A 108,120-nucleotide genomic window follows, 5' to 3' on the forward strand; every position below is an offset into this window, starting at 1 on the left:
CCTCGACGACGACCGCCGCCGCTACCTCGAACGCGAGATCGAGCAGGACCTGCACCACGTGCAGTGGGCGCCGCGTGTGAACATCTCGGCCAAGACCGGCCGGCACCTCGAGAAGCTCGTGCCCGCCCTCGAGACGGCGCTCGAGTCGTGGGATACCCGCATACCCACGGGCAAGTTCAACGCCTTCCTCACCGAGCTCACGCAGGAGCATCCGCACCCGGTTCGCGGCGGCAAGCAGCCCCGCATCCTGTTCGGCACGCAGGCCGCCAGCCGTCCGCCGACCTTCGTGCTGTTCACGACCGGGTTCCTCGACCCGGGCTACCGCCGGTTCATCCAGCGGCGGCTGCGCGAGATCTACGGTTTCGAGGGCTCGCCGATCGTGATCAACATGCGCGTCCGCGAGCGCCGCCAGCGGTAGGCGACGGATGTCGCGAGCGTCGTCGCGTTCGCGCCCGCTGGCGGGCGACGGGCGGTCGCGTGCGCTGTACGTGGAGACACTGGTCCGCGCCGACCTCGACACGGTCTGGCGGCTGACCCAGGACCCGTTGGAACACGTCCGCTGGGACCTCCGCTTCTCGGCCATCGTGCCGCTCGCGCGGCTCGACGACGGCGCCATGCGGTTCCGCTACGAACGACGCCTCGGTGGCCTGCACACCATCCGAGGAACCGGGACCTCGATCGGCGAGCGCGCAAGCCCCGATGGCACGAGCACGTCCGCGCTCCGGTTCACCACGAGTGACCAGTGGTCGCCGCTCCGTGCGGGCCGCGGATACTGGCGCTACGTGCCCACCGACGAGGGCGTGCGCTTCATCACCGGATTCGACTACGAACCCGGCTTCGGCCGACTCGCCGACCGGGTGATCCGCCCGCTCGTGCGCTGGATGACCGCGTGGAGCTTCGACCGCCTGCGCATCTGGGCGGAGACCGGCGTGCCGCCCGAGCGCTGGCCCGTGGCATCCGTGCTCGCATGCTGGCGCGCGGATCGACCGAGGGCGCGACGCTGCCGCACCGTCGCGCCGGCCCGCGGTGCGTTCGCCGGAGCACCGCCGACCCTCGCCCGGCTGGCGGCACCGTGAGCGCTCGTTCGTCGGCCAATGTCGGCCCAGTGTTCCCCCGAGCGCCCGGCGACGACTTCACGCGGCTCCATCCGATGCTGCAGCAGCGCTTCGGGGTGTCGCTCGACGCCGGGTATGCCTGCGTCGGCCGGGGCATGATGACCCGCATTCGTCGCGGGCCGTGGTGGACGGTGCCGTTCCTGCAGATCGGGCGGCTTCGGAACATCCTGGTTCCGGACGTCGGCGCCGACGTGCCGTTCACGATCGAGAACCAGCCCTACCTCGACCCGTTCGGACGGGAGACGGTGACGTTCGTCCGCGAGTACCGTCTGCCGGGCCGCCGGCCGAGTCGCTTCGACGCGACCATGGTCGTGGATCCCTCCCGCGGCATCGTCGTCGACTACCTGGGCACGCACCAGCACCTCGCGGTCGACCTGGAGCTCACCGTGGAGCAGGACGGTTCGCTGCTCCTGCGTTCGGGGGAGCAGCGCTTCCGCGAAGGACCGGTCGACATCCGCTTCCCGATGCTGTTCTCGGGGTACGCCGAGCTCCGCGAACGATTCGATGACGAGGCGGGCGTGTTCCGCGTGCACCTGGAGGTGCGCAACCGCACCTTCGGATTCCTCTTCGGCTACGAAGGCTGGTTCGAGTGCGAGTTCCCGGCGACCGGAGCGCTTCCGGCCCACCTGCTGCCGAAACGGCACGAACCACGGTACTGAGGAGTGCGATGGACCTGACCGTCCGGGTGAAGCCCGGCAGCCGCAAGGGACCGCTCGTCGAGGAGGCCGAGGGCGACCCCGCGGCATCCGTCACCGTCTACGTGCGCGAACGCGCCGTCGACGGCGCCGCCAACGCGGGCGTCGTGGCCGCGCTCGCCGCGCACTTCGGGGTCTCGCGCTCGAAGGTGACGATCCTGCGCGGCGAGTCGTCGCGCATCAAGCGCGTGCGCATCGACGACGACTGAGGCGATCCACCCCGATCGGGTTGCGGCCTTCGAGGGACGCCGCGGCGTAGCGTTGGGTCATGGCAGCACTGCGCACCCTCGACGATCGCCTCTGCGGGGTCGCGCATCCGCACGACGGAACAGGGGAGCCCGAGACGTGGGTCGTCGCCTTCGACGACTACCTGCCCACACGCGAACGCACGCGCGAGGCCCTGTGCACCCTCGCGAACGGGTACTGGGGCACACGAGGTGCGGCTGAGGAGTCCGTTGCCGACGACGTGCACTACCCGGGCACGTACTTCGCCGGCGTCTACGACGTCGTCGACTGGCGAGTCGAGGGCGTGGACATGCCCGACGAGGAGATGGTCAACGCGCCGAACTGGCTGCCCGTGCGCGTCCGAGTCGGCGACGGCGACTGGTTCTCGCTCGATGCGCTCGACGATGCCGACCTCGTCGAGTTCCGGCAGGAGCTCGACGTACGACACGGAATCCTCACGCGTCGGTTCACGTTCCGCGACGATCGAGGCCGGTCGACCACGGTGCGCACCGACCGATTCGTCTCGCAGGACTCGCCACGGGTCGCGGCGATGCGGGTGTCGATCCTGCCCGTCGACTGGTCGGGCACGGTCACGGTGCGATCGGGCCTCGACGGCCGGGTGGCGAACACCAACATGGCGAGCCACTCGCTGCGCGCCCATCGTCACCTGCACCCCGTCGCACTGCGGGAGTGCGGGCGTGACGCCGTGCTGCTCGAGGTCGAGACCACGCGATCGAGGGTCAGGATCGCGACCGCCGCGCGCACCACCGCGCGGTCGGGCGACCGAGCGATGGCGACCGAGCGCTCGTTCCACGCGGACGAGCGGGGCGAGGTCGCGCAGGAGTTCACGACGGATGCCGCGGCGGGCACGCCCATCGTGATCGAGAAGGTGGTGTACGTCTCCACCTCGCGCGATCGTGCCGTGCGTTCGCCCGATGAGGCGGCGGTCGACGGCGTGGGCAGGGCGGGGAGCTTCGACGAGCTCCTCGCGGCGCACGTGCAGGCATGGGAGCGGCTGTGGCTCGAATTCGCCGTGGAGCTGCGGCCCGCCGGCGAGGAGGCGCTCGCCCTGCACTTCAACGCGTTCCACGTGCTGCAGACCCTGAACGCGGTCAACGCCGACCTCGACGCGGGCGTCCCGGCTCGCGGCCTGCACGGCGAGGCGTACGACGGCCACGTGTTCTGGGACGAGCTGTTCGTCTACCCGTTCATCACCCTGCGCCGCCCGCCGCTGACGCCGGCGCTGCTGGCCTACCGGCACCGTCGGCTCGGGGCCGCCGAGGCGGCGGCCCGGCACGCCGGTCATGCGGGCGCGATGTTCCCCTGGCAGAGTGGCATCGCGGGTGACGACGTCACGCCGAGCGCCCTGTTCAATCCGATCAGCGGCGCCTGGATCCCCGACAACTCCCGGCTGCAGCGCCACGTGGGCCTCGCGGTGGCGTACAGCGCCTGGCAGTACTACGAGTCGACGGGCGATACCCAGTTCCTGCTGCATCAGGGTGCCGATCTCATCGTGGGCGTGGCCCGGTTCTTCGCGTCGCTCGCCGTCCACGACCCCGAGCGCGACCGGTACTCGATCGACCACGTGATGGGCCCCGACGAGTTCCATGACGGCTACGTCGACCGACCCGGAGAGGGCGTGCGCGACAACACCTACACGAACGTGATGACCTCGTGGGTGCTGCGGCGCGCGATCACGACGCTCGACGTGCTGGAGGGGCATCCGGGGCGCCTGCACTGGCAGCGCCTGGGGGTCGAGCCCGGCGAGCGGGAGAACTGGGAGCGGATCGCCCGCCGGCTCACCGTGGTGTTCAACGCCGACGGCACGCTCTCGCAGTTCGACGGCTACGACGAGCTCGAGCCGATCGACCTCGACCGGTATCGCCGCAGGCACGGCTGGATCGGCCGGCTCGACCTCATCCTCGACGCCGAGGGCGACACGACCAACCGGTACCAGGTGTCGAAGCAGCCCGACGCGCTCATGCTCCTGTACCTGTTGTCGGCCGAGGAGCTGCGGGAACTGCTGGAGGACATGGGCTACGAGCTGCCGCCCGAGGCGATCCTGCGCACGGTCGAGCGCTACTCGGCGACGAGCACGTACGGGTCGACCCTCTCGAACGTGGTGCATTCATGGCTCGAGGCCCGCCGCGACCGCGCCCGTTCGTGGCGATTCCTGCAGGAGGCCCTGCGCTCCGACCTCGCCGACATCCAGGGCGGCACCACGCGCGAGGGCGTGCACATCGCGGCCATGGCGGGGTCGGTCGACCTCGTCACGCGCTGCTACGCGGGCATCGAGATGCGCGGCGATCGGCTCTGGTTCCATCCGCAGCTGCCGGTCGAGATCGGCTCCGTCAAGTTCCACCTCACCTACCGCGACCAGGCACTCAGCGTGACCCTCTCGCAGGAGGAACTGCACATCACGTCGGCCGCGGGTCACGCGGCGCCCATCCGCATCGTCGTCGAGGGCGTCGAATCCCGACTCGCCACCGGCGAGGAACGGAGGTTCACGCTGTGAGCCGTCGACCCGCGCGCCCGTCGGCCCGTGCGCTCGCGCACGCCGTGCGGATCACGCATCCCGAGCGGCAGCTCTTCGAGACCGGCTTCACGAAGGGCGACCTGGTGGCGTACTACCGCGCGGTCGCCGACGTCATCCTGCCCCAGCTCGCCGACCGTCCCGTGACCCGGATCCGGTTCCCCGAGGGCGTCGGCGGCGTGCGCTTCTTCGAGAAGCACGCACCGAAGTACACGCCCGACTGGCTCCGGCGGATGCCCCTCTCCTCCAACCCCGGATCGTCGAAGGCCGCCAAGCTCGTGAACTACCCGTTCATCGACGACGTGCGCGGACTCGAGTGGATGTCGAACCAGTCGGCCATCGAGCTGCACACGCCGCAGTGGCGGGTGGGCCCGCGCGGTGGCATCCGGAATCCCGACCGGCTCGTCATCGACCTCGACCCGGGCGAGGGAGCCGGGCTCGACGAGTGCGTGGCCGCGGCACGACTCATCCGTGCCCGCCTCGCCGAGGATGATCTCGAGGCGTGGCCGGTCACGAGCGGCAGCAAGGGGCTGCACGTGTACGCACCGCTCACCGGCCGGCGAACCTCTCGGGCCGTGCACGCGTACGTCGGCCGGATCGCGAAGGAACTCGCCGCGGCGCATCCCGATGCGGTCGTGGCCGAAGTCGGCAAGGAGAAGCGCGTGGGGCGGGTGTTCATCGACTGGAGCCAGAACAGCGCCGCTCGCTCGACGGCCACGCCGTACACCATGCGCGGCCGAGAACGGCCGCAGGTCGCCGCGCCCCGCGAGTGGGACGAGCTCGAACCCGGTGTGACGCAGCTCGGACCCGAGGAGGTGCTGCGCCGCCTCGAACGCGACGGCGACCTCATGGCGCGACAGGGGCTGAGCCGTGGCTGAGGAGGACGACGCGCGGGGAGAGGTCGGCCGCGACGTCGATGCAGGCACGGCGATCATGGGCGCCCTGCGTGCCCTCGGTGCACGGCTCGACGCCCTCGAGCCGGCCGCCCTCGCCGACGAACCCGACGCAGTGCACCAGCTCCGCACGCAGGTGCGCCGACTCCGAAGCGTGCTCGCCGCATACGCGCCGCTGTTCGAGGCATCCGTCTCTGAGGGGATCCGCCGCCGGTACCGGGAGCTCGGCAGCGAGCTCGGCACGGTGCGCGACATCGAAGTGCGGGTGCAGGTGGCCGAAGCCGCGCTCGAGGACCCGCCGGAGGGGGCGACTCCCGGCGGCCTCTCCGCCGTGCGCGGCCACCTCGTCGACGCCGAGGTCGAGGCGCACCGGCTCGCGCACGGTCGACTGGTGGAACGCCAGCAGATGCCCCGTGCGTCGGTGCGGCGCCTGATGCTCGCGGACTTCCTCGAGGCGCCACCCCTCACGCCGCTCGCGGCCGGTCCGGCAGACGAGGTGCTCGGTCGCCTCCTCGAGCGGGAGGCGAAACGCGCGATGCGCCGCGCCGATCGTCTCGGCTCGTCGCCGGCTCCCGAGCAGCTGCATGCGGTGCGGAAGGCGGGCCGGCGGCTGCGATATGCCGCCGAGGCGGTCACGACCGAACCGCTCGAACTGTTCGGAGCGAGAGCCGAGGCACTCGCCGAGGCAGGGGAGGACCTGCACGACGTGCTCGGCGATCATCGCGACGAGGTGCTCTTCGCCGAGCACGTGCGCCGTGCCGCCGCGCACGCGTCGCACCGGGGCGAGCCGGTCGACCTGCTCGAGCGGCTCGCGGACGCCGCCGACCGTCGCGCGGAGCAACACGTGAAGGGACTGGCGGCGGCGAAGCGCGGCCTGCGGGACGCCGCGGCGAAGTGGGCGTCGCGCTGACGTTCGTTCGCGTCAGGGGCGGGGCTCGCAGATCACGACCGGGATCTGCCGGGACGTGCGGCGAGCACGACCGACCGGGGCCGGCCGGTGCGGCGCCCGATCGTGTGGAGCTCGACGATCGGCATGCCCACGATGCTCGCCCCGAGCTGCCACCCCGTGAGCCGGAGGATCGTCGCGTGCGCTCGGGAGAGGAACCGGAACCCGAGATCCGCGACACGACGACGATGCGCCATACGATCAGGCCGCCGCGTCGCGGTCGAGCCGAGCGAGCCGCGACCGCGCCGCGTCCTCTGAGGTGGAGCGATCGCCGAGCACCGTTCGCACCGAGCGCAGCACCGCGCCCGTCGCCGCGATCGCCGGGAAGGGCGGCGCGATCAGCCCGAGCAGGCGCCGCTGGTCGGGAGAGAGCGACTGCACGGCTCCCGCGAACATCACCCGGTAGGCGGGCAACATGCCTCGCGCGAGCGGTGGGTTGCGGATGAACCGCACGGCCTTGTCGACGCGCTCGTCGCGCTTCAGCACGCCCACGGCCGCGAAGCCGTCGAGCCGTGCGCGGAGTCCGGCAGCCGTCTGCGGGGCATCCGTCAAGCCGAGCAGCTCGCCGGCGATCGCCCACTCCCGCACGTACGCGTCGGGACCGCCGGGTATCGGACCCTCCCAGAGCTCGTGGCAGGTGAGGAAGGACTCGGTGAATGCGACGTGCACCCACTCGAGCAGTTCGGGGTCGCTCGCGCGATACGGGCGACGGATGCCTCGGGTATCGACGTACTCGCCCTGCACGCGCCGGTGCAGCCCGCGCACGCGCGCCGACGCCCGCTCGGCCGTGGCGCGATCGCCGAACGTGACGGTCACCAGCCAGCGGATGGTGCCGGTCAGGCGCCCGAGCGGATCCTCCTCGTAGCGCGACCAGTCGTGCACGCCGGCGAGGGCCCCCGGATGCATCGCCTGCACGAGCAGGGCCCTGATGCCCGCGACCATGGTCGCCATGCCCCCGTGCACCGCCCACGCCGCGGAGCCAGGACCGAAGTACCCGGCGTCGACGCCGTGCTCGAGCTCGTCGACCCAGGCCGGTCGCCCGTCGTCGGTGCCCGACAACGTCTGCAGCAGGTGCGACCGCCAGCGATCCCGAACCGAACCCATGCGAGGGAGTAGACCACGCGAGCCTGAGCGTGGAATGGGCGCGGCCCACTAGTGGCGGAGCCGCACTTCCATGATTGCGCGGTCGGGCCTCGGCCTCGCGACCTCGGTGAACCCCGCGCCCTCGAACATCGAGACGGTGCCGTGGAAGAGGTCGGCGGCAGGCACCTTCGACCGCAGCTCGGCGTCGACCGCATAGGCCTCGACGAGGTGCGCGCCGTGGCTGCGCGCGTAGTCGACCGCGGCCTCGGCGAGGGCGCTGCCGACCCTGCGCCGGCGAAACGCACGCGGGACGACGAAGCAGGTGACCGCCCAGACCGTCGGGTCCTCCAGGTCGGGATGCGCGGTGCCGCCGGTCACGAGGCGACTGCGGCGCAGGCGCTCGAGGTTCTTCCGCGGTTCGACCGCGCACCACCCCACCGGGGTGTCGCCGTCGTAGGCGAGCAGGCCGGGACCGGCATCGGTTGCGTCGAGCTGCGTCGCCAGGCGGTCGCGCAGTGCGTCGTCGCCGATCGAGCGCCAGTTGCTGCCGGGGATCTTGTACCACTGGCACCAGCAGTGCGCGGGGTCGCCCTTCGTGCCGAACACGGCCGCGACGTCGTCGAAGGGCGCGTCGCCTGCGGGCACGATGCGGAGGTCGACCGGATGGGTCTCGTTGGCGTCGTCGTCCATGGCGTCACGCTAACGCGTGGTGGCGACATCCGGTGCCGGCGGATCGAGCCGGAGGGCGCGCAGGTCCTCGGCGAGGCGTCGCAGCTGCTCGGGCTCGCCCGTGAGCTCGGCACCCAGGATGGTCTTGCCGAGCAGGGCGGCCGCGCGGGGATGCCGCCGCTGGTAGTCCGCGAGGAGCTCCTGGCGCTCGAGGACGGTGAGCGCGTGCACCTGCGGGGTGTACGTGCGCCGCTTCCAGGTGACGGCCGTGGGGCCGCCGGCGACCGCGTTCGCGTACCAGTCGGTACGCCGGCCGCGGCTCGCGATCACCCAGATCGTCGGGACCGTGTCCGGGCCGTCGGCGCGGCGCGCGACCTCGAGCACGACCTGTCGCGGGCGTCCCGTCTTGCGCCCGGTCGTCGCGAGCAGGAGGAAGTGCCCGCCGAGGAGCCAGCCGAGACCCGCACGGTAGAGGCCGAGCGGCGCTTTATTCATGACCTGCACGATGCGCGGCGGTTGCTCGGATACCATGCGCTCAGCCTAGGGGAGCAGTCGCCAAATTCGTGAAGTACGGTAATGATGAAGTAGCATCATGATATGACCGCCGAGATCACCGTGCTCGACCGACTCCTCGAGATCAGCGAGCTGTTCCAGAAGGACCTGGCGCGCGCCTTCGAGGGAACGCCGCTCACCACTGCGCGAGTGCGGCTTCTCTGGGACCTGCAGCACGAGGGGCCGGCCACGCAGCAGGTCCTTGCGACGAGGCTCGGCGTCAGCGCCCGCAACATCACCGGACTCGTCGACGCCCTCGAGGCGGGTGGCTACGTCGAGCGCGCACCGCACCCGCATGACCGGCGCGCCATCGTCGTGTCGCTCGCGGCATCCGCGCGTCGCATGATGCAGCGGATGCAACGCGAGCACTCCGAGCTCTCGACGGAGCTCCTCGGCGCGGTCGCCCCCGCCGACCGGCCCGCGTTCGAGCGCGGGGTCGACGCGATCGCCGCACGTCTGCGGGAGCTCGTGGAGGCCGAGCGGGCGCGCAGCGCCGAACACGGGGAGGCCTTGGCATGAGCATCGCGGTCGGCGAGCGGCGGGAGGCATCCGTCTGGCGACGCGTCTGGAACTTCGTGCAGCGGGCGCTGCTGCTCGAGCTGCGCATCTACGCCAACATCGGCCGGTTCGTCGCACGTCGCCCGGCGATCCCGGCGGGTGCCGCCGGATTCGGCTACCACAAGCCCGTGATGACGGTGCTGCTGATCTTCATCGGGCTGTCGGCCGTCGAGATCCCGATCATCGACCTCATCGTGCACCGGTGGCCCGTGGTGCGCGTCGCGTTCCTCATCCTCGGCATCTGGGGCGTCACCTGGATGTTCGGGCTGCTCTGCGCGTACCTCATGCGACCGCACACGGTCGGCCCCGCCGGCATCCGGGTGCGCCAGGGTCTCGAGGTGGATCTCGGTCTGAGCTGGGACGACATCGCCTCAGTCGAGCACAAGCGGCGCATCGACGAGCCGAAGTCGCCACGATTCGAGGTCACGGATGCCTCGCGCACCCTCGTCTACCGGATGCAGGACACGACCGACATCGAGATCGAGCTCGAACGGCCCACCGTTGTGCGGCTGCCCGGCGGGGGAGCGAAGGGCGGCGAGCAGATCATCACCGGCGTGCGCATCTGGGTCGACGACCCGCGGGCGTTCATGGACGAGGTGCGGAAGCACCTCTGAACGCCCGCGGGGCCATCGCCGGGCTTGCCGTCAGGGGCGGCCGGCGTCGTCAGGCGCGGTCGGTCTCGTCCTTCGGACGGTCGGTCGGCGGAAGCGCCGTGTCGGGCTCGGCGAGCTCGGGAGCGTCGACGGCCGACGCGGTCGGGGCAGGGGCATCCTTGGCATCCGCCGTCACCGGCGCCGGTGCGACGGCGTCATCCTCGCGGACGACCCCGTTGGGCTCGAAGCCGTCGTCGCCGTCCTCCTCGTCGTCGAGTTCGCGCGCGTAGAGCTCCTCGTGGGCGAGCTGGTCGGCCGCGACCTTCGCGGCGGCCCAGTTGCGTGCGTGGGTCGCGAGGGCGATGAAGACCCCGACGATTCCGGCCGTCAGGAGCATCCCGCCGATCGTGCTCTGCGTCTGCAGGTTGAGGTACTGGAGATAGTCGGAGCCACCCGTGTTGTAGAAGTCGGCCTGCGCGGCGTTGCCCGTGAGCAGGAAGAGCAGCCCGAAGAGCCCGATGCCGAGGGAGACCACCCAGAGGACGATGAGCGGGATGTTCACGGATGGGCGGCGCGTGATGGCGTTCGACAAGATTCCTCCTGGGTGCGTTCGTTCGGGGCTTGGCTGGGGCAGCGGTGGCGTAGGGCAGATACCCGCCTCCGCGAGCCTACGGCGAGAAGCTATGCGCCGCCTAGGTCTGGTTTCCGCGGGTCGAGGAGCGAGCGAAGCGAGTGTCTCGAGACCAGTGGTGTGCAGAGCACTCTCGCCGATGCCGCTATGATGGTCAGGTTGCCTCCGAGGAATCGGGCGGCATCGGGATGTGGCGCAGCTTGGTAGCGCACCTGACTGGGGGTCAGGGGGTCGCAGGTTCAAATCCTGTCATCCCGACCGGAACGTCCCGGAGACTCACGGAGTTTCCGGGACTTTTGATGTTGAGAGATCATCCTGCGGTGCCCTCGTCCCAGATGTTGCGGCCACAGGGAGGGTGTGGGAGGCATCCGTCAGGTGGGTTCGCCGTGCGGGGTCGCCTGCAGCCGACCGAACTGGCCGACCTCGGGCACCGGCGAGCCCTGCTTCGGCCTGCGACCGGCGGCGTCTTCGGCGCCGACGCCGTTGCTTCGCTCGGTGAGGGCGACGAGCGCGAGGTGCCGGTCGGCCGTCCAGCAGATGAGCCGTCCACGACGACGAGATGCTCTCCGACCGGATCAGCAGGTGATTCGAGTAAGCGCCTCGTGACCCGATCCGCTCGTCGGCGCGGGCGAGCATCGCCACGGCATCCTGGGCCGCCGACTGCCAGATGGGCCGCGCTGAGGGTAGTCGCGCCACGATCGGTGCAGTGCGGTTACTCGAGCCCCTGTCGCTGCGGAACGAGGTCGATCGACGCGATCGCGACGAGTGCGCGGGCAATCGCGCGACCCGGCTCGGTGAGCAGCGCCGGCTCGACGCGCGACGCGCAGAGCCGCAGTGCCTCGTCGGGCGTGAGGTCGAACCATCCGCACACCGTCCGGATGCCGTGCGGGCTCACCCGCCACAGCTTGTCGGCATCCTTCACGATGGCGTCCTCGGGCGAGATCGCGTGCCGCCGGGAGTCGTGGCCGTCGACGATCGCCACGACCTGCTCGGTCGCCTCCGGGTCGTGGCCGATGGTGCTCAGGATGTCGCGGGCGATCCGGGCGCCCTCCCGTTCGTGATGTCGCACGAGGTCGGGTCGCCCGCCGCCGGGCGCGATCGCCTCGAGGATCTCGTCGTCGGGAACGGTCGACCAGCCGGTGTCGTGCAGCAGGATCGCGGGCAGTACGACGTCCTCGCGCGCATCCGGCACGCGGGCGAGCAGCGCCCGGGCGAGTCCGTACGCGTAGAGCGTGTGCGCGTCGTTGTTGCGCACATGCAGGTGCGGCGCGGCCAGCTCCCAGATCGCGGCATCCCGCCCCGTGAGGTCGACGTACCCCGGCGCGTCGACAGCGGCAGGCAGGTGGCCCCGGATGTCGCGGCCGAGACGCGTGCTCGTGGTGGTGCTCACGCGGCCGAGGCTCGCATGAGTTCTTCAGCGAACGCAAGCTAGGCTTCCGCTGACCGGAATCGGCACAGTCGCCTGAGCGGCCGATCGGACGACCGAGCACGAGGAGGTGCACGATGGCGGGAGGAGTCTCGCGCCCGGGGGAGACCGTGACGCAGCGGATCCTCTCGATCCTGGCCGTGTTCGAGCAGAGCCTCGCGCCGCGCAGCCTCACCGAGATCGCCCATGAGACCGACCTCGCGCCGAGCACGACCCATCGGCTGGTCGGCGAGCTCGAGGAATGGGGTGCGCTGCAGCGCGACGCACACGGCCGGTACCAGGTCGGCATCCGGCTGTGGGAACTGGGACAGCACGCGGGCCGCCAAGTGCGCGAGATCGCCCGCCCGCTGCTGCAGGACCTCTACACGCTCACGAACGAGACCGCGCACATCGCCATCCGCGAGGGCAACGAGGTGCTCTACATCGACCGGGTCTACGGTACCCGCCGAGTTCCGCAGGCGTCGCGCGTGGGCGGGCGCCTGCCGCTGCACGCGACGGCCGTGGGCAAGGTGATCCTCGCCCACGAGGACGAGTGGCTCCGTGAGGCCGTGCTCGCCCGGCCGCTCGAGAGTCGCACGCCGAACACGCACGTCGATCCCGACGCGCTCCGGAGGGAGCTCGCGGCGATCCGCGAGCGGGGATTCGCCACGGCGGTCGACGAGGTGCGGATCGGGGCCTCGTCGATCGCCGTGCCGGTGTTCCAGCGCGAGGGGACCATCGGCGCGGCGCTCGGCCTCGTGGCGCGGGCTGAAGACCTCGACACGCTCGAACGTCACCTTCCGGCGCTGCGCGGCATCGCCCGCCGCATCGAGTCGAGTGTGGGCGCGTTCCCGATGCGGACGCTCGCGCCGGGAGGACGCGGACGATGAAGTCGATTCCGCTGAGCAGAACACGGAACTGCGCCGCGGCGCGACCGGGCTTTGAATGAACGCACCCCGCCCTCGCGGGTCGCCTGCTGACGAAGGAGTTGTCATGGCCGTATCGCCGACCGAGACCACGGTAGGCACGCGCCCGCCCACCGAGTCGGGCTGCCCCGTCGACCACGGCACCGGCCACCACGGCTACTCGCCGTTCGAGATGGACGACCCGTTCGAGGCCTACGCGAAGCTCCGCAGCGAGCACCCGGTCATGTACGACGAGCGGATCGGCTACTGGATCGTCTCCCGCTGGGCCGACGTGCGCGCCGTCTTCGAGGACTGGGAGACGTTCTCGAGCGAGAACGCCCAGGCTCCGGTGCGCGAGCGGGGCCCCGAGGCATCCCGGATCATGAAGGAGGGCGGATTCACCGCGTATTCCGGTCTCTCGGCACGCGTGCCGCCCGACCACACGCGGATCCGCGCGATCGCCCAGCGCGCGTTCACCCCGCGCCGGTTCAAGGCGCTCGAACCCGCGATCCGCGAGAACGTCCGCGCCGCACTGCGTGAGATGCTCGCGTCATCCCACCGAACAGGCGACTTCTTGACGGATGTCGCGTACAGTATCCCGACGATCACGATCCTCACGCTGCTCGGGGTCGACCCGGCGATGGTGCCCACCTACAAGCGCTGGTCGGACTCGCGGGCCGCGATGACCTGGGCCGATCTCTCCGACGACGAGCAGGTTCCGCATGCCCGCAACCTCGTCGAGTACTGGCAGGAGATGCAGCGGCTGGTGGCCGACGCGCACCGGCGCGGAGGCGACGACCTGGTCGCCGACCTCGTCGAGGCGCAGGGTGCCGGTGCCGAGATCTCCGACCACGAGATCGCCTCGCTCTGCTACAGCCTGCTGTTCGCCGGGCACGAGACGACGACGACGCTCATCGCCAACTCCATCCGCGTGCTGCTGTCGCACCGCGAGGCGTGGGACGCGCTCGTCGAGGACCCGGCGCGCATCCCCTCCGCGATCGACGAGGTGCTCCGGTACAGCGGCTCGATCGTCGCCTGGCGACGCAAGGCGACGCGGGACGCCGAGATCGGCGGCACGCCCATCCCGGCCGGCGCGAACATCCTGCTCCTCATGGGTTCGGCAAACCGCGACGAGGAGGTGTTCGTGCACCCCGAGCAGTTCGACATCGATCGCACCGACGCGCGCAACCACATGTCGTTCGGATTCGGCATCCACTACTGCCTCGGCAACATGCTCGCGAAGCTGCAGGACCGCATCGTGCTGGAGGAGACGATCGCCGCCGTCCCGTCGCTGCGCCTCGCCGAGGGCGCCGACATCCATTTCCGCGAGAACCTGTCGTTCCGCGTTCCGACATCCGTCCCTGTGACCTGGGAGGCCTGAGGTGCCCGACTCCGACTACATCCGCTTCTTCGACGAGCAGGGCGCCGCGCCGCTCGAGCTCCTCGGCGGCAAGTGCGCCTCCCTCGTGGCCCTCACTGAAGCCGGCATGCCCGTGCCGCCCGGGTTCGCGGTCACGACCCACGCCTACATGGACTTCCTCGAAGCATCGGGCATCGCATCCGACATCCACCGTCTACTCGCCGGGATCGATGCCGACGATGTCTCGCACGTCGACGAGGTCTCCGCGAGGATCCGCGACGAGATCCTGCGGCTGCCGGTGCCGCAGCAGATCCACGACGAGTTCACGGTCGCGTACGAGGCGCTCCAGGCGCGGTTCGCCGACGGCACGGCCGTGGCCGTGCGGTCGTCGGCCACCGCCGAGGACCTCCCCGACGCGAGCTTCGCGGGCCAGCAGGACACCTACCTGTGGCTCCGCGGCCGCGACGAGGTCGCCGAGCACGTGCGCCGCTGCTGGGCGTCCCTCTATACCTCGCGGGCCATCGTCTACCGCAAGAAGAACGGCATTCCCGACGAGGGCCTGTCGATGGCGGTGGCCGTGCAGGCCATGGTCGACGCCCGAGTGGCCGGCGTCGCGATGACGGTCGACCCGACCACCGGCGATCGGTCGACGATCGTGATCGACGCGGCGTGGGGTCTGGGGGAACTCGTGGTGTCGGGCCAGGTGACGCCCGACAACCTCCACGTCGACAAGGTCATGCTCTCGGTCACGAGCGAGACGATCGGCGACAAGCACCTCGAGCTCGTGCCCGATCCCGAGGCGAAGTCGGTGGTCGAACGCGACGTCGAACCCGAGCGCCGCGACATCCGCTGCCTCACCGACGCCGAGGTCAAAGCCGTCGCCGCCATCGCGAAGCGCGCCGAGAAGCACTTCGGGGTTCCCCAGGACATCGAGTGGGCGATCGACCGCGGGCTCCCCGACGGCGAGAACCTGCTGCTGCTGCAGTCGCGGCCCGAGACGGTCTGGGCGAACCGCGGCGAGGTCCCCACCACCACCTCGGGCTTCGGCATCGAGAGCATCACCAAGTCCCTGCTGGCCCAGATCGGCCGCTGACCCGCCGCCGCCCCGGCGACGTGCACCGTGACGGCAACGTGACGGCACCCCTCCATCGCACCATCGAAACCCCCAGCACCCAGAAACGAGGACAACCATGTCAGAGACGACACTGGTCGCCGAGGCGCCCGCGCGGCGCGCATTCCCGAGCCCCTATGACCAGCCGGCACCGGCCGGGGCCGAGGGCTGGAAGAGCCTGTACGCCTACAACCTGGTCTTCCAGGAGAACCGCCGCGAGGTCGAGGAGGCCAAGTTCTGGTTCTGCGACAGCCAGCACTGGCCGACGGTGACGAAGCCGTTCGAGACCATCGGCTTCGAGTTCGCCGTCGGATGCCTCGGGCAGTACAACTCGCGGCAGTTGCTCATCCCCACCGCCAACGGCATCGAGTACCGCATCCACAACGGGTACGTGTACATGTCGCCGGTCGCGGTCGACCCGGCCGACATCGAGGCGCGGGTGCCGCAGTTCCTCCAGCGCGCCGGCCACTACTTCCAGAACTGGGAGAGCCTGCTGCAGAACTGGCACGGCAAGCTCCGCGCCACCATCGGCGAACTCGAGGCGCTCGACTTCCAGGCGCTGCCCGCCGTCATCCCAGTCGACGACGTCCTCGCCGGCAAGGGCACCGGGCCCGCGACCGAGCTGCTCGACTCCTACGACCGGCTCATCTCGCTCGCCTATCGCGCATGGCAGTACCACTTCGAGTTCCTGAACCTCGGCTACGTGGCCTACCTCGACCTGTTCATGTTCTGCAAGGAGGCGTTCCCGCGCATCCCCGACCAGGCGATCGCCACCATGGTGCAGGGCGTCGACATGGAGCTGTTCCGTCCCGACGACGAGCTGAAGCAGCTCGCGAAGATCGCGGTGCGCGACGGACTCGCGTCGCTCTTCGCTGACACCTCCGACGCCGAGGCCACGCTCGCCGCGATCGCCGCGCACCCGTCGGGCGGCGAGTGGACGACGGCGTGGCAGGGGGCGCAGGACCCCTGGTTCAACTTCACGACCGGCAACGGCTTCTACGCGCACGACGAGTACTGGCGCGACGTGCCGGCGATCCCGCTCGGGTTCGTGAAGAACTACATCGAGCAGCTGCAGGCCGGGGTCGACATCGACCGGCACGTCGCCGAGCTCGTCGCCGAGCGCGACCGCATCACGGGCGAGTACGCCGAGCTGCTCTCGGGCGAGGCGCTCGAGACCTTCCACGGCAAGCTCGGACTCGCGCGCACCGTGTACCCCTACGTCGAGAACCACAACTTCTACATCGAGCACTGGACGATGGGCGTGTTCTGGCGCAAGGCCCGGCAGCTGTCGAAGGTGCTGCACGAGCAGGGGTTCTGGACCGGCGAGCACGACATGTTCTACCTGCGGCGCGACGAGGTGCGCGAGGCGCTCTTCGACTACGTCAACGGCTGGATGGTCGGTGCCCCGCCGATCGGACCCGACTACTGGCCCGCCGAGGTCGAGCGCCGGCGCGCGATCGTCGACGCGCTGTCGACCGCGCGTCCGCAGCCCGCGCTCAACGCGCCGCCCGAGGTCATCACCGAGCCCTTCACCCTCATGCTCTGGGGCATCACCGACGACCAGATCTCCAATTGGCTCGGCACGGGCGACGTGCCCGAGGGCACGTTCAAGGGCATGGCCGCGTCGCCCGGCGTCGCCGAGGGCCCCGCACGCGTCATCTCGAGTGCCGACCAGCTCAACGAGGTGCAGGACGGCGACATCCTCGTCGCCCCGGTGACCGCGCCGAGCTGGGGGCCCATCTTCGGGAAGATCCGCGCCACCGTCACCGACATCGGCGGCATGATGAGCCACGCCGCGATCGTGTGCCGCGAGTACGGCATGCCCGCCGTGACCGGCACCGGTACCGCGTCGGCCGAGATCCGCACCGGCCAGCGCCTCCGGGTCGACGGCAACACCGGTACGGTCACCCTCCTCGACTGAGCCTCACCCGCGCACCGGCCCACCAGCCCCGACCCAGGACATCCGATGACGACTCCGACCCCTCGCTCGACCCGCACCGTGCTCGTCACGGGCGCCGCGGGCGGACTCGGCCGCGCCTTCGCCGAGGCGTTCGCCGCCGCGGGCGACCGCGTCGTGCTGGCCGATCTCGACCGTGCCGGCGCCGAGCGCGCGGCATCCGAGATCTCGGCGTCGTCATCGGTGCCCGCGGTCGGGGCGGGCGTCGACGTGGTCGACCGCGACTCGACCGACGCGCTCGCGCGGCTCGCCGCCGACCTCGGCGGTGGCCGCATCGACGTGATCGTGAACAACGCCGCGATCTACGCGACCATTCGCCGTTCGCCGTTCGATGAGATCGACGACGCCGAGTGGGATCGGGTGCTGGCCGTGAACCTGAAGGGGCCGTGGCAGGTCACGCGCGCCTGCTCGCCGTACCTCGGCGAGGGCGGCCGGGTCGTGAACATCTCGTCGGCGACCGTGCTCAGCGGCTCAGCCCAGTGGGCGCACTACGTGGCGTCGAAGGCCGGGGTCATCGGACTCACGCGGGTGCTCGCGCGCGAGCTGGGGGCACGCGGGGTGACCGTGAACGCGGTCGCGCCCGGCTTCACGCTCACCGAGGCGAGCGAGAACCTGCTGTCGGATGCCGCGACCTACGGCGTCGACCGCGCATCGATCAAGCGTCCCATCCAGCCCGACGACATCGTCGGCACGGTGCTGCACCTCGCATCGCCGGCGAGCGGGTTCGTCACCGGCCAGACCATCGTGGTCGACGGCGGCCGCCAATTCCTCTAGGAGGCAGAGACACATGACCATCACCGATACCATCACGGCATCAGCGGATGCCGCGAGCGAGGAGCAGACCGTGAGCACCGTGGTCTACACCGCCCATGACGGCTCCGTGACCCGGATCGACGGCCGCCCCGGCGACTCCATCATGGAGACCGCGGTGCGCAACGGGGTGCCGGGCATCGTCGGCGAGTGCGGCGGCAGCCTCTCGTGCGCGACCTGCCACGTGTTCGTCGCCCCCGAGACGCAGGAGCTCGTCGGCACGCCCGGTGACCTGGAGGACGAGATGCTCGACGGCACCGCCGTCGAGCGTGAGGAGAACTCGCGGCTCTCGTGCCAGATCAAGCTGCAGGCGGGCTGCGAGTACCACGTCACCACCCCGTCCGAGCAGATCTGATCGGCGCGCTCATGGACACCACACTCATCGTCGGCGCCTGCCAGGCCGGCGTGCAACTCGCCTCGGTCATGCGCGACCTCGGCGACACGGGCGCCATCGTCCTCATCGGCGAGGAGGCGCATCGCCCCTACCAGCGCCCGCCGCTGTCGAAGGGATGGCTCAAGAGCGAGCTGACCCCCGACGACGTCATCCTTCGTTCGCGCGAGTGGTTCGCCGGCCGCGGCATCGAGCTCATCTCGGGAGACCGGGTCGTGACGGTCCGCCGGGATGCCGACGGCTCGGGCACGGCGACGACGCTCGGTGGCCGCGTCATCCGCTTCACGCGTCTCGCGCTCACGACGGGAGCGTCGGTGCGCCGCCTCACGGTCGCGGGCACCGACTACCGAGGCGTGCACTACCTGCGCGACGCCGACGACGCGCTCACGCTCGAGCCTGCGCTCCGCGAGCCCGAGGTCGAGCGCGTCGTCGTCATCGGCGGCGGATTCATCGGCCTGGAGACCGCCGCCGTCGCCCGTCAGCTGGGCAAGTCGGTGACGGTGCTCGAGGTCGGCCCACGGCTGGTCGGACGCGTGGTCGCCGAGGAGACGAGCGCGTTCTACCTCGCGGCGCATCGGCGCCGTGGCACCGACGTCGTGCTCGACGCACGGATCACGCGGATCGTCGGCGACGACGCGAGCGCCGCCGGCCAGAAGGGCTCGGTCACGGGTGTCGAACTGGCCGACGGCCGGGTCGTGCCCGCCGATCTCGTCGTCGTCGGCATCGGCGTGGTTCCGCGCGTCGAGCTCGCCGTGCAGCTCGGGCTCGAGGTCGACAACGGGATCGTCGTCGATGCCGCGTGCCGGGCATCCGACGGGCGCACGGTCGCCGCCGGCGACTGTGCCAGCATGCCCAACCCGTACCCGCTCGGGCTCGACGGCCGGGTGCGGCTCGAGAGCGTGAACAACGCGCTCGAGCAGGCGAAGGTCGCCGCCGCCACGCTGCTCGGCCGGCCGGAGCCGTATGTCGGCGTGCCCTGGTTCTGGTCGGACCAGGCCGACCTCAAGCTGCAGATCGCCGGCCTGTCGACCGGGTACGACGAGGTGGTCGTGCGCGGCGAGCCCGACTCCGAGAAGTTCGGCGTGCTGTACTACCGCGACGGCCGGCTGATCGCCGCCGACATGGTGAATCGGCCCGCCGAGTTCATGGCCGTGCGCCATGCGCTCATGAAGGGCCAGACCATTCCGCCGGATGCCGCAGCCGACGTCGACGTGCCGCTCAAGCAGTCCGTGATCGACCCCGCCGCCGTGGCCGCCTGAGGAGACACGACATGACCATGACCCTGCAGACCATCCATCCCGTCGATACGACGCCGATCGTCGCATCAGGCGGGAGCGAGGACCTCGACCCGCTGTGGCGGGCGATCGTGAACGAGTCGCGCGCCCGTGGCAACGATATCCACCTGCCGATCTCGTTCGCCTACGCCGAGCGGCTGTGCGATGCGTATCCCGATGCCGATGCGCTCGTCGTGCGCGTCGCGATCCTGCTGCACGACACCGGATGGGCCCGCGTCGACGAATCGCGCATCATCAGCGAGGGCTTCGCGGGCGACTGGCGCAAGGCCGACGTGCGATTCGAGCACGAGCGGCACGGCTGCGACATCGCCCGCGAGGTGCTGCCGCCACTGGGCTTCGACGACGAGTTCGTCGGGCGGGTGACCGCGATCATCGACGGGCACGACACCCGACCCGAGTCGCGCTCGCTCGAGGACAGCCTCGTGCGCGACTCCGACCGACTCTGGCGGTTCACGCCGGCGGGTATCGCGTTGGCGTCGGGATGGTTCGGCCTCACGCCCGCGGAGTACGTGCGCCGCCTGCGGGCCGAGATCGTGCCCGAGCTCCTCACCCAGGCGGCGGTCGAGATGGCCGAGGCCGAGCTGGCGCGGTCCGAGGCGCTGCTGAAGACGGAGCAACTGTCATGACCATGTCCTCCGCGCCGACGCTGACCGACGAGGTGCTCGTGTCCGCCCATGCGGCGGCATCCGGCTCGTTGCCGTACCGGCACGTCGACGACCTCTTCATCGACGGCGAGTACCGCCCCGCGCAGGGCGACGGGCGGTTCGAGGTCGTCGACCCGGCGACCGGTCGCGCCTGGGCATCGGTGCCGATCGCGGCGGAGGCCGACGTCGACGGGGCTGTGGCCGCCGCGCGTCGAGCGTTCCCCGGTTGGAGCGGGCTGGCACCGTCCGAACGGGCACGCCGCATGCTCGCCATGGCCGATGCCGTCGAGCGCCGTGCCGGCGAGCTCGCCACGACGAACACGCTCGAGAACGGATCGCCGGTCGCCGAGACGTCCCGCGCCGCGTCGAACGCCGCCGGCATCCTGCGCTACTTCGCCTCCCTCGCCGCGTACCTCGAGGGCGACGACGTGCGCGTCGCGCCCCTCGACCCGAGCATGGCGACCTCGGTGCACCGCGACCCGATCGGGGCCTGCGCGCTGATCGCGCCGTGGAACTTCCCGATCAACCTCGTCGTGATCAAGCTCGCGCCCGCGCTCATCGCGGGCTGCACGGTCGTCATCAAGCCGGCGTCGCCGACGCCGCTGTCGATCCGGTACATCGTCGATGCGGCGGCCGAGGCGGGGATCCCGGCGGGGGTCGTGAACCTCGTGACGGGTGACAGCGCCGTGGGGGATCGGCTGGTACGGCATCCGGGTGTCGACAAGGTCGCCTTCACCGGTTCGACGCCCGTCGGCCGCCGCATCGCCGCGGCGTGCGGGGAGCTGCTGCGCCCCGTGACCCTCGAGCTCGGTGGGAAGTCCTCGGCCATCGTCCTGCCCGATGCCGACCTCGACCACGTGGGCAGCGTGCTCCTGCGCAGCTGCATGCGCAACACCGGGCAGACGTGCTACATCTCGACCCGCCTCATCGTGACTCCCGAGCGGTACGACGAGGTCGTCGACCTCGCTTCCGCGACGGTCTCGGCGGCGCGGCTCGGCGACCCGCTCGACCCCGCCACCGTGTTCGGTCCGATCGCGACGGCCGCGCAACGGGACATCGTGCGAGGCTACATCCGCTCCGGCATCGACGAGGGCGCCCGCGCCGTCGCGGGCGGCGACGTGCCGGCGCCGTTCGAGCACGGGTCGTGGGTGACCCCGACGGTGTTCGCCGACGTCACGCCCGAGATGCGGATCGCCCGCGAGGAGATCTTCGGGCCCGTGCTCACCGTCATCCGCGCCGACGACGTCGACGCGGCCGTCGCGATCGCGAACGGAACCGAGTTCGGCCTCGGCGGCATCGTCTTCGGCGCCGACGAGGACCGTGCCTTCGAGGTCGCGCGACGCGTGGACACGGGATCGATCGGCGTCAACGTCTTCGCGTCGAATCACGCGGCCCCGTTCGGCGGACGCCACGACTCGGGCCTCGGCGTCGAGTACGGCATCGAGGGACTCGCCGCGTACCTCACGCCGCAGTCGGTGCACCGCCGGCGGCGGTGAGCGAGGTTCGATCGGTCCGGCTACGCGCCATCGTGTGCGGAGCAGCGCTCGGAGAGTGCGTACCGCAACAGCACCATGTCGCCGACCTGACGGGTCTCGGCGAGGGGAGCGTGACGGTCGGGATTCCACGGGAACCTGCCGTCGCCGATCAGCCGGGGGGCTCGCGGGTCGCCGACGAAGAACGGGGCGATGGCCAACTGGAGCTCGTCGACGAGGTCGGACGCCAGGAATTGCGTGATCATGGTTCCGCCGCCCTCGACCAGGAGCGTGCGCACGCCGCGGTCGTGCAGATCGCCGACGACCTCCGCCATGGCGACCTCGTCGCCCAAGCCGACGACGATGGCCCGCTCACCCAGCCGGTCGCGGATGCCGCGAGCCGCCGATCGTGGGCAGTAGACCAGCTTCTCGGTGTGTCCGAGCTCGAAGAACGCCGCCCGCGGATCGAGGTCGCCGGTCCCCGTCACCGTGACCTTCCACGGCGACGAGGGCAGGCCCTCGGCTTCGCGTCGACTCCGGCGCTCCTCGCTCCGCACGAGCAGCCTGGGATTGTCGAGGCGCACCGTGCGTGCTCCGACCAGGATGGCGTCGCTGTGCGCCCGCACTTCGTCGACCCGGTCGAAGTCCGCCGCGTTCGAGAGCGCGAGGCGCGGCGGCGACGCGGTGTCGAGGTATCCGTCGATGGACATCGCGGCGCTGAGGATCACGTACGGCCGGTCGATCACGATCCCATCTTCCCCTCAGCGCCGGCGAGAAGGACGGCAGGCCGCGATCTGGAGATACGCGTGCGGCGAACAGCGGCCGTCACGGTGAGGACGAGGCCCGGGGCGACGGAGATCAACGCGAGCACCCCGAAGAGGGCGGATGCCGCGACGCCCGTGGAGGCGCCGAGGCCGGCCACGGCGAACGTCCAGCCCGCGACCCCCTCGCGCGGGCCCCAGCCGCCGAGGTTCAGCGGGATGGACCCCGCGATCAGGACGACGAGCGCGAGGGCGGCGAGGCGGAGCGGGGGCACGCTCGCCCCGACTGCGGCGACAGCGATGCCGAAGGTCGCGACGTGGCATCCGACCACCACGATCGAGGCGGCGACGACCCGCACGAGGGCGCCGATGGATCCCACGCCAGCCGAGAGCTCGTCGAGCTCGCGGCGCAGCACGCGCCGCACTCGCACGCTCGCTGCGACCGTCGCGAGCGCGGCGAGCACGAGCGCCGCGAGGCAGATGCCGAGCGCCGAGAGCAGGACCCCCTCGAACTCCGACCCGAACCATGCGAGCACGACGACCGCGAGCGCGACCTGCACCACCTGCCCCACGCTGCGCTCGATGACGACGGCACGAGCGGCCTGTGGGACGTTTCCCGCGTCGCGTCCCTGCATGACGGCCCGCTCGACGTCACCGACCACACCGCCGGGAAGCATGGAGTTGAGGAACTGCGACCGGGAGTAGGCCGCAAGGGCGTCGGGCAGGCGGATGCCGATGCCGAGCCGCTCCGCGATGACGCTCCACCGCCACGCCGCCGCGACCGTCGCGACAGCGGTCAGTGCGAGCGCGGCGGCGATCACGCGGAGATCGATGCTGGACAGCCCGCGGAGGAACGGCCCGGTGCCGACCTGGACGACGACCGCGATCAGCAGGCCGAGACCGACGAGCGCGCGAGCGGCGACGCGGAACCACGTCGCGGACAGGACCGAGCGCATCGGTGGGTTCGTGGATGCGGACATCATGGCCATGCCAGCAGATCGACGTGCTCGACGAGGGCCGAGAGCGAACCGCGCCGCAGTTGCGACGAGCGCAGCGCACGATAGCCGGCACCGTCGGGCAGCAGGTCGTCGGCCCGCACGAGGTCGGTACGGTGCTCGAGCGCCGCCTCGATCCATCCGTCGAGCCACTGCTCGAGGAGACGAGGATCGTGATCGCCGAGGCGCCAGAGCGTGGTGGCCGATCGGACGTTCCAGCCGGCGTCGAGGAACAGGTCGTGCGCGAGGGCGACCCCCGACGGCCCGAGGAGCCGGCGTCCGTCCACCGTACGCTCCTGGTGTGCGTTGAACGCGGCCTGGAAGGCGGCGTCGCGAGGATCCCGCGGGTCGAGGCGCACCTCGCCGGTCACGCTCAGGCTGAACAGCACGGGGGAGCCCGCGTCGATGCAGGCCCGGACGACGGCGCGCACCTCTTCCGCGGTCAGTACGTCGAGCAGCGCGGAAGCCGTCACGAGCGATGCATCCTCGAGATCGTCGGATCCGAGTCGCGCGAGCTGTCCGATGCGCATGCGGACGGCGACCGCGCATCGTTCACGATCGAGCGTGACGGCGCCTCGCGCCGCGCGATCGACGAGGTCAGCGTTCCAGTCGTGCAGGACCCACGTCTGCGGACCGGGGAGCAGCGGCGCCAGCCATCTCATCATCGAGCCCGTGCCGCTCCCCAGGTCATGGATCACGATCGGGCCGGCTCCCAGCCTGCGGGCTGTCGCGCGTGCGAGCGGGCGCGATCGCGCGCGGGCGTCCTCCCGTTCGCGAAGCGCCAGCCAATCGCCGCTCACCTCGATGATCTCGCTCATCGGATGCCCAGCCGCGCTGATCCGATGTGCTCCGACCCCGATCGGACCTCGCTCAGCACCCTGGCGACGATCCACGCGGGCTCATCCCAGACCCGTGTCACGGTGCGGGAACGCAGCGCCTCCGCTTTGAGCGCCGCACGCCACCGAGGGTCCTCCATCCACCGTCGGAGGACGGCACGCAACGCCTCCGGGTCGTCGGGTGGAGTGAGGATGGCGGCGTCGCTCCCGGCGATCGCCTCCGGCACTCCGCCCACGCGCGCCGCCACGACGGGGATACCGCGGGCGAGCGCCTCAGCGACGACCATGCCGTAGCTCTCCGCCCGCGACGACACGACCACGAGATCCGCGGCGTGGTACGCGTCCGCGAGTGGCCGGCCCGAGAGCACCCCCGCGAGTTCGACGCGCCCCGTGAGCGCGGCGGATCCGATCGCGGCCGCAGTGCGGATCGCGAACTCGCGGTCGACGTCGAGCGGGCCCACGATCGAGCACGTCCAGTCGGGCAGGTCGGTCATGCCCGCGAGCGCCTCGACGAGCACATCCTGGCCCTTGTGCGGCGCCACGGCTCCGACGCAGAGCAGGTGTCCGCCCGACGAGGATCCGGATGCCGCCGCGGCCGCGTCCGTGCCCGGATGCGCCACCGCGATCCGATCGGGCTCCGCGAGAGCGCGGGCGACGAGCTCGGAGCGGGTCCACTCGCTCGTCGTGATCACACGCCGCGCGGCGTTCAGGGCCTGGCGTTCGCGTTCGGCCGTCCGGACGTCGCCGCGCGACTCGGGAAGGGTGCTCGCGACCATGTGCGCCAGGACGACGATGCGAAGACGCGTCGAATGCGCACCGAGCAGCTCCGATGCCGCCACGGCGATCAGGCCGTCGACCAGCACGAGGGCGTCGCGCGGCAGCACCGACATCTCGTGCGCGACGTCGGCGACGCGGTCCTCCGCGACGGGCACCGTTCGCACGTCGATGCCTCGCGCTCGCAGCGCGCCGGTGAGGCGCCGATCGTAGACGTTGCCGCCGCTGACGCGCGCATCGTCGTCGATGGTGTCGGGCACCAGGAAGTGCACGGTCGCCTCTGCCATCCGCTACAGCCTCCGCTCGTAGCTCGCCCACGCGATGTGCGACTCGTGGAGGGTGACCTCGATGGACGACAGGCGTTCGCCGGCCGATCCGAGCCGTCCGTCTCCGGCGCGCTCCGCGAGTCGGTCGGCGATGACCTGGCACATCCGCTCGGTCGTGGTGTTCATGCCGGCGAACTCCGGCTCGTCGTCCAGGTTGCGGTACGTCAGCGATCCGGTGATCTCGGCGAGGGCCTCCGCCGCCCGTCCGATGTCGATGACCACGCCATCGGCGTCGAGCTCGCTCGCACGGAACGACGCATCGACGATGAAGGTCGCCCCGTGCAGGCGCTGCGCCGGGCCGAAGGTCTCTCCCGTGAAGCTGTGGGCGACCATCATGTGGTCTCGTACGGTCACGGTGAAGGTCACGAGGCATCCGTCCAATCGATCGTGTGGCAGAGCGCTTTGCTCCGCCCGGTTGCGAGGTCGGCCATGACGGCGGGAAGGTCGCCCCACGGCGAGTCGCCCGTGAGCAGTGCGTCGAACGCCGGGTCCAGCAGGAGCTCGAGCGCCAGCGACAGCCGGTCGCGAGTGGTCCGCGTGCCTCGTCGGCGCCCGGCCACGGCACCCACCTGGCTCGAACGGATCGTCAGGCGGCGCGAGTGGAAGTCGGCGCCCAGTGCGAGGGTGACGGGCCGGTCGCCGTACCAGCTCGCCTCGATCACCTCGCCATCGGTCACGACGGACGCGAGCGCGAGCGCGAGGCCGGCCTCCGACCCGCTCGTGTTGATGACCACGTCCCGGCCGGAGGGCGCATCGCCGGGTTCGGCGAAGCCGACGCCGAGCCGATCGGCGACCGCTCGGCGCGACGCGTCCACGTCGACGAGCGCCACGTCGAGGCCGGGGATGCCGCGAGCCAGTCGTGCGATGCAGCATCCGATCATGCCCGCACCCACGACCGTGATCCGGTCTCCGATCAGGGGAGCGGCATCCCACAGCACGTTGACCGCGGTCTCGACCGCCCCGGCGAGCACCGCGCGCCTGGCGGGCACTCCGCGCGGGACGGGCACCACGGCATCAGCGGGCACGACGAATGCGGACTGGTGGGGGTGGAGCGTGAAGACCGTGCGCCCGCGGAGCGCGTCGGGCCCCTGCTCGACGACCCCCACGTTGAGGTAGCCGTATTTCACCGGTCCGGGGAAGTCGCCCTCCTGGAACGGCGCGCGCATCCGGTCGTGCTCACTGCCGGGCACGCGACCGAGGAAGACCGAGGCCTCCGTGCCGCGGCTGATGCCCGTGTACCGCGTGCGCACGAGCACCTCGCCGTCGCCGGCGGTGGCGATCGGCTGCCGGCGCAGGCTCCCCGCACCCGGCTCGTCGATCCAGAACGCCACGGCATCAGGCATCGGTGCACCCCTTCGATGATGAACCATCCGGCCATCTCCTCCGTTACCCGAATATGCTCCGTGAGATGCTCCATGACAAGGACACGTGATGGCGGGCAATGCGGTTCACCTCGCGCCGATCGGATCGGCCGTACTCGGTGCGGCCGGCGTGTCGGCGATCTGGGTCGTCGACGGGTTGCCGACGATCGGCGCACTGGTGGCGCTCGCGTACCTGACGGTGAGCACCGTCCTCCTGCTCGATGCGCTGCGACGCCGGGACGCCGCCCGCTTCGGCTGGGCGAACGTCGTCACCGCGACCCGATCGGCCGTCGTCGCGGTCATCACGGGACTGGTCGCCGCCTCGCTCGTCGAGCCGATCCCGGTTCCGCTCCTGATCGCCCTCACCGTCCCGGCGCTCGTGCTGGACGCCGTGGACGGCTGGGTCGCGCGACGTACGGGCAGCGCAACCGAGCTCGGCGCCCGTTTCGACATGGAAGTGGATGCGTTCCTCCTCCTCGTGCTCAGCGCATACGTGGCGCAGACGCTCGGTCCGTGGGTGCTGGCGATCGGCCTCATGCGCTACGTCTTCGTCGCGGCGGGATGGATGCTGCCCCCGCTACGTCTGCAGCTCCCGCCCCGGTACTGGCGGAAGGTCGTGACGGCCGTTCAGGGGATCGCCCTGACCGTTGCGGCATCCGGCATCCTGCCGGAACTCGCCGGCGTGCTCGTGGGAGTCGCACTCGCCCTGCTCGTCGAGTCGTTCGGCCGGGACGTGGCGTGGCTGGCGCAGCGAAGCCGCTCCCGGCGAGCCGAGCTGGATGCGGCGCGATGATGCACCGGCCGGCTCGCATCGGGAGGACGTGCGGTCACGCCGTCCGCGGAGTGCGGGCTGCGACCAGCGTGGCGATGGCCAGCACCACGACGCCGATCGACTCGATGATGACCGACTCCGTGACGAGGGTGAAGCTCCAGGTCTCGGTGATGCCGAACAACCCGACGGTCAGGGCCAGCAGGAGGGCCACGAGCGTCGCGAGGACGAAGAGCACACTCAGGATGCCGGTGATGACCAGGAGTCGTCCGCGCAGGAGGAGCATCCCGATCGCCAGCACGACGCCCGCGATCGCATTCAACACGAAGAGCACGCCGAGCACGCCGCCGACGCCGTCGAAGACGAGGAAGAGATGGATTCCGCCGACCGCGAGGAGGACGATGGCGCTGAGGATGCGCATCACCGTCAGGACGGTCCGACTGCTGGTTCCGGTCATGTTCTCGTTCATGTTCCTGCCCGCTTCCGATCGTGGCCTCCGGCGGAGACGCTAGCAGTGACACTAGACGGCGTGGGAAAGAGTTCACACATCCGGCAGCACCAGGTGCGTGGAAGGGTCGCACTGGTGATCGCGATCCTGCTCCTCGTCGTGGTTCCGCTCGTGCCGGCAGTGCTCGTCGACGGCTCGCCGGCGCCACTCGTCGGGCTACCCGTGGAGTCGATCGTCGTGGTTCTGCTCGTCGGCCTGATTCCGTGGCGATCTGCTCGCCGCGTCGTCGCGGCCGTCTACGGAGCGACCGTCGTCATCGCGGTCGTCCTCGCTGCGATCGACGCCGGATACCGGTCGGTGCTCGACATCCCCTTCGATCCGCTCGATTGGCAGCAGTTGGGCGATGCGTTCGGAGTCCTCCAGGGCTCGATCGGCGGTGTCGCCGCGAACGGGCTGGTCGTGCTCCTCGCTGCCGTCGCCGCCGGGGCGACCGTCGCGCTCACCTGGGCTGCACTCCGGGTGGGCGCTTCCGTCGAGCCGGATCGCCCGCACGGAACGATCGCGATCGCCACGGTCACCGCGGTGTGGATGATCGCGGCCGTGACGGGCTCGAGCCTGCCCGCGGGTCAGCCGGTCGCGGCGGCCGCCTCCCTCCGCTCTATCAACGCGTCGGCGTCCCACGCCGTGGCCGGAGTGGCGGCACTGGCCGACCTGTCGCACCGGATCGCGACCGACCCGTACCGTGACACGCCCGGTTCCGAGCTGCTGGCCTCGCTGAGGGGCAAGGACGTCGTCTTCGCCTTCATCGAGAGCTACGGCAGGGTGGCCGTGGAAGCCACTGGATTCTCGACGGACGTGCGACAGGTGCTGCGCGACGGTGAGGCACAGCTCCGCGCCGACGGCTATGCGTCGCAGAGCGCCTTCCTCACCTCTCCGACGTTCGGTGGCCTCAGCTGGCTCGCGCACTCGACCCTCCAGACGGGGCTGTGGATCGACCGGCAGCCGCTCTACAGCAAGGTGATCAGGAGTGATCGGTTCACGCTGAGCCGGGCATTCGGCGAGGCCGGTTGGCGCACGGTCAGCGTCATCCCGTCGAACACCGAACCGTGGCCGTTCGGCACCACCTTCTACCGCTGGGACACCCTCCTCGACGCGAACGACGTCGGCTATCGCGGGCCGACCTTCGGGTATGCGCGCATCCCCGACCAGTACACCTGGAAGTACTTCGCCGACCACGAGCTCGCTGGGGACCACCGACCGGTCATGGCCGAGATCGACCTCGTCTCGTCGCATACGCCGTGGGCGCCGCTCCCGCGGCTCGTGCCGTGGTCGGACGTCGGCGACGGTTCCGTCTTCGACGCCCAGCCCGCGCAGGGAGCGTCGGCGACCGACGTCTGGCGGGATCCGACGCGCGTGCAGGAGGCCTACGCCGAGTCGATCCGGTACTCGCTCGGTGCGATGTTCGCCTTCCTGCACGAAGTCGACGACCCGGACCTCGTGCTGGTCGTGCTCGGCGACCACCAGCCGGCGACGATCGTGAGCGGTCAGGGCGCCGGCCACGACGTGCCGATCAGCATCATCTCGAAGGACCCGGCCGTCTTCACGCCGATCGAGGAATGGCGGTGGCAGGAGGGTCTGCTGCCGACACCCGAAGCGCCCGTCTGGCCGATGAGCTCGTTCCGCGATCGATTCCTCGACGCGTACGGCGCTCAGCGCCGCACGCGGTAGCGCAGGTGCACGACGCCGCGTTCGCCCTCGAGCACCCGGACCCGCTCGAGTTCGCGTGGATCGGTGCCGAGGTGCTCGAAGAGCGGCCGGCCCGCGCCCATGAGGATCGGCACGACGTGGACCTGGATCTCGTCGAGCACCCCAGCTCGCAGCGCCCGCTGGGCCACGCCGGCTCCATGCACGAGCACGTTCTTCTCGCCTGCGGCGCGCTTGGCGTCGCTCATCGCGGCCGGCAGGTCCGGGGTATAGCGCACATTCGGCCAATCGGCCGCCCAGCCAGGCGCCGGATGACGACTCAGGATGAAGATCGGCACGCCATCGTGATGGTCGCCGCCCCAACCGCCCGCCGGCTCGAAGGTGCCGCGACCGGCGACCACGGCACCCGTCGACATGAACTCGTCGTACATCTGGCGGTTCACGCCCGTCAGCCGCGCCTCGGCCGCCGCGAAGTCGCCCCCTTCGGCATCGGGGAACACCCAGTCGTGCAGCCGTTCACCACCATCGCCGAGCCCGTTGCCAGGGCCTTCGTTCGGTCCGGCGATGAAGCCGTCGAGCGACATCGACATGTACAGCACCGTTGCCGCCACCTGCTGCCCCTTCGGCTCAGGACCGCCCGTTCTGACCTCGTCCATGTCGAACAGAGGCGTTCGAATGACGGATGACTCTACCAAGGGTGACGGGTCGCCGTCGAGGTCGCGGTCGCGGTCCCGGTCGCGGAAGAATGGCCCGATGGCGACCGACCGGATCCCGAAGCGCCGACTCGCGGCCGCCCTGCTCGTGCTGGCCGTCATCGCTGCCGGGCTGACGGTGCACCTGCTGCTTCCCGACACCACGGCGACGGATGTCGCGGGGGACGCGCTCTACGCCGCGGCGGTGTACCTCGTCGTCGTCATCGTGGCGCCGGGCCTGCCGCCGCTCGCGGTGGGCGCGATCACCGCGGGATGGTGCGTCGCGGTCGAGTTGTTCCAGCTCACGGGCATCCCGTTCGCGCTCGGCTCGGCGTTCGCGCCGTCGACGCTCGTGCTGGGTACGGTGTTCGACACGCGCGACCTGCTGGTCTACGTCATCACGGCATTCGGCATGAGCGGGGTGGATGCCGCGTCCCGCGTGATGCTCGGAAGGAGTCGAGTGGCCCGGGCGGCCTCCTCCCGCATGCCGGAGACGCCGACCGGTTCCATCGATTGACAGCCCGCGACGCCCAGCCTGACAATGTGCGTGACGCGAAGGCCCGGATGCCGCTCGCAGCTCAGCGTGGCGGACCTCGCCGTATACGGGGGAGCACCACCATGACGCAGCACAGTCTCAGGGCGTCGAGTCCTTCCTCGTGGCCGCAGCTCTTGCGGTACGCGCACAAGGAGGGAACCGGTCATGCGATCCCCACGATCGAAACTGACGTACTTCTTGCTCTCGCTGGTCCTGCTCGGCGCGGTCGGCGCAACGGCGGCGCAGAGCAGTGCGGCGAGACCTGAGGCGGAGCCTGCGGCCACCCCCATCCAGCCCGCCGAGCCGGGCGACAACAAGGTCACGAAGAAGCTCCTCGGCGACCTCACCGCAAGCGGGCTGGAGGTGAGCCGGGGCTATCCCCGTCTGTGGGCGATGGACGACTGCGACGAGGGATACCCGGTCACATTCAACTGCTATGGCAACAACCCCGCGTCGCCGTACATCGTGTCGGCGGTCAAGCCGTGGCCCGAGGAGTACGTCGACCCCGCGGCATCCGACGCCTTCGGCTCCACCCGTCCCGGGTACAGCACGACGTACCGGATGGACCCGCGCGAGGCGATCGTGGTCTTCGGCACCATGCCGCCCCGGGGGAAGTACATGGGCCTGCAGTCCTACGTGTTCACGCACGAATGGATCGTTCCCGAAGGTGCACCGGGTCATCCCTACGGCTACCCGTGGGTGCGCGACGCCGCACAGGGGGGCCGCGACAGGTTCGCCCATTCGCCGATGGCCGGATACCTCTTCTCGACGCTGCCCCGGAACCCCGAACGCGTGCAGAGCTTCTCCAGCGTCGGCAACAGCATCAATAACGTGGTCATGGACGGCGACCAGTCGGGTGCGTCGTTCGGCCAGTTGCGGTATTTCGTGATCACGCCCGACCGGGTGATGGAGGAGAAGGTCCGCGCGGCGCTCGGGCAATTGGGAGTCTCGCAGGAGGCGGTGTTCACCGAACCGATCCCCTCCAGCTTCGCCGGCATCCCGCTCGGCCCGCTCGGGCTGGAAGCGGAAGCCCTCGACTTCATGCACGGTCTCCGTTACGCGATGCCCGAGGACCCGCACGCCGCCCAGGCATGGCGGTCGAAGCTGCCGTTGACGGTGCTGCGGGTCAGGGAGGCCCCATCCTCCGATCGGCCGGCCGAGCCGTTCGGCGATCTCCCGCGCGACGCGCGCCTGGCCGAGGACGAGGCCGGCCTGCAGGGCGATCTCCGCAGCCTCGCGGCGGCGGTCGTCACCCGCGCCACGCAGGGGCCGTGGAACCTCAGCCCGCTGCCGGCCCCGTCCATGGGCGAGCCCCCGGTGATGGGAAACGTCGAGAACTGGCTCGGGCACTTCGGTCCTCGTTGCCGCACGATCGGGGAGAACTGCCTCGGTGACGGCCAGGACGCGAGCTACTTCTTCATGCCACCGCAGCCGATCGACTCGGGTCAGGTCTACGCCATCGTCGGCACCCTCGGTACGCAGACCGGCAATGCGACCTACAACGGGCTGTCCGTCAACGACGCGTCGCTCCTCAAGGGCGTGGCCAACGTGCCCGACCACGACGAGGAATCACCGGAGAGCGACCTCGCCGGTTCTGCCGCTGCATACGCTGGTGCCGTGGCGAACCACGACAAGTTCTTCGTGCACTTCTTCACCAGGGACTGCGACGCCATCGAGGGCCTGACCGACGGAGCCTGCACCACGATCACCGAGACCATGGTCCCGCCGATGACCGACGTGTCCGCCCCAGGTGATCCGCACCTGCACGGCTTCTTCACCGCGGGCCTTCGCTCGTACGTCAAGCCCGGCACGGCTCGCGGACCGATCACGGTGTACGGCCCGGACCCGGTCACCGGTGAGCCGGTCTACGAGAGCGGTCAGCTGCCACCGACGGTTCTCTCGTTCACGACCGCTGCCAACTAAGCTGGAACCGATGTGCGGCTAACTGAAGACTACGCGGTAGTCTTCAGTTAGAATGCGGGAGCATGACCACTTCGCGAGGGCCGTGGCCGGCCGTCGGCACCGAGCCCCGGCCGTGGCATCGGGGCGAGTCGGCCGTTGCGTCGCGTCGGCAGCTCCGCACGGCCGTGGGGGAGTACCGTGCCGCCGTCGTGCCGGCCATCGCCGACCGGGAGGTGGTCCTCCGTGCCGAGACCCTCGCGGCAGCCGACGACGCCAGCAAGGAGCTGACCCGATTCGACGCCGAGGCCGGCTCGTTCGCGGCGCCGTTCGCGGCGATCCTGCTGCGCACCGAGAGCGCGTCGAGCTCCGAGGTCGAGCACCTCACCGCGAGCGCCAAGCAGGTCGCGCTCGCCGAGCTCGACCGGTCCGACTCGCCCAACGCCCAGCTGGTCGTGGCGAACGTGCGCGCCATGCAGGCGGCGATCGCGCTCGCCGACCGCCTCGACGAACAGGCGATCATCGCCATGCATGAGGCCCTGCTCGAGGCATCCGCCCCGCACTTCGTCGGCGGATGGCGCGACCAGCAGGTCTGGATCGGCGGCGGCTCGTTCTCGCCGCATCACGCGGCCTTCGTGCCGCCGCATCACGACCGCGTGCCGACGCTCATGGCCGACCTCGTGCGGTTCGCCGCCCGCACCGACGTACCCGCACTCGCCCATGCGGCGATCGCCCACGCGCAGTTCGAGACGATCCACCCGTTCCCCGACGGCAACGGCCGCACCGGACGGGCCCTGCTGCACGGGATGCTCCGCGCCGCCGACGTCACCCGGAACGTCGCGGTGCCGGTTTCGGCCGGCCTGCTCGGGGACCTCGACGGCTACTTCCTCGCGCTCACCCGGTACCGCCAGGGCGATCCCGACGTCATCGTGGAGGCCGTGGCCGAGGCGGCCTTCCGGGCGGTCGCGAACGGTCGGGCGCTCGTGCGCGAGTTGCAGGAGATCGCGATGGCGTGGGATTCGCTCGTTCGAGCGCGATCGGATGCCTCCGTGCACCGCGTCAAGGCGCACCTGCTGCAGCATCCGGTGGTGACGGCCGCCTCGGTGGCCACCGCGACCGGGGTGAGCGAGGTGGCGGCGCAGACGTCGATCGACAAGCTCGCCGCGGCCGGAGTGCTCACCAAGGTGGCCGGCGGAGCGCGATACCGCATCTGGCAGGCCACCGAGGTGCTCGCCGCGCTCGACGCCTTCGCCGCGCGCGCCCGCCGCGCCCGATGGTGAGTCGCGGGAGAATCGCCCTGTGGGATTCACGCGCGCCGAGTTGGAGTCGTATCGCGATGCGAGCGTCGACGATCTCATGCCGGAGCATCCGAAGCTCGTCTTCGTCGGCATCAATCCCGGACTCTGGACGGCCGCCACGAACACCCCCTTCGCGCATCCCGGAAACCGGTTCTATCCCGCGCTCGCCGCGGCCGGCATCATCCCGCGCCTGCCCGACTTCGCGAACGGCCTCTCCGACGACGACCGGCGGATGTTCCTCGACGCGGGCATCGGCATCTCGAACCTCGTGAACCGGGCCACCGTGCGCGCCGACGAACTCTCCCGCGAGGAGCTGCGGGCGGGCGCGGTTCGACTCGTGGATGCCGTGGCCACGTGGCGCCCGTCGGTCGTCGCCGTCGTCGGGCTCACCGCGTACCGCCACGGCTTCGACCGCCCCAAGGCGAGCGCCGGGCGGCAGGAGGAACGTCTCGGGGGGGCCGAGCTGTGGGTGGTGCCGAACCCGAGCGGCCTGAACGCGCATGCCACGGTCGCCGACCTTGCACGGGCCTACGCCGAGCCGGCGAAGGCCGCGGGGATTCCGCTGCGATCCGGCTGACCGGTGGCGATCCGGGCGCGGAGCGGGCACGGCGGCGCCCGGCACGGGAGAATGGAGCATGCTGCCCCGGCGGGTACGACGGATGATCGCGAGTGCCTCGCACGCGCGATGGTTCGGTGCGATCGGCCCCACGATCCTGCCGATGCTCGAGCGCGGGTACCGTGCCGTCACCCGGCGCTCCGGACCGATCAGCGAGCTGGCCGTGCCGTCGCTCGTGCTGCACACCGTCGGCGCACGCACGGGGCAGCCGCGCCGGGCCGAGCTCATCTGCGCTCCGGATGCCTCGGGCCGCGCCATCTTCGTGGCCGGCAGCAGTTTCGCGCGGCCGCGGCATCCGGGATGGACGTACAACCTCATCGCCCACCCGGTGGCCGAGATCGAGCGAGGCCGACGACGCACGGCGGTCTCGGCCACGCTCCTGTCGGGCGTCGACCGGGAGGGCGCGTGGCTACGACTCGACGACGTGCTGCCCGGGTACCGGCGCTACGAGCGTGCCGCCGGGCGCGAGTTCCGGGTCTTCCGGCTCGACCCGGTCGAGTGATCGGCGGGCATCACGCTCTGCCATGCTGTTCGAGTGAACAGGTCCGTGACCGTGGTCGAGCGCGTGCGGCCTGCTCTCGCCCGACTCGCCACATGGCCATGGCTCGAGGTCGTGCTGATTCCGGTGCTCGCCCTCGCCGCGCCCCTGCCGGCCCCGATCGTGAGGAACCAGAACCAGTACCTCGCGCACGTGCTGGCCGACCGCGGCACGCCGCTCGACGAGGACTGGTTCGTCGGCACCGTCGACCCCTACCCGTTCTTCACCGCCGTGACCTCGACGGTGTTCGACCTCTCCGGCCTCGACGGGATCAGGGTCATGGCGTGGGCGGCCACGGTGGTCTGGCTGACGGGTGTCTACGGGCTCGCCCGCGTACTGGCCGCGCCGGCGCGCGGGCGAACGGTCGCCGTCGCGGCGACCATCGTGGTCGCCGCGACGATCGCGCCGATCCTGTCGAAGCTGCCCGTCCCGTGGGTGGATCGGTTCTCGGCGTTCAGCGGGTTCGCCGGCCAGTACCTCGGCGGATACCTCCAACCGAGCGTGTTCGGATGTCTCCTCCTCTCCGCCTTCCCGCTCTGGCTCGTCGCCCGGCGCGCTCCGGCGGGCTCACGCCTGAGGCCGGCGATGGCCGCGGCCGGTCTCACGGCGCTCGGCTGCATGCTGCATCCGACCTATCTCGTCGCAGTGGCGATCGGGCTCGTCGCCGCCCTGCTCGCGGACCTGTGGCAGCGCGACGCGTCACGGGTCGGATGGTATGCACTCATCGGGCTCGGGATCCTCGCCCCAGCGCTCGCGGCCAACCCGTCGCTGCTCGCCATCGGCGGGGCCTCCGTCGGATCCTCCGAGGCGATGCAGCGCTTCGCCTTCGAGCGCATCCCGCACCACACGCTCTGGACGAACTGGCCGAGGAGCGACCTGATGTACCTCCTCCTGATCGTGTTCGCCGCATGGCTGCTGTGGCGGCGCGGCGGCGTCCATGCCTGGCTCGCCCGCTGGCTCAGCGTCGGCCTCGCGCTCGCGCTGGCGGCAGCCCTTGTCGTCGACCTCACCAGGTCGGCGACGCTGGCGCTCCTCTTCCCGTGGCGGATCAGCGTGATCCTCGTGCCGATCGCCGCAACAGCGCTGGCGACCGAGGCGATCATCGCCGTCAGGAGTGCGCTCAGCAGGTCGGGGCCGGTGCGGTCTGCCGAGCGCGCCCGGTCGATCGGTCCGTCCGTCGCGGCTGCCGCAGCCCTCGTGCTTGCGGTCGTCGGATTCCTCGCCACCTCGCGCTCCGTTCCGCCGACCGTGTCGGACGATGCGGTCGCGCTCGTGCGGACCTCGGAGGTGGCCGGCGTCGGAATCATCCCGTTGGTCGAGGAGAACGTCCGTCTGAACGCCGTGACGCCGATCTACGTCGACTGGAAGTCGCCGCCCTACGCGAGTACGGATCTGGTCGAGTGGTGGACCCGAGTCGACCAGGTCCGTGCGTTCGAGCGTGACGCCGAAGCCTTCTGTCGCACCGAGTGGCATCAGCGGATCGACTGGATCCTCATGCCGGCAGGCAGCGCGGTGCCCTCGTGTGCAGCCGATTGGGCGATCGCCGCGGAACGGGGCGAGTGGTCGATCCTACGCCGCCCGTGAGCTCGACCCGAGCCGCTTCGCGATGCTGCTGACCGCGGCCCGGCCCGCTCGGTTCGCTCCGATCGTCGACGACGAGGGGCCGTAGCCGACGAGGTGCACGCGCGGTTCGGCGGCGACCTGGGTGCCGTCCATCACGATGCCGCCGCCGGGCGCCCGCAGGTGCAACGGTGCGAGGTGGTCGAGCGCGGCGCGGAATCCCGTCGCCCACAGGATGACCTCGGCCCGAAGGAACGAGCCGTCGGCCAGGCGCACGCCGTGGGGTTCGATCGCGGTGAACATCGGATGCCGCTCGAGCGCGCCGCGCGCCGCCGCGGCACGCAGTGCCGGCGTCCGGATGAGCCCCGTCACCGAGACGACGCTCTGCGGCGGCAGCCCCTGGCGCACCCGCTCCTCGACGAGGGCGACGGCGTCGTGACCTGCGCGGTGGTCGAAGTCGTCGTCGCGCCACACCGGCTCGCGCCGGGTGAACCAGGTCGTGGAGGTCACCTTCGAGATCTCGTCGAGGAACTGCACCGCCGAGATGCCGCCGCCCACTACGACGACGTGCTTGCCGGCGAATTCGCCGGCCGCGACGTAGTCCTTGGTGTGCAACTGCCGACCGAGGAACGTGGACCGGCCCGGGTAGACCGGCCAGAACGGGCGAGTCCACGTGCCGGTCGCGTTGATGACGGCGCGGGTCGACCAGGCCCCGGCGGAGGACTCGACGAGGAGCCGCCCGTTCGGGTCGGCGTCCTCCCGGCGTACGGCCGACACCGTGACGGGCCGGAGGACCGGCAGGGCGAGCTCCCGCTCGTAGTCGCCGAAGTACCTGGTGAGGAACGACGAGCTCGGCTCGCCGGGATCGACGTCGGGCTGCGCGATGCCCGGCAGGTCGCTGATGCCGTTCACGGTCGCCATCCGCAGGCTCTGCCACCGGTGCCGCCAGGCGCCGCCCGCCCCCCGCTCGGCGTCGAGCACGACGTATGTGCCGGCGGCGAGACCGGAGTCGGCCGACGGGGCCGCGCCCGCGGCATCCGTCGCCGGCACGAAGCCCCGACGCCGCAGGTGGTACGCGGCCGAGAGTCCGGCCTGGCCTGCGCCGATGACGACCACGTCGACCGTGCGAACCGTCGCGGTCGCGTGGTGCGGGGCGAGGGCGCGCGGCAGGGTGTCGGTCACGACACGGTGCAACGCCCGAGGCCGGCGGAGGCTTCCCGAGCGGGCACGGATGCCCCCGCTACGGATGCCCCGAGCCGGCCACTGCGGCGATGATCGCACCGATCGCCGTGAGCACGATGATGGCGAGCAGGCCATAGCGCCTCACCTGCACGGCGAGGAGCGCGACCGAGAGCCGTCGGCGCGGGCGCCGCCGACGGCTTCGTGCTGGACGCTCGGTCAGTTCGCACCCGGGACGATGAGTCCCTGCGTCGCGGTGCGCGCACGCTCGAAGCGGGACGCGACATCCGACCAGTTCGCGATGTTCCAGAACGCCTTCACGTAGTCGGCGCGCACGTTCTTGTAGTCGAGGTAGTACGCGTGCTCCCACACGTCGAGCTGCAGCAGCGGGGTCACGCCGAGCGGTGCGTTGCCCTGCTGGTCGAACAGCTGGAAGACCACGGGGCGAGCGCCGATCGAGTCCCACGCGAGCACCGCCCAGCCCGAGCCCTGCACGCCGAGGGCCGTGGCGGTGAAGTGCGCCTGGAACTTCTCGAACGACCCGAACGCGTCGTCGATCGCCGCGGCCAGCTCGCCCTGCGGCTCGCCGCCGCCCTCGGGCGAGAGGTTCTGCCAGAACACGCTGTGGTTCACGTGCCCGCCGAGGTTGAAGGCGAGGTCCTTCTCGAGCTTGTTCACATTGGCGAGGTTGCCGGACTCCCGCGCCTCGGCGAGCTGCTCGAGCGCGGTGTTGGCGCCGGTCACGTACGCCTGGTGGTGCTTGGAGTGGTGCAGCTCCATGATGGTCGCCGAGATGTGCGGCTCGAGTGCGGCGTAGTCGTACGGCAGGTCGGGGAGGGTGTACGCGGTCATGGTGATCGTTCCTTTCGGGGTGGTGGAGTGGTCAGAGGTCGGGGACGCCGGGGTCGAACGCGTGGAACCTGCGGTCATGGTAGAGCAGCGGGTCGCCCGGCTGTCCGGGGACCACGTCGAGCACCTCGGCCACGACGAGCGAGGAGCTGCCGACCGCGACGACGTGCAGCGCCCGGCAGCGGAACGCCGCGCGGGCATCGGGCAGCAGCGGTTCACCGGTCGGGAGCGTCGTCCAGCCCTGCTCGGCGGTGAAGCGCGGGGCTCCCGAATGAGCGAATGCCCTCGCGAGGTCGGCGTGCCGATCGGCGAGGAAGTGCACGAGCATGGTGTCGGCCGAGAGGAGACCGCCCGCCGAGCCGGTGGCGCGCGTGACCGAGAACGAGACCGTGGGCGGGTCGAGGGCGACGGATGCCACGCTCGACGCCGTGAGACCCACTGGACCCCTGGGCGTCGACGCGGTGATGAGCGTCACGGCCGCGGGGTGCAGGCGGAAGACGTGCTTGAGGGCCGCGGCGCGGGCGGCTTCGCCGTCGGCGCCGACCCGGGCCAGGACGTCGAGCGGCGCGTTCGCGTCATCGATGGTCGCCGCGGCATCCGTCGTGCCGTCGTCGCTCATTCGTGGCCGCCCTGGGGCGGCAGCGCGGCGATGAGCTCGTGATCGCGGGGGATGAGGCCGATCTTCGCAGCGCCGCCGGGCGAGCCCAGGTCGTCGAAGAACTCGACGTTGGCGCGGTAGTAGTCGGCCCACTCCTCGGGGAGGTCGTCCTCGTAGTAGATCGCCTCGACGGGGCACACGGGCTCGCATGCGCCGCAGTCGACGCACTCGTCGGGGTGGATGTAGAGCGAGCGTTCACCCTCGTAGATGCAGTCGACGGGGCACTCGTCGACGCAGGCCTTGTCCTTGACATCGACGCACGGCAGGGCGATCACGTAGGTCATCGGGGAACCACCGGAGTGAAGACGCGCATGTCCCCAACGTAAGACCTCAAGTATGCTTGAAGTCAAATCGGAGGTCACGGCATGACGCGTACGCGCACGGCCGCCACCGCGGCGGACACGGCGACGAGGCACGCCCCCGACGAGCTCATGACCATCGGCGAGATGAGCCGCCGCACGGGCGTCGCGGCATCCGCCCTGCGTTTCTACGAAGATCTCGGCCTCATCGCCTCGCTGCGCTCCGACGGCAACCAGCGCCGCTATCCGCGGCACATGCTCCGGCGCATCTCGCTCATCTCGGTGGCGAAGCGGCTCGGCATCCCGCTCACCGACGTGCAGGCCGTGTTCGCCCACGTGCCCCTCGACACGACGCCGAGCCACGAGGACTGGCAGCGCGCGTCCCGCCGGTGGAAGAAGCAGCTCGAGGAACGCCGGCTCGCCATCGAACGGCTCGAACGCGAGCTCACCGGATGCATCGGCTGCGGCTGCCTCTCGATGAAGGCGTGCGGCCTGCTGAACCCCGACGACGCCCTCGGCGAAGCGGGGGTCGGGCCGCAGCGGCTCGAGCCGTCGGCGTGACTCCATAGGCTGGAGCCATGCCTGCATCCACCGCCGACCCGCGTGCGGAACTCGTGGCCCTGTGCGAGCGCGGCCTCGACTGGTCGCTCACCATGCCACGGGTGCTTCCCGATGCCTCCAGCGCGCGACCGGCGGCGGTGCTCGTGCTCTTCGGGGTGCTCGACTCGGTGCCCGCGACGTCGAACGGACACGTGCCTCGCGACCTCGACGTGCTGCTGCTGCGGCGAGCGGCGACGCTCGGCAGCCACCCCGGGCAGATCGCCTTCCCGGGCGGCCGGCTCGAGGCATCCGACGACGGTCCGGTCGCGGCCGCGCTGCGCGAGGCCGCCGAGGAGACGGGCGTCGAGCCCGACGGCGTCGAGCCACTCGGGCTGCTGCCGCCGGTGCCCGTGCCCGTGAGCAATCACCTGGTCACCCCAGTGCCCGCGTGGTGGACGCGCCCGTCGGAGGTGGCGGCCGTCGACCACGACGAGTCCGTCGAGGTGTTCCGGGTGCCCGTCGGCGACCTGCTCGACCCCGCCAACCGGGGAAGCACCGCGCACACGTACGACGGACAGGTGTATCGGGGACCGGCCTTCACCGTCGACGGACGCATCATCTGGGGCTTCACCGCGATCGTGCTGGCCGGCATGTTCCGGGAGCTCGGCTGGTCGGAGCCGTGGGACGAGACGCGCCTCGTCGAATTGGAGCGCTGACGGCGCCGCTCAGCGCCGGCTGCGGCGGCGCCCCGGGAGTCGGCGACCGATGAGCAGGGCCGCCGCGCCGGCACCGGCCGCCGCGAGCGCCCAGCGCCGCGGATGGAGCGAATCAGGGCGGCGATCGGCCGAAAGCGACATGAGCTCGAGGTGCATCACCATCGCCCGCGTGACGGGATCGCGCGCGAACACGACCCGGAGCGGATTCGTGTCGTCGCCGAGGCCGAACGCCATGCGGAACACGTACGGGTCGTCGTGGTCGCCCGGACGCAGGTCGAATCCCCGGTAGAGCGGCGGGATCGGCGTGAGGAAGCGCAGGCGGAGTCGACCGCCGCGCACGAAGACCTCGAGGCCCGCGCCCATCATGGCCACCAGGCGCACGTCGCCGACCGGCCCACGCGCGCGGTACCAGCCGCAGAGGTCGCCCCACACCTCCGGATGCTGCGGAAGATCCGTTCGAATCGCCTCGGGTGGCGCGCCGAGCAGTTCGGCGAGCAGCCGATGCGTCTCGGCGGAGAGCCACTGCACCGCGTCGGCGGAACCGTTGGTGAACGCCATGACGCCGACGCCGTCCTGTGGCGCCACGAGGATGTGCGAGTCGAAGCCCGGGATGAGCCCCGCGTGCTCGACCGCCGCGTGGCCGCCCACGTCGACGCGGAAGAAGGAAAGGCCGATGCCAGGCAGGCGCGGATCCGAGCGGTACTGCGCGTCGAACATCATCGCCATGCTCGCCGCATCGAGCACTCGGCCATACGCGTTGCCACCGCCGCCCGTGAGCGCGGCGAGGTAGCAGGCCATGTCACGGGTGGTCGTGTACGCCGAAGCCGCCGCGGCGGTGACGTAGTCGCGTCTCGGCGCGGGCGATGGCCCCCGAGAGCCGATGGTGTATCCCGTGGCCAGTCTCGCGGCGTCGACCTCGAACCGGTCGAGCGTCGTGTCGGTCATGCCGAGCGGCTCGAACACGTGCTCGCGCAGGTACCGCGCGAGGGGTTGCCCGCTCACATCCTCGACGAGTTGCCCCAGGGCCGCGAAACCGTGATCCGAGTACCGGAACCGGGTGCCGGGCTCGACCTCGAGCCGAAGCTCGCCCCGGTACCACTCGGCCGGCGAGGGCAGCGGATGCCCCATCGGCACGCTCTGGGCGATGTCGCCGCGAACCGCCTCGATGCGGTGCGGTGCCGGGCTCACGCCCGCCGTGTGGGTGAGCAGGTGCCGCACGGTCGCCGGCGGCCATGCCGGATCGGCCGCAACGAGCCGGAAGGCGCGCAGGTACCGGTTCGCCGGCGCGTCCAGATCGATCCGGCCCTGTTCCCAGAGCTGCACGGCGGCGATCGCCGTGAACGTCTTCGTGATCGACGCGATGCGGAAGATCGTGTCCTCGGTGACGGGCGAACCGGTTCCGAGGTCGGCGACGCCGCGGCCGGCGAAGGACTCGAGCGATCCGTCGCGCACGACACCGATCGCGAGGCCTACGGCGGCGCGACGGTTCAGCAGTTCATCGATCCTCGTCGTGACCTCGCGTTCGTCGAGCATGTTCCCCTCCCTACTGCCGCACGTCCGACGTTCCTCGCGCCATCGAGGAAACGCAAGGGGGCGCGCGCCGACTGGTGGTCGGTTCGAGGGCGCCGTCCTAGGCTGAGGGGAGGGGCCCGGCGCCGCGCCGGACGGAAGGAGCGATCGACATGAGCATGCTTCTGGTACTGGCGGTGGCGATGCTCGTCGCGGCATCCGTGGTGGTCCTCGCCCTCGTGATCCCGCATCCCGCACGAGCTCACTGCGACACCATGGACGGCCCGACCGTCGCCGACGGCCGACGCGCACTCGAGTCGGGCAACGTGAACCACGCGCTCAAGTGGATCGGTGAGGCGCACGAAGCCGAGCTCACCAGGGCGTTCGAACTCGCCCGACGCGTTCGCGACCTCGGTGACGACGCCCGCGAGCTGGCCGACCAGTACTTCCTCGAGACGCTCGTGCGGCTGCACCGGGCCGGCGAGGGGGCGCCGTACGACGGCATCAAGCCCGCGGGCACGCCCATCGACGACGCCGTCATCGCGGCCGATCGCTGCGTGGCGACCGGAAGCATGGACCCGCTCGAGGGCCTGTTCTCGGAGGCCGAGCTGCAGGAGCTGCGCGAACGGTTCGACCGCGTGATCGCGACGAAGGACTTCGACGTCGACGACGTGGCCGCCGGCCGTCGGTTCATCGCGGCGTACGTCGACTTCTTCCACTTCGCCGAGGGCGAGGAGCACGGCCACGGCCACGGCGACGCCGACGGCGGCGCGCACGGGCACGGCGGTCACGAGCACGCCGCGCACCACGAGCATCACCACTGACGTGGCCGCCGACCTCGGTTGGCTCGTCGCACTCGTCGTGGTGGTCGCCGTCGTGATCGGTGCGCTGCTCGTCAACCGGCTCGTGATGTTCACGACGCTGGTGCGCTCCGATTCGATGCGCCCGACGCTCGAGTCGGGCGATCTGCTGCTCACGACCCGCGTGCATCGTCCCGAGCGGCTTCGCCGCGGGGACATCGTGGTGTTCCGTTCCCGCGAACGTGGGGGAATCCTCGTGAAGCGTCTCGTCGGGCTGCCCGGTGAGCGCGTCGACTTCGGCCCGAGTGGCGCCGTGCGGGTGAACGGCGAGCCGCTCAGCGAACCGTACGCGTCGGCGTCGGGAACCTACCGGGGCGCCTTCGAGGTGCCGGTGGGCAGGTTCTTCGTGCTCGGCGACCACCGCGGGGCATCCGACGACTCCCGGTCGTGGACCGACCCGTACGTCGACGGGCGAGACATCCGCGGGGTCGTGCGTTCCCGGCCGCTGCGCCGCTGGACTCGGCTCTCCAGACGTCCGACGGTGGACGCATGAATGCCCGGTCTTCAGCGGCATCACTGGTCGACGCGCACTCGGTGGACCTCGGCGCGAGTCGTGCCGATGCGTGGCCGGCCCTGTTGCGCATGATCGAGCGGGCGGGGCCGGGACCGTTCGCGCGATTCCTCGGATGCGTCGACACCGAGGCATCCGGCCCGCGTCCGCTCGCCATGGGTTCGACGGTGCCCGGATTCCACGTCGTCGCCGTCGATGCGCCCGGCGCGCTCGCGCTCGCGGGCCGGCACCGGTACTCCGACTACGAGCTGGTCTTCCGCCTCGACGACCTGGGCGCGAGCCGAAGCCGATTGCGCGCCGAGACGCGAGCGGTATTCCCGGGAATCGCCGGCCGGCTGTACCGCACGATGCTCGTCGGCACGGGCGCCCACGTGGTCGCCACGCGCCGGATGCTCGCCGTCGTGAAGCGCGACGCGGAGGCCGTGTCCGCCGCTCGTTGACACATGGCCCGGGTCGTCAGTCGAGCGCGGCGTCGGCGGCGTGCTCGGTGAACCGCAGCACGGCCTGCACCGGCTCGTGGTCGGATGCCGCGGCACCCTCGAAGCGCACGGCATTGATGCCCGTGCGCAGCACCTCGACCCCGGGCCCCGCGAGGATCAGGTCGATGCGCTTGCCGCCCACCCGTCGGCGACGGTAGTTCGAGAACGTGCCCCACTGCGGGCTGACCCGTTCGTGGGCGGCGTCCCACGCGTCGCGGAGCACGCCGTCGCCCTCGAGGCGGCGGTGCACGACCGATCCGGCGTCGGCGTTGAGGTCGCCCATCACGACGAACCCGGCCTCGTCGTCTGCGGCGTGCTCGGCCAGCACGAGGTCGTGGATCATGAGGGCGGCCGCGTTCCGGGACTTGCGGGAGACATGGTCGAAATGCGTGTTGAAGACGATGAGCCGACGTTCGGTCGCGAGGTCGGTGAAGTGCGCGGAGACGACGATGCGCGGCACGAGGTTGCCCCACGTGCGCGAGCCCGGGAGGTCGGGCGTCGCCGAGAGGGCGCGCTGGTGCCAGCGCGACAGCGTCATGCGCTGCGTGTCGTAGAAGATGGTGCAGCGCTCGCCCTCACCGGAGGCGTCGCGGCCGTGTCCCACCCACTCGTAGTGCGGTCCGAGCGACTCGGCGACGAAGTGCACCTGGTCGGCGAAGGCCTCCTGCACGCCGAGCACGGTCGGCTGCTCGGCCTCCAGGATGCGTCGGAGCAGCCACTTGCGGCGATCCCACCGATCGGGACTGCCGGCTCGGAGGTTCCGGAACCGTCGTCGGACGTTGTACGTCATCACGTGCACCTCGGGCGGGTCCACCGGACCGATGAGCACGGGGTCGTTCATTCGTCCAGCGTACGACCGCCCGGCGCCGTGAGCGCGACGAGGCACAGCTCGGGCTCGACGAAGGGGACGAGCTCTGCGCGGGCGCCGCCGCCGTGCCGCCGCATGAGCTGCTCGATGAGGCCCCGGTGCACCGAGCACACCACCTTCGGGTGGTCGCGGGCGGCATCGCGGAACGGGCACGCGCGCAGCCGGATGACGTCACCCGCGGGCTCCGGATCGAAGCCGAGGCGGTCGAGGACGTGCGCGAGCACGTCGCGGCCGTCGGCATCCCCGTCGGCCGGGCCGACGGCATCCGCACCGCCCGCGGCGGCCACGGCATCCGCCCACCGGCGCCCGGCCTCCACGGACTGCTCGCGCCCGTCGGGTCGCTCGGCGAGCGCCCGCGCGAGCACGTCGATGAGCTGTTCCCGGCTGTCGTCACCTGGGGTCGTCGCCGCGACGTAGCGGATGCGCGGCCGGCCGCGGCGAGGTTCGCCGCCGACCTGGCGGCGCACCAGGTGCGCGGCCTCGAGCTGGTCGAGGTGGAACCGCACGGTGGTCACGTGCAATCCGAGTCCGGCGGCGATGGTGAACGCGTCGATCGGCGAGGTCGAATCGGCGACGGCCTCGAGCACCCGGCGTCTCGTGCGCGAGGCGAGCACGGCGTGCACGTCGCCCGTCAGGGACTCACGGGGCATCCGACGGCTCCCGGAGGCTGATCGTCTCGAACTCGCTGCCCGAGCGGCCCTGCATGCGACGGCTGATCGAGCCCGCGATGCGCTCGGCCTGCACCTTCGCGAGTTCGGCCTTCTCGCCGCGGAACAGGTCGTCGACGGTGCGCACCCAGAGCTCCAGCCAGCGCGCGAAGTGGTCGGGGAGCAGGGGGTGCCTCGCGTTCAGTGCGAGGTGCACCCGCAGCGCATCGCGCCGGTAGAGGCCGGCGTTGAAGAGCACGGTCTCCCAGAAGTCGCACATGATCGGCAGGTGATGGTCGAGGTCCATCTTCGCGACGTCGGTGAAGATGGGGCCGATGAGCGGGTCGGCGAACGCTCGTCGGTAGAACTCGCCCACGAGGATGCCGATGTCGGCTCGGCCGTGCAGGTCCCCCGTCGTCATACTTCCACGCTAATCGATTAAAACGGATAGTGTTGCGGTTAACTCGATCTTGGACGGTGAGCGCGACGTGACCCTTCGGCGTGAGTCCCTCATCGAGCGCGATGCCCTCGCGCCCGACGGGGCGGCGATGACGACACCCGTCGAGCGGGTCGGCGTGCTCGGCTTCGCACTCGGCGTCGTGCTCATCATCGTCGGCGGACTCGTCGCCGCACTCACCGGTCCGCTCGAGCTGCCGAAGGGCAGCTGGGTCGCCGCCTACGTCGTGCTCGTCGCCGGGGTCGCACAGTGCTGCCTCGCGGTGCAGCATCGCGTGCTCCGGACCGCGGATGCCTCGGCCGCTCGCCTGTGTGCGACGCTCGCCGCCTGGAACCTCGGCAACCTGCTCGTCATCGTCGGCACGCTCACGGCGACGCCGCTCGTGGTCGATGCCGGAGGCATCCTCCTGCTCGCCGCGCTCGTCGCCGCGATGGCCGCGACGTGGTCGCACCGGGCACTCGCGCGTGCGGTGCTGTACCGGGTGGTGCTCGCCGCCCTCATCATCAGCATCCCGATCGGGCTGACCCTCGCCCACCTCCGAGCGGTGGGCTGACATGGGCCGACGCATCCATCACATCGCCATCGAGGACGACTGGGGCATGAGCCAGCTGCTCGGCCAGTACGAGGTCTCGACGCGCGGACGCTCGCTCGACGACGAGGGCTACCTCAGCGCGTGCGACGCCGCGAACGTGCAGCGCGTGCTCGACGATCGGTACGCCGACCTGCACCTTCCGGTGGTCGTGGTCGTGCTCGATGCGGATGCGCTCGTCGCGAGCGGCGTGCCCGTGGAGGCATCCGACGAGCACGGCGGGGTTCGGGTGTTCGGAGCGATCGAGTCGAACGATCCCGCGATCGTCATCGACGTCGTGCCGGCCGTCCGCGACGGCGAGCGCTGGCTGGCACCGACCCGACTCAGCGGACCGGAGGCATGAACCACGTGAATCAGGCGATCGACAGCGGTGACCCGATCGGAGCCCATGAGGATCGCCGCGTCATCCGACCGAAGATCCTGTACGTGGGGACGCCCGTGTTCCTCGTCGCGAGCGAGAACCCCGACGGCTCCGCCAACCTGGCGCCCGCGTCGTCGTACTGGGCGCTGGGGCAGATGCTCGTCCTCGGCCTCGAGACCGACGGCCAGACCATCGAGAACCTGCGGCGGCGGCCGCAGCTCACCGTGAACTTCCCATCCGGCTCGCACTGGGAGGCCGTCGAGCGCCTGGCGGCCCTCACCGCGCGTCATCCCGTGCCGCCGGCGAAGGCCGACCGATACCGCCACGAGCCCGAGAAGTTCGCGGCGGCAGGCCTCCATGCCGAGACATCCGACCTCGTGACGCCGCCGCGCGTCCGGGAGTGCGCGTTGCAGTTCGAGGCCGAGGTGCGCCGGATGACGCCGGGGTGGAGCGACGACTACTGGCTCGTCGAGGCGGAGGTCGTGCGCGTGCACGCCGCCCCCGGCATCGTCGCCGACGACGACCACGTCGACCCCCTCGCGTGGCAGCCGCTCATCTACAGCTTCAAGCACTACTTCGGGCTCGGCGACGAGCTCGGCTGGACGCGCTCGAGCCCCACCGCACCGCAACGGGCGGTGGCCGATGCCCGCTGAGTACGGCGGCGATGCCGTCTGCTGGCTCGGTCGCGTGTGCCCCGAGTGCGGTGCGATGAACGAGGGCGCGGCGGATGCCGCGAGCCGGCCGTGCTGGCATTGCGGCGCGGTGCCCGAGGCGCAGGAGCGCGACGATGCGTGACGTCGCGGAGCTGCTCGGCGTCGAGCGGCCGATCGTGCTCGGTCCGTTCGGGGGGCTCTCGTCGATCGAACTCACGGCCGCGGTCAGCGACCGCGGCGGACTCGGCTCGTACGGCCTCTACGGATACGACCCCGCGCGCATCCGCGAGACCGCCGCGGCGCTGCGGGCCGCCACCGGCCGGCCCTTCGCACTCAATCTCTGGGTGCCGCACGACGAGGTGGAGCAGGTGCCGGCCGACGAGTTCGAGCGGCATGTGCGCGCCCTCGAGCCGTTCTTCGACGAGCTCGGGCTGGAGCTGCCCGAGCGGCCCGACCGCTACCTCCCGACGTTCGAGGCGCAGGTCGAGGCGGTGCTCGAGGCGCGGCCGGCGGCGATGAGCTTCGTCTACGGGGTGCCGCCGCACGCGGTCGTCGACGCGGCGCACGAGCGGGGCATCCGCGTGATGGGCACCGCGACCACCGTCGACGAGGCGATCGCGCTCGAGCGCGGCGGCGTCGACGCCGTGGTGGCGACCGGAGCCGAGGCGGCCGGGCACCGCGTGTCCTGGCTGCGCCGCGCCGAGGACTCGCTCGTGGGGACGTTCGCCCTCGTGCCGCAGGTCGTCGACGCGGTCGGCGTGCCCGTGCTGGCGGCGGGCGGCATCGCCGATCGCCGAGGGGTGGCCGCCGCGTTCGCCCTCGGGGCGTCGGGCGTGGTGGTCGGCACGGCGTTCCTGCGCACGGAGCAGTCGGCCGCGAACGACGCGCACCGGCGGGCGATCACCGGGACGCCGGCGCACGGCACGGTGCTGACGCGTGCCATGAGCGGGCGTCTCGCACGCGGCGTCCCGAACCGTGCGGTCCGCACCATCGAGGCCGGCGGCGCGATCGCACCGTTCCCGGTGCAGAACTGGCTCACCGGGCGCTTCCGCGCCGAGGCCGGGCGACGCGGACTCGGCGAGCTGCAGTCGCTCTGGGTCGGGCAGGCCGCACCGCTCGCACGCGAGGCCGACGCCGACGCGGTCTTCGACGAGTTGGCGGCCGGCCTCCCGGCCTAGTCTGGACCGGTGAGCGACTTCCACAGCTACGAGCCGAGATCGGGCCACGGGCTCGAACACGACCCGCTCAACCAGGTCATCGCGCCGCGCCCGATCGGCTGGATCTCTTCGCTCGCCGCCGACGGCACCCGGAACCTGGCGCCATACAGCTTCTTCAACCTCTTCAACTACCGCCCCCCGATCATCGGCTTCTCGAGCACGCGATGGAAGGACTCGGTCGCGAACGTCGCCGAGACCGGCGAGTTCACGTGGAACCTCGCCACGCGTCGGCTCGCCGAGGCGGTCAACGCCACCTCGGCCGAGGTACCGGCCGGCATCGACGAGTTCGAGCTCGCCGGCCTCGAGGCGGCGGCGTCGACGATCGTCGCGCCCCCTCGGGTGGCCGCGAGCCCCGTGGCATTCGAGTGCCGCGTGAGCTCGGTGCAACGGCTGACGGATGCGGTGGGCGCCGAGCTCGACGCCTGGCTCGTGCTCGGCGAGGCCGTGATGATCCACATCCGGCGCGACCTCGTGGCGAGCGGCACCTACGACACGATCGCCGGCGAGCCGATCCTCCGCGGCGGGGGACCGGCCGACTACTTCACGATCAACGAGGCCGCGCGGTTCCGGATGCCGCGGCCCGGGGCATCCGTCAGCCGATCTTCATCGTGAACGGCAGCACGAGGCGCGACGGGTGGGCGGCGTCGCGGTAGACCTTGTGTGTGACGGCGCGGCCCACGGGGAGGTGGAACGCGTCCGGCGGCAGCAGGGCGTTGTGCTCGTCGGCGAGGGGCTCGGCGTTCGAGAGCTCGACGACCATGCGGTGGCCGGGCTGGAAGCTGGCCGCGAACGGGTAGAGACGGACGACGTACTCCTCGATCGCGCCGGGCTCCACGGGCATGGCGCGCGTGTGCGGGTGGTGCGGGTCGCCCTCGGTGCTGCGCTCGTCGAGCTCGCGGTGCGATGCCTTGAGGTACCCGGTCGTGATGAGCTGCCGGGACCCGTTCGGCGCGGCATCCCACACCCGCAGGATGAGGTTCGTGTCGGGCTGGTCGATCTCGACGAACAGGTGCGCGGCGCCCGCGCCGATGAGCTCGGTCGGCGTCTCGAACGGCGCGGTCGCCCAGTCGATGATCTCGACCCGGTCGGTGACCGTGAGCGGTGCCTGGTAGAAGCCGTCGGGCGCGGCGTGCTCGGCGCCCATGCGCTCGGGCTCGAACGAGAGGCGGCGGCGGGGCCGCAGGTGGAGCGGCCGGTACTCGATCGGCTTCGGCGGCCACTGCTGGGCGGTCACCACCTCACGAGAGCCCTCGACGAAGACGCTGACGGCCGGTTCATCCATGACGCCGTTGTCGATGCCCTTGATCCAGTAGTCGTACCAGCGGAACATCTTGTCGTGCTCCTCGATGAAGGGACGCGACTGCATCGGCGGGTAGGGGCCGATGTCGAGCTTCTTCGGGCCCTTCAATGCTTGGAACAACTCGATCGTGCCGTCGAGCGTCCACCCGCGGCCCTGGTCGAGCTGCAGCCAGACGGGGATGTCGATGTTCGGAGCCAGCGTGACCGGGTTGCGTTCCTCGTACCATTCGCCGTCGAGCTCGTTCATCACGATGTCGAACCACGCCTCGTGGTTGGTGGGGTAGTGCAGCACGTGCACCAGGTTCGGCCAGGCCGCGACATCCGGGTCCTCGAGGCGCTTCGCGACGCGAGCCGCGATCTCATCCGGCGAGTAGGTCTCGAGCATGCGGGACTTCACCCGGTCGGTGAACGCCCAGCCCGAGTCGCCGCCGCGTCCCTCGCGCGCCGCGCGGGGCATGAACCACATGATGCCGCCGTGGTACGTGGTCTCGTAGAAGTCGTAGTGGCCGCCGCTCACGAAGATGGCCCTCAGGCTCGGCGGCCGCTCGGCGGCGGCGAGCACCTGCATCGAGCCGAAGTACGAGATGCCGATCATGCCGACGTTGCCGTCGCACCAGGGCTGCGCGGCCACCCACTCGATGAAGTCGTACGCGTCCTCGCCGAGGGAGACGCCGCCGGCGTTGTAGTTGCCGATGTGCTCGCCCTCGGATGCCCCCGACCCGCGCAGGTCGCCGATGACGTGCACGTAGCCCTCCTCGACGACCCGGGCGATGTCGCCGGCCTCGATGCATCCGTCCCACATCGGGCTCGGACGCCGCTGCGGCGGCGTGGTCAGCGCGAGCGCCTGCAACTCCTTGCCGTACGGGCTGAGCGCGACCAGCGCCGGCCGGGGCGTGTCATCGGTGCCGTGGTAGGCGTCCGCGGCGAGCGTGATGCCGTCGCGCATGGGCACGCGCAGGTCCTTGCGGACGGCGATCGTCCGTCCGCCCGCGTCGATGGTGCGGATCTCAGCCATGTCGTGCCTCCTTCGTCGCTCAGGATTGCGGTGGGAATGTCGTGCGGTACGCGTGCATCGTGGTGAGGAACGGCGCCGGCTCGAGCGTCGGATCGCCCGTGTAACCGAGCTCCGCCGCGACCGCCTCGTACGGCGAGTACGCCGAATCCGTCGCGACGAGCCCGGCAGCGAGGTACCGCTCCACGGCGGCGCGGATCCGTGCCTCGTTGTCGAGGCTGCCCCGGATCGCCTCGAGCGCGTCGGCCCCGTCGAGCGCGACGGGGAACGGGGTGCCGTCGGCGCGTCGGTAGGGGTGCCCGAGGTACAGGTGCCGCGGCTGCACCACATCGCGCAGGTACTCGAGGCTCGTCCGGTAGCCCGCCGCGTCCTCGTATCCGGGGAAGCCGCTGGCCGCGCCGTAGCACTGCACGCTGTCGCCGGCGAAGACGTCGCCCTGCCCGTCGACCACGTAGGCGACCGCGCCGGGCGTGTGTCCCGGCGTGGCGTGCACCGACACGGAGACGCCGCCGAGGTCGAGGGTCTCGCCGCCGCGTACGAGGAGCGTGGGCTCCATCTCGCCGGAGATCGACGCCGCGGCATCCGCGGCCTTCCGCTCGGCGGCCTCGGGCTCGGGGAAGTACTCGCCACGCAACTCGAGGAACTCGTCGACATGGGCACGGCGCGAGCGGAGGAACCGTGCGTCGCGCTCCGCGATGACGACATGCGCCCTGCGACCCGTCGCCTCCCAGAGTGCGAACGCGCCGCCGACATGGTCGATGTGACCGTGCGTGAGCAGGATCCAGCGGACGTCCTCGATGCGCTTGCCGAGCGCTTCGAGCGCCGCCGGCACACCGGCGGCCGACTCCGTCACTCCCGTGTCGACGATCGCGAGCTCCGGCGCGTCGATGAGGAAGCTGTACAGCTGGAAGCGGCCCCATGGCGCCGCGATGGGGTGGATCTTCGCCGTCACCGCGCCTCCTCGAGGAGGCGGGCGGTCTCCTCGAAGACCCGGTGGTACTCGGGGATCCACGTGAAGTGCTGCACGAAGCCGTGGTTCGCGCCCGCGTACCGGCTGACGATCGCCTCGACGCCCGCCTCGCGCAGTCGCTCGCCGTAGCGCTCGCCCTCGTCGCGCAGCGGGTCGAACTCCGCCGTGACGATGAGCGCGGGCGGCAGGCCGGTGAGGTCGTCGCGCTTGATGGGGGAGACGCGAGGGTCGGCCGGATCCGCGCCGCTGTCGACGTAGAAGGCGTTGAAGGGCTCGAGGCCTGCGGTCTCGAGGCCGTAGCCCACCGCGTTCTCGCGCAGCGACGGGTAGCGTTCGAGGTCGAAGTCGAGGTCGAGCGACGGGTAGTACAGCACCTGGTGGGTGATGCGGTCGAACCCGTCGTCGTGCGCCATCGCGGCGACGGCCGCGGCGAACGTGCCGCCAGAGCTGTCGCCGGCGATCGCCAGGGTCTCGCCGTTCCACCGCAGGCGGTCGCCATGCTCGGCCACCCAGCGCACCACGCCGTAGCAATCCTCCAACCCGGCTGGGAAGGACGCCTCAGGGGCGCGGCGGAAGCCCACCGAGATCACCTTCAGGCCCGTCGCCTGCGCCAGCGACCGGGCGACGTGGTCGTGCGTGTCGAGGCTCCCGAGGAAGAAGGCCCCGCCGTGCACGTACACCAGGAGGCCGTACGAGTCGGCCTCGACGGGCGTGTAGATGCGCACGGGCACCGCGCCGGCCGCGGTGTGTGCGGTCACGTCCTCGACGGAGTGGAGCGGCAGCCGCTGCTCGGGGGGCGGAACCATCGCCTCCTCGGCGGCCCGCAGCGCGACGGGGTCGATGGGGCCGGGCGGCTGCGCGGGCAGGCCGGCGAGGACTTCGGCGATCCGGGGATGCAGCGGCATGGCGTCTCAGTGCTGCTGGGCGAGCGACTGCGCCGCAGGCTTCTGGCCGGGGAAGACGTCGTTGATCTCGTCCTCGCTCCAACCCTGGCGCGAGATGCGCTGCAACTCGTCGGTCACCGGCTTGCGCGTCGCCTGGTAGAGCGCCAGCGCGTCCTTGACGGAGGAAGCCTGCTGCAGCGCCTCGGCCAGTCCGCCCGCGTCCATGATCGCCGAGTTCGCGCCCTGGCCCTGGTGGTGGCACATCGAGTGCGCCGCATCGCCGAGGAGGGCGACGCAGTCGGAGTGCCAGGTGTCGACCGGATCGATGTCGTAGACCGCGCGGACGTTGACCCTGTCCATGTCGAGGTCGCGGACCAGCCCGATGATCCGCTCGTCGAAGCCGTCGACCGTGGCGAGCAGGTCGTCCTTGGTGACCTGCGGCGACCAGGTGCCGTCGGGATTCAGGGCGGTGACGTCGAACGACATCTGGTTGCGATGACGCAACGGCAGGACGTACACCTTGGTGCCGTGCCCGACGTACATGCGCAGGTTGTCGTCGACCACGAGGCCGTGCGCCGCGTCGGCGTCGACCACGGCGCGGTAGGCGTGCTCACCGGCGAACACCGGCTGCTGGTCGCTGAACAGCTGACGGCGCACCGTCGACCTGATGCCGTCGGCCCCGATCACGAGATCGGCCTCGGTCGTGGTGCCGTTGGCGAAGGTGAGCACGGCACGGTCGCCCAAGTCTTCGATCTTCTCCAGTTTGTGGCCGGGGTGCACCATGCCCTCGGGCAGCACGCCGACGAGCGCCTCGATGAAGTCGCCGCGGTGGATGAGGTGCGTGTTGGTCTTCACCTCGTAGTCGTCCATGCCGGGCCACGAGTCCTTCATGATGGGGTCACCCGTGGCGGTGAGGATCTCGAAGTAGTCGCTCGCCGAGCTCACCTTCGCGATGGCGTCGAAGACGCCCCACTGCCGGAACAGGTCCATCGTGGAGGGACGCAGGCCGATGCCGGCGCCGACCTCGAGGATCTGGGTCGCCTGCTCGTAGACGACGACGTCGGCGCCCAGCAGGCTGAGGGCCTTGGCGGCAGCAGCGCCGCCGTACCCGCCGCCGACGATGGCGATCTTCAGCTCGGTGATGTCCATGGTTCTTCTCTCTCAGTTCTGGATGGCCAGGAAGTGTGCGGGGTTGTCGACGAAGATCGTCGTGATCGTGGCCTCGTCGAGGCCGGCGGCGCGGAGGTCGGGGATGAGCTGTTCGAAGATGTAGTTGACCGTGTGGCCCTTGACGCCCGGCCAGCCGAGCGGGCTGCAGTTGGCGTCGGCCGAGGCGAGCACCTTGTCGAGGTGGCCCTGGTCGATGAAGCGCAGGAAGTGGTCGAGCCGCTCCTTGCGGGGGCGTGCCCAGAACGGCGGGTCGGGCAGTTCGGTCTCGTACCCGAAGGTGTCGAAGCCGATCCGACCGCCCTGCTCGGCGATCCAGGTGTCGCGCGTCTTGTCGGCGTTCACGCCGTCGTCGACGTGGCCGAACAGCACGCGGTGGAGCGGGAGGCCCTCCTCATCGAAGATGTCGATCGCGTTCTCGGCGTCGATCGCCAGATGGGTGAGGACCGGCACGCCGGTGGCCAGTGAGGCGCGGGCGGCGGCGCGGTAGATGCGCTTGTCGAGGTCGGTCATGCGGCCGCCGCGGCTGACGCCGACCTTGATGATGCCGGCACGACCGCCGGTGCGGCCGATGCCCACGGTGATCTCGTGGATGAACTGGTCGGCGAGGTAGTCGACGCTCGCCCGGGCGAAGAACGGGAGCGCCGTGTCGCCGCCGACGAAGCCCGTGCAGGCGACGATGTGCACCCCGGTCTTCTCGGAGAGCGACTGGTAGTAGTCGACGTCGCGGCCGTTGCAGATGCCGGTCGCGTCGACGAAGGTGCCGCCGCCGTACTCGTGGAACCGGCGCAGCTTGGGCACGGTCTCCTCGTACCGTTGCTCGGGCGTCTTCCACCACGTGGTGTCGAGCTCGGAACCCGGCATGCCGTATCCGATGTGCTCGTGGATGGCCACGAGGCCCAGTTCTTCCGTGGGGATCGGCCCCAGGACGGTGTTGACTCTCGACACTGCTTCCTACCTCACCGTGAGAAGTTCGCGCGGGTTGTCCACGAGGATCCGCTGGATGGCCGCCTCGTCGAGGCCCTTCGCCCGGAGAACGGGAACGAAGCCCGAGAGGATGAGGCTGAAGGGCAGGTCGTCGTCGGGATGCCCCTTGGCGACCCCGACGGCGTTGCTCGAGAGCAGGATCCGATCGCCGTGACCCGCCGCGACGAGGTCGCTCACGAGGCCGGCGCGTTCGCGATCGGACACGAGATCGTCGTGGTCGCGTCCGACGTTGTCGATGGCGACGAATGCGCCCCGGCGTGCGACCTCGAGGTGTGCGCCCGCGGCGACCGCGTCCGTGCGGTCGAGTCCGCCGACCGCGACGCGGTGGGCGGGCAGTCGCTCGTCGAGCACGATCTCGAGATCGTGGACGGCGTCGTTCCCGAAGCGGAGCGAGACCGGTGCACCCGTGGCCAGGCCAGCGCGCGCCGCCCCGCGGAGGAGGCTCTCGTCGGTCGCCGTCGTGCCCGCACGGGTTGCGGTGGTGGTGACCAGACCTGCTGCCGCGCGGCGCTCGACGCGGGGGACCACCATACCCTCGGCGATCTCCTTCGCGAAGAGGTCGGCGAATCTCTCGGCCGGCCACGGGGTCGGCGGATTCGTCTGCGGGGTCAGGAAGTATCCGCCGAGCATCTCCTCCGGCCCCATTCCGGTCGACGCGACGATGTGCACGCCGGTCGAGCGGGAGAGGGCCTCGTAGAGGCGCAGGTCGCGCCCGTGGAACATGCCCGTGCTGTCGACGATGGTGCCGCCGCCGTGGTTGCGGAAGTCGTGGAGCCTGGCCGCCAGTCGGTCGAAGACCTCGGCGCGATCGATGGTGACGTCGAAGGCGAACTGCGCGCCCGGAACCACCGAGAGCAGCGCCTCGTGCACCGAGACGACCCCGAGCCGATCGGCAGGTACGGGGCCGAGGACGGTATTGACGATGCGGTTCAACCGACGGTTCCTCTCCATTGAGTGCGAGACGCCGCAGAGCGAGCGGCGGTGCGAGCCATCCTGACATTCACTTTACAGAATGTCAAGTGGACTTGCGGACTGACATTCGACTCGCTTTACTTGATGTAAGCCAATCCGTCGACGACGATCGCCGGCCACTCAATGAGGAGGAACCATGGCAACTTCACCCGCGACCTCGGACATCGATCTCTTCGCCGATGAGATCCTGATCGATCCGTACCCCACCTACGCGGCACTGCGGGAGCTCGGCGCCGTCGTGCACCTGCCCGTGAACGACGTGTACGCCCTGACCCGCTACGACGTGATCCGCGACGCGCTCGGCGACCCCGAGACCTTCTCCTCGGTCAAGGCGATCGGCTTCAACGACGGCGTCAACGACGCGCTCCAGGGCACCTCGCTGGCGTCGGACCCGCCCATGCACACGCAGTTGCGCGCCACGCTGTCGGCGAACCTCACGCCCCGCGCGCTTCGTGGGCTCGAGGGCACCATCGACGAGAAGGCCGATGCGCTCGTCGCCGACCTCGCCCGCAGCCGCGACTTCGAGGCGATCGATGCGCTCGCGCGGAAGTTCCCGCTCGAGATCGTGGCCGATCTCATCGGATTCACGGGCCAGGTGAAGGACAACATGTTGCGCTGGGGTCAGGCCGCCATGGAGGTGATCGGTCCGATGAACCACCGCACCATGGAGCACTTCCCCATCGCGGGCGAGCTCTACGGGTGGTGCAGCCAGGTGACCCGCGACGACCTCGCCGAGGGCTCGATCGGTCGCGGGATCTTCGACGCGCAGGAGCGCGGCGACATTCCCGCCGGCACGGCCGGGAACATCATCCACCAGTACCTCGGGGCGGGCGTCGACACCACCATCGCCGCCATCGGCAACATCGTGGCACTCTTCGGACGGCACCCCGAGCAGTTCGAGCTCGTGCGGCAGGATCCCTCCCTCGTGCCGGCCGCGTTCGCCGAGGTCCTCCGCTTCTGGCCGCCAGTGCACGCTTGGGGTCGTCGCGCGACGCGGGACGTCGAGATCGACGGTGCCCTCGTACCGAAGGGTGCCCACATGGCGGTCCTGTTCGGTGCCGGCAACCACGACGAACGCCACTACGCCGACGCCGACACCTTCGATGTGAAGCGCAACCCGACCGACCACCTCACCTTCGGCTATGGGCCGCACGGATGCGCCGGCCAGGGCCTCGCCCGCATGGAGGGACACGCGATCATCCGTGTTCTCGCCACCCACGTGCAGTCGTTCCGCCTCGGCGACGAGGTGCGCCTGCCCAGCAACATCACGCGAAGCATCGAGCGGCTCGACGTCATCGACGTCGTTCCCGCGTGAGCACCCACCGACTGGAGAGCGCCACCATGAGAATCGAACTCGACCGACCCCGCTGCGAAGGTCACGGCCTCTGCGAGGAGGCTGCGCCCGACCTGATGCACCTCGACGACGAAGCCGAACTCGTGATCGACGTCCCCGAGGTCGAGGGCGACGCGCTCGAACGTGCCCGCGCCGCGATTCGGGCGTGCCCGGTCGCTGCGCTGAAGCTCGTCTGAGCGCCGGCCGATGGGAACCGCACTGCGACGGGCCGTCGTGGTGGGCAACGGCATCGCCGGGCTCACCGCGGCCGACACCCTCCGCGCGGGGGGATTCGACGGTGAACTGACCATCGTCGGGTCCGAGACCCGCGCCGCCTACAGCCGTCCGGCCCTCTCGAAGGCGCTGCTGCGCAGCCAGGCCGACCTGACCGCCCACGAACTCCCGCCGGCCGAGCATGGCGCCACCGAGCTGCTCGGCGTCGCGGCCACCCGACTGGATGCCGAGCGGCGCGTGCTGTCACTCGACGACGGCGCGGAGCTGCCGTACGACGGGCTGGTGATCGCGAGCGGCTCCCGGGCGAGACGGCTCGGCCGCCTGCCCGACGAGCACGTGCTGCGCACGCTCGACGATGGGCTCGTGCTGCGCGAGCGCATCGCCGCGCGCCCCGATGTCGTGATCGTCGGCGGCGGGCCGCTCGGCATGGAGGTAGCCTCCGGTGCGCTCGAGGCAGGCTGCCGCGTGACACTCGTCACCAACGAGCCGCCCATGGCGCGCCAGCTGGGCGCCCGCATCGGTGAGACCATCACCGCGGCGGCCGTCGCCCGCGGCCTCACCCTCATCGTCACCCCCGACGCACGGGTCGTCGATCGCGGCGGGAGGTCGGCGGCGCAGCTCGCCGACGGCCGCATCGTCGAAGGCGACCTCCTGCTGACCGCGGTCGGCGACATCCCGAACACCGAATGGCTCGCGGGCAGCGGGTTGTCGAGCGGTGGCGCACTCCCGGTGGACTCCCGAGGTCGGTTGCGTCCCGAGATCGTCGCCGCGGGCGATGTCGCCGCATTCCCGTCCGCCGCCGGGCACGCCCGCAGCCCCATCTGGCACAGCGCGATCGAGCAGGCACGCGTGGCCGCCCGTGCGCTGCTCCACGGCGCTGCGGCATCCGAGCTCGAGGCCCGGCCCTACTTCTGGACCGAGCAGTTCGGCCTCGACCTGCGGGTGGCCGGTCGGACGCCACTCGTCGGCGAGCCCGAGGTCGTCGACGGTGAGGCCGGCGCTTCCGAAGGTCCGGCGCTCCTGCGGTGGCGTCATGACGACGGCACCGCCACGGCGGTCTCGATGAACTACCGGATCCCGATCCCGCGACTTCGTCGACTGTGCGAGGCATCCGCGGTCCACTGAGGGGTCGACATGCGAAAGGGGGCTCGGCGCGAACTGCGCCGAGCCCCCTTCGTCGTGCCGGTCAGGCCACGGCGTCCTCGACGACGGTCTCGCCGAGCTCCTCGTCGGTGACGGGAGCATCGGTGCGCTTGCCGCTGATGAACAGCGTGAGGATCGCCGACGCGGTCGCGGCGATGCCCGCGATCAGGTAGACCGCCTGGAAGCCGGTGCCGAGCGACACTCCGGCCGAGCCCTGGATCGCGCCCTGCGAGCTCGTGAGCGCCCCGACCGCCTGGTCGACGGCCTGCTGCGGCGCCCCGCTCGCCAGCGCCTCGGCCGAGAACTGCGCGATGACGCCGTCCCATCCGGAGAGGAAGCCGAGGGGCGGCACCTGCGAGAGGCCGGCGATCGCCTCGGGCGGAAGGCCAGCACCCGCGAGGATGCCGCCGAGCTGGGGTGCGAACATCGAAGCGCCGATGCTGAACGCGATCACCGAGCCGACCACCGGGCCGAGCGCGAAGCCGAGGTCGCGGAGCAGGTTCGTCGTGGCCGAGGCCATGCCGATGTAACTCGGCTCGACCGTGTTGATGGCCACGGCCGTGATCGAGCCGACCGTGAGCGCGAAGCCGACACCGAGCAGGAAGAGCGGGGCGATGAACGTCGTCCACGGCGTGCCGCCGAATGCCTCGGGGATGCCGAGGGGGATGTTCGAGATCCAGTATCCGCTGACCGCCATCAATGCGAAGCCCGTTGTCAGCACCCAGCGGGGCGAGACGTGGTGGATGAGCCACCCCACGACGGGGATGAGCACGAACGCCGGTCCCTGGATGAACACGAAGAGCACGCCCATCTTCCACGTCTCCACCCCGCCGAGGGCGCCGACGGCCACGCTCGTCGAGAAGGCGATCGCGAGGAACGCGAACATGCCGGTGACCGCGACGATGCTGGTGATGGCGTACGAGGAGTTGCGGAACAGCGAGAGGTGGATGAGCGGCACCTTCGTCTTCAGCTCGATGATGACGAAGGCGACGAGCAGAATGCCGCCGATCACGTACCCGCCGATCACGATGGGGTCGCCGAAGCCCGCGTCGACCGCCACCACGGTGGCGCTCAGCGCGGCGATGAGGCCGAGCGAGAGCGTGACCTGGCCGGGGATGTCGAGCTTGCGTCCCTCGGGGGCCGCCGAGTCCTTCGCCCGCAGCGCGAAGACGAACACGACGACGGCCACGGACGCGGCGATGTAGTACGCCACTCGCCAGCCGCTGAACTCGTTGGGGGCGCCGGGCGCGGCGCCGGGTACGGTGAACAACTCCATGGTGATGCCCGCGAGGACCGGCGAGATCACCGCCCCCAGGGAGAGGAACCCGGCCCAGGTGGCGATGACCCGCGCCCGCGCCCGAAGGTCGGGCGTGATCGCCGCGATCATCGAGAGCGAGATCGGGAAGAGGATGCCGGCCCCGATGCCGCCGACCGCCTGGCCGAGGATCATGATCCCCGTCGTCGTCGCGAACGCGGCGATGAGCGTGCCCACGAACGTGAACGCCGCTCCGGCGTAGAGCAGCTTCTTGCGGCCGAAGAGGTCGCCGAGGACGCCGAACGTGAGCTCGAAGACGACGATCGCGATCACGAAGGCCGACGAGATCCAGGTCAGGCCGGCGCCCGACGCGTGGAACTCCGCGGCGAATGCACCGTTGAGGGCGCCCGGGAACGCGTTCGTGATCTGGGCGAGCGTGACCGCGATGTACGCGGCCGCGAAGGTCGCCCTGGCCGAGCCGGCCGTGACGATGGCACTGGACATTGCAGAGAACTCCTTTGTTCCGGTGAGTGGGTTCGAGCCGTGGTGCACCCGGTCGAGGCAGACCGGTACTGCATCAGCGTGAACCTTGATTTACACAATGTCAAGTGATCTTACAGTGCGGACGGTGAGCGACCGCATCGCCTATGCTGATCGGCATGGCGAATCTCCGGGTCGCGCAGAAGGAGCAGACGCGTCAGCGACTGCTCGACACCGCTCTCGAGCTGTTCGAGTCGAAGGGCTACGCCGCGACGACGATCGACGACATCGCGGCCGCTGCCGGCACCACGCGCGTGACCTTCTACGCCCACTTCCCGTCGCGACGCGCGATCATGGCCGCGCTCATCGACCGGCTCAACCTCATCCTCGAGCGCCAGGAGTCGCCGGTCCACCGCTCGACGGCGTCGGCGCTCGTCGAGGTGGTGCACATCGGCACGAGTGCGGCGATCGGCGTCTGGATCCGTGAGCAGGCCGCTCGCTGGCCGGTCATCCGCCCGTACATCCTGGCGGCGAGCGTGGCGGCCGCGGTCGAACCCGAGATCCGCGAGCTGGTCGACGAGTGGTCCGAGGAGGTCGTCGGCGACATCGAGGACGGCCTCGACCTCGCCGAGCGCTTCCAGCCCGCCACGAGGCACTTCCGCGGCGTGCTCGCCTTCGAGATGCTCGATCGCACCAACCTGCACTGGATCCGGCACCAGTGGGATATCGACACCGATCCAGCGCTCGACGTCCTCATCGAGGGCTGGGTGAAGCTTCTCGGCGACGGCTGAGGCTACGCCTTCCAGACCGTCTTGAGGTTGCAGAACTCCCGGATGCCCGCGGCCGCGAGTTCGCGACCGTAGCCCGAGTCCTTGATGCCGCCGAAGGGGAGCTCGGGGTAGGAGACGGTCATGCCGTTCACGAACACCGCGCCGGCGTCGAGCCCGGCGAGGAACCAGTCCTCCTCGTCGGGATCGTTCGTCCAGACGGCCGAGCTGAGTCCGAACGTCGTCTGGTTGGCGATTCGCAGCGCCTCGTCGCGGTCGGCCACGCGATAGAGCGAGGCGACCGGACCGAACGCCTCCTCCATGACGAGTCGCATGTCCTCGGTCAGCGAGTCGACGACGGTGGGAGCGTAGTACCAGCCGTCCCGATCCGGCGCCATGCCGCCGGTGAGCACCCGCGCGCCCTTGGCGACCGCGTCGTCGACGAGCGCCGCCAGGTCGTCGCGTCCCTTGCGGGTGGCGAGCGGTCCGACATCGGTGCCCTCGTCGAACGGGTCGCCCACGATGAGCGCTTGCATTCGATCGGCGAACCGTCGTGCGAACTCGTCGTACACGTCGGCGTGCACGATGAAGCGCTTGCCGGCGATGCAGGACTGGCCGTTGTTCGAGACGCGGGCCTTCACCGCCGTCTCGACGGCGCCGTCGAGGTCGGCGCTCGGCATCACGATGAACGGGTCGGAGCCGCCGAGCTCGAGCACGGCCTTCTTGATCTCGCCGCCGGCGCGGCCGGCGACGGCGCGACCGGCCGGCTCGGACCCCGTCAGCGTGACGGCCTTCACGCGGGGGTCGGCGATCACGGCGTCGACGGCGTCCGACCCGATGAGGAGCGTTCGGAACGACCCCGGCGGGAAGCCGCCCTTCTCGAAGAGCGTGTCGAGGTAGAGCGCGGCCTGGGGCACGTTCGATGCGTGCTTCAGCACGCCCGCATTGCCGGCCATGAGCGCCGGCGCGGCGAACCGGATGACCTGCCACAGCGGGTAGTTCCACGGCATCACGGCGAGCACCACGCCGAGCGGCTGGTACGTCGTGAACGCCTTCGACGCGCTCACGGCCGACGCGTCGGCGAGCGGCTCGTCGGCGAGGAACGCCCCCGCCCGGTCGGCGTAGAAGCGCATGTTCTTCACGCACTTCAGCACCTCTGCGCGGGACTGCGCGATCGGCTTGCCCATCTCGAGGGTGACGAGGCGTGCGGCCTCCTCGACGTCGGCCTCGAGCGCGTCGGCGGCCGCGTGCATCCAATCGGCGCGTCGGGCGTAGCCGGTGCCGCGCAGGGTTCGGGCGGCGGCATCCGCTTCCGCGAGTCGGCGATCGACCTCGGCGGCGTCGTGCGGTTCGAAGGTCCGCAGCGTCTCCCCGTTCGCGGGGTTGACGGTCGCGATGGCCATGGTCGTCTCCTTCGACTCGGTGGTCCATGATCGCGCGGGAGTGACCGGACGTGCCGTGCGGGGCGCCGACGGCGGGCGAGTCGCCACATCCGGGCTTGCGCGAGGTGCAATCGATTGTAGTCTGTCAAGCGATCGCGGCCGGCGGGGACCGGCCTGAACGGGGGAATGGTGCCCAAGCGAGTGACGATCGACGACGTTGCGCGCCGGGCAGGCGTGCACAAGGCCACCGTGTCGCGCGCACTCAACGCGCACACGCAGGCCCAGGTGAACGCAGAGACCGCGAATCGGGTCCGGGAGGCGGCCCGCGAGCTCGGGTACGTGCCGAACTTCGTCGCGCGCGGCCTGCGGCTCAACCACTCGATGACCGTCGGGGTGATCATCCCGGATGTCGCCAATCCCATCTTCCCCCCGATCATGCGCGGCATCGAGGAGTGCCTCCAGCCGCGCGGGTACACGGCCCTGCTGGCGAACACCGACGGTCAGCCGGCGGTGGAGGAGGCGGCCTTCCACTCGCTCCTGCAGCGCCGCGTGGACGGCTTCATCGTCGCCACCGGACGTCTCGACGACCAGCCGGTCATCGCGGACGCGTTCGGCGACGGGGTGCCCGTGGTGATGGTCAACCGGTGGGCGGGCTCCGCGCCGTACCCCGTGGTCACGGCCGACAACGAACGCGGGATCCGGACGGCCGTCGAGCACCTGCACGAACTCGGCCATCGTCGGATCGCGCACCTGGCCGGGCCTGGGAACTTCTCGACCACTCGCCAGCGAGCGGAGGCGTTCAGCGCCGTCACCGCGTCGATGGCGGATGTCGCGCCCACGGTGGTGGAAGCCGGTGCGCTCTCCGCGGATGCCGGCGCCGCCGCCATGGACGAGCTGCTCGCACGTCCGGGTCTCCGGCCGACGGCCGTCGTCGCGGCCAACGACCTCGTCGCGCTCGGCGCGATCCGCTCGCTCCGCTCGCACGGGCTTCGCTGCCCGGAGGACGTCTCGGTCGTCGGCTACAATGACATGCCCTTCGCGGCGGACTTCTGGCCGGCCCTCACCACCGTGCGGATCCCGCTCCGTGAGATCGGCGTGCAGGGCGCACGGATGCTGCTCGATGCCATCGAGGCGGGACACCAGGAGCCGGCCACCATGGTCCTTCCGGTCACGCTGGTGGTGCGTGGTTCGACGGCCGTGGCTCCTGCTGACGTCGATTGACAAGCCGGCGAAGGCGGACCTAGCCTTGGCCCACGCGAGTCGCAATCGATTGCATCGCAATTCCACCACGGCCAGGGCCGTGATCGCCCGACGAGACGAGGAAGTCCGATGGCAGCGAAGCACCAGCACGCCCACGATCAGCCCGGTCGACGTTTCGAGCGGCCATCACTTCGCCCCGCGGGTGCCCGCCCGCTGGCGGCGCCGGGCCAGCACGGCGTCGACTACGAGCATCGCGTCGACTTCGCGCGGCTCCGCAACTACCGGCTCGACCGAGCGAAGGCGGCGCTCGAGGCCAGCGAGTGCGGTGCCTTCCTGCTCTTCGACTTCTACAACATCCGCTATACGACCCAGACCTGGATCGGCGGTGCGCTCGGCGACAAGATGATCCGATACGCGCTCCTGATGCGCGGCCACGACCCGATCCTCTGGGACTTCGGATCGGCGGTGCGCCACCACAAGCTCTACTCGGACTGGGTTCCCGATGAGCACTACCGGGCCGGATTCCTCGGCTTCCGCGGAGCGGTCGATCCCGATGGCGCCGGCCTCATGCGCGACGCGGTGTCGGAGATCAGGTCGCTGCTCACCGAGGCGGGACTCGCCGATGCGCCCCTCGGCCTGGACATCGTCGAACCCCCGTTCCTGTTCGAACTGCAACGGCAGGGCCTGAGCGTCGCCGATGCCCAGCAGCGCATGATGGACGCCCGCGTCATCAAGTCACCCGACGAGATCGTCCTGCTCAACCAGGCCGCGGCGATGGTCGACGGGGTCTACCAGGACATCGTCGACGCCCTGAAGCCCGGTGTGCGGGAGAACGAGATCGTGGCCCTCGCGAACAAGCGACTGTACGAGTACGGCAGCGACCAGGTCGAGGCCATCAATGCCATCTCGGGGGAGCGGTGCAACCCGCACCCCCACAACTTCACCGATCGGATCATCCGGCCCGGGGACCAGGCCTTCTTCGACATCATCCACTCGTTCAACGGGTACCGGACCTGCTACTACCGAACGTTCTCGGTGGGGTGGGCCACCGAGAGCCAGAAGGACGCGTACAAGCAGGCTCGCGAGTGGATGGACACGGCGATCGACGCCATCCGCCCCGGTGTCGGAAGCGATCAGGTCGCCGCCGTGCTGCCCAAGGCGACGGACTTCGGATTCGAGAACGAACTCGCCGCGTTCGGGCTGCAGTTCGCCCACGGGCTGGGGCTGGGGCTGCACGAGCGACCCATCATCTCCCGGCTGAACTCGATGAAGGACCCGGTCGAACTGCAGGTCGGCATGGTCTTCGCGATGGAGACGTACTGTCCCGCCTCCGACGGCTTCTCGGCGGCCCGGATCGAGGAGGAGGTCGTGGTCACCGAATACGGTACGGAGATCCTGACGAAGTTCCCGGCGCAGGAGCTGTTCATCGCGAACGAGTTCTGACGACCCTTGACATCCGGTTCGAGAGACACTTTACTTTCGTGAAGCATTACTGAACGTTTCTCGCGCTGCGGCGAATCGCCGCAGCGCCCGGGAGGGGAGCCGATGACGAGGTTCGTGGTCCGCCGCGGCAGCGAAGCCGACTATCGGTCGCTCGGGGCCCTCGCGCCGGGTGCCGTCGGCCTGACCCGGTGGCGCGCGGTCGGCGAGGAGGATGGTGCCGCCCACACGGATTTCGGCATCACCCGCCTCGAACCCGGTGGATCGACGGCGACGCACGTGCACTCGTTCGAGGAGAGCTTCAACGTGCTCGAGGGCGAGGTGGTGCTCGCCACGCCCGAGGCGAGCGTGCGGCTCGTGCCGGGCGACTACGGCGTCATCCCCATCGGCGTGCCCCACGCGTGGCGAGCGATCGACGAGTCGACGGGGGCCGCCTGGTCGGACCTGTTCACGCCGCCCGCACGCGACCGCTACGGCTCCGACACCTACCGCGTGCCCGAGATCCCGGAGGTGCAGCCCGTACGGGTCGACCCGCGCGATCCTCGCACCCGGTCCTTCGGCAACATCACGCCCGAACACATGGATCCGGGCAGGCAGTCGCAGGAGCTCCTCGCCGTCTCGGGCAGCATGCGCACGGCCCTGCTGGTCTACACCGGGATCTCGCTGAAGATGATGGTCGACTCCGATCTGGGCGCCACGCTCGGCACGATGTTCATGGTGCAGTACGAGCCCGATGGCGCCGCCGGACCGCACGACCATCCGCTCGAGGAGGCGTACCTGATCCTCGACGGCGAGGTGCGGGCCACCTTCGATGGCGAGGAGTTCCTCCTGCAGCGGGGCGACATCGCCTGGGCGGGTGTCGGATGCGTGCACTCGTTCTCCGCGACGGGCGAAGCGGTGCGTTGGCTCGAGACCCAGGCGCCGCAGATGCCGCCGCGGCACGCGTACCGCTTCGTACGGGACTGGCAGTACCTGGAGGGGCGCCTGGCAGAGGAGACGTGACGCGGCCCGACGAACGTACAGTTTGACTTGACAGGTCTGCAATCGATTGCTTGACTCGCTCACGAGACAGTGATCGCAGAACCGCCCCGACGACGTGGAAGGTTTGCACCCGGTGTTCGAACCCCTCTTCCTGCTCCAGCAGGCGCTCAACGGACTCAGCTTCGGTGCGCTGCTGTTCCTGCTGGCCAGCGGCCTCACCCTCGTGTTCGGGCTCATGCGCATCATCAACCTCGCGCACGGGGCCTTCTACATGGTGGGCGGCTATCTCGGCGTCGTGGTCGCCGGGCTGACCGGCAACCTGCTCCTGGGCATCCTCGCCGGCGTCGCCGTCGTCGCCGTCACGGCCTTCGTCGTCGAGTTCGTGCTGCTGCGCTTCGTGCGCGGCCAGGAGCTTCCCGAGGTGTTGCTCACGGTCGGCGTCTCCTTCGTCGTGGCCGACCTGTGCCTCGCCATCTTCGGAGGCGACCCGTACACGTTGCCGTCGTCGGCGACGATCCAGGGATCGGTGACGATCGGCGGCCTCACCTACCCCACCTATCGCATCTTCGTCATCGGCGTGGCCGTCGTCATCGGCGTCGCCCTCGCCCTGGTGCAGAACCGCACGCGGGTGGGTGCGATCGTCCGGGCGGGAGTCGACGATCGGGAGATCATCTCCGCGATGGGCGTGAACATCCGCTGGGTGTTCACGGGCATGTTCGTCGTCGGCGCCGCACTCGCGGCGATCGGCGGAACCATCGGGGCCGGCATCATCAGCGTCCGTCCCGGCATCCAGGACGACGTACTGCTCTACGCCCTGGTGGTCGTGATCATCGGCGGACTCGGCAGCGTGCCGGGAGCGGCCGTCGGCAGCGTGCTGATCGGGCTGATCGACGCGTTCGCCAAGGCCTGGATCCCCGACCTCGCGTACTTCACGATCTTCGCGCCCATGGCGCTCGTGCTGGTCCTCCGGCCCACCGGACTCTTCGGGAGGACCGCATGACGCGCTCGCGCATCGTCGGCGTGATCGCCATCGCCGCCCTGATCGGCGTCGGGCTCGCCCTTCCCTACCTCGGAACGAGCGCGTACGTCATCTCGCTCGTCTCGACGATCATCATCGCGGCCATGCTCGCGGCGACGGTGAACTTCCTCGTGGGCGACGGCGGCATGGCGTCGCTCGGCCACGGCGCCATCGCCGCCGCCTCCGCGTACGGTGCCGCCTGGGCGTCGAAACAGGGCTTCGACCCCGGCATGCAGGTCGTCTTCGCCCTCGGGGTCACGCTCGTCGTCTCCTTCGTCTACGGCGTGCTCTCGATGCGCACGAGCGGGATCTACTTCCTCATGGTCACCCTCGCGCTCGGCATGGTCGTCTACGGCCTGGCCTATCGCCTGTCGAATGTCACGGGCGGCGAGAACGGGATCACCGGCGTGCGCCGGCCGGAGTGGATCTTCGAGTACTGGACGTTCTACTACTTCATCCTGGGGGCGTTCATCCTCACCACGCTGCTGCTGTGGGTGGTCAGCCGCTCGCCGTTCGGCGCGAGCCTCCGCGGCATCCGTGACAGCGAGAGCCGCATGCGGAGCCTCGGCTACTCGGTCGCCTCCTACAAGCTCGCCGCCTTCATGATGTCGGGGACCCTGGCCGGGTTCGCCGGGCTCCTCGCCGTGTGGCACACCCACTTCGTCAGCCCCTCGGCGGCCGGCGTGCACCGGTCGGTGCTGCTCATCGTGATGGTCATCCTCGGCGGCGTCGGCACCGTGTTCGGCCCGCTCATCGGTGCGGCGATCGTGGTGCTCGTCGAGAACGTGCTCTCGAACTCGGTCGAACGCTGGCCCACCATCCTCGGCCTCATCTTCATCCTCGTGATCCTCTTCGCCCGCGAGGGGATCATGGGCAGCGCTGCCAAGCTCGTCCGCCGCCTGCAGGGACGGGATCCGAGTCCACCGGGTGACAGCGCGCCACCGCTCGGCGGCTCCGACGAGACGATTCCACCAAGAGAAACGCAATCACACGCATCGAGGAAGGAACTCCCATGAGATCGACGAAGACTCGGGCCCGGGGGCGCTGGAGCGCCCTCGCCGGACTCGGCGCCGCAGCCGCACTCGTCCTCACCGCCTGTGCGCCTCCGGGCGCCGCGCCCGATGATGAGGGCGGCGGCGACGGCGAGGCCGGCGGCACCCTGAAGGTCGGCTACATCTCGCCCATCACGGGCAACTTCGCCATCGCCGGCCAGGAGATGGTGGACGGGTGGAACCTCTACTGGGAGATCAACGGCGACGAGGTCAACGGCGTCACCGTCGAGACCATCGTCGAGGACGACGCGGGCAACCCCGAGACCTCGCTGACGAAGGCTAAGAAGCTCGTCGAACTCGACGAGGTGGACGTCGTGGTCGGCCCGCTGCTGGCCAACACCGCGCTCGCGGTGGCCGCCTACACGTCGAGCGTCGGCATCCCGAACCTGCACCCGGTGGCGGCCGCCGACGACCTCACGCAGCGGGCGGCCAACGACCTCACGGTGCGCACCGGATCGATGTCGGGGTCGCAGATGAACTACCCGGGCGGACAGTGGGCCGCCGAGCAGGGTCACCAGACCGCGGTCACGCTCTGCCCCGACTACGCCTTCGGCTGGGAATCCTGCGCAGGCTTCAAGCAGGGCTTCGAGCAGGAGGGCGGCGAGGTCGTCGCGCAGTACTGGTTCCCCAACGGCACATCGGACTTCTCGACGTACGTCTCGCAGATCCAGGCGGCGAACGCGGACCTCGCATTCGTGGCCACCGCGGGCGGCGCGCCAGGTCCCGACTTCCTCAAGAGCTTCCTCGGCCTCGGCCTCGGCGAGTCGCAGCCGCTGCTCATGAACTGCTGCGGCATGGACCAGGCCACGCTTCGGGCGCTCGGCAGCGAGATCGAGGGCTTCAATTCGGTGAGCTGGTGGGCCGAAGGCCGTGACAGCGACGCCGTTCGCGAGTTCTCGGAGGCGTACGCCGAGAACTTCGAGGGCAAGATCCCGTCGGCCAACGTGGCCGGCGGATACCAGACGGCGAGCGTGGTGGCCAAGGTGCTCGAGGAGAACGGCCTCGTCACGGGTGCCGACCTCGTCTCCGCCATCTCGTCGACGACGTTCGACGACAGCATCTTCGGAGCGGTGTCGTTCGACGACTACAACAACTTCGTCGGTCCGGTGTACATCCGCGAGGTCCAGGAGGTCGACGGCAAGCTCCTGAACGTGCCGATCGAGACCTTCGAGGACGTCGACCAGTGGCTCGGCAAGGACCCCGAGGAGGCCCTCGCCCAGCCCACGTACTCGCAGAGCTTCCAAGGCGAGTAACGAGTGAGCACCGCGACGACGGCTTCGGCTCCGGGCCCCCAGGGGTCCGGGGCCGGGGCCCCCGCGCTCGTCATCTCCGACATCGGGAAGCGATTCGGCGGTGTGCAGGCGGTCGACGGCATCTCGCTCGATCTCGGCGCGTCGGAGCGGATCGGGGTCATCGGCCCGAACGGCGCGGGCAAGACCACACTGTTCAAGATCATCGCGGGTGACATCCCGCCGACCTCCGGCTCGGTCGAGATGTTCGGGCGCGACGTCACGCGCGTCGGCACGGCGCGACGGGCGCGGATGGGAGTGGGACGCACCTTCCAGGTCTCCAACCTGTTCCGCGACATGTCGGTGCTCGACAACGTGCGGGTCGCCGCTCGCGGTGGGAGCGCCAAGGCGCGCATCTTCTGGTGGCCGCAGCGCGCCACCGACGAGGTGTCGGAGCGTGCGCGCGCCGCCCTCGAATCGGTGGGTCTCATCGGTCGCCGCGACGACCGGGTCTCCGCCCTCTCGCACGGCGAGCAGCGACAGCTCGAGATCGCCATGGCCCTGGTCGGCGAGCCGAAGCTGCTGCTGCTCGACGAGCCGGCGGCCGGGCTGTCGGCCGTCGAGCGGTCGACCCTCCGACGCCTCATCGAGGGGATCCCGCGAACGCTTCCCATCCTCCTGATCGAACATGACATGACGCTCGCCCTCGGCCTGACCGATCGCGTCATGTGCATGGAGAACGGCCGCCACGTGGTGACCGGAACCCCCGACGAGGTCCGCGAACACGAGACGGTCAAGGAGATCTACCTCGGAAGGCGCGGCAAGAAGTGACCCTCGAAGTGACCGACCTGCACGTCAGCTACGCGACGGCGAAGGTGCTGCACGGCGTCGACCTCGCGATCGGCGACGGCGAGAGCGTGGGCCTCCTCGGCCGGAACGGCATGGGCAAGACGACGCTCGTGCGGGCGATCTGCGGCCTGCGTCCACCGACGGTCGCGGCGGGTTCGATCGTGTTCGCCGGCGACGACCTCGTGCATCGCACGAGCTTCCAGATCTCGCACGCCGGCATCGCGCTGGTGCCGCAGGGGCGGCGGGTCTTCGGTTCGCTGACGACCACCGAGAACCTCACCGTCGTGCCGCGCCGCAAGTCGCCGGCCACGGGGGAGCCGTGGACGGTGGAGCGTGTCTTCGACTTCTTCCCACGACTCGCCGAGCGATCGAAGTCGATGGCTCGACTGCTCTCGGGCGGCGAGCAGCAGATGCTCGCGATCGGCCGGGCGCTGATGACGAATCCGAGGCTGCTCATCATGGACGAGCCGAGTGAGGGCCTCGCGCCGAGCGTCCTCGACGTGATCCAGGACCGCCTCGCCGAACTCAGCGCGTCGGGACTGTCGATCCTGATCGCCGAGCAGAACGTCGACCTCGCGCTCGACATCGCGACTCGTGTCGTCGTCATCGACGACACGGGCACGATCGCCTGGAGCGGGAGCTCCGAGGCGCTGCGCGCCGATCCGGTGGCGCTGGAGCGCCACCTGAGCATCTGATGGCCGGGGGAACGCTGAGGATGCCCGCCGAGCGAGCCTCCGCGGAGGCACTCCCGCTGGTCGACCTCGTGCTCCGCGGGGGCCGGATCGTCACGTTCGCCGAGCCTGGCGACGGCCCCGACGAGGTCGAGGCGATCGCCGTCGCCGGCGGACGCGTGATCGCGGTGGGCTCCGACGACGAAATGGCCCGGTACGCCGACCTCGCCGAGCGCGTCATCGACCTCGGCGGGCGTCGCGTCATCCCCGGGCTCAACGACTCCCACATCCACGCGGTGCGCGCAGGAGCCTCCTGGAACCGCACGATGCACTGGGAGGACGTTCGCTCGATCGACGAGGGACTCGAACGCATCCGGGAGGACATCGTTCGCCGCCCGCCGGGAGACTGGGCGAGCGTCGTCGGCGGGTGGCACCGGACGCAGTTGACCGAGCGTCGCGGGCCCACCAGGGCCGAACTCGACGCCGTGGCGCCGCACAACCCGGTCTACGTGCAGGAGGTCTACGACGTCGGGGTGCTGAACTCCGCGGCCCTCAGGGCGTGCGGATGGATCGACACCTCCGACGACCCTCCGCGCGGCCGCCTCGAACGCGACGCCGACGGGCGTCTCACCGGGCGCATCTTCGGCGTCGGCGCCTTCGCGGTGCCCATCGCGGCGGCGCTCGATCCGGAGCGCGCGGAGCCTGAGGCCGGCGTGCGCGCGATGTTCGCCGAGTTCGCGCGTCATGGCCTGACAGGGGTCGTCGACGGCGGCGGGCTGCTCATGACGCCCCGCGACTACGACCCGATCGCGAACGTGTGGCGCAGCGGCGAACTCGACGTGCGGACGCGCCTGTACATCTCCGCATGGACCCGCGGCGGCGAGGTCGCCGACATCGATCAGCTCACCACGCTCGTCCAGCCGGACTTCGGCGACGGACTGCTCCGCGTCGTCGGGGTCGGCGAGATCCCGCATCTCGGATGCCACGACATGGAGGGCTTCGATGCGTTCGCGATGTCCGACGAGGCCCACAGAGAACTCGTCGACATCGTTCGCCTCTGCGCCACCCGCGGCTGGCGGATGAGCATCCACGCGGTGCTCGACCGGACGCTGGGCCGGATCCTCGACGCGTGGGAGGCGGTCGAGTCCGAGTCGGGCGGGGTTGCCGGACGAGGTTGCTCCATCGTGCACGCCGACGACGCGTCGCGGGCGAACCTCGAGCGCATCGCGAGACTCGGGGCCGGGGTGCTCGTGCAGAGCCGCATGGTCCTCAAGGGCGGCGACTACGTCGACGCGTGGGGCGAGGACGCCACGCGCAACGCTCCGCCGATCGGCGATCTGCGCGAGCTGTCGATCCCCATCGGCGGGGGTACGGATGCCACGCGCGCGAACTCGTTCTCCCCGTGGGCCGCCATCTGGTGGCTGGCCACCGGCGGCACGCTCGACGGCGCGGGCGTGCGCGACGAGCGGCACCGGATGTCGCGACACGACGCCGTGGCCGCGTTCACGCGCGATGCGGCGTGGTTCACGGGCGAGTCCGCTCACCGGGGCCGGCTCCTGCCAGGCTACGACGGCGACCTGTGCGTGCCGACGCTCGATCCGTTCACCTGCTCGGACGAAGAGCTCCGCGACATCCGCAGCGACCTGACCGTGATGGGCGGTCGCATCACCCACGACTCGGGCACCGTTACCTGAGCCGCTCAGCGCCACGGAAGAGGAGGCAGCATGACCGAGATCCCCGCGCCCCGACGAGTCGGGAACGCCGAGATCATCCACCACGCCGGCTACGACGACACGATCGTCAGCCCGTTCGTGCCGGCCATCCGCACGGTCTCCGATGCGCGGCTCGTCTTCATCAGCGGCGTGACGGGCGCACCGGTCTACCACGACCACCCGCACGTGCCCGAGGTGTTCGACTCGATGCCGATGGACGCCCTCGGCCAGGTGACGAACGCCTTCGACCACCTCGATCTCGCGCTCCGGGCCGCCGGCTGCGAACGCCACGACGTCGTGAACATGATCCGGTTCTTCACCGACGTCGAGGCCGACCAGGACGTCGTGAACCGGCACCAGGCGCAGTGGTTCGGCGGGCACATCCCGACGAGCACGACGGTACAGGTCACCCGACTCGCCACCGACCCGCGCCTGCGCTTCGAGTTCCACGTCGTGGCGGCCGCACCGGCATCCTGACCACGCCGGCCGGGGAACGCCTCGGTGACGTGTTCGTTCAACTGCAAACGATTGCGACCCGCCAGCGGGCGCACGAGACTCCAAGGAGCACCACATGAATGACACCACACCCACCGTCGGATGGATCGGCGCCGGCCGAATGGGCTACCAACTTGCCAAGCGGCTGCTCGACGCCGGTTACGACGTCGCGGTGTACAACCGCACCCGCGCGAAGGCGGAACCGCTCAGCGAGTTCGGGGCCACGATCGTCGATCGTCCGGTGGACCTCGCCGATCGCGGCATCGTGTTCAGTATGGTCTCGGCTCCGAAGGACCTCGAGGACGTCATGCTCGGCGACGGCGGCCTGCTCACCGACCCCGACCGCGTGCCGGGCATCGTCGCCGACGCCTCGACCGTCTCGGTCGAGATCAGCGAGAAGGTCAGGGCCGAGGCGGAGGCCAGGGGGGCCGGATTCCTCGCGACACCGGTCTCGGGGAACCCCAAGGTGATCGCCGTCGGCAAGCTCACGGTCGCGGCATCCGGACCGCGCGACGTCTACGAGGTGGCCGAACCGCTGCTGCGGACGTGGGGTCGGGGCGTCACCTACGTCGGCGAGGGCGAGCTCGCGCGCATCGTGAAGATCGCCCACAACGTGTTCCTCGGCGTGGTGATCCAGTCGATGGCCGAGATCACCGTGCTCGCCGAGAAGGCCGGCGTCACGAGGGCGGACTTCCTCGCGTTCCTCAACGACTCGGTCATGGGCTCGGTGTTCTCGCGGTACAAGTCGCCGGCGCTCGTGAATCTCGACTTCACGCCGACGTTCACGAACGTCCTGCTCCAGAAGGACTTCGACCTGGCGCTCCAAGCGGCGTACGAGCTCGGCGTGGTCATGCCGGTGGCCGGCGTCACCCGCAACCTCGTCGCGCAGGAGGTGGGCAACGGCAATGTCGACCAGGACTTCGCGTCGCTCATCCTCACCGTGGCGCACGGCTCGGGGCTCGACATCGTGGCGGAGGACGCGCCGGTCAGCGACGGTCTCGAGGGGGGCTGAGCGCCGGAGCGGTCGGGCGCGGCGTGCGGCGAGCGATGGGTCAGAGGCGGTCCATCGCACGCAGCACGTCGACCGCCGAACCGAGGGAGCCGTCGTGCGCCGCCCGCGCTCCGGCCTGGTCGGGCATCGTCTCGGCATGCTCGCGTCGTCCGAGGACGAACCAGACCCCACGCGCCGGAACCGTGCCGTGGTTCGAGAAGAGGTGCGGCCGCACCGAGTCGAAGTGAAGCGAGTCGCCGGCGCGCAGCACGTACGTGTCGAACTCGAGCTGCATGGTGAGCTCGCCCTCGATGAGGTAGGCGTACTCGACGCCCGCGTGGCGCATGAGCTTGCCCTCGATCGAGCTCGAACCGCCCGGCTCGTAGGTCACGAGCAGCACGTCGACGGGGCCCTCCTGGCCGACGGCGAGCCGTTCCCAACGCACGCCGTTCTCCATCTCGAGCACCGGATTCTGCTCGGCGCGCTGGATCGCCGTGCGCGGAGCGGCACCGAGCAGGCGCGTCTCGGGGCGTGTCTCGTCGCGTGTCGGCTTCGCGACCTCGGGAGCCGAGACGCCCATCACGTCGTCGAGTGAGATGCCGAGGTGGTTGACGAGCGCGTAGAGGGTCGAGACCGACGGCTGCGTCTTGCCGGTCTCCACCTGGGAGACGAGGCTCGCCGACACGCCGAGCGATTGTGCCACGCTGCGCAGGCTCATCCCGCGGCTCTTGCGCGCCTCACGAAGTCGGAGGCCGATGTCTGTGGTCATGCGCACTCCTCGTGCCGTGGTCGCGAATGCTCGGTGCCGCGCGACGAGCTCGGGTCGGCACTCGCCGGCCGAAGTTCATCGCCGTGGAACGAGAATACATCCGGTGTTCAGTCACACTTGGAGATTCGGGTCACGAGTTGCGCAAGATTCGCGATGACCTCGGTGAGGACGCGGACGACTTCGCGAGATGGGCTGAAGAAATGTTCATTGTGGCTGTACAATCGTCGCGTACGTGACGGCCGCCAGGCCCTGAGCAAGGGGATTCGATGAAGAACACGGGGACCACCGGGACGAACGCGGTCGATTGGGAGGCGCGGGTCGACTTCGACCGCCTCCGGGACGACCGGCTCGGTCGGCTGAAGGCGGAGCTGGAGCGGAGCGACCTCGGTGCGGTGCTCGCGTTCGACTTCTCGAACATCCGCTACATGACGTCGACGCACATCGGCACCTGGGCGATGGACAAGCTGATCCGGTTCAGTCTGCTCACGCGCAACACCGATCCGATCTCGTGGGACTTCGGATCGGCGGCGAAGCACCACAAGCTCTACAACCCGTGGCTCGACGTGACGAGCGCCGAGATGGACGCCGACCCGAATGCGCCGCACGAGGGCGCGAAGCGTCCGCGCATGGAGTCGGGTGCCCGTGCGGGCATCTCCACACTGCGTGGCGCCTTCCCGCCCGACGCCGAGATCGCCGAGGGGGTGGCGAAGAAGGTCAAGCGCGAGCTCGAGAAGTTCGGGGTCGCCGACCAGCCGCTCGGGGTCGACGTGATCGAGCTGCCGATCCTGTTCGCGCTGCAGCGCGAGGGCATCGAGGTCGTCGACGGGCAGCAGGTGTTCATGGAGGCCCGGCGCATCAAGACGTGCGACGAGATCCGGTTGCTCACGCAGGCGGCGTCGATGGTGGATGCCGCGTACGAGGAGCTCTATCGGTTCCTCCGTCCCGGCGTGCGTGAGAACGAGGCCGTCGGCTTGGTCGCGAAGACGCTGTACGACCTCGGCTCCGAGTACGTGGAGGGCGTGAACGCCATCTCGGGGGAGCGGTGCTCGCCGCACCCGCACGTGTTCAGCGACCGCCTGATCCGGCCCGGCGACCCCGCGTTCTTCGACATCCTGCACTCGTTCAACGGGTATCGCACGTGCTACTACCGCACGTTCGCGGTCGGTTCGGCGAGCTCCGCGCAGCGCGACGCGTACGCCCGAGCCCGCGAGTACATGGACCGGGCGATCGCGCTCGTCCGTCCGGGCGCGACGACGGCCGACATCTGCGCGGTGTGGCCCAAGGCCGAGGAGTTCGGGTTCCCCGACGAGGAGGCCGCGTTCGCCCTGCAATACGGCCACGGCGTGGGCCTCTCGATCTGGGAGAAGCCGATCTTCTCGCGGCTGGTGTCGTTCGAGCATCCCGAGGTGCTGCAGGAGGGAATGGTCTTCGCGCTCGAGACGTACTGGCCGTCGGCCGACGGCTGGGGCGCCGCTCGCATCGAGGAGGAGGTCGTCGTGACCGCCGACGGCTGCGAGGTGATCACGAAGTTCCCCGCGGAGGACCTCATCGTGGCCGGCCAGCGCTATTACGCCGTCGGCGGGCCGCTGCCCCTCGAGCGCGACTCGCAGTCGCACCTGAACACCACGTGGGGCCGCGGCGAAGGCTGACGGCGATCGGCGTCAGGTCGAGGAAGGAGCGACCCGATGGTCGACGTGCATGACGGCATCGCCGAGATCACCCTCGAGAACGGGGCGCGCAACCTGCTCGATCCACGGGTCATGGGGGCGGCCGCGCGGGCACTGCACGAGGCCGACGACGACGCCTCGGTGACGGGCATCCTGGTCACGGGCGCCGGCGACATGTTCTGCGGCGGCCTCGACGTGGAGGCGATCCGTGCCGGTGGCGATCCCGTCGAGTTCGCGGCGTCGCTCGTCGAGCTCCTGAAGGTCTTCCCGCGCCTGACGAAGCCGGTGGTCGCCGAGGTGAACGGCGACGCGCTGGCATCCGGCGCCTCGATCGTGGCGGCGTGCGACTACGCCGTCTCGATACCCACGGCACGCGTGGGAACGTTCGAGGTGAGCATCGGCATCTGGCCGATGGTGGCGCAGGTGCCGCTCATCCAGCGCATCGGCGCACGCGCGGCGATGGAGAACATCGGGTCGGGGGAGCCGTTCACCGCCGAGCGCGCACGCGAACTCGGCCTGGTGAATGCCGTGGTCGAGGCATCCGAACTCGACACGGCCGTGCGCGCATGGCTGCGCAACGCCGCACGCGGGGGAGCGGCCGTCGCCGCGGGGCGGCCGGCCTTCTACGAGCTCGCCGGACTGCCGTACGACGAGGCCCTCGACAGCGCCCTCGAACGGTTCGCGGCGATGTTCGAGCGCGACTGACCCGGCACGAAGACGGGTCGGCTGCGGACGTCTCGCTGCCGCCCCGTGCGTGCGAGGTCACCCGCGGCGGGTGACCTCCGCCACGCCCGACCAGTCGGCGTCCTTGAGGTCGTCGTCGGCGAGCGCGCGCTCGAAGCGGTCGCGGATCACCGGCGCCGTGGGGAGCGTGATGCCCTTCTCCTCGGCGAGCGCTTCCGCGAGGCCGAGGTCCTTGAGGCCGAGCGCCATCGAGAAACCGGCAGGCGTGTAGCGTCGCTCCGCGATCATCGGACCGTAGCCGCTGTAGACCACGCCGCCGAACAGGGAGTTCGTGAGCAGCTCGACGAAGTCGGATGCGTCGATGTCGTGCGCCTCGACGAGCGTGATGGACTCGCCGAGCGCCTGCAGGGCGTGCAGGATCATGAAGTTGACGGCGGCCTTGGTGACGTTCGCCCGCCGTGGCACGTCGCCGAATCGCCAGACCCGCACGCTCAACTCGGCGAGCAGCGGCTCGACGCGGTCGACGAGGTCGGCCGGTCCGGCCACCATGATGTTGAGCTTGCCGGCCTCGGCCACCGCGGGCCGGCCGAGCACCGGCGCCGCGACGTAGCCCACCCCTGCCGCGTCATGCACCGACTGCAACCGGTCGGCGGCCGCGGCGCTGATCGACGCCGTGTTCACGTGGATGCGACCCTCGGTTCCGCGCAGGTGCTCGGCGGTGAGCACCGACTCCGCCGCCTCGTCGTTCGCGAGCATCGAGAACGAGATCGGCGCGGCGAGCGCCTCGGCGGGGTCGGCCGCGAGCGTGGCGCCCGAGGCGACGAGCTCGTCGGCGGCCTCGGGGGAGCGGTTCCAGACCACCACCTCGTGGCCGGCAGCCACCAGCCGCCCGGCCATCGCACGGCCCATGTTGCCGAGTCCCAGGAATCCGATGCGCGTCATGATGCCTCCTGTGGCTGTCGTCGGCCGATCGTGGTGTCGATCGGTCGGGGTGTTCGGGTGTCCGGTCGGTTCGGGGGTTCGGGGCGTCTCGCCTCACGTCTCCGCGGAGAAGATCTCGGGATGCTTCGCCAGCATCCGCCGGGTTCGCCGGATGTGGCTGACGATGGTCTGCTCGGCGCTCTCGACGTCGCCCTCGCGCAGCGCGGTGACGAGCAGGTGGTGCTCGTCGTGCACGATGCGCGTGCTGTGCGCGTCCATGAGCAGCGAGTACGCCCGTCGATACGGCTGCGTGGTGTTCCAGAACCGCTGCACGAGGTCGCCGAGCATGAGCGTCTCGGCCCGGCTGTAGCTCAGCATGTGGAACTCGCGGTCGAGGCGGAGGAACTCGGCGACGTCGTCGGTCTCGGCCATGCGTCGCGCGAGGAGGTCGAGCTGCTCGAGGTCCTGCGTGGTGAGGTGCGGCGCCGAGTAGCGCAGCAGCAGCGGCTCGAGTCGCTCGCGCGCCTGGTACACCTCCTCGCATTCCGCGAGCGTGAGGCGCGAGACCCAGGCGCCCGCGTTGGCGACGAGCGTGACGAGGCCCTCGGCCTCGAGCGCCTTGAGCGCCTCGCGCACCGGCACGCGACTCGCTCCGAACCGCTCGGCGATCTCCTCCTGCCGCAGTCGCGAGCCCGGCGGGTACTCGCCGTGGAGGATCGCGTCGCGGATGCCCTCGGCGATGCGGCGGCTTGCGGCCCCATCACGCGGGATGGGGGCGGCCTGCGGCTCGGCGCTCATGCCGACGGATCCCGCGGGTCCCAGAGCCGCACCGAGGAGGTCGACTCGTACGCCTTGCCGTTCGGGAAGCTCACGAGTTCGAGCTGCATGCCCCACGGGGTGAGGAAGTACACCCAGCGCTGCCCCTCGCTGGCATTGCGACTCGCCGTCGGCTCGCCGAGGACGCGCACGCCCTGCGCGCCCAGGTACGCCACCGCGGCGTCGAGGTCGTCGACGTAGAACGCGAGGTGGTGTCCGCCGAGGTCGCTGTTGCGCGGCTGCTCGCGCTGCCCGTCGGCCGGCTCCCACTGGAAGATCTCGAAGTTCGGGCCGTGCCCGCAGCGGAAGAAGCGCAGCTCGCGCATCACCGAACGTGGGTGCACGTTGAGGTGCTCGGCCATCCAGTCGTCGTCGCGTTCGAAGGGGCCGAGCGTGTACACGTACTCGCACCCGATGACGTCGACGAAGAAGCGATGGGCCTCCTCGAGGTCGGGCACGGTGAACCCGATGTGCTCGGTGCCGCGGAGGCCGGGCAGTGCCATGACCTGTCTCCCTTCAACGCGATCGACTGGATGCAATCCTACGCCCCACCCGCGACGATTGGCGACCATCGTGCCAGCAGACCACTGGAATTGGATGCAATCGTGGCGTAAGCTGGCCGTCACCACACCGTCGTGCGCCAGCGCGGCGGAGTCACCGACGAAGGATCCGACATGGCGAGACAACGACGTTTGGAGCCCGCGGCCCCGTGGGTCGAGATCACGACCACCGCGGCCGACTGGAAGGCCGCCGATCCGGCGCTGCTCGCGACCATGCTCGGCGAGCTGCACCTCATCCGCGCCTTCGAGGAGCGCGTGCTCGACCTCGCGGGCGAAGGCCTCGTGCACGGCCCGGCGCACTCGTCGATCGGCCAGGAGGGGGGCGCCGTCGGTTCGATCGTGGGGCTGCGCTCGACCGACGGCATCAACGGCTCGCACCGCGGCCATCACCAGTTCCTCGCGAAGGCCATCACCCACGTCTCGGGCGGCCGTCTCGACCTCGAGCGGCTCGTCACGCCCGACCTGCAGACCGTGCTGCAGCGCACGCTCGCCGAGATCCTCGGCCTCGCGCAGGGCTACTGCCGCGGCCGCGGCGGCTCGATGCACCTGCAGTGGTTCGAGGCAGGTGCGCTCGGCACCAACGCCATCGTCGGCGGCGGTGTGCCGCTCGCGGCCGGCAACGCGTGGGCGCAGAAGCATTCGGACACCACGGATGTCACGGTCACCTACTTCGGCGACGGCGCCACGAACATCGGCTCCGTGCTCGAGAGCATGAACCTCGCCTCCGCGTGGAAGCTCCCCATGGCGTTCTTCATCGAGAACAACCTCTACGCCGTCTCGACGCACGTCGAGGAGGTCACGGGCGAGCCGCGGCTGTCGGCGAGGGGCCTCGGCTTCGGCATTCCCGCATACCGCGTCGACGGCATGAACCCCCTCGCCGTGCACCTCGCGATGGTCGAGGCCGAGCAGCGGATGCGTGCGGGCGACGGCCCGGTCGTGATCGAGGCGCAGGTCTACCGGTACTTCCACCAGAACGGCCCGTACCCGGGAAGCGCGTTCGGGTACCGCTCGAAGGAGGAGGAGGCGGAGTGGCGCGAGCGCGACCCGCTCATCCGCATGGCGGCCGAGATGACGAGGCTCGGGCTCGTCACCGACGAACAGGTCGACGCGGTGCGCGCCCAGGCGATCGCCGCCATGGACGCGGCGACCTCGGAGCTGCTCGAGGCCGATCCCGAGAAGGAAGGCCGTCGACGCATCCGACCAGACCTCTGGCCCGACCCCGAGTTCGTCGACGTCGGCGTCCGCGGCGACGCGAGCGAACTCGCGGACCTCCGCACGCTCGAGCCGCTCACCGACACGCGCGAGCGCGACGAGGTCAAGTACGTCGATGCCGTCGCGGGCGTCATGGAGCGCCGAATGAGCGAGGACCCACGCATCGTGGTGCTCGGAGAGGACGTGCACCGGCTGAAGGGCGGCACGAACGGCGCCACGAAGGGCCTCTCGACGGCGTTCCCCGAGCGCGTGCTCGGCACGCCCATCAGCGAGAACGCGTTCGCCGGGTTGGGTGGCGGCATGGCTCTCGACGGCCGGTTCCGCCCGGTGGTCGAGTTCATGTACCCCGACTTCCTCTGGGTCGCCGCCGACCAGGTGTTCAACCAGATCGGCAAGGCGCGGCACATGTTCGGCGGCGACAACCCCGTGCCGCTCGTGCTGCGCACCAAGGTCGCCATGGGCTCGGGCTACGGCTCGCAGCACCTCATGGACCCGGCCGGCGTCTTCGCCACGAGCGCCGGATGGCGCATCGTCGCGCCGTCATCGGCCGAGGACTACGTCGGCCTCATGAACGCGGCACTGGCCCTCGAGGATCCCGTGCTCGTGATCGAGCACGTCGACCTCTACAACGAGAAGGACACCGTCATCGCCGGGGACCTCGACTACCTCATCCCGCCGGGCACGGCCGCCATCCGGCGTGAGGGGAGCGACGTGACCGTCATCAGCTACCTCTCGATGGTGCGGCACAGCCTCGAGGCGATCGAGCAGACCGGCATCGACGCCGAGCTCATCGACCTGCGCTGGCTCGACCGAGCCTCGATCGACTGGGACACCATCGAGGCATCCGTCAAGAAGACCAACGCCGTACTCATCGTCGAGCAGGGCGCGCGCGGCACGTCGTACGGCGGCTGGCTCGCCGACGAGATCCAGCGGCGCCTGTTCGACTGGCTCGACCAGCCCGTGCAGCGGGTGACCGGCTCGGAGTCGTCGCCGTCGATCTCGAGGGTGCTCGAGCGCGCGGCCATCGCCCGTACCGAAGAGGTCGTCGCCGGCCTCGAGACCGTGCGCGTGAACGCAGGAGGTGCCTGATGGCCACGACCATCCGCCTGCCTGAGGTGCTCGCCGGCGCCACCGAGGCCGCGATCCAGTCATGGTCGGTCGCCGTCGGCGACACCGTGGCCGTCGGCCAACCGCTCGCCGACATCGAGACCGACAAGGCCGTCGTGGAGTACGCCGCCGAGACCGCGGGAACCGTGCTGCAGTTGCTCGTCGCCGAGGGCGACTCGATCGAGGTCGGCACGCCGATCGCGGTGCTCGGCGAACCCGGCGAGACCGCTCCCGAGGGTCCGGCCGCACCCGCGGAGGTCGCCTCGGGGGTCGCCTCGGGAGAGGCCGGGGGGGAGGCGCCGTCGGATCCCGAGTCCGCCGCGCCCGTCGCCGACGCGGCGCCGGTCTTCGATGAGGGGTCGGATGCCGCGACCGCGCGCGCCGCAGCGCCGGTCGCCGCGGCCGCACCGACCGCGGTCGGGTCGCAGCGGGAAACGCCTCCCGCCGAGGCATCCGAAGCCGTGGAGCGTCGCTTCGTCAGCCCGCTCGTGCGCCGGATGGCCCGGGAACGCGGCATCAGCCTCGACGGCATCGAAGGCTCGGGGCCGAACGGCCGGATCGTGCGCCGCGACCTCGAGGCGGTCATCGCCGCGGGCCCCTCGGAGCCCGCCGCCGCTTCCGCACCGGAGGCGCCGGCCGCACCCGCCGCGGCCGCCGCGCCGACCGCGCCCACGGCGCCGGAGCCGGAACTCATCCCGCATTCGAGGATGCGGCGCACCATCGCGCGCCGCCTCACCGAGTCGAAGACGGAGGTGCCGCATTTCTACCTCACGGCGGAGTGTCGGGTCGACCGGCTGCTCGACCTGCGTCGCGAGCTGAACGCCGCGGGCACCGTCAAGGTCTCGGTCAACGACCTCGTGGTGAAGGCCGCGGCCGGTGCGTTCCTCGACGTGCCGGAGGCCAATCGCACGTGGACGGACGAGGGCATGCTGCAGCACCGCACCGTCGACATCGCGATCGCCGTCTCGCTCGACGACGGCCTGGTGACCCCGGTCGTGCGCGGAGTGGAGGCGCTCAGCGTGTCGGCGCTGGGCCGGCAGATCGCCGACCTCGCAGAACGCGCCCGGTCGGGAGGGCTGCGCCAGCACGAGATCGAGGGCGGCAGCTTCTCGGTCTCCAACCTCGGCATGTTCGGCACACAGGAATTCAGTGCCATCATCAACCCGCCTCAGGCCGGCATTCTCGCCGTCGGCGCGGCCCGCCAGGCGCCCGTCGTGGTCGACGGTGCGCTCGAGGTGGGCACGATCATGACCGTGACGATGTCGGCTGACCACCGCGTGCTCGATGGAGCGCTCGCGGCTCGCTGGCTCGCGGCCTTCGTGGCGCGCATCGAGAGCCCGTTGACGATCCTCGCCTGACCGCTGTGGGGCGCCGCGTCAGTCCCCGGTGCCCCCGGTGCCCCCGGTGCCCGAGGCTCCCGCGGTGACGGGGTCCTCGCGCTCGCCCCGCGCCTTCGGCTCCGCCATGAAGTAGGACATGCCGAATCCCGCGAGGAGCGAGCCGAGGCCGCCCCACAGGAGGTCGCCGAGCGAGTCGTCGTAGCCGACCAGGATCTCGGGATCGATGAAGTTGTGCCCCACCCACTCGAAGAACTCCCAGAACACGCCGATCGAGAACCCGATGGCGGTGGTCACGAGAGCGGCGGACAGCATCGGATGCGGCAGCGACGACGGGTCCCCGAGGATGCGGATCTGCACGAGCACGATGTAGACGAGCGCGGCGCTCAGCCCATTGGTGGCGAAGTGCATCGGGATGTCCCACCACCGGGTCGTGATGTAGATGTTCAGCACGCTCGACCACGTGGAGGCGAGGATGAGCGCGCCGAATGCGATGTCGAATGCCGGACGCAGTCGGAGCAGCCGCGGCACGAGCATCACGACGAACGCCGAGACGAAGCTCAGCCCGGAGAGCAGGCCCCACCCTGCCCAGCCGATGAAGATGCTGACCACGGCGACGAGGCGCAGCAGGTCCGCGATCACCGCGGACGGACCGGCGGGGGCGCGTAGCAACGTCCGGATCATGACAGCAGGATATCCGGACGCCCGATGGTCATTCGGCGACGTACTCCAGGAGGTTCGCGGGCAGGCCCAGCACGATGGAATGCTCGTCGTGCGCCACGGCGAGGCCGCGTTCGTGCAACGAGAGCGTCCAGCCGTGGAGCTCGACCCGGCGCCGGATCGTCTCGAGCAGCGCCTTCCGGCGCTCGGCGGCGTTCTGCGGCTCGATGTTCGTCTCGAGGACCACCTGGAACCCGAGGTCGTCCGCCGAGAGGGCCCCGAGGTCCTCGAGCCGGCCGTTCACCTCGAGCACGACCGGGGCCAGGTAGAGGTCGGTCACGTCATGTGGTCGTTCGGCCATGGTGCCCTCCTACGTCTCACTCGCGTCGATGCGATGGATGACGCCAACACTAGCCGCGGAGGCCGTTCCGAGGCCAGTGAGACGGCGGGCGCCGGCGTCAGCCCGCGGCGTCGGCCGTGGGCTTCGCCGGCGCCGCGCGCACGCCGAGCATGAGCAGGAGGTGCGACGGAGCAAGCGCCTCGACAGCGTGCGGGACCCGCTCGTCGATCTGGAGCAGCCCTCCGGTGGCGAGCTCGATGCGGTCGCCGCCGACCTCGAGCACCACCCGGCCCTCGAGCACCGACACGAGGAGGGGCGCCTGCGCGATGTGCTCCTTCATGACGGTGCCCTCGTCCATCGAGAGCCGCACGAGCGTCGCCCCGGGTCCCTTGTGGATGCGCGTGGAGCGCACACCGCCCGGCTCGATCGGCAGGGCATCGACGAGGGCGGCCAGGTCTGCGGCGATGAGGGTGTGGGTGACGTCGGTCATGCGGGTGCTCCTCGGCGGTTCGGGCGGTCGTTCGTCCGTCTCCCTCATTCTCCTCGCCGTGCTCGGGGTACGGTGTGAGCATGGCGCATGGGGGTGTGACCGACACGTGGGAGCAGGGCCGCGCGTACGAACGGTACGTGGGCCGATGGAGCCGCGTCGTCGCGCCGCGGTTCCTCGAGTGGCTGCGGATGGCCCCCGGCTTGCGATGGCTCGACGTGGGCTGCGGCACGGGTGTGCTGTCGGCCGCGATCCTCGAGCAGTGCGCGCCCGCGAGCGTCGACGGCGTCGAACCCTCCGAGGGCTTCCTCGAGACTGCGGTCGCCGAACTCGGGAGTCGGGTCACGTTCCACCGTGCGGTCGCCTCGGACCTCCCGATCGACGACGCATCGGTCGACGCGGTCGTCTCGGGGCTCGTGCTGAACTTCCTGCCCGACCTCGACACGGCGCTGGCCGAGATGTCGAGGGTGACAGTCGACGGCGGCGTGGTCGCCGGCTACGTCTGGGACTACGCCGACCGGATGGAACTCATGCGCCGGTTCTGGGATGCGGCGACCGACCTCGATCCCGCCGCGGCGGAGCTCGACGAGGGCGCCAGGTTCCCCGACTCCACGCCGGAGGCCCTGACCTGGCGCTTCGCGAGTGCCGGTTTGCTCGACGTGGAGACCTCGGGCATCGAGATCGCCACGGTGTTCCGCGACTTCGACGACTACTGGATGCCGTTCCTCGGCGGCCAGGGTCCGGCGCCGTCGTACGTGATGTCGCTCGACGCGCCGGCGAGGGAACGCCTGCGCGAGCACCTCCGGGAACGCCTTCCGGTCGCCACCGACGGTTCCATCGCGCTCGTCGCGCGCGCGTGGGCGGTGCGCGGCGAAGTGGTGCGCTGAGACATCCGGGCACCGCCCCGTCGGTCGCACGTGCAGACGGCCCCTGCGGACACGAGTCCGCAGGGGCCGTCCCTTCCGCCGTCAGGCGCTACGCGGCGGGCTCCGCGTCGCGCTTCGGCAGCTTCCAGCCCGGACGCACGTAGTGGCACGTGTAGCCGTTCGGGTAGCGCTCCAGGTAGTCCTGGTGCTCGGGCTCCGCCTCCCAGAAGTCACCCGCGGGGGAGACCTCGGTGGTCGCCGGTCCGGGCCAGAGACCCGACGCGTCCACGTCGGCGATGGTCTCGTACGCCGTGATCTCCTGCTCGGGCGTCGTGGGGAAGATCGCCGAGCGGTAACTCAGCCCGATGTCGTTGCCCTGCCGGTTCTTCGTCGACGGGTCGTGGATCTGGAAGAAGAACTCCAGCAGATCGCGGAACGACTCCTTGGCCGGGTCGAACACGATCTCGATGGCCTCGGCGTGCGTGCCGTGGTTGCGGTAGGTCGCGTTCGGCACGTCTCCGCCCGTGTAGCCGACCCGCGTGTCGAGCACGCCGGGGCGCTTGCGGATCAGGTCCTCCATGCCCCAGAAGCAGCCGCCCGCGAGCACGGCCGTCTCGGTGCCGGGGGTCCTGGTGATCTCACCGGGGTTCGTCATGATGCGTCCTCCTTCTCGGATGCCGCGGCATCCGTCATCGTCTCCGCGAACAGCGAGCGGTACTCGCCGTATCCCTGCGCCTCGAGGTCGGCGAGGGGCACGAACCGCAGGGACGCCGAGTTCATGCAGTAGCGCAGGCCGCCCGCCTCCGCCGGGCCGTCGTCGAACACGTGCCCGAGGTGGCTGTCGGCGCCCGACGAGCGTACCTCCACGCGCTTCATGAACAGCGACCGGTCGACCTTCTCGGTGACGGCGCTCGGGTCGATGGGCCGGGTGAAGCTGGGCCAGCCCGACCGGCTGTCGTACTTGTCGGTCGACGCGAACAGCGGCTGTCCCGAGACGACGTCGACGTAGATGCCGGGCTCGTGGTGGTTCCAGTACTCGTTGCGGAAGGCCGGCTCGGTGGCGTCCTCCTGGGTGACCCGGTACTGGTTCGGGGTGAGACGGGCGACCGCCTCGGGAGTCTTGCGGTAGTCCTGTGACACTTCGTTCCTCCTCTGCGGGCGACGCTGGCTGCGGCGCCTCGACGCTCGACCCGACGGTGCGGATCGCGGCGCCACCAGAGAGAACCGGGAAGGCCGTCCGGCTGTTCCATGCGGCGGCCCTCGGGGCTGTGACTTCGCTGTGAGCTGTTCGCCGGGGGGCGGACGTACCATGGAAGCGCGTCGGCCGGGGCGCTCTGGAAGGAGCACCACTGGCCACCACCTGGCATCCCATCCTCGCCGCGACCGAGCCCGAACCGGGGTGCTGGCGTCTCGTCGACAGCACGGGTCGCGAGTACGGCGCGGTCACCATCGTGCGCGTCGACGGCGAGGTGCGCTATCGCGCCGAGTTCGCCGGGCGACTGCTCGGCTGGGGCACCACGCTGCGCGGCGCCTGCGAGCGCGTGCACCAGGCGTTCGTGCGCTCCCACGGTCCGCGGGAATGGCCCGGATATCCCGATTTCCGTGCTGCATCGCTCCCAGAAAGGTGAGTATCGCACCGTTTTGGAGGATATTCACAGGGACATAGGAGGGCTTGTACAGGGCCTCTCGGCAGACTGGCCACTTCGCCCGGGCGCCCCCGCGTCCGAGGAACGTCGAGTCCAGGACAGCCGAGCGTGAGCTCTGCCGTTCGCCCCCGTGAAAGTCATGCCGAACCAGTCTCAATTCTCGAACCCGAATCACAACTCCATCGACGCAGTGAAGCCCGAGGCGGCTCGCCGTCGGTCCGGGCGCAGCCCCAAGGGCTGGCGCAAGGGCCCGATCCTCGCGGCCGGCGCCGTGACCGCGATCGGCGCCATGGTCGGCACCGGCTTCGCCGTCCAGGGCGCGGTCGCCGCGCAGAACGACCGGGTCGCCGAGACCCGGGCGCTCACCGAGGCCACCGACCTCAACGCCGACCAGCTCCGGTCGCACGGCGGCATCCTGGTCGCCCGCGCCGTCCAGCAGGCCGAGGCCACGCTCAGCGGCGCGAACGACACCATCACCGCAGCGCAGGGCAAGGCGGATGCCGCACAGCTGGCCGCCTCGGTCGCGGCGCTCTCCGACTATCGACTGCTCGCCCCCGAGCGGATCTTCGAGCTCGTCGACACGACCTCGTACCACGTGCACAGCGTGAGCGCTGCGGTGGCCGAGTCCGATCGCCTCGCCGCCGAAGCCGCGGCGAAGGCCGCCGCCGAGGCCGCAGCAGCCGCCGAGGCCGCGGCGAAGGCCGCCGCGCAGGAGTCGACCTCATCCTCGTCCGGGTCGTCCCGCCCGGGTGCGCCAGCCAACCCGACCGAGGCGCAGGCCATCGCCCGGGACATGCTCGCCCAGCGCGGTTGGGGCGACGACCAGTTCGGCTGCCTCGTCGAGCTCTGGAACCGCGAGTCCGGGTGGAACGTCTATGCGTCCAACCCGAGCGGCGCGTACGGCATCCCGCAGGCCCTGCCCGGCAGCAAGATGTCGACCGCGGGCGCCGACTGGGAGACCAGCGCCGCCACCCAGATCACCTGGGGCCTCGGCTACATCGCCGATCGCTACGGAACCCCGTGCGGCGCGTGGGACGCCTTCAACGCGCAGGGCTGGTACTGACCGGCATTCCGATCACGACCCGATGAAGCGGGGGCGGCCGGCCGCCCCCGCTTCGTCATCTCCGGCTGTCAAGCGCCTGCGCGGGGCATCCGCGGCTCGATACCCTGACGACATGGCAGCGGAGCACGGGTCGCAGTCGGGTGGCGGCCCGTTCGCACGCCTCGTCGCGCTCGGGAGACGCGCGACCGCGTGGGCCCTCGAGCGCAAGCCCGTTCGCGCCGTCATGCTCTACCAGGAGCACCACGGACCGATGCTCGCCGACAGCATCACGTACCGCACCCTCTTCTCGGTGTTCGCCGGCATGTTCCTCGGCTTCGCGATCGGCGGGATCTGGCTCTCGGGCAACCCCGACGCCATGGACGCGCTGGTCACGACGATCGGCACCGCGATCCCCGGGCTCGTCGGCGAGGGCGGCGTCATCGATCCCGACGACCTCATCCAGCCGTTCACCCTCAGCCTGGCCGGTCTCGTGGGACTCGTCGGGCTCGTCGCGGCCGCCATCGGCGCCGTCGGCTCGCTCCGCAACGCCTTCCGCGAACTCGGAGACCAGTCCGACGAGCACACGTTCTTCCTGTGGCTCCTCCTGCGCGACCTGGCGCTCGCCGTCGCGTTCGGCGCCTCGCTGGCCGTGGCGGCGGCCGTGACCTTCTTCAGCACCACGGCCCTCGGCGCGCTCTTCGACCTGCTCGGCCTCTCCACCAGGGATCCCGCCTACGACGTCGCGACCCGCGCGATCTCGATCCTCGTGATCTTCGCCATCGACACGCTCGTCATCGCCGGCATGTTCCTCGCCCTCGCGGGCCTTCGACCGGGAGCGCGTTCGCTCTGGACGGGCGCGCTCCTCGGCGGCGTCGGCCTCGCCGTGCTGCAGCTGCTCTCGAGCCTCTTCGTCGGCGGCGCGTCGAACAATCCGCTGCTCGCCTCGTTCGGGTCGCTCATCGCCCTGCTGCTCTGGTTCAACCTCTCGAGCCAGGTGATCCTCATCGCGGGCGCCTACATCATCACGGGCATCGACGAGGAGCACGACCGTGTGGGCGCCCGATTCGGCGCGCCGACGCCCGCGGTCCGGCGCATGCGGAGGGCCGAACGACGGGCGACAGATGCCGCGGCCGAGCTCGCGGCGGCTCGTGAGGCCGTTGCCGAGGAGCACGGCACGCCAGGCCACGGGCGAACCGAGCCCTGACACGCCGAGGACGCGCGGCACGGGGGCCGCGCGCCCGGCTGCGGGTCAGAGCGCGGAGTCGCCTCGGGGCGGGAGGTTGCGGTCCTCTTCGATGATCTCGACGACCTCGACCTCGTCCTCGTCGAGGTCGTTCGCGTCGAGGACGTCCTCGACCTCCTCGTATTCCTCCTTGGGCAGCTCCGCGCTCAGCGGCAGCTCGGAGTCGGTGTACTCGCCTTCGTACGGCTCTCCCGGGCGCAGTGCGTCGGACATGGCTCCTCCGATCGTCTGGGCCGCGCGGTACGGCGGCCTGCGGCCACGGTACGGCGCCGTGGCCGGGCCGCGCAGGGGATTGACGTGCCGGCCGGGTGCGAGTAGCGGCATCACGGCGACTCGGCCCGGTAGGCGCCCGCCTCGGCACTATCCCTCGCGGCTCCGGCCCGCCAGAATGGGCGGATGCCCTCCGTGCTGCAGGTCGTCCGCGCCGCCATCGCCCCGCTGACGCGGACCCGCCCCTTCCGGGCGCTCGGACCGGCGCTCCTGCCGCCCGCGGAGCGACTGCTCGCCTGGGCGACCGGCGGGCGGGTGCAGCTCAGCGGACTGCTCGTGCCGTCCCTCGTGCTGCATTCGACGGGCGCGCGCACCGGGCAGGTGCGCGACACCTACCTCATGTACACGCCCGACGGCCGGGGCCGCGCCATCGTCGCGGGCACCTCGTTCGCACAGGAGCGGCACCCCGGTTGGACCTACAACCTCATCGCGCACCCCGACGCGGCGATCACGGTGCGCGGCCGATGGATGCCGGTGCGGGCGACGCGCATCCGCGGCGAGGAGCGCGAGGAGGCGTGGTCGCGCATCGAGGCGCAGTGGCCGGGGTACCGTGCCTACGAGCGCGACTCGGGGCGCGAGGTTCGCGTGTTCCGGCTGCAGCCGCTCGCCGATCGACGTCCCGCGAGGGGGTGACTCAGGCCGCCGTGCCGTCGACCTTCTCGCCCGCTTCGATGAGCAGCCGCACGGCCGCGCGGATGCCGGCGCTCTCGGCCATCGACCGCCGGTAGGCGACACTGATGTCGCGCACCTGGCTGTGGTCGGCCAGCGGGCGGGCGACGACGCCCTCGGGCAGCTCGGAGCGACCGAGCCGCGGCACGAGGGCGATCGTGACGCCCTGGCGCGCGAGCTCCACGAGGGAGCCGAAGTCGGGGTCTTCGGCGACGATGCGCGGCACGGTGCCGAGATCGGCGAAGATCCGCATCAGCGCCTCGTGGCAGATCTGTCCCCTCGGCGTGCTCGCCCAGAGCTCGTCGACGAGGTCGGCGCGCTCGATCTCGGTGCGCCCGGCCAGGGGATGCCCCGTCGAGAGCACCACGTCGGCCTCGTCGCGGCAGACGTGCTCGGTGACGACATGAGCGGGAGTGACGAGCGGCACCGAGTTCCAGTTGTGCACGATCGCGAGGTCGGCGATGCCGGTCGCGACCATGTCCATGGCGTCGATGGGGTCCATGCCCGTCACGGTCGCGGACACCGGCGGGTCGGCCTCCCGCAGTCGGCGGAGCACGGGGCCGAGGAGGCCGCGAGTGGCGGTGGAGAAGGACGCGATCCGAAGCGGCGCGCTCGCCCTCGAAGTGCCCGCGCCGAGGGCCTCGAGACGCTCGAGGCGGTCGAGCAGTTCCCGCCCCTCGTTCGCGAGCGCCCGGCCGCGCTGGGTGAGGAGCACGCCCCGGCCGCGCCGCTCGAGCAGGGCCGCGTCGAGGTCGCGCTCGAGCTTCTTCACCTGCTGCGAGATGGCCGACGGAGTGTAGCCGAGCTGCTCGGCGGCGGCCACCACCGAACCGGCGCGATCGACGGCGACGAGCGCTCGCAGCCCCTGCAGGTCGATCATGAAGCAATCGTACGTGTTCATGCGAACGACTCGGAACTGGTGCTGAATCCTGGCGCCTGCGAGGCTGAACGCGTGACCCCAAGACATCTGCTGCTCGGCCTTCTCGTCGCCCTCATCTGGGGCACGAACTTCGTCGCCATCGAGGTGGGCCTCCGCGACACGCCGCCGCTCGTGCTCGTCGCACTGCGGTTCCTGCTCGTGGCGCTGCCGCTCGTGTTCTTCGTTCCGAAGCCGGATGCCCCGTGGCGGGTCATCCTCGGCATCGGGCTGTTCATGAGCGCCGGCCAGTTCGGACTCCTCTTCACGGCCATGCACCTCGGCCTGCCGGCCGGCCTCGCGGCCGTGGTGCTGCAGTGCCAGATGGTGTTCACGCTCCTCATCGCCGCCCTGGTGCTGCGCGAGCGTCCGACGAAGATGCAGGTGCTCGGCGCGCTGCTCGGCGTCGCGGGTCTCGCGGTGGTCGGGCTCGGGCGTGTCGAGGCGGATTCGGGCCTCGGCGCCATCGTGCCGATGCTCGTGTGCGTCGCGGCGGGCCTCAGCTGGGCCGTCGGCAACGTCATCGCCCGATCGGCGCGCGGCGCGAACGGATTCGGCATCGTGGTGTGGTCGGCGATGGTCGTGCCGGTGCCGATGCTCGCGCTGAGCCTCGTCATCGACGGCCCGACCGTCGTCGCCGACGCCTTCGCGACCATCGGCTGGGAGACCATCGTCAGCGTGGCGTACACCGCCGGGCTCGCGTCGCTCGTCGGCTACACGATCTGGAACATGCTGCTCGGCAGGTATCCGGCGGCCATGGTCTCGCCGTTCGCCCTGCTCGTGCCGGTCGTCGGCCTGGCTGCGGCCGCCCTCGTGCTCGGGGAGGTGCCGAACGCGCTCGAACTCGCGGGCGCCGGCCTCCTCGTCGGGGGTGTCGCGGTCGGCCAGCTCCGCCGCCGGAATCCAGGAGTCGCCGCCCAGGCCACGTTCGCAATTCAGGAACGTGCCACGTTCAGAATTCAGGAGCCGGCGGCGCGCGGCGATGATCAGCCGGGCGATTCATCCGCCCCAGCCGCGACATCCGCCGTACGTTCCTGAATTCTGATGACGTTCGGCACGCGCGTTCGTCGATGCTGTCGACGCGCGCCGTGCGCGTTCCTGAATGCTGAAGATGTTCGCCGCGTGCGTTCCTGAATTCTGAAGAAGGCTCGGGTCGGCGGGGTTAGGCTCAGGGCATGTGCCGGAACATCCACCCCCTCCACAACTTCGAGCCGGCCGCCACGAGCGACGAGGTGTACGCGGCGGCCCTCCAGTACGTGCGCAAGGTGAGCGGCTCCACGAAGCCGTCGAAGGCGAACCAGGCCGCCTTCGACCACGCCGTCGCCGAGGTCGCGCACGCCACGCAGCACCTGCTCGAGGCGCTCGTCACCAGCGCACCGCCGAAGGACCGCGAGATCGAGGCCGCCAAGGCACGCGCGCGGGCCGCGAAGCGATACGCCACGGTGTGACGGCGCGGGCCGCTGCGGTCGTCAGCGGCAACCGATAGCGTCGCACCATGGCCGGTGACGCAACCACGCTCTCCATCCCGGGTCCGCACGGCGTCCGCGACGTGCGCATCTCCTCGCCGACACGGGTGCTCTGGCCCGAGGTGGGCATCACGAAGCTCGAGCTCGCCGAATACCTCGTGGCAGTCGGCGATGCGTTCATCCGCGCCAACGGCGACCGGCCGGTCTCGCTGCAGCGGTTCCCCGAAGGCGTCGACGGCGAGCAGTTCTTCTCGAAGAACCCGCCGAAGGGCGCGCCCGAGTGGGTGCGATCGGTCACCGTCACGTACCCGAGCGGCCGGCGGCATCCGCAGCTCGTGCTCGACGAGCCGGCCGGCGCGGTCTGGGCCGCGCAGATGAACACCGTCGTGTTCCATCCGTGGGCATCACGAGCGGGCGACACCGACAACCCCGACCAGCTCCGCATCGACCTCGACCCGCAGCCCGGCACGGGGTTCCGGCACGCGGTGCCGGCCGCGCATGCCCTACGCGAGCTGCTCGGCGAGGTCGGGCTCACCGGTTTCGTGAAGACGTCGGGCAACCGCGGCATCCACGTGTTCGCGCCCATCGAGCCCGATCACGAGTTCCTCGACGTCCGGCACGCGGTGATCGCGCTCGCGCGGGAGCTCGAGCGGCGCATGCCCGACGAGCTCACCACGGCGTGGTGGAAGGAGGAGCGCGGCGATCGCATCTTCATCGACTACAACCAGGCCAACCGCGACCGCACCATGGCAGGGGCCTACAGTCCCCGGCCGCTCCCGCACGCGCCCGTGTCGTGTCCGCTCGCCTGGGAGGAGCTCGACGATGCCGACCCCGCGCGGTTCACGATCCGGACCGTCCCCGAGCGGCTGCGCGAGTCGGGCGATCCGTGGGAGCACATGCATGAGAGCCCGGGCCGCCTCGACACACTGCTCGAATGGTGGCAGCGCGACCTCGACGCCGGTCTCGGCGAACTGCCGTTCCCACCCGACTTCCCGAAGATGCCCGGCGAGCCGATGCGCGTCCAGCCCAGCCGGGCACGCACGCCCGACTGAGCCGATGGCGTGGCGGCGTCGCCGCCATCACGTCGAGGCTGCGACCTCGGAATAGCTCGGCGTCGCGGCATCCGGTGCGAACGTGCCATGCCGGATGTCGGCGAACGCCGACGCCATCGCGCCGAGCGCGACGCGGAACAGCAGCGATCCCGTGCTGACCCGCGCGACGCCGGCCGCGGCGAGGTCGCGCACGGACGTGCCGGGCTGCACGAGCACGTTGAGCGGCGCCTGGATGTCCCGAGCGAGCCGTGCGACGACATCGAGGGACATCGCGCCAGGCACGAATACGCCCGTCGCGCCGGCGGCGATGTACCGGTGCGCGCGGTCGACCGCGTCGTGCGTGCGGCGGGAAACCTCTGCGTTCCCGCCGATCCAGAACGGGTCGGTGCGCGCGTTGAGGTAGAGGTCGGGCGCGGCCGTCGCGATCGCGCGGATCTTTGCCGCTGCCGCCCCGGCGTCCACGAGCCGGCCACCCGGGTCGGAGTCCTCGATGTTGACGCCGACGACGCCGAGGCGTGCGAGCCGTGCGGCGTACCGGCCGACGTCGTCGGGGTCGTCGGAGAAGCCGGCCTCGAGGTCGACCGTCACCGTGATGCCCGCCCCGGTCAGCCGGGTCGCGAGTTCGAGGGTCTCGGGGGCCGTGGCGCCCGTGCCGTCGGGCTTGCCCGAGTCGTAGGCCACCCCGAGGCTCGTCGTGCCGACCACCGCGTGGCCCGCTGCGCGCAGCCACCTCGCCGAGGCGAGGTCCCATGCGTTCGGCAGCACCAGCGGATCGCCGGGCCGGTGCAGGCCGCGGAACTCGGCCGGCGTCAGCATGTGCGGATTCCGTCCACGACGGCGGTCACGATGGCGAGCGCCGCCTCCGGCGCCGGGCACGCCCGCGCACCCGCCCCGAACGCGAGCATGCGCGGTCCGTCGCCCGACGCCGAGGGATCGGGCCCGCCGAGGTGCAGCACGAGTTCCTCGCCATCGGGGCCGACGCGTCGCGTGGTGCGCACGGGCGGCACCTCGAGCAGCACGCGCTCGAGCAGCCGGGCGGTCGGAACGCCGGCATCCGTGGCATCCGGGTGCCGCAGCGCAGCAGTGATGAGGGCGGCGGTCGCGGCATACGCCTGCACGAGCAGTTGCACGCGCAGCACGCCGTCGTCGCGGTGCTCGCCCCGGCCGGGCGGCGGCGCGGCAGTGAGCAGCCGCACAAGGGCGGCGTCGGCCGCGTCCGACGGCGCGCCGGTGGGGTAGTGCCGAGCGAGCAGGCCCACCTCGGGGGGTGCGGAGTCGGGGTCTGCGAAGCCGAGCCCCTTCGCCAGGCAGGCGACGGGCACCTGCGTGGAGACGGCGTCGACGTCCGCTCCGGCGGAGACGAGCCTGCTCGTGCGCGTGGCAGCCGCACGTGCCAGCGCGTCGGCATCGAGGGCGGCGAGGAGTTCCTCGAGACGCCGCCGGCGCACGGCGTGGGCCTCGCCGTTCACGAAGCGCGAGGCGCGGGCCCGGAACCGGTCGGCGGGGCGGTCGGCGGCGACATCCGCTTCGGGGACCCGGAACGCGGCATCGGCGAGGATCCGCTCGACGTCGTGGCGGTCGATCACATCGGTCATGCTTCGACGGTACGGGAGGGACGCTTCGCTGCACGCCGAATGGTGCTCGCCGTATCGTGGTGGCATGCACGGTGACGCCGACCTCGCCAGCCCGGCCCGACTGATGGGCGAGCCGGCCCGAGCCGCCATGCTCGTCGCCCTGCTCGACGGCCGATCCCTGCCGGCGAGCGAGCTGGCGGCCATCGCCGGGGTGAAGGCGCCGACCGCGAGCGCACACCTCGCCCAGCTGGTCGAGGGCGGCCTCGTCAGCGATCGGCGCATCGGCCGGCATCGCTACTTCACGATCGCGCGGGCCGAGGTCGCCGACGCCGTGGAGGCGCTGCAGCGGATCGCGCCGCGACAGCCCGTCACCTCGTACCGGCAGTCGGCCACCGCCGAGCGACTCGCCGAGGCGCGGTCGTGCTACGACCACCTCGCGGGCCGTGTCGCACTCCGGCTCGCCGACGCATTGGTGGCCGAGGGGGCGATCGAGCCGCTGCGGCCCGGCGAGCCGGGACGACTCGGCCGGGTCGACGGCGAGCTCGGCGAGCGTCTCCGGCTGCGCGAGGTCGACGCGACCGGCGGCAGGCGTCCGGTGGTGCGCGGATGCCTCGACTGGACCGAACGTCGCGCGCACATCGCCGGCCGCCTCGGCGCCCACCTCCTCGGCACGCTGGTCGACGAGGGCTGGGTGTCCCGGGTTCCGGGAGACCGCTCGCTGCGCGTCACCGAGGTCGGACGCGAGGCGTTCGCGGCACTCGGCTGAGCGCCGCCCGCCCTGCGGCGCCCACGCGAGCTCGTCAGATCGTGACGGGTCCGCGTCCGTGCGCGGGGGCGCCGTGCAGCTGCCGGTGCAACCGCTCCATGCGCGCATCGAGCTCGGCCGCCGTGTGTGCGGCATCCGTCAGCTCCTCCAGGAGCCCGGCCGGCACCCGCCGATCGTACTTGTAGTAGATCTTGTGCTCGAGGCTCGCCCAGAAGTCCATCGCGATCGTGCGGATCTGCACCTCGACCGCGACCGGGTGCGCGCCGGTCGAGAGGAAGACGGGCACCTCGACGATGAGGTGCAGGCTCTGGTAGCCGTTCTCCTTGGGTTCGGCGATGTAGTCCTTGGTCTTCAGCACCCGGATGTCGGGCTGGGCCGTGAGCAGCTCGGCCAGGCGGTAGGCGTCGGTGACGAAGCTCACGGTCACCCGCACGCCCGCGATGTCGGTGATGGTCTCGCGGATCGAGTCGAAGGTCGGCTCGACACCCTTGCGCTGCATCTTCGCGATCACGCTGTCGAGGCTCTTGAGCCGGCTGGAGATGTGCTCGATGGGGTTGTAGTCATGGTTCAGGCTGAACTCCTCGCGGAGGATCGACAGCTTGGTGATGACCTCGTCCATGCCGAACTTGTAGCGCAGCATGAAGCGCTCGGTCTCGTCGCGGAGGGCGCGCATCTCGTCGAGCGTGCGCCCGTCGATCGACTCCAGCGTGCGCTGGGCGCGCGCGGTGAGCATGTTGTGGGGCGCGTCGCCGCGCCTGGTCGCCGGGTTGCCGTCGAGCGGGGTCACGGGCGCCACGTTACGTGGGCAACCTCTGGATTCGCCATGACCGGCGGGGATTCCGCTGCGGGCGATCACTAGGCTCGGAGCAGTGTGAGGGTGGACGTGCCGCTGTTGCGGTGGTTGGGTCCTGATCATCGGTTGTCTGGCTCCTGGGCTCGCTGCCGCCCCCTTTGGGGTTGGCGAGCATGCTTATTGCCGACGACCGGTGTGAAGGACCGGCCGGCGTGACTTGATAGGAGCGTGGCTCTCGCCTCGACTGATAGGTGTCCGCCGACCGGCCCGACCTGTTCCTCTCGGGCATGAAAGGAGCCAACTCCCATGTTGGTCGTCGGCATAGATGTGCACAAGAAGTCCCACACCGCGGTCGCGGTGGATCAGGCCGGGGCGAAACTCGGTGAAGTCGTGGTGCCGGCCACGGACACCGGCCATCTGCAGTTGCTGGGCTGGGTGCGGCGGCGGTTCGGCCGGACCCCGGATCGGTGGGCGGTCGAGGATTGCCGGCACTTGACTGGTCGTCTCGAGCGTGCCTTGTTCGGTGCGGGTGATGCGGTGGTGCGGGTTCCACCGAAGCTGATGGCCGGCGCGCGTCGTCAGGTACGCACCCCGGGTAAGTCCGACCCGATCGACGCGCTGGCCGTCGTCAGGGCCGCACTGGCGAACCCGGATCTGCCGGTCGCACGGCTGGATGAACCGACTCGGGAGTTGAAGCTGCTGGTCGAACGGCGGGACCAGCTCGTCGGCGAGCGGACCCGGGAGGTGAACCGGATCCGCTGGCACCTGCACGCGATCGATCCTGCCCAGGACCCGGCGAAGTCCGCGTTCAATGCCGTTGCCATTCGGGCTGGGCTCCGACGGTGGCTCGACGATCAGGACGGGATCGATGCCGAGCTCGCCCGGATGGTTCTCGAGCACATCGATCGGCTCTGCCAGTTGATCCGTGAGCTCACTCGCCGGATCGAGTCGCTCGCGGTCGAACAAGCCCCGGCTGAACTCCTCGCCCTGCCCGGATGCGGCGCGTTGACCGCGGCGAAGATCCTCGCCGAAACGGCCGGCGCCGACCGGTTCCGATCCGAGGCATGCTTCGCGATGAACGCCGGCGTCGCACCCATCCCGGTCTGGTCCGGCAACACCGTCGGCCGGGTCCGACTCAACCGCGGCGGGAACCGGCAGTTGAATGCTGCACTGCACCGCATCGCGGTCACCCAGGTCCGCCTCGGCGGCCTCGGGAAGGCGTACTACGACCACCGACGTGCCAACGGCGACTCCTCAACCGAGGCCTACCGAGCCCTCAAACGCCGCCTCGCACGCGTGGTGTTCAACATCCTGACCCGACAAGAACAGCCCTCAGCGACTTGCATCCCGCACGCCGCTTGACATAGGAGATAAGCATGGCCGGCACCTGGACCACGGTGGCGCCCCGGATCCACCAGTGGCGGGGCGGGTCGTTCGACCTCTCGGCGGTGGTCGTCGAGGGCGACGACGGGCTGCTCCTCATCGACACGGGTGCCGAGCCCGCGGAGGCCGTCGAACTCGACGCCGACATCGGGTGGCGGTTCGACGGCGACGTGCGCTGGGTCGTGAACACGCACGCCCACTTCGACCACACGTTCGGCAACCAGGTGTTCGGCCCCGGATCGACGGCGGATGCCCCGGTCTACGGCCATGCCGCCATCGCCCGACATTTCGAGCGCTACGAGGGTCCGCGGCTCGCGGCCTGGCGCGTCGACCCGTCGCGAGAGCCCGATCGTCGATGGGAGGACCTGCGGCTCGTGCCGCCGACGCATCCGGTCGCGCGGGCGACGTGGCTCGACCTCGGCGGCATCTCGGTCGAGCTGCGGCCGCAGCCGCGTGCACACAGCGACACCGATCTCGTCGTCGTGGCGCCGGCGCAGCGGGTCTGGGTCGTCGGCGACCTCGTCGAGGAGTCGGGGCCGCCCATGTACGGCTCGGGATGCTTCCCGCTCGACTGGCCGGGAGTGCTCGACGCACTCGTCGCGGAACTGCGGCCCGGAGACCTCGTGATCCCCGGGCACGGGCGCGTCGTCGATCGCGAGTTCGTGGCGCGGCAGGCCGCCGACCTGCGCACGATCGCCGACCGCTTCGTCGCCGCGCACGACGCCGGACTGGGTGCCGACGAGGCGCTCGCCGCCCACGACGACTGGCCGGTGCCCGTCGAGGGGCTGGTCGGCGCGGTCGAGCGCGCGTACGCGGCGCTCGACGGCCTGGTCCTCGACGAGGGGAGCATCGACGATGCGTGACGAGGCGAATGGCGCGCTCGTCGAGGAGCTCGTCGAGGGCGCATCCGCGATGCCGCGTCGCGCTCAGCCGTCGGCGCCGCCGACGACCGTCCGCACCGCGCGGATCGCGAGGCCGAGGGCCTCGTCGAAGCGATGCGCCGGGGGAGCGCCGTAGCCGACGACCATGGCGGGCGGATGCCGCCACTCGGTGCCCTGCAGCCGGAACGATCGGAGCCCGGCCAGTCGCAGCCCGAGTCGTGCGGCCTCCTCGGTCACCTGTTCCTCGCTCGTGCCGGGTGGCAGTTCGAGGAGGCAGTGCAGGCCCGCACTGAGGCCCACGATGCGACAGCCGGGAAGGTCGTCCGCGACACGTTCCTCGAGCGACAGCCGCCGCGCCCGGTACTCGGCGCGGAGCCGGCGCACGTTGCGGTCGAGCTCGTGCGACTCGATGAACGCGCGCAGCGCGAGCTGGTTGAGCACGTCGACGGCGGCGCCGCTGCGGCGCCGTTCGGCGATGATCGCGGGCTGCAGCCGATCGGGCACGACCGCCCACGCGAGCCCGACCGCGGGAGCGAGGCTCTTCGACGCGGTGCCGGCATAGAGCACGTGCTCGGGCGACAGCGACTGCAGGGCGCCGATGGCGCGCCGGTCGTAGCGGAACTCGCCGTCGTAGTCGTCCTCGATGACGAGCGCACCGGTGCGCTCCGCCCAGCGCACGACCGCGACCCGTCTCGTCGAGGCGAGGGGAACGCCGGTCGGGAACTGGTGGGCCGCGGTGAGGAGGACCCCGCCGAGGTCGTCGCCGAGGTGCGCGGGGTCGGCGCCGTCGCCGTCCACCGGGAGCGGCACCGGCGTGAGGCCCGCGGCCCGGATGATGTCGCGATGCACCTCGTGCCCGACCTCCTCCACGGCGATGCGGCGTGCGCCGCCCGCGGCGAGTGCCCGGCAGGCGAGGCCGAGCAGTTCGCCGAACCCGTGCCCGACGAGCACCTGGTCGGCCGTGGCGACGACGCCGCGGGTGCGCCCGAGGTATTCGGCGAGGCTCGTGCGCAGTGCCATGGTGCCCGCGCTCGAGACGTAGCCGAGTTCCGCCGTGGTGGCATCCAGCGCCGCGCGCCGTGCCGCGGCCGCCCACGCCCGACGTGGGAAGCCGGATGCGTCGGGGATGCCGCCACGGAGATCGAGTCCGTTCGAACTCGGGTGTCGGGGGGGCTGGTGCGCCGGCACCGCCGCGCCGCCGTGTGCGCTGACCCACGTGCCCGCGCCCACGCGGGCCTCGAACCAGCCTTCCGCGGTCAGCTGCGCGTAGACGTCGGCGACGCTGTTGCGCGCCATCCCGAGGTCGGTCGCGAGCGTGCGGGTCGAGGGCAACCGGACGCCCGGGGTGAGCCGGCCGTCGCGCACTGCCGCGCGCAGTGCCTGCTCGAGCGAGGCGGCCTTGCGTCCGCGGTCGAGTTCGACATGGAGGTCGAGCCCCGGAATGGCCCATGATCCGCTCATGGGAATGGACTGTAGCAGTGGGCCGATCGGCTCCTACGGTGGAGCCATGACCATCACCGACTCCCTCGTCGACATCCCCGTCCGTCTCGACTTCGACCAGCTCGTGCCCCGGTTCTCCCGTGCGGTCGCGTCGCTCGACCAGGCGGCGACCGCCGAACTCGACCGGGCCGGCGTCCAACCGCCACTTCGCGAGCTCGTACGTCTCCGGGCGTCGCAGCTCAATGGATGCGCCTACTGCGTGGACATGCACTCCAAGGACGGGCGAGCGGCCGGGCTCACCGACCAGAAGCTGCACGCTGTCGCCATCTGGGAGGATTCCGCGCTGTTCACGACCGTGGAGCGCGCCGCCCTCGAGTTCACCGAGCAGGTGACGCGCCTCTCCGAGACCCACGTGCCCGAGGCGGTCGTCGATCGCGCCCGGGCCGAGCTCGGGGAGGAGCGGCTCGCGGCGCTCCTCACCCTCGTCGTCGCCATCAACGTGTGGAACACCATCGGGGTCACGGCACGCTGCTGGAGCGTGCACCGCGACGCCGCCTGACGTCAATCCCGCGCGACGGGCCGGCGCGGCTGCGAGGATGCCGCCATGACGGATGCCGCAACACCACGCCAGGTCCTGCAACTCCGCGTCGTCGTCGAGGCGACCGACTACGACGAGGCGGTCGCGTTCTTCCGCGACACGCTCGGGCTCCCCGAGTACCTCGCGTTCGCCGAAGGACACGAGGAGCGCGTCGTGATCCTCGACGCCGGCCGAGCGACCCTCGAGATCGCCAACCCGGCGCACAAACGCGCCATCGACCGTGTCGAGGCCGGCGGTGCCGAGAGCCCGCACATCCGCCTCGCGTTCGAGGTGACCGACACCGAAGGCATCACCCGTCGGCTGCAGGCGGCGGGAGGCCGCGTCGTCGCCGAACCCGTGGTCACGCCGTGGCAGTCGCTCAACTCGCGCCTCGACGCACCCGCCGGCGTGCAGATCACGCTCTTCCAGGAGCTGCTCGAGGGCGGCGAGCGTGCCGTGCTCGACGGATTCAACACCGACGACGAGCGCGGTACGGCCGAATCCACTGGGTGAACCCGGCTCGCGGTCGGGGAGACCGACCGATTCAGACAGCGGCGACGTAGCGCCAGCGACCCGCGTCGCGCACGAACCGGCTCACCTCGTGCAACTGACCCCGCTCGCCGTCGTGGCGGTAGTGCGCCGTGAACTCGACGACGCCCTCGCGATCGAGCGGGCCGCCGCGTTCGCGGCGGAGGATGTCGAGCCGGTACCAGCGCAGCGCCGGGTCCAGGTCGAGCTCGGCGGGTCTGGTCGACGGATGCCACGTGGCGAGCAGGTACTCGGCGTCGCCGACCGCGAAGGCCGAGAAGCGCGACCTCATGAGCTGCTCGGCGGTCGGGGCATCCGCCGCGCCGCCGAGGAACCGACCGCAGCACGCACCGAACGTCTCGCCGCTGAGGCAGGGGCACCGGTCGCCGGGGGAGCGCGCGAGGGAGTCGGATGAGGGCTGCGGCATACCTCCCAGTATCGGTGTCCGAGGCTCGGCACGGTCATGGTCTGCACAGAGGAAACTGAGGAACCTTGCAGGTTTCGGGTGCAGGGTTGCTCGGGTGCGCTTCGGCTCGGGAGGCGCGCAAACCCCCGACCCCGCCCGAGCGCGACTCCTCTATGCGAAACCAGACACGTATCTCCCACGCCCCCGCAACCGACAACCCGAACCCGAACCCGAACCCCCGCTCCGCGCCCGACGCATCCACCGGCTCCCGCCGCGAGATCCGCCGCCGTCGGGTCGGCCGCCGTCGCCTCGTCGTCGCCGGCGCCATCGCCGCGGCCGGCCTCGCCGTCGGCACCGGCTTCAGCCTGCAGGGCGCAGCCGAGACGCAAGCGCGCATCGCCGCCACCCAGGCGCTGAACTACACCGGCGCGCTGCACGGCGAGCAGGTCGGCGCCTACGAGACCATCGCCGCGGCCCGTATCCTCGACAACGCCGAGGACACGATCACGGTCGCGAACGCAACCCTCGCGGCCGCGCAGGGCAAGGTCGACGCGTCGGGCCTCGCGGCATCCGTCGCGTCGCTCAGCGAGTACCGCAGCATCCCCGTCGACGAGGTGGCCGATCTCACCAGGGCCACGAAGACGGAGGCGGAGAAGACCGCCGCCGCCGCCGCGGCCTGGGATCAGGCGCAGGCCGAGGCCGCCGCTGCAGCCGCAGCCGCCGCCGCGGCGGAGCAGGCGGCGGTCAACACGCCCGACGGCGCACGCGCGTTCGCGCGCGACCTCGCCGCGTCGCAGTACGGCTGGGGCGCCGACCAGTTCCAGTGCCTGAACAACCTCTGGCAGAAGGAATCCGGCTGGTCGTACACCGCCTACAACGCATCCAGCGGCGCCACCGGCATCCCGCAGTCGCTGCCCGGGAGCAAGATGGCCACCGCCGGAGCCGACTGGCAGACGAACGCCCGCACCCAGATCACCTGGGGCCTCGGCTACATCAAGAGCGCGTACGGCACGCCGTGCAGCGCGTGGTCGCACTCGCAGGCGGTCAACTGGTATTGATCCGCTGACGTGATGCGGGCCGGGGTCGACGACCCCGGCCCGCATTCGCGTCAATCGGTGACGATGAGCGGGGTCATGGCGGCGAGCTCGTCGCCGAGGCCCAGGTCGACGAGCTCGACGCGGCCGGCGTAGTCGGCGGCCGGGCGCCGGAGCAGCCCGGCCTTCACCGCACCGAACGTCACCGTAAGTGTGGCGCGAAGCACCGTGGGGTCGGGCACCGTGCCGTCGTCGGGATGGATGCCGCTCGGCAGGTCGACCGCGACGACAGGTGTGCCGCGTCGCTCGACGATCGGGATCGCCGCCGCGACGAGGTCGCGTGCCGTCCCGCGAAGCGCTGGCGAACTGCTCGTGCCGGTGCCGAGGATGCCGTCGACGAGCACGGCGGCCGACTCGAACGCCGCGCGCGCGGCATCCGCATCGCCCCATGCGACGAACCGAACGCCGGCGTCGAACGCGGCGTGGCGCCCGTCGGCGTGCATCCGCTCGGAGGTCGCGATCACGATCACCTCGACGCCCTCACGGGCGAGCTCGGCGCCCGCGAACAGTGCGTCGCCGCCGTTGTCGCCCGAGCCCACGAGCACGACCACCGGACCCTTCGGCGAGCGGGCGTCGGCCAGGACGGCTCGCAGCGCCGCGGCCAGTTCCGCGGCCGCTCGCCGCATGAGCGGTTCGCCCGCCGCGAGGTGCGGCGCTTCGGCCGCACGGACCTGGGCCGCCGAGTACCCCGCGACCATGGGCTCAGACCGTTCTCGGGTCGAGGAGGCCGGCGCGGTCGGGATGGCGGCCGAACCAGTCGCCGACGTACCAGCAGCTCGGAACGATGTGCCGCCCGCCGGTCGCCTGGACGTCGTCGACGGCGAACTCGACCAGTTCGCCCGCGAGTCCGCTGCCGCGGTAGGGCGGGTTGGTGAACGCGCGCGTGAACGCGACGGAGTCGCCCAGCTCCCGATAGTCGAGGACGCTCGCGATGTCTCCGTTCACGCGCAGCACGTAGCGGCGGGCATCGGGTTCGTGGGTCAGTTCCTTCTGCACCCTCTCAGGCTACGCCGCGCGCCGGACCTGCTCGGCAGGGTTGCGCGCCGCAGCGCGTAGGGACTAACGGCCGCGCAGGCGCTCCAGATCGCGACGCTCGCGCTTCGTCGGCCGGCCCGCCCCGCGGTCGCGTACGGGCACGACCGGCACCGACTCGCGAGGCGGCGGCGCAGGCGTGCGATCCTCGAGCGCGGCGGCGGCGAGGGTCGCGGACACGCGCTTCACGAGGGTCTGGCGCACCACCAGCATCCGGTCGAAGCCGTCGACGCGCACCCTCACCTCGTCTCCCGGCCGCACGGGCTGCGCCGCCTTCGCGCGCTCGCCGTTCACGCGCACGTGACCCGCCCGGCACGCTGCCGTCGCGGCCGAGCGCGTCTTGAACTGGCGCACGGCCCACAGCCACGCGTCGACGCGCACGGGGGAGTCGGAGGGCATGCAGCCAGCCTACGACCGCGCGAGCGCCCACCAGATGAGCAGCATGGTGACCAGGAATCCGACCCCGTAGTTCATCGCGATGAACCGGCGCCAGCCGCGGTTGGCGCTGCCCGACTCGGCATCGGAGACCGACCGGTACGGCCACGCCGCAAGCAGGTAGGGCACCACGAGCACCGCCGCGAGCGGACCCGGCCACTCGGTGGCGAGCATCAGCAACCCGGCCGCCGTCCAGAGCCCGAGGGCGATGCGCACGGTGGCACGAGCGCCCAGCGCCGTGGCGATCGAGGCGATGCCGGCCTCGCGGTCGGGCACCACGTCCTGCACCGCGCCGAACGCGTGGCTCGCCATGCCCCAGCAGAAGAAGGCCGCCAGCAGCGCGAGGAGCTGCGGCGTCCATTCCGCGCCGGCCACGGCGAGCCCGTACACCGCAGGGCTCACGAAGTGCGTGCTCGACGTCAGCGAGTCGAGCACGGGCCGCTCCTTGAACCGGAGCCCGGGCACCGAGTAGGCGAACACGGCGAAGAGGCTGATCGCGAGCACGAGCCACGACCACGGATGCCCCGTGCCGCCGAGCCAGAGCATGGCCACGATGAGTGGGGCCGCCGTGACGATGCCCGACCACACGACCGTGCGATGCAGCCCGGGTTCGAGGAGGGCGCCCTCGGACCCGCCCTTGCGGGGGTTGCGCAGGTCGGACTCGTAGTCGAACACGTCGTTCACGCCGTACATGAGGAGGTTGTACGGAATGAGGAAGAACAGCGTGCCCACGACGAACAGCGCGTCGACGACGCCCGTCGTGAGCACGTAGGCCGCCGCGAACGGGAACGCCGTGTTGATCCAGCTGATCGGCCGCGAGGAGAGCAGTACCTGCGCGACGGTGTGCATGGACCACTGGCTCACGGTCTCAGTCTTCATCATCGCCTCCCCGTTCCGCCTCGCCACCCCGGGACGCACGGTGCCGCGCGATCGTCCACACCGCCGGCACGAGCAGCACGGCGACGATCGGGTAGGCGAAGTCCTCGATGGGCGCGAGCCCGACGGCCGGGCCGAGCCGGGTGCCGTCGGCATAGCCGAAGAGTCCCGCGGCGATCATCACGTTGTCGAACACCGCGGTGAGCAGGAGCAGCGCGATGGCGGCGATCGCCGTCGCCCGCCAGCGCCCGCGGCGGCTCCGCGGTGGCAGCGTGCGGGTTGCGACGACGGCGAGGACGACGCCGATCGCGAGGAACGGCACGGAGATCAGTGCGTACGTCACGTGCCCTCCCTCGCGCGGAGGAGCCGTTCGGTGCCGAGCACGGACACGAGCGCGAGATAGCAGAGGAACACGAGGAAGACGGGTTCCTCGATCGGCAGTTCGGGCGCGATGACGACCCCCGTCGCCCACGGGGAGTCGCCGCGGAAGAACACCCCGAACCCGATGCCCACCACGTCCCAGAGGAGCAGGAGGGCGGCGCCGGCTCCCACGGCGACGGCTGCGGCCGCAGGCGAACGCCAGAACGCGAGCCGCCACCGGAAGTCGATGAGCGCCACGGCACCGAGCGAGACGAGGAGCGCGGCGAGGTAGGCGAACCCGATCATCCCGCGTTCCGGTCGAGCGGCACCGGCCGTGCCAGGCCGACGGGCTCGGGCAACGGACTGCTCGACCGGTCGCCGCGGACTCGCTTGAGCACGTTCTCGGCGCTGATGAGGCACATCGGCAGGCCGATGCCCGGCACGCTCGACCCACCCGCGTAGAGCAGGCCACGCACGCGTCGGGAGCGGTTCGACCCGCGCAGGAACGCGCTCTGCCGCAGCGTGTGCGCCGGCCCGAGCGCCCCGCCCCGCCAGGAGTTCAGGTCGTCGGCGAAGTCGGCCGGTCCCACCGTGCGTCGCACCACGATGCGCTCGGCGAGGCCCGGCGTGCCGGTCGCCTCGGCGATGCGCGCGACGGCGCGGTCGGCGGCGGCCTCGACGAGTCGGTCGCCCTCGCCGTCCTCGCCGCCCCGGCCGATGGCGGTGTCGGCCGGCACGGGCACGAGGATGAACAGGTTCGTGTCGCCTGCAGGTGCGACGGTCGGATCGGTCGCGCTCGGCTTGCAGACGTAGAACGACGCCGGATCGGGGATGCGAGGATCGGCGCCGAAGATGCGCTCGAAGTTCTGCGTCCAGTCCTCGGTGAAGAACAGCGTGTGGTGCGCGAGTCCGGGGATCTCGCCGCGCACGCCGAGCATCGCGAGCACAGCGCCGGGACCCGACGTCCGCCGGTCCCACCAACGCTCGGGATACGTGCGCGCCCGCGGTGGCAGCAGCTCCGTCTCGGTGTGATGCAGGTCGGCCGCCGACACGACGCGGTGCGCGGTCACACGGTGCTCGGTGCCCGCGGCATCGCGGTAGCGCACGCCGGTCACCGAGGGCGAGGGCTCGTCGGTCAGCTCGATCGCCTCGACGCGGGCGTTCACGATGAGGTCGACGCCCGCCGCCTCGGCGATCTCGGCGATGCGCGAGATGAGCACGCCGAACCCGCCCTGCGGGTAGAGCACGCCCTGCTCGAGGTCCATGTGGCTCATGAGGTGGTACATCGCCGGTGTGGCCGACGGCGAGGAGCCGAGGAAGACGGCCGGATAGCCGAGCACCTGGCGGAGCCGGCGATCGCGCACCGAGCGTGCGG

123 protein-coding genes and 1 tRNA gene (2 of these 124 only partly in view) are annotated in these 108,120 nt (G+C 70.9%); 71 read left to right on the forward strand and 53 right to left on the reverse strand.

What is annotated here, in order from left to right; translation table 11 throughout:
* From der to ACVFI9_RS08500, 7 genes are all read left to right on the forward strand, one after another.
* Positions 1–418, forward strand: partial view of a ribosome biogenesis GTPase Der gene (gene der / locus ACVFI9_RS08470; protein ID WP_474765740.1) — the final stretch only. It extends 1,100 nt beyond the left edge of the window; 418 of the gene's 1,518 nt are visible here — the last part of the coding sequence; the start codon falls outside the window, past its left edge; its stop codon occupies positions 416–418.
* A gap of 70 nt (positions 419–488) precedes the next feature.
* Positions 489–1,076, forward strand: a complete 588-nt coding sequence (locus ACVFI9_RS08475; RefSeq protein WP_474765741.1) for an SRPBCC family protein — start codon at positions 489–491, stop codon at positions 1,074–1,076.
* A gap of 29 nt (positions 1,077–1,105) precedes the next feature.
* Positions 1,106–1,774, forward strand: coding sequence for a DUF4166 domain-containing protein (locus ACVFI9_RS08480; protein WP_474765743.1), 669 nt, complete (start codon positions 1,106–1,108; stop codon positions 1,772–1,774).
* Positions 1,775–1,782: 8 nt separating this feature from the next.
* Positions 1,783–2,019: a DUF167 domain-containing protein gene (locus ACVFI9_RS08485; protein WP_474765744.1), complete on the forward strand. Its 237-nt coding sequence runs from the start codon at positions 1,783–1,785 to the stop codon at positions 2,017–2,019.
* 59 nt (positions 2,020–2,078) lie between these two features.
* Positions 2,079–4,550 (forward strand): glycoside hydrolase family 65 protein, encoded by a 2,472-nt coding sequence (locus tag ACVFI9_RS08490; protein ID WP_474765746.1) that lies wholly within the window; start codon positions 2,079–2,081, stop codon positions 4,548–4,550.
* The gene (ligD, locus tag ACVFI9_RS08495; protein WP_474765747.1) at positions 4,547–5,446 is read left to right on the forward strand and encodes a non-homologous end-joining DNA ligase; all 900 of its coding nucleotides are present in this window, start codon (positions 4,547–4,549) and stop codon (positions 5,444–5,446) included. The genes ACVFI9_RS08490 and ligD (ACVFI9_RS08495) overlap by 4 nt, the downstream gene beginning before the upstream one ends.
* On the forward strand, positions 5,439–6,371 hold the full coding sequence (locus ACVFI9_RS08500; RefSeq protein WP_474765748.1) for a CHAD domain-containing protein: 933 nt from the start codon (positions 5,439–5,441) through the stop codon (positions 6,369–6,371). Before ligD (ACVFI9_RS08495) ends, ACVFI9_RS08500 begins: the two co-directional genes overlap by 8 nt.
* Before the next feature lie 32 nt (positions 6,372–6,403).
* On the opposite strand, the gene ACVFI9_RS08505 is transcribed toward ACVFI9_RS08500, so the two are convergent.
* The 4 genes from ACVFI9_RS08505 to ACVFI9_RS08520 are packed head-to-tail and all read right to left on the reverse strand — an operon-like array spanning position 6,404 to position 8,690.
* On the reverse strand, positions 6,404–6,604 hold the full coding sequence (locus ACVFI9_RS08505) for a nitroreductase/quinone reductase family protein (protein ID WP_474765749.1): 201 nt from the start codon (positions 6,602–6,604) through the stop codon (positions 6,404–6,406).
* A gap of 4 nt (positions 6,605–6,608) precedes the next feature.
* On the reverse strand, positions 6,609–7,511 hold the full coding sequence (locus tag ACVFI9_RS08510) for an oxygenase MpaB family protein (RefSeq protein WP_474765751.1): 903 nt from the start codon (positions 7,509–7,511) through the stop codon (positions 6,609–6,611).
* A 48-nt stretch (positions 7,512–7,559) separates the two neighbouring features.
* Positions 7,560–8,180 (reverse strand): GNAT family N-acetyltransferase, encoded by a 621-nt coding sequence (locus tag ACVFI9_RS08515; protein WP_474765752.1) that lies wholly within the window; start codon positions 8,178–8,180, stop codon positions 7,560–7,562.
* A gap of 9 nt (positions 8,181–8,189) precedes the next feature.
* Positions 8,190–8,690 (reverse strand): nitroreductase family deazaflavin-dependent oxidoreductase, encoded by a 501-nt coding sequence (locus tag ACVFI9_RS08520; RefSeq protein ID WP_474765754.1) that lies wholly within the window; start codon positions 8,688–8,690, stop codon positions 8,190–8,192.
* A 66-nt stretch (positions 8,691–8,756) separates the two neighbouring features.
* Here ACVFI9_RS08520 and ACVFI9_RS08525 point away from each other — a divergent pair, with 66 nt between their 5' ends.
* Together ACVFI9_RS08525 and ACVFI9_RS08530 are read left to right on the forward strand one after the other, a co-directional pair.
* A complete protein-coding gene (locus ACVFI9_RS08525; protein WP_474765756.1) occupies positions 8,757–9,230 on the forward strand; it encodes a MarR family winged helix-turn-helix transcriptional regulator in 474 nt (157 codons plus the stop codon).
* Complete coding sequence (locus tag ACVFI9_RS08530) at positions 9,227–9,883, forward strand: hypothetical protein (protein WP_474765758.1); 657 nt, start codon at positions 9,227–9,229, stop codon at positions 9,881–9,883. Before ACVFI9_RS08525 ends, ACVFI9_RS08530 begins: the two co-directional genes overlap by 4 nt.
* Positions 9,884–9,932: 49 nt before the next feature.
* Here ACVFI9_RS08530 and ACVFI9_RS08535 read toward each other — a convergent pair whose 3' ends face one another.
* Complete coding sequence (locus ACVFI9_RS08535; protein ID WP_474765759.1) at positions 9,933–10,454, reverse strand: hypothetical protein; 522 nt, start codon at positions 10,452–10,454, stop codon at positions 9,933–9,935.
* Between the two features lie 223 nt (positions 10,455–10,677).
* Here ACVFI9_RS08535 and ACVFI9_RS08540 point away from each other — a divergent pair.
* Positions 10,678–10,751: transfer RNA gene (locus ACVFI9_RS08540), tRNA-Pro, on the forward strand.
* A 454-nt stretch (positions 10,752–11,205) separates the two neighbouring features.
* Here the strand turns inward: ACVFI9_RS08540 and ACVFI9_RS08545 are convergent.
* Positions 11,206–11,883: an HD domain-containing protein gene (locus ACVFI9_RS08545; RefSeq protein ID WP_474765760.1), complete on the reverse strand. Its 678-nt coding sequence runs from the start codon at positions 11,881–11,883 to the stop codon at positions 11,206–11,208.
* Between the two features lie 113 nt (positions 11,884–11,996).
* Between ACVFI9_RS08545 and ACVFI9_RS08550 the strand changes: the two genes are divergently transcribed.
* From ACVFI9_RS08550 to ACVFI9_RS08590, 9 genes are all read left to right on the forward strand, one after another.
* A complete protein-coding gene (locus tag ACVFI9_RS08550; protein ID WP_474765761.1) occupies positions 11,997–12,788 on the forward strand; it encodes an IclR family transcriptional regulator in 792 nt (263 codons plus the stop codon).
* Between the two features lie 103 nt (positions 12,789–12,891).
* On the forward strand, positions 12,892–14,184 hold the full coding sequence (locus ACVFI9_RS08555) for a cytochrome P450 (RefSeq protein WP_474765762.1): 1,293 nt from the start codon (positions 12,892–12,894) through the stop codon (positions 14,182–14,184).
* 1 nt (position 14,185) lies between these two features.
* Positions 14,186–15,256: a PEP/pyruvate-binding domain-containing protein gene (locus ACVFI9_RS08560; RefSeq protein ID WP_474765763.1), complete on the forward strand. Its 1,071-nt coding sequence runs from the start codon at positions 14,186–14,188 to the stop codon at positions 15,254–15,256.
* A 97-nt stretch (positions 15,257–15,353) separates the two neighbouring features.
* The gene (locus ACVFI9_RS08565; RefSeq protein WP_474765764.1) at positions 15,354–17,195 is read left to right on the forward strand and encodes a PEP-utilizing enzyme; all 1,842 of its coding nucleotides are present in this window, start codon (positions 15,354–15,356) and stop codon (positions 17,193–17,195) included.
* A gap of 45 nt (positions 17,196–17,240) precedes the next feature.
* A complete protein-coding gene (locus ACVFI9_RS08570) occupies positions 17,241–18,005 on the forward strand; it encodes an SDR family NAD(P)-dependent oxidoreductase (protein ID WP_474765766.1) in 765 nt (254 codons plus the stop codon).
* A gap of 13 nt (positions 18,006–18,018) precedes the next feature.
* Positions 18,019–18,396, forward strand: a complete 378-nt coding sequence (locus ACVFI9_RS08575) for a 2Fe-2S iron-sulfur cluster-binding protein (RefSeq protein ID WP_474765768.1) — start codon at positions 18,019–18,021, stop codon at positions 18,394–18,396.
* Between the two features lie 11 nt (positions 18,397–18,407).
* On the forward strand, positions 18,408–19,691 hold the full coding sequence (locus tag ACVFI9_RS08580) for an NAD(P)/FAD-dependent oxidoreductase (RefSeq protein WP_474765769.1): 1,284 nt from the start codon (positions 18,408–18,410) through the stop codon (positions 19,689–19,691).
* A gap of 11 nt (positions 19,692–19,702) precedes the next feature.
* Positions 19,703–20,353 carry an HD domain-containing protein gene (locus tag ACVFI9_RS08585; protein WP_474765771.1) on the forward strand — a complete coding sequence of 217 codons (651 nt, stop codon included), beginning with the start codon at positions 19,703–19,705 and terminating at the stop codon, positions 20,351–20,353.
* Entirely contained in the window at positions 20,350–21,867 is a 1,518-nt protein-coding gene (locus ACVFI9_RS08590) for an aldehyde dehydrogenase family protein (RefSeq protein WP_474765773.1), read from the forward strand. Before ACVFI9_RS08585 ends, ACVFI9_RS08590 begins: the two co-directional genes overlap by 4 nt.
* 20 nt (positions 21,868–21,887) lie before the next feature.
* Here ACVFI9_RS08590 and ACVFI9_RS08595 read toward each other — a convergent pair whose 3' ends face one another.
* Genes ACVFI9_RS08595 through ACVFI9_RS08620 form a run of 6 tightly spaced genes read right to left on the reverse strand, consistent with a single transcriptional unit; the run spans position 21,888 to position 26,878 of the window.
* The gene (locus ACVFI9_RS08595; RefSeq protein WP_474765774.1) at positions 21,888–22,589 is read right to left on the reverse strand and encodes a RibD family protein; all 702 of its coding nucleotides are present in this window, start codon (positions 22,587–22,589) and stop codon (positions 21,888–21,890) included.
* A complete protein-coding gene (locus ACVFI9_RS08600; protein WP_474765776.1) occupies positions 22,586–23,560 on the reverse strand; it encodes a lysylphosphatidylglycerol synthase transmembrane domain-containing protein in 975 nt (324 codons plus the stop codon). Before ACVFI9_RS08600 ends, ACVFI9_RS08595 begins: the two co-directional genes overlap by 4 nt.
* A gap of 23 nt (positions 23,561–23,583) precedes the next feature.
* Positions 23,584–24,417: a small ribosomal subunit Rsm22 family protein gene (locus tag ACVFI9_RS08605; RefSeq protein ID WP_474765777.1), complete on the reverse strand. Its 834-nt coding sequence runs from the start codon at positions 24,415–24,417 to the stop codon at positions 23,584–23,586.
* The gene (locus ACVFI9_RS08610; RefSeq protein ID WP_474765779.1) at positions 24,414–25,496 is read right to left on the reverse strand and encodes a glycosyltransferase family 4 protein; all 1,083 of its coding nucleotides are present in this window, start codon (positions 25,494–25,496) and stop codon (positions 24,414–24,416) included. The genes ACVFI9_RS08605 and ACVFI9_RS08610 overlap by 4 nt, the downstream gene beginning before the upstream one ends.
* Positions 25,497–25,499: 3 nt before the next feature.
* Entirely contained in the window at positions 25,500–25,901 is a 402-nt protein-coding gene (locus ACVFI9_RS08615) for a 6-pyruvoyl trahydropterin synthase family protein (RefSeq protein WP_474765780.1), read from the reverse strand.
* Positions 25,898–26,878, reverse strand: a complete 981-nt coding sequence (locus ACVFI9_RS08620) for a zinc-dependent alcohol dehydrogenase (RefSeq protein ID WP_474765782.1) — start codon at positions 26,876–26,878, stop codon at positions 25,898–25,900. The genes ACVFI9_RS08615 and ACVFI9_RS08620 overlap by 4 nt, the downstream gene beginning before the upstream one ends.
* Positions 26,879–26,966: 88 nt before the next feature.
* Between ACVFI9_RS08620 and ACVFI9_RS08625 the strand changes: the two genes are divergently transcribed.
* Positions 26,967–27,689 (forward strand): CDP-alcohol phosphatidyltransferase family protein, encoded by a 723-nt coding sequence (locus tag ACVFI9_RS08625; RefSeq protein ID WP_474765783.1) that lies wholly within the window; start codon positions 26,967–26,969, stop codon positions 27,687–27,689.
* A 34-nt stretch (positions 27,690–27,723) separates the two neighbouring features.
* On the opposite strand, the gene ACVFI9_RS08630 is transcribed toward ACVFI9_RS08625, so the two are convergent.
* Positions 27,724–28,122, reverse strand: a complete 399-nt coding sequence (locus tag ACVFI9_RS08630; protein ID WP_474765784.1) for a hypothetical protein — start codon at positions 28,120–28,122, stop codon at positions 27,724–27,726.
* A 72-nt stretch (positions 28,123–28,194) separates the two neighbouring features.
* On the opposite strand from ACVFI9_RS08630, the gene ACVFI9_RS08635 reads away from it, so the two are divergent.
* On the forward strand, positions 28,195–29,841 hold the full coding sequence (locus ACVFI9_RS08635; RefSeq protein WP_474765786.1) for an LTA synthase family protein: 1,647 nt from the start codon (positions 28,195–28,197) through the stop codon (positions 29,839–29,841).
* Here the strand turns inward: ACVFI9_RS08635 and ACVFI9_RS08640 are convergent.
* Complete coding sequence (locus ACVFI9_RS08640; protein ID WP_474765788.1) at positions 29,823–30,473, reverse strand: dihydrofolate reductase family protein; 651 nt, start codon at positions 30,471–30,473, stop codon at positions 29,823–29,825. The genes ACVFI9_RS08635 and ACVFI9_RS08640 overlap by 19 nt on opposite strands.
* Before the next feature lie 97 nt (positions 30,474–30,570).
* Between ACVFI9_RS08640 and ACVFI9_RS08645 the strand changes: the two genes are divergently transcribed.
* The 6 genes from ACVFI9_RS08645 (at position 30,571) to ACVFI9_RS08670 (ending at position 36,979) form a co-directional block, all read left to right on the forward strand.
* Positions 30,571–31,026, forward strand: a complete 456-nt coding sequence (locus ACVFI9_RS08645; RefSeq protein WP_474765789.1) for a ribosomal maturation YjgA family protein — start codon at positions 30,571–30,573, stop codon at positions 31,024–31,026.
* A 183-nt stretch (positions 31,027–31,209) separates the two neighbouring features.
* Positions 31,210–32,967 carry a hypothetical protein gene (locus ACVFI9_RS08650; RefSeq protein ID WP_474765791.1) on the forward strand — a complete coding sequence of 586 codons (1,758 nt, stop codon included), beginning with the start codon at positions 31,210–31,212 and terminating at the stop codon, positions 32,965–32,967.
* Positions 32,968–33,029: 62 nt separating this feature from the next.
* Positions 33,030–34,223: a Fic family protein gene (locus tag ACVFI9_RS08655; RefSeq protein WP_474765793.1), complete on the forward strand. Its 1,194-nt coding sequence runs from the start codon at positions 33,030–33,032 to the stop codon at positions 34,221–34,223.
* A 19-nt stretch (positions 34,224–34,242) separates the two neighbouring features.
* Positions 34,243–34,818 (forward strand): mismatch-specific DNA-glycosylase, encoded by a 576-nt coding sequence (locus ACVFI9_RS08660; protein ID WP_474765794.1) that lies wholly within the window; start codon positions 34,243–34,245, stop codon positions 34,816–34,818.
* 82 nt (positions 34,819–34,900) lie between these two features.
* Positions 34,901–35,359, forward strand: a complete 459-nt coding sequence (locus ACVFI9_RS08665) for a nitroreductase family deazaflavin-dependent oxidoreductase (protein WP_474765795.1) — start codon at positions 34,901–34,903, stop codon at positions 35,357–35,359.
* Between the two features lie 33 nt (positions 35,360–35,392).
* A complete protein-coding gene (locus ACVFI9_RS08670) occupies positions 35,393–36,979 on the forward strand; it encodes a hypothetical protein (protein WP_474765797.1) in 1,587 nt (528 codons plus the stop codon).
* Here ACVFI9_RS08670 and ACVFI9_RS08675 read toward each other — a convergent pair.
* The 4 genes from ACVFI9_RS08675 to fdxA all read right to left on the reverse strand — a co-directional run bounded on the left by ACVFI9_RS08675 (position 36,965) and on the right by fdxA (position 39,925).
* Positions 36,965–38,125, reverse strand: a complete 1,161-nt coding sequence (locus ACVFI9_RS08675) for an NAD(P)-binding domain-containing protein (protein ID WP_474766211.1) — start codon at positions 38,123–38,125, stop codon at positions 36,965–36,967. The genes ACVFI9_RS08670 and ACVFI9_RS08675 overlap by 15 nt on opposite strands.
* Positions 38,126–38,353: 228 nt before the next feature.
* A complete protein-coding gene (locus tag ACVFI9_RS08680; RefSeq protein WP_448004277.1) occupies positions 38,354–38,986 on the reverse strand; it encodes a superoxide dismutase in 633 nt (210 codons plus the stop codon).
* 31 nt (positions 38,987–39,017) lie between these two features.
* A complete protein-coding gene (locus ACVFI9_RS08685; protein ID WP_474765799.1) occupies positions 39,018–39,602 on the reverse strand; it encodes a flavin reductase family protein in 585 nt (194 codons plus the stop codon).
* Positions 39,599–39,925 carry a ferredoxin gene (gene fdxA / locus ACVFI9_RS08690; RefSeq protein WP_474765801.1) on the reverse strand — a complete coding sequence of 109 codons (327 nt, stop codon included), beginning with the start codon at positions 39,923–39,925 and terminating at the stop codon, positions 39,599–39,601. The genes ACVFI9_RS08685 and fdxA overlap by 4 nt, the downstream gene beginning before the upstream one ends.
* A gap of 81 nt (positions 39,926–40,006) precedes the next feature.
* Between fdxA and soxR the strand changes: the two genes are divergently transcribed.
* Both soxR and ACVFI9_RS08700 read left to right on the forward strand, forming a co-directional pair.
* A complete protein-coding gene (gene soxR, locus ACVFI9_RS08695) occupies positions 40,007–40,501 on the forward strand; it encodes a redox-sensitive transcriptional activator SoxR (RefSeq protein ID WP_474765803.1) in 495 nt (164 codons plus the stop codon).
* A gap of 17 nt (positions 40,502–40,518) precedes the next feature.
* Positions 40,519–41,196 carry an NUDIX hydrolase gene (locus ACVFI9_RS08700; RefSeq protein WP_474765804.1) on the forward strand — a complete coding sequence of 226 codons (678 nt, stop codon included), beginning with the start codon at positions 40,519–40,521 and terminating at the stop codon, positions 41,194–41,196.
* 9 nt (positions 41,197–41,205) lie between these two features.
* On the opposite strand, the gene ACVFI9_RS08705 is transcribed toward ACVFI9_RS08700, so the two are convergent.
* Positions 41,206–42,729: a serine hydrolase domain-containing protein gene (locus ACVFI9_RS08705; protein WP_474765805.1), complete on the reverse strand. Its 1,524-nt coding sequence runs from the start codon at positions 42,727–42,729 to the stop codon at positions 41,206–41,208.
* Between the two features lie 149 nt (positions 42,730–42,878).
* Here ACVFI9_RS08705 and ACVFI9_RS08710 point away from each other — a divergent pair, with 149 nt between their 5' ends.
* The 3 genes from ACVFI9_RS08710 to ACVFI9_RS08720 are packed head-to-tail and all read left to right on the forward strand — an operon-like array spanning position 42,879 to position 44,516.
* A complete protein-coding gene (locus tag ACVFI9_RS08710) occupies positions 42,879–43,529 on the forward strand; it encodes a DUF6448 family protein (protein ID WP_474765806.1) in 651 nt (216 codons plus the stop codon).
* 1 nt (position 43,530) lies between these two features.
* Positions 43,531–44,058, forward strand: a complete 528-nt coding sequence (gene lepB / locus ACVFI9_RS08715) for a signal peptidase I (RefSeq protein WP_474765807.1) — start codon at positions 43,531–43,533, stop codon at positions 44,056–44,058.
* Positions 44,055–44,516 carry a hypothetical protein gene (locus tag ACVFI9_RS08720; RefSeq protein ID WP_474765809.1) on the forward strand — a complete coding sequence of 154 codons (462 nt, stop codon included), beginning with the start codon at positions 44,055–44,057 and terminating at the stop codon, positions 44,514–44,516. Before lepB ends, ACVFI9_RS08720 begins: the two co-directional genes overlap by 4 nt.
* Positions 44,517–44,532: 16 nt before the next feature.
* On the opposite strand, the gene ACVFI9_RS08725 is transcribed toward ACVFI9_RS08720, so the two are convergent.
* Genes ACVFI9_RS08725 through ACVFI9_RS08735 form a run of 3 tightly spaced genes read right to left on the reverse strand, consistent with a single transcriptional unit; the run spans position 44,533 to position 46,491 of the window.
* The gene (locus tag ACVFI9_RS08725; protein ID WP_474765810.1) at positions 44,533–45,396 is read right to left on the reverse strand and encodes an endonuclease/exonuclease/phosphatase family protein; all 864 of its coding nucleotides are present in this window, start codon (positions 45,394–45,396) and stop codon (positions 44,533–44,535) included.
* Positions 45,393–46,073, reverse strand: coding sequence for a helix-turn-helix transcriptional regulator (locus ACVFI9_RS08730; RefSeq protein ID WP_474765812.1), 681 nt, complete (start codon positions 46,071–46,073; stop codon positions 45,393–45,395). Before ACVFI9_RS08730 ends, ACVFI9_RS08725 begins: the two co-directional genes overlap by 4 nt.
* The gene (locus ACVFI9_RS08735; RefSeq protein ID WP_474765813.1) at positions 46,063–46,491 is read right to left on the reverse strand and encodes a group III truncated hemoglobin; all 429 of its coding nucleotides are present in this window, start codon (positions 46,489–46,491) and stop codon (positions 46,063–46,065) included. The genes ACVFI9_RS08730 and ACVFI9_RS08735 overlap by 11 nt, the downstream gene beginning before the upstream one ends.
* Before the next feature lie 67 nt (positions 46,492–46,558).
* Here ACVFI9_RS08735 and ACVFI9_RS08740 point away from each other — a divergent pair, with 67 nt between their 5' ends.
* From ACVFI9_RS08740 to ACVFI9_RS08765, 6 genes are read left to right on the forward strand one after another with little or no spacing between them, the layout of a single operon-like run.
* Positions 46,559–47,080: a hypothetical protein gene (locus ACVFI9_RS08740; protein ID WP_474765815.1), complete on the forward strand. Its 522-nt coding sequence runs from the start codon at positions 46,559–46,561 to the stop codon at positions 47,078–47,080.
* A 1-nt stretch (position 47,081) separates the two neighbouring features.
* Positions 47,082–47,459 (forward strand): DUF952 domain-containing protein, encoded by a 378-nt coding sequence (locus ACVFI9_RS08745; protein ID WP_474765816.1) that lies wholly within the window; start codon positions 47,082–47,084, stop codon positions 47,457–47,459.
* A complete protein-coding gene (locus ACVFI9_RS08750; RefSeq protein ID WP_474765817.1) occupies positions 47,456–48,130 on the forward strand; it encodes a flavin reductase family protein in 675 nt (224 codons plus the stop codon). The genes ACVFI9_RS08745 and ACVFI9_RS08750 overlap by 4 nt, the downstream gene beginning before the upstream one ends.
* Positions 48,120–48,272: a hypothetical protein gene (locus tag ACVFI9_RS08755; RefSeq protein ID WP_474765819.1), complete on the forward strand. Its 153-nt coding sequence runs from the start codon at positions 48,120–48,122 to the stop codon at positions 48,270–48,272. The genes ACVFI9_RS08750 and ACVFI9_RS08755 overlap by 11 nt, the downstream gene beginning before the upstream one ends.
* Positions 48,265–49,308: an NAD(P)H-dependent flavin oxidoreductase gene (locus tag ACVFI9_RS08760; protein ID WP_474765821.1), complete on the forward strand. Its 1,044-nt coding sequence runs from the start codon at positions 48,265–48,267 to the stop codon at positions 49,306–49,308. Before ACVFI9_RS08755 ends, ACVFI9_RS08760 begins: the two co-directional genes overlap by 8 nt.
* Positions 49,309–49,317: 9 nt before the next feature.
* Complete coding sequence (locus ACVFI9_RS08765; protein ID WP_474765822.1) at positions 49,318–49,959, forward strand: flavin reductase family protein; 642 nt, start codon at positions 49,318–49,320, stop codon at positions 49,957–49,959.
* Here the strand turns inward: ACVFI9_RS08765 and ACVFI9_RS08770 are convergent.
* Genes ACVFI9_RS08770 through ACVFI9_RS08795 form a run of 6 tightly spaced genes read right to left on the reverse strand, consistent with a single transcriptional unit; the run spans position 49,940 to position 56,599 of the window.
* Entirely contained in the window at positions 49,940–51,661 is a 1,722-nt protein-coding gene (locus ACVFI9_RS08770) for a CocE/NonD family hydrolase (RefSeq protein WP_474765824.1), read from the reverse strand. The genes ACVFI9_RS08765 and ACVFI9_RS08770 overlap by 20 nt on opposite strands.
* A 19-nt stretch (positions 51,662–51,680) precedes the next feature.
* Positions 51,681–52,610, reverse strand: coding sequence for an MBL fold metallo-hydrolase (locus ACVFI9_RS08775; RefSeq protein WP_474765826.1), 930 nt, complete (start codon positions 52,608–52,610; stop codon positions 51,681–51,683).
* Positions 52,607–53,533 carry an alpha/beta hydrolase gene (locus tag ACVFI9_RS08780; RefSeq protein ID WP_474765827.1) on the reverse strand — a complete coding sequence of 309 codons (927 nt, stop codon included), beginning with the start codon at positions 53,531–53,533 and terminating at the stop codon, positions 52,607–52,609. Before ACVFI9_RS08780 ends, ACVFI9_RS08775 begins: the two co-directional genes overlap by 4 nt.
* A 6-nt stretch (positions 53,534–53,539) precedes the next feature.
* The gene (locus tag ACVFI9_RS08785; RefSeq protein ID WP_474765829.1) at positions 53,540–54,661 is read right to left on the reverse strand and encodes an FAD-dependent oxidoreductase; all 1,122 of its coding nucleotides are present in this window, start codon (positions 54,659–54,661) and stop codon (positions 53,540–53,542) included.
* A 12-nt stretch (positions 54,662–54,673) separates the two neighbouring features.
* On the reverse strand, positions 54,674–55,627 hold the full coding sequence (locus ACVFI9_RS08790) for a phosphotriesterase family protein (protein ID WP_474765830.1): 954 nt from the start codon (positions 55,625–55,627) through the stop codon (positions 54,674–54,676).
* A gap of 6 nt (positions 55,628–55,633) precedes the next feature.
* Positions 55,634–56,599 (reverse strand): phosphotriesterase family protein, encoded by a 966-nt coding sequence (locus tag ACVFI9_RS08795; protein ID WP_474765831.1) that lies wholly within the window; start codon positions 56,597–56,599, stop codon positions 55,634–55,636.
* Positions 56,600–56,774: 175 nt separating this feature from the next.
* Between ACVFI9_RS08795 and ACVFI9_RS08800 the strand changes: the two genes are divergently transcribed.
* The 3 genes from ACVFI9_RS08800 to ACVFI9_RS08810 are packed head-to-tail and all read left to right on the forward strand — an operon-like array spanning position 56,775 to position 59,330.
* Entirely contained in the window at positions 56,775–57,953 is a 1,179-nt protein-coding gene (locus tag ACVFI9_RS08800) for a cytochrome P450 (protein ID WP_474765832.1), read from the forward strand.
* A gap of 26 nt (positions 57,954–57,979) precedes the next feature.
* Positions 57,980–58,168, forward strand: a complete 189-nt coding sequence (locus tag ACVFI9_RS08805) for a ferredoxin (protein WP_474765833.1) — start codon at positions 57,980–57,982, stop codon at positions 58,166–58,168.
* 10 nt (positions 58,169–58,178) lie between these two features.
* Positions 58,179–59,330, forward strand: coding sequence for an NAD(P)/FAD-dependent oxidoreductase (locus ACVFI9_RS08810; RefSeq protein WP_474765834.1), 1,152 nt, complete (start codon positions 58,179–58,181; stop codon positions 59,328–59,330).
* Positions 59,331–59,391: 61 nt separating this feature from the next.
* Here ACVFI9_RS08810 and ACVFI9_RS08815 read toward each other — a convergent pair whose 3' ends face one another.
* Positions 59,392–61,107, reverse strand: coding sequence for an MFS transporter (locus ACVFI9_RS08815; RefSeq protein ID WP_474765835.1), 1,716 nt, complete (start codon positions 61,105–61,107; stop codon positions 59,392–59,394).
* Between the two features lie 155 nt (positions 61,108–61,262).
* Between ACVFI9_RS08815 and ACVFI9_RS08820 the strand changes: the two genes are divergently transcribed.
* On the forward strand, positions 61,263–61,874 hold the full coding sequence (locus ACVFI9_RS08820; RefSeq protein ID WP_474765836.1) for a TetR/AcrR family transcriptional regulator: 612 nt from the start codon (positions 61,263–61,265) through the stop codon (positions 61,872–61,874).
* A gap of 2 nt (positions 61,875–61,876) precedes the next feature.
* On the opposite strand, the gene ACVFI9_RS08825 is transcribed toward ACVFI9_RS08820, so the two are convergent.
* Entirely contained in the window at positions 61,877–63,253 is a 1,377-nt protein-coding gene (locus ACVFI9_RS08825; protein WP_474765837.1) for an NADP-dependent succinic semialdehyde dehydrogenase, read from the reverse strand.
* A gap of 168 nt (positions 63,254–63,421) precedes the next feature.
* Here ACVFI9_RS08825 and ACVFI9_RS08830 point away from each other — a divergent pair, with 168 nt between their 5' ends.
* The 11 genes from ACVFI9_RS08830 (at position 63,422) to ACVFI9_RS08880 (ending at position 74,891) form a co-directional block, all read left to right on the forward strand.
* The gene (locus ACVFI9_RS08830) at positions 63,422–64,453 is read left to right on the forward strand and encodes a LacI family DNA-binding transcriptional regulator (RefSeq protein ID WP_474765838.1); all 1,032 of its coding nucleotides are present in this window, start codon (positions 63,422–63,424) and stop codon (positions 64,451–64,453) included.
* Between the two features lie 108 nt (positions 64,454–64,561).
* A complete protein-coding gene (locus tag ACVFI9_RS08835) occupies positions 64,562–65,875 on the forward strand; it encodes a M24 family metallopeptidase (protein WP_474765839.1) in 1,314 nt (437 codons plus the stop codon).
* Positions 65,876–65,977: 102 nt separating this feature from the next.
* Positions 65,978–66,874 (forward strand): cupin domain-containing protein, encoded by an 897-nt coding sequence (locus ACVFI9_RS08840; RefSeq protein ID WP_474765840.1) that lies wholly within the window; start codon positions 65,978–65,980, stop codon positions 66,872–66,874.
* A gap of 112 nt (positions 66,875–66,986) precedes the next feature.
* Positions 66,987–67,853: a branched-chain amino acid ABC transporter permease gene (locus tag ACVFI9_RS08845; RefSeq protein WP_474765842.1), complete on the forward strand. Its 867-nt coding sequence runs from the start codon at positions 66,987–66,989 to the stop codon at positions 67,851–67,853.
* Positions 67,850–68,887: a branched-chain amino acid ABC transporter permease gene (locus ACVFI9_RS08850; RefSeq protein ID WP_474765844.1), complete on the forward strand. Its 1,038-nt coding sequence runs from the start codon at positions 67,850–67,852 to the stop codon at positions 68,885–68,887. The genes ACVFI9_RS08845 and ACVFI9_RS08850 overlap by 4 nt, the downstream gene beginning before the upstream one ends.
* Entirely contained in the window at positions 68,884–70,176 is a 1,293-nt protein-coding gene (locus ACVFI9_RS08855; RefSeq protein ID WP_474765845.1) for an ABC transporter substrate-binding protein, read from the forward strand. The genes ACVFI9_RS08850 and ACVFI9_RS08855 overlap by 4 nt, the downstream gene beginning before the upstream one ends.
* Positions 70,177–70,179: 3 nt before the next feature.
* The gene (locus ACVFI9_RS08860; protein ID WP_474765847.1) at positions 70,180–70,983 is read left to right on the forward strand and encodes an ABC transporter ATP-binding protein; all 804 of its coding nucleotides are present in this window, start codon (positions 70,180–70,182) and stop codon (positions 70,981–70,983) included.
* On the forward strand, positions 70,980–71,696 hold the full coding sequence (locus ACVFI9_RS08865; RefSeq protein WP_474765849.1) for an ABC transporter ATP-binding protein: 717 nt from the start codon (positions 70,980–70,982) through the stop codon (positions 71,694–71,696). Before ACVFI9_RS08860 ends, ACVFI9_RS08865 begins: the two co-directional genes overlap by 4 nt.
* Before the next feature lie 20 nt (positions 71,697–71,716).
* Positions 71,717–73,366 carry an amidohydrolase gene (locus ACVFI9_RS08870; protein WP_474765850.1) on the forward strand — a complete coding sequence of 550 codons (1,650 nt, stop codon included), beginning with the start codon at positions 71,717–71,719 and terminating at the stop codon, positions 73,364–73,366.
* A 30-nt stretch (positions 73,367–73,396) separates the two neighbouring features.
* On the forward strand, positions 73,397–73,861 hold the full coding sequence (locus tag ACVFI9_RS08875) for a RidA family protein (RefSeq protein ID WP_474765851.1): 465 nt from the start codon (positions 73,397–73,399) through the stop codon (positions 73,859–73,861).
* Between the two features lie 94 nt (positions 73,862–73,955).
* Entirely contained in the window at positions 73,956–74,891 is a 936-nt protein-coding gene (locus ACVFI9_RS08880) for an NAD(P)-dependent oxidoreductase (RefSeq protein ID WP_474765852.1), read from the forward strand.
* A gap of 40 nt (positions 74,892–74,931) precedes the next feature.
* Here ACVFI9_RS08880 and ACVFI9_RS08885 read toward each other — a convergent pair whose 3' ends face one another.
* Positions 74,932–75,639: a helix-turn-helix domain-containing protein gene (locus tag ACVFI9_RS08885; protein ID WP_474765853.1), complete on the reverse strand. Its 708-nt coding sequence runs from the start codon at positions 75,637–75,639 to the stop codon at positions 74,932–74,934.
* A gap of 266 nt (positions 75,640–75,905) precedes the next feature.
* Between ACVFI9_RS08885 and ACVFI9_RS08890 the strand changes: the two genes are divergently transcribed.
* The gene (locus ACVFI9_RS08890; protein ID WP_474765855.1) at positions 75,906–77,288 is read left to right on the forward strand and encodes a M24 family metallopeptidase; all 1,383 of its coding nucleotides are present in this window, start codon (positions 75,906–75,908) and stop codon (positions 77,286–77,288) included.
* Positions 77,289–77,324: 36 nt separating this feature from the next.
* The gene (locus ACVFI9_RS08895; protein ID WP_474765857.1) at positions 77,325–78,011 is read left to right on the forward strand and encodes an enoyl-CoA hydratase/isomerase family protein; all 687 of its coding nucleotides are present in this window, start codon (positions 77,325–77,327) and stop codon (positions 78,009–78,011) included.
* Positions 78,012–78,068: 57 nt separating this feature from the next.
* Here ACVFI9_RS08895 and ACVFI9_RS08900 read toward each other — a convergent pair whose 3' ends face one another.
* The 3 genes from ACVFI9_RS08900 to ACVFI9_RS08910 all read right to left on the reverse strand — a co-directional run bounded on the left by ACVFI9_RS08900 (position 78,069) and on the right by ACVFI9_RS08910 (position 80,230).
* On the reverse strand, positions 78,069–78,932 hold the full coding sequence (locus tag ACVFI9_RS08900; RefSeq protein WP_474765859.1) for an NAD(P)-dependent oxidoreductase: 864 nt from the start codon (positions 78,930–78,932) through the stop codon (positions 78,069–78,071).
* Positions 78,933–79,025: 93 nt separating this feature from the next.
* Positions 79,026–79,709, reverse strand: a complete 684-nt coding sequence (locus ACVFI9_RS08905; RefSeq protein ID WP_474765860.1) for a GntR family transcriptional regulator — start codon at positions 79,707–79,709, stop codon at positions 79,026–79,028.
* Positions 79,706–80,230 carry a VOC family protein gene (locus tag ACVFI9_RS08910; protein ID WP_474765861.1) on the reverse strand — a complete coding sequence of 175 codons (525 nt, stop codon included), beginning with the start codon at positions 80,228–80,230 and terminating at the stop codon, positions 79,706–79,708. The genes ACVFI9_RS08905 and ACVFI9_RS08910 overlap by 4 nt, the downstream gene beginning before the upstream one ends.
* 171 nt (positions 80,231–80,401) lie before the next feature.
* Between ACVFI9_RS08910 and ACVFI9_RS08915 the strand changes: the two genes are divergently transcribed.
* The gene (locus tag ACVFI9_RS08915) at positions 80,402–82,588 is read left to right on the forward strand and encodes an alpha-ketoacid dehydrogenase subunit alpha/beta (protein ID WP_474765862.1); all 2,187 of its coding nucleotides are present in this window, start codon (positions 80,402–80,404) and stop codon (positions 82,586–82,588) included.
* Entirely contained in the window at positions 82,588–83,964 is a 1,377-nt protein-coding gene (locus tag ACVFI9_RS08920; RefSeq protein ID WP_474765863.1) for a dihydrolipoamide acetyltransferase family protein, read from the forward strand. Before ACVFI9_RS08915 ends, ACVFI9_RS08920 begins: the two co-directional genes overlap by 1 nt.
* Positions 83,965–83,982: 18 nt before the next feature.
* On the opposite strand, the gene ACVFI9_RS08925 is transcribed toward ACVFI9_RS08920, so the two are convergent.
* From ACVFI9_RS08925 to ACVFI9_RS08935, 3 genes are all read right to left on the reverse strand, one after another.
* Complete coding sequence (locus tag ACVFI9_RS08925) at positions 83,983–84,627, reverse strand: DUF2238 domain-containing protein (RefSeq protein ID WP_474765864.1); 645 nt, start codon at positions 84,625–84,627, stop codon at positions 83,983–83,985.
* Between the two features lie 28 nt (positions 84,628–84,655).
* Positions 84,656–84,964: a hypothetical protein gene (locus ACVFI9_RS08930; protein WP_474765866.1), complete on the reverse strand. Its 309-nt coding sequence runs from the start codon at positions 84,962–84,964 to the stop codon at positions 84,656–84,658.
* Positions 84,965–85,061: 97 nt separating this feature from the next.
* Positions 85,062–85,433: a cupin domain-containing protein gene (locus tag ACVFI9_RS08935; RefSeq protein WP_474765867.1), complete on the reverse strand. Its 372-nt coding sequence runs from the start codon at positions 85,431–85,433 to the stop codon at positions 85,062–85,064.
* A gap of 80 nt (positions 85,434–85,513) precedes the next feature.
* On the opposite strand from ACVFI9_RS08935, the gene ACVFI9_RS08940 reads away from it, so the two are divergent.
* Positions 85,514–86,317 carry a class I SAM-dependent methyltransferase gene (locus tag ACVFI9_RS08940; protein WP_474765869.1) on the forward strand — a complete coding sequence of 268 codons (804 nt, stop codon included), beginning with the start codon at positions 85,514–85,516 and terminating at the stop codon, positions 86,315–86,317.
* Between the two features lie 88 nt (positions 86,318–86,405).
* Here the strand turns inward: ACVFI9_RS08940 and msrA are convergent, their stop codons facing one another.
* Positions 86,406–86,951: a peptide-methionine (S)-S-oxide reductase MsrA gene (msrA, locus tag ACVFI9_RS08945; RefSeq protein ID WP_474765870.1), complete on the reverse strand. Its 546-nt coding sequence runs from the start codon at positions 86,949–86,951 to the stop codon at positions 86,406–86,408.
* Positions 86,948–87,436, reverse strand: a complete 489-nt coding sequence (gene msrB / locus ACVFI9_RS08950; RefSeq protein ID WP_474765871.1) for a peptide-methionine (R)-S-oxide reductase MsrB — start codon at positions 87,434–87,436, stop codon at positions 86,948–86,950. The genes msrA and msrB overlap by 4 nt, the downstream gene beginning before the upstream one ends.
* 311 nt (positions 87,437–87,747) lie before the next feature.
* Between msrB and ACVFI9_RS08955 the strand changes: the two genes are divergently transcribed.
* The 3 genes from ACVFI9_RS08955 (at position 87,748) to ACVFI9_RS08965 (ending at position 90,188) form a co-directional block, all read left to right on the forward strand.
* Entirely contained in the window at positions 87,748–87,924 is a 177-nt protein-coding gene (locus tag ACVFI9_RS08955; RefSeq protein WP_474765872.1) for a hypothetical protein, read from the forward strand.
* 157 nt (positions 87,925–88,081) lie between these two features.
* Positions 88,082–89,005 (forward strand): aggregation-promoting factor C-terminal-like domain-containing protein, encoded by a 924-nt coding sequence (locus tag ACVFI9_RS08960; protein WP_474765873.1) that lies wholly within the window; start codon positions 88,082–88,084, stop codon positions 89,003–89,005.
* A gap of 112 nt (positions 89,006–89,117) precedes the next feature.
* A complete protein-coding gene (locus ACVFI9_RS08965) occupies positions 89,118–90,188 on the forward strand; it encodes a YihY/virulence factor BrkB family protein (RefSeq protein ID WP_474765875.1) in 1,071 nt (356 codons plus the stop codon).
* A gap of 45 nt (positions 90,189–90,233) precedes the next feature.
* Here ACVFI9_RS08965 and ACVFI9_RS08970 read toward each other — a convergent pair whose 3' ends face one another.
* A complete protein-coding gene (locus ACVFI9_RS08970) occupies positions 90,234–90,440 on the reverse strand; it encodes a hypothetical protein (RefSeq protein ID WP_474765877.1) in 207 nt (68 codons plus the stop codon).
* Between the two features lie 183 nt (positions 90,441–90,623).
* Here ACVFI9_RS08970 and ACVFI9_RS08975 point away from each other — a divergent pair, with 183 nt between their 5' ends.
* Positions 90,624–91,130 (forward strand): nitroreductase/quinone reductase family protein, encoded by a 507-nt coding sequence (locus tag ACVFI9_RS08975; RefSeq protein WP_474765878.1) that lies wholly within the window; start codon positions 90,624–90,626, stop codon positions 91,128–91,130.
* Between the two features lies 1 nt (position 91,131).
* Here the strand turns inward: ACVFI9_RS08975 and ACVFI9_RS08980 are convergent, their stop codons facing one another.
* Positions 91,132–92,046 carry a LysR family transcriptional regulator gene (locus tag ACVFI9_RS08980; protein WP_474765880.1) on the reverse strand — a complete coding sequence of 305 codons (915 nt, stop codon included), beginning with the start codon at positions 92,044–92,046 and terminating at the stop codon, positions 91,132–91,134.
* A gap of 72 nt (positions 92,047–92,118) precedes the next feature.
* Here ACVFI9_RS08980 and ACVFI9_RS08985 point away from each other — a divergent pair, with 72 nt between their 5' ends.
* From ACVFI9_RS08985 to ligD (ACVFI9_RS08995), 3 genes are all read left to right on the forward strand, one after another.
* The gene (locus ACVFI9_RS08985) at positions 92,119–93,120 is read left to right on the forward strand and encodes an EamA family transporter (protein ID WP_474765882.1); all 1,002 of its coding nucleotides are present in this window, start codon (positions 92,119–92,121) and stop codon (positions 93,118–93,120) included.
* A gap of 137 nt (positions 93,121–93,257) precedes the next feature.
* Positions 93,258–93,530, forward strand: a complete 273-nt coding sequence (locus ACVFI9_RS08990) for a DUF2277 domain-containing protein (protein ID WP_474765883.1) — start codon at positions 93,258–93,260, stop codon at positions 93,528–93,530.
* 47 nt (positions 93,531–93,577) lie between these two features.
* A complete protein-coding gene (ligD, locus tag ACVFI9_RS08995) occupies positions 93,578–94,600 on the forward strand; it encodes a non-homologous end-joining DNA ligase (RefSeq protein WP_474765885.1) in 1,023 nt (340 codons plus the stop codon).
* A gap of 27 nt (positions 94,601–94,627) precedes the next feature.
* On the opposite strand, the gene ACVFI9_RS09000 is transcribed toward ligD (ACVFI9_RS08995), so the two are convergent.
* Together ACVFI9_RS09000 and ACVFI9_RS09005 are read right to left on the reverse strand one after the other, a co-directional pair.
* A complete protein-coding gene (locus ACVFI9_RS09000) occupies positions 94,628–95,416 on the reverse strand; it encodes an isocitrate lyase/PEP mutase family protein (protein WP_474765886.1) in 789 nt (262 codons plus the stop codon).
* Positions 95,410–96,195, reverse strand: coding sequence for a hypothetical protein (locus ACVFI9_RS09005; protein WP_474765888.1), 786 nt, complete (start codon positions 96,193–96,195; stop codon positions 95,410–95,412). The genes ACVFI9_RS09000 and ACVFI9_RS09005 overlap by 7 nt, the downstream gene beginning before the upstream one ends.
* A 64-nt stretch (positions 96,196–96,259) precedes the next feature.
* Here ACVFI9_RS09005 and ACVFI9_RS09010 point away from each other — a divergent pair, with 64 nt between their 5' ends.
* Complete coding sequence (locus ACVFI9_RS09010; RefSeq protein WP_474765890.1) at positions 96,260–96,940, forward strand: ArsR/SmtB family transcription factor; 681 nt, start codon at positions 96,260–96,262, stop codon at positions 96,938–96,940.
* Positions 96,941–96,974: 34 nt separating this feature from the next.
* Here the strand turns inward: ACVFI9_RS09010 and ACVFI9_RS09015 are convergent, their stop codons facing one another.
* Entirely contained in the window at positions 96,975–97,613 is a 639-nt protein-coding gene (locus tag ACVFI9_RS09015; RefSeq protein WP_474766212.1) for a GTP pyrophosphokinase, read from the reverse strand.
* Positions 97,614–98,039: 426 nt separating this feature from the next.
* Between ACVFI9_RS09015 and ACVFI9_RS09020 the strand changes: the two genes are divergently transcribed.
* Positions 98,040–99,095, forward strand: coding sequence for an IS110 family RNA-guided transposase (locus ACVFI9_RS09020; protein WP_474765892.1), 1,056 nt, complete (start codon positions 98,040–98,042; stop codon positions 99,093–99,095).
* Between the two features lie 14 nt (positions 99,096–99,109).
* Complete coding sequence (locus ACVFI9_RS09025; RefSeq protein WP_474765894.1) at positions 99,110–99,979, forward strand: MBL fold metallo-hydrolase; 870 nt, start codon at positions 99,110–99,112, stop codon at positions 99,977–99,979.
* 63 nt (positions 99,980–100,042) lie between these two features.
* On the opposite strand, the gene pdxR is transcribed toward ACVFI9_RS09025, so the two are convergent.
* Positions 100,043–101,458 carry a MocR-like pyridoxine biosynthesis transcription factor PdxR gene (gene pdxR / locus ACVFI9_RS09030; protein ID WP_474765896.1) on the reverse strand — a complete coding sequence of 472 codons (1,416 nt, stop codon included), beginning with the start codon at positions 101,456–101,458 and terminating at the stop codon, positions 100,043–100,045.
* 46 nt (positions 101,459–101,504) lie between these two features.
* Here pdxR and ACVFI9_RS09035 point away from each other — a divergent pair, with 46 nt between their 5' ends.
* Together ACVFI9_RS09035 and ACVFI9_RS09040 are read left to right on the forward strand one after the other, a co-directional pair.
* Positions 101,505–101,996 (forward strand): carboxymuconolactone decarboxylase family protein, encoded by a 492-nt coding sequence (locus tag ACVFI9_RS09035; protein WP_474765897.1) that lies wholly within the window; start codon positions 101,505–101,507, stop codon positions 101,994–101,996.
* A gap of 45 nt (positions 101,997–102,041) precedes the next feature.
* On the forward strand, positions 102,042–102,527 hold the full coding sequence (locus tag ACVFI9_RS09040) for a VOC family protein (protein ID WP_474765899.1): 486 nt from the start codon (positions 102,042–102,044) through the stop codon (positions 102,525–102,527).
* 31 nt (positions 102,528–102,558) lie between these two features.
* Here the strand turns inward: ACVFI9_RS09040 and ACVFI9_RS09045 are convergent, their stop codons facing one another.
* Complete coding sequence (locus tag ACVFI9_RS09045; protein WP_474765901.1) at positions 102,559–102,969, reverse strand: YchJ family protein; 411 nt, start codon at positions 102,967–102,969, stop codon at positions 102,559–102,561.
* Between the two features lie 152 nt (positions 102,970–103,121).
* On the opposite strand from ACVFI9_RS09045, the gene ACVFI9_RS09050 reads away from it, so the two are divergent.
* Positions 103,122–104,006, forward strand: coding sequence for an aggregation-promoting factor C-terminal-like domain-containing protein (locus ACVFI9_RS09050; protein WP_474765903.1), 885 nt, complete (start codon positions 103,122–103,124; stop codon positions 104,004–104,006).
* A gap of 50 nt (positions 104,007–104,056) precedes the next feature.
* Here the strand turns inward: ACVFI9_RS09050 and ACVFI9_RS09055 are convergent, their stop codons facing one another.
* The 7 genes from ACVFI9_RS09055 to crtI form a co-directional block, all read right to left on the reverse strand.
* A complete protein-coding gene (locus ACVFI9_RS09055; protein WP_474765905.1) occupies positions 104,057–104,740 on the reverse strand; it encodes an NAD(P)H-hydrate epimerase in 684 nt (227 codons plus the stop codon).
* 4 nt (positions 104,741–104,744) lie between these two features.
* A complete protein-coding gene (locus ACVFI9_RS09060) occupies positions 104,745–105,038 on the reverse strand; it encodes a GNAT family N-acetyltransferase (RefSeq protein WP_474765906.1) in 294 nt (97 codons plus the stop codon).
* Between the two features lie 63 nt (positions 105,039–105,101).
* Positions 105,102–105,473 carry an RNA-binding S4 domain-containing protein gene (locus ACVFI9_RS09065; protein WP_474765907.1) on the reverse strand — a complete coding sequence of 124 codons (372 nt, stop codon included), beginning with the start codon at positions 105,471–105,473 and terminating at the stop codon, positions 105,102–105,104.
* Between the two features lie 9 nt (positions 105,474–105,482).
* Complete coding sequence (locus ACVFI9_RS09070) at positions 105,483–106,388, reverse strand: prenyltransferase (RefSeq protein WP_474765908.1); 906 nt, start codon at positions 106,386–106,388, stop codon at positions 105,483–105,485.
* Positions 106,378–106,728 carry a lycopene cyclase domain-containing protein gene (locus tag ACVFI9_RS09075; protein ID WP_474765909.1) on the reverse strand — a complete coding sequence of 117 codons (351 nt, stop codon included), beginning with the start codon at positions 106,726–106,728 and terminating at the stop codon, positions 106,378–106,380. The genes ACVFI9_RS09070 and ACVFI9_RS09075 overlap by 11 nt, the downstream gene beginning before the upstream one ends.
* Positions 106,725–107,051, reverse strand: coding sequence for a lycopene cyclase domain-containing protein (locus ACVFI9_RS09080; RefSeq protein WP_474765911.1), 327 nt, complete (start codon positions 107,049–107,051; stop codon positions 106,725–106,727). The genes ACVFI9_RS09075 and ACVFI9_RS09080 overlap by 4 nt, the downstream gene beginning before the upstream one ends.
* Positions 107,048–108,120, reverse strand: partial view of a phytoene desaturase family protein gene (gene crtI, locus ACVFI9_RS09085; RefSeq protein WP_474765912.1) — the 3' portion only. It continues 529 nt past the right edge of the window; only the last 1,073 of its 1,602 coding nucleotides appear in the window; its start codon lies off the right edge, out of view — the gene reads right to left on this strand; its stop codon occupies positions 107,048–107,050. The genes ACVFI9_RS09080 and crtI overlap by 4 nt, the downstream gene beginning before the upstream one ends.

This window comes from Agromyces sp. NSFZ (assembly GCF_056156205.1).

Coding starts and splice junctions, on each gene's coding strand:
- ACVFI9_RS08565 (WP_474765764.1), top strand. CDS start 15,354: ATGTCAGAGACGACACTGGTCGCCGAGGCGCCCGCGCGGCGCGCATTC.
- ACVFI9_RS08570 (WP_474765766.1), top strand. CDS start 17,241: ATGACGACTCCGACCCCTCGCTCGACCCGCACCGTGCTCGTCACGGGC.
- ACVFI9_RS09055 (WP_474765905.1), bottom strand. CDS start 104,740: ATGGTCGCGGGGTACTCGGCGGCCCAGGTCCGTGCGGCCGAAGCGCCG.
- ACVFI9_RS08910 (WP_474765861.1), bottom strand. CDS start 80,230: ATGGCACTGCCCGGCCTCCGCGGCACCGAGCACATCGGGTTCACCGTG.
- msrA (WP_474765870.1), bottom strand. CDS start 86,951: ATGACGAACCCCGGTGAGATCACCAGGACCCCCGGCACCGAGACGGCC.
- ACVFI9_RS08655 (WP_474765793.1), top strand. CDS start 33,030: ATGACCACTTCGCGAGGGCCGTGGCCGGCCGTCGGCACCGAGCCCCGG.
- ACVFI9_RS08575 (WP_474765768.1), top strand. CDS start 18,019: ATGACCATCACCGATACCATCACGGCATCAGCGGATGCCGCGAGCGAG.
- ACVFI9_RS08680 (WP_448004277.1), bottom strand. CDS start 38,986: ATGACCGCGTACACCCTCCCCGACCTGCCGTACGACTACGCCGCACTC.
- pdxR (WP_474765896.1), bottom strand. CDS start 101,458: ATGAGCGGATCATGGGCCATTCCGGGGCTCGACCTCCATGTCGAACTC.
- ACVFI9_RS08650 (WP_474765791.1), top strand. CDS start 31,210: ATGCGATCCCCACGATCGAAACTGACGTACTTCTTGCTCTCGCTGGTC.
- ACVFI9_RS08800 (WP_474765832.1), top strand. CDS start 56,775: ATGGCAACTTCACCCGCGACCTCGGACATCGATCTCTTCGCCGATGAG.
- ACVFI9_RS08585 (WP_474765771.1), top strand. CDS start 19,703: ATGACCATGACCCTGCAGACCATCCATCCCGTCGATACGACGCCGATC.
- ACVFI9_RS08960 (WP_474765873.1), top strand. CDS start 88,082: ATGCCGAACCAGTCTCAATTCTCGAACCCGAATCACAACTCCATCGAC.
- ACVFI9_RS08980 (WP_474765880.1), bottom strand. CDS start 92,046: ATGATCGACCTGCAGGGGCTGCGAGCGCTCGTCGCCGTCGATCGCGCC.
- ACVFI9_RS08855 (WP_474765845.1), top strand. CDS start 68,884: ATGAGATCGACGAAGACTCGGGCCCGGGGGCGCTGGAGCGCCCTCGCC.
- ACVFI9_RS09045 (WP_474765901.1), bottom strand. CDS start 102,969: ATGCCGCAGCCCTCATCCGACTCCCTCGCGCGCTCCCCCGGCGACCGG.
- ACVFI9_RS09050 (WP_474765903.1), top strand. CDS start 103,122: ATGCGAAACCAGACACGTATCTCCCACGCCCCCGCAACCGACAACCCG.
- ACVFI9_RS08935 (WP_474765867.1), bottom strand. CDS start 85,433: ATGACCGACGTCACCCACACCCTCATCGCCGCAGACCTGGCCGCCCTC.
- ACVFI9_RS08590 (WP_474765773.1), top strand. CDS start 20,350: ATGACCATGTCCTCCGCGCCGACGCTGACCGACGAGGTGCTCGTGTCC.
- ACVFI9_RS08755 (WP_474765819.1), top strand. CDS start 48,120: ATGCCCGCTGAGTACGGCGGCGATGCCGTCTGCTGGCTCGGTCGCGTG.
- ACVFI9_RS08825 (WP_474765837.1), bottom strand. CDS start 63,253: ATGGCCATCGCGACCGTCAACCCCGCGAACGGGGAGACGCTGCGGACC.
- ACVFI9_RS08885 (WP_474765853.1), bottom strand. CDS start 75,639: ATGACCACAGACATCGGCCTCCGACTTCGTGAGGCGCGCAAGAGCCGC.
- ACVFI9_RS08620 (WP_474765782.1), bottom strand. CDS start 26,878: ATGCCTGATGCCGTGGCGTTCTGGATCGACGAGCCGGGTGCGGGGAGC.
- ACVFI9_RS09020 (WP_474765892.1), top strand. CDS start 98,040: ATGTTGGTCGTCGGCATAGATGTGCACAAGAAGTCCCACACCGCGGTC.
- ACVFI9_RS08900 (WP_474765859.1), bottom strand. CDS start 78,932: ATGACGCGCATCGGATTCCTGGGACTCGGCAACATGGGCCGTGCGATG.
- ACVFI9_RS08895 (WP_474765857.1), top strand. CDS start 77,325: ATGGTCGACGTGCATGACGGCATCGCCGAGATCACCCTCGAGAACGGG.
- ACVFI9_RS08530 (WP_474765758.1), top strand. CDS start 9,227: ATGAGCATCGCGGTCGGCGAGCGGCGGGAGGCATCCGTCTGGCGACGC.
- ACVFI9_RS08550 (WP_474765761.1), top strand. CDS start 11,997: ATGGCGGGAGGAGTCTCGCGCCCGGGGGAGACCGTGACGCAGCGGATC.
- ligD (WP_474765885.1), top strand. CDS start 93,578: ATGGCCGGTGACGCAACCACGCTCTCCATCCCGGGTCCGCACGGCGTC.
- ACVFI9_RS08730 (WP_474765812.1), bottom strand. CDS start 46,073: ATGCCCCGTGAGTCCCTGACGGGCGACGTGCACGCCGTGCTCGCCTCG.
- ACVFI9_RS08665 (WP_474765795.1), top strand. CDS start 34,901: ATGATCGCGAGTGCCTCGCACGCGCGATGGTTCGGTGCGATCGGCCCC.
- ACVFI9_RS08940 (WP_474765869.1), top strand. CDS start 85,514: ATGGCGCATGGGGGTGTGACCGACACGTGGGAGCAGGGCCGCGCGTAC.
- ACVFI9_RS08525 (WP_474765756.1), top strand. CDS start 8,757: ATGACCGCCGAGATCACCGTGCTCGACCGACTCCTCGAGATCAGCGAG.
- ACVFI9_RS08600 (WP_474765776.1), bottom strand. CDS start 23,560: ATGCGCTCGGTCCTGTCCGCGACGTGGTTCCGCGTCGCCGCTCGCGCG.
- ACVFI9_RS09000 (WP_474765886.1), bottom strand. CDS start 95,416: ATGCTGACGCCGGCCGAGTTCCGCGGCCTGCACCGGCCCGGCGATCCG.
- ACVFI9_RS08685 (WP_474765799.1), bottom strand. CDS start 39,602: ATGAGCGACGACGGCACGACGGATGCCGCGGCGACCATCGATGACGCG.
- ACVFI9_RS08875 (WP_474765851.1), top strand. CDS start 73,397: ATGACCGAGATCCCCGCGCCCCGACGAGTCGGGAACGCCGAGATCATC.
- ACVFI9_RS08905 (WP_474765860.1), bottom strand. CDS start 79,709: ATGAGCGCCGAGCCGCAGGCCGCCCCCATCCCGCGTGATGGGGCCGCA.
- ACVFI9_RS08840 (WP_474765840.1), top strand. CDS start 65,978: ATGACGAGGTTCGTGGTCCGCCGCGGCAGCGAAGCCGACTATCGGTCG.
- ACVFI9_RS08805 (WP_474765833.1), top strand. CDS start 57,980: ATGAGAATCGAACTCGACCGACCCCGCTGCGAAGGTCACGGCCTCTGC.
- ACVFI9_RS08915 (WP_474765862.1), top strand. CDS start 80,402: ATGGCGAGACAACGACGTTTGGAGCCCGCGGCCCCGTGGGTCGAGATC.
- ACVFI9_RS08490 (WP_474765746.1), top strand. CDS start 2,079: ATGGCAGCACTGCGCACCCTCGACGATCGCCTCTGCGGGGTCGCGCAT.
- ACVFI9_RS08810 (WP_474765834.1), top strand. CDS start 58,179: ATGGGAACCGCACTGCGACGGGCCGTCGTGGTGGGCAACGGCATCGCC.
- ACVFI9_RS08710 (WP_474765806.1), top strand. CDS start 42,879: ATGAGCATGCTTCTGGTACTGGCGGTGGCGATGCTCGTCGCGGCATCC.
- ACVFI9_RS08610 (WP_474765779.1), bottom strand. CDS start 25,496: ATGGCAGAGGCGACCGTGCACTTCCTGGTGCCCGACACCATCGACGAC.
- ACVFI9_RS08645 (WP_474765789.1), top strand. CDS start 30,571: ATGGCGACCGACCGGATCCCGAAGCGCCGACTCGCGGCCGCCCTGCTC.
- ACVFI9_RS08925 (WP_474765864.1), bottom strand. CDS start 84,627: ATGATCCGGACGTTGCTACGCGCCCCCGCCGGTCCGTCCGCGGTGATC.
- ACVFI9_RS08555 (WP_474765762.1), top strand. CDS start 12,892: ATGGCCGTATCGCCGACCGAGACCACGGTAGGCACGCGCCCGCCCACC.
- ACVFI9_RS08930 (WP_474765866.1), bottom strand. CDS start 84,964: ATGGCCGAACGACCACATGACGTGACCGACCTCTACCTGGCCCCGGTC.
- ACVFI9_RS08850 (WP_474765844.1), top strand. CDS start 67,850: ATGACGCGCTCGCGCATCGTCGGCGTGATCGCCATCGCCGCCCTGATC.
- ACVFI9_RS08735 (WP_474765813.1), bottom strand. CDS start 46,491: ATGACGACGGGGGACCTGCACGGCCGAGCCGACATCGGCATCCTCGTG.
- ACVFI9_RS08520 (WP_474765754.1), bottom strand. CDS start 8,690: ATGGTATCCGAGCAACCGCCGCGCATCGTGCAGGTCATGAATAAAGCG.
- ACVFI9_RS08485 (WP_474765744.1), top strand. CDS start 1,783: ATGGACCTGACCGTCCGGGTGAAGCCCGGCAGCCGCAAGGGACCGCTC.
- ACVFI9_RS08965 (WP_474765875.1), top strand. CDS start 89,118: ATGGCAGCGGAGCACGGGTCGCAGTCGGGTGGCGGCCCGTTCGCACGC.
- ACVFI9_RS09035 (WP_474765897.1), top strand. CDS start 101,505: ATGACCATCACCGACTCCCTCGTCGACATCCCCGTCCGTCTCGACTTC.
- ACVFI9_RS08580 (WP_474765769.1), top strand. CDS start 18,408: ATGGACACCACACTCATCGTCGGCGCCTGCCAGGCCGGCGTGCAACTC.
- ACVFI9_RS08705 (WP_474765805.1), bottom strand. CDS start 42,729: ATGCTCGACGAACGCGAGGTCACGACGAGGATCGATGAACTGCTGAAC.
- ACVFI9_RS08920 (WP_474765863.1), top strand. CDS start 82,588: ATGGCCACGACCATCCGCCTGCCTGAGGTGCTCGCCGGCGCCACCGAG.
- ACVFI9_RS08785 (WP_474765829.1), bottom strand. CDS start 54,661: ATGGACATCACCGAGCTGAAGATCGCCATCGTCGGCGGCGGGTACGGC.
- ACVFI9_RS08780 (WP_474765827.1), bottom strand. CDS start 53,533: ATGCCGCTGCATCCCCGGATCGCCGAAGTCCTCGCCGGCCTGCCCGCG.
- ACVFI9_RS08505 (WP_474765749.1), bottom strand. CDS start 6,604: ATGGCGCATCGTCGTCGTGTCGCGGATCTCGGGTTCCGGTTCCTCTCC.
- ACVFI9_RS08770 (WP_474765824.1), bottom strand. CDS start 51,661: ATGGCTGAGATCCGCACCATCGACGCGGGCGGACGGACGATCGCCGTC.
- ACVFI9_RS08820 (WP_474765836.1), top strand. CDS start 61,263: ATGGCGAATCTCCGGGTCGCGCAGAAGGAGCAGACGCGTCAGCGACTG.
- ACVFI9_RS08880 (WP_474765852.1), top strand. CDS start 73,956: ATGAATGACACCACACCCACCGTCGGATGGATCGGCGCCGGCCGAATG.
- ACVFI9_RS09080 (WP_474765911.1), bottom strand. CDS start 107,051: ATGATCGGGTTCGCCTACCTCGCCGCGCTCCTCGTCTCGCTCGGTGCC.
- ACVFI9_RS09005 (WP_474765888.1), bottom strand. CDS start 96,195: ATGACCGATGTGATCGACCGCCACGACGTCGAGCGGATCCTCGCCGAT.
- ACVFI9_RS08630 (WP_474765784.1), bottom strand. CDS start 28,122: ATGACCGGAACCAGCAGTCGGACCGTCCTGACGGTGATGCGCATCCTC.
- ACVFI9_RS08725 (WP_474765810.1), bottom strand. CDS start 45,396: ATGAACGACCCCGTGCTCATCGGTCCGGTGGACCCGCCCGAGGTGCAC.
- ACVFI9_RS08745 (WP_474765816.1), top strand. CDS start 47,082: ATGGGCCGACGCATCCATCACATCGCCATCGAGGACGACTGGGGCATG.
- ACVFI9_RS08625 (WP_474765783.1), top strand. CDS start 26,967: ATGGCGGGCAATGCGGTTCACCTCGCGCCGATCGGATCGGCCGTACTC.
- ACVFI9_RS09010 (WP_474765890.1), top strand. CDS start 96,260: ATGCACGGTGACGCCGACCTCGCCAGCCCGGCCCGACTGATGGGCGAG.
- ACVFI9_RS08970 (WP_474765877.1), bottom strand. CDS start 90,440: ATGTCCGACGCACTGCGCCCGGGAGAGCCGTACGAAGGCGAGTACACC.
- ACVFI9_RS09015 (WP_474766212.1), bottom strand. CDS start 97,613: ATGCGCGCCCTCCGCGACGAGACCGAGCGCTTCATGCTGCGCTACAAG.
- ACVFI9_RS08870 (WP_474765850.1), top strand. CDS start 71,717: ATGCCCGCCGAGCGAGCCTCCGCGGAGGCACTCCCGCTGGTCGACCTC.
- ACVFI9_RS08510 (WP_474765751.1), bottom strand. CDS start 7,511: ATGGGTTCGGTTCGGGATCGCTGGCGGTCGCACCTGCTGCAGACGTTG.
- ACVFI9_RS08975 (WP_474765878.1), top strand. CDS start 90,624: ATGCCCTCCGTGCTGCAGGTCGTCCGCGCCGCCATCGCCCCGCTGACG.
- ACVFI9_RS08700 (WP_474765804.1), top strand. CDS start 40,519: ATGCCTGCATCCACCGCCGACCCGCGTGCGGAACTCGTGGCCCTGTGC.
- ACVFI9_RS09070 (WP_474765908.1), bottom strand. CDS start 106,388: ATGAAGACTGAGACCGTGAGCCAGTGGTCCATGCACACCGTCGCGCAG.
- ACVFI9_RS08515 (WP_474765752.1), bottom strand. CDS start 8,180: ATGGACGACGACGCCAACGAGACCCATCCGGTCGACCTCCGCATCGTG.
- soxR (WP_474765803.1), top strand. CDS start 40,007: ATGACGCGTACGCGCACGGCCGCCACCGCGGCGGACACGGCGACGAGG.
- ACVFI9_RS08640 (WP_474765788.1), bottom strand. CDS start 30,473: ATGGACGAGGTCAGAACGGGCGGTCCTGAGCCGAAGGGGCAGCAGGTG.
- ACVFI9_RS08835 (WP_474765839.1), top strand. CDS start 64,562: ATGGCAGCGAAGCACCAGCACGCCCACGATCAGCCCGGTCGACGTTTC.
- ACVFI9_RS08815 (WP_474765835.1), bottom strand. CDS start 61,107: ATGTCCAGTGCCATCGTCACGGCCGGCTCGGCCAGGGCGACCTTCGCG.
- ACVFI9_RS09025 (WP_474765894.1), top strand. CDS start 99,110: ATGGCCGGCACCTGGACCACGGTGGCGCCCCGGATCCACCAGTGGCGG.
- ACVFI9_RS08890 (WP_474765855.1), top strand. CDS start 75,906: ATGAAGAACACGGGGACCACCGGGACGAACGCGGTCGATTGGGAGGCG.
- ACVFI9_RS08750 (WP_474765817.1), top strand. CDS start 47,456: ATGAACCACGTGAATCAGGCGATCGACAGCGGTGACCCGATCGGAGCC.
- ACVFI9_RS08990 (WP_474765883.1), top strand. CDS start 93,258: ATGTGCCGGAACATCCACCCCCTCCACAACTTCGAGCCGGCCGCCACG.
- ACVFI9_RS08605 (WP_474765777.1), bottom strand. CDS start 24,417: ATGAGCGAGATCATCGAGGTGAGCGGCGATTGGCTGGCGCTTCGCGAA.
- ACVFI9_RS09065 (WP_474765907.1), bottom strand. CDS start 105,473: ATGCCCTCCGACTCCCCCGTGCGCGTCGACGCGTGGCTGTGGGCCGTG.
- ACVFI9_RS08760 (WP_474765821.1), top strand. CDS start 48,265: ATGCGTGACGTCGCGGAGCTGCTCGGCGTCGAGCGGCCGATCGTGCTC.
- ACVFI9_RS08720 (WP_474765809.1), top strand. CDS start 44,055: ATGAATGCCCGGTCTTCAGCGGCATCACTGGTCGACGCGCACTCGGTG.
- fdxA (WP_474765801.1), bottom strand. CDS start 39,925: ATGACCTACGTGATCGCCCTGCCGTGCGTCGATGTCAAGGACAAGGCC.
- ACVFI9_RS09040 (WP_474765899.1), top strand. CDS start 102,042: ATGACGGATGCCGCAACACCACGCCAGGTCCTGCAACTCCGCGTCGTC.